A 115343-nucleotide genomic window follows, 5' to 3' on the forward strand; every position below is an offset into this window, starting at 1 on the left:
GCGGCACATAGAGGAACCTGAGGCCACTATATGTGCCCTCAGGGCTGTTCCAGAGCTTTCCGGGAACCACAGGGCCTTATTTCTAAGCATTTGGCGGAGGATCAGCCTAATACTCAGAAATAAGGGCCCCCAGTTCCCTTCCAGCACAATATGGGCCTATTTCGCAGAAATAGTGCCCTGCAGTTCCCCACCGCCGAGTCACAGCCTCAGCCTGGCCTTGCCGCTACCATGCCAGGCAGCATACGGCTGCACATAGAGGAACCTGAGGGCACTATTTGTGCCCTCAGGGTTCTTCCAGAGCTTTCCGGGGAACCACAGACTCGTAACCGGCTGCCCGCTATAAGTTTGCAATAGGTACAAAAATTAGTTCCAGATTGTCCCTTGCGCTTCGGACGAACCACGCATACTTTAGCATAAAGGATGGCATGTACAGAGGAGGAGTCTTTCATGCGTCGAGTTGCTAGTAAATGGTCGAAGTTCGCTGTTCTGCTGCAGCATTCCGGTGTCGCCAAGCATATTCCAGCTATGCGTCGCTACAGCGCAGAGAACCTTGCAGCAATGCTTCGTCAATTTCAATTTGTCGTAGCCAAACCTATCGTCGGAACCGGTGGGAGCCGTGTGATGAAAATCCAACGGGCAGGCAGCGGCTTCATGCTTCACAACGCGGGTACGAAAAGAGTGTATAACTGGAATGAACTGCTGCAAGTCATTAATCGCATACGGCAGAACCGCCCGTTGATGCTCCAACAGGGCATACATTTGACTACCATCGATGGCAGGCCTGTGGATTATCGGGTTAAGCTGGCCAAAGTGGGACGTACTTGGGAGATTCGGGCGGTTGTGGGCCGGTTAGCGCGTCCAGGTCTGTTCGTCACGAACCTGTGTCAAGGCGGTACGCAGTTGAAAGGCAAGCATGCCGTGCGTAGAACGTTCCCTGCTGCGCTTGTCAAATCCAAAATCGACACCATGGTTGGTGTTTCCCGGACTTGTACCCTGTTATTAGAGGCCAAATATCCCGGAATTGGGATGTTAGGCTACGATTTTGGCATCGATAAAAGGGGAACTGTCTGGATTTTTGAAGTGAACACAAGACCTCACTAATATTGGCCTCATGCTTCAGCCCACACGCCTTATTCCTGAGCGCATACCAATATGGTAGGTGCATGACTACTTACAAGGTCACAGGAGGCTCATATCCATGTATAAAATAATATGTCATTGGAGCCGTTTGGATTGGCACTTTCCTCAGACTGTGATGAAGGAAGAATTTGAAACGAAGCAAATTTGGAAAAAGGCGATCCCCGCCAGTGTGAAAGTTGATCATCAAGGACAGTATTATGTTTCGGTTCCGCGGTGGTCTCCCGATATTCCTGCAACGATGAATCGCATCGTGGTCAAGGAAGATAAGCCGCTGCTTGAAGCTTTTCCAAGTTGGGCATGGAATGAGGTTGGCGACATCACTACCCTGCAATCTGTCCTCGGCTTTGAAATTGATGAATATAATCGCATGTGGCTGCTGGATCAAGGAAAAATTGCCTTCGAGCCTTCACCGGACGGGTCTCAGAAGCTTGTGATTTGGGATTTAAACAGCAATTCATTGGTTGACGCCATCGTCATTCCGGATGAGATCGCACCGTATCGGACTTCCTTTCTAAATGACCTCGTGGTGGATAATAAAAATGGTTTTGTTTATATTACTGATTCCGGCTGCGGCTACCCGGACCATCCGTTACGCGGCGGCATTATTGTGTATAACATGAAAACCAAATCGTTCCGGCGTGTGCTCGACGGGCAGTTCAGTACGCAGGATTTCCCTGATTTTCATTTTCAAATTGATTATAAGCCCGTATTTAAGAATAAACCTCTGCGCATCGGAGTCGGTGGCATTGCTTTGTCAGGGGATCGTTCTACACTCTACTATTGTCAATTAACGGGCCGCAATTTGTACGCGGTTCATACGAAACTATTACGAAACGAGCAAATACCGCTCGAACAAATAAATAGCTCCGTGCAGGTCCTTGGGAGCAAAGGCACAACGACAGACGGGATGCATGCGGATAATCGGGGTAATTTGTTTTACACGATGTTGGAGGGAAAAGGGATCGGTTTTTTCGACGCAAGGGATCGCAGCTTCCATAAATTCGTTTCCGACGACCGGATGCTGTGGGTAGATGGGGTTGCTTTTGATCAGAAGGGCTCCATCATCTTTAACAACAATCGGCTTCATGAAATGTTTGAGGATCATGAAATCGATTGGAACAATCCGTACAATTTAATTATCTGGAAAGCTTATGTTGGAAAAGATGTGAAATCCTATTTATACGGGTAGCTTTAAAATATATTAAAAAACGGTCAAGAAGGTAGAAGCTACCTAACTGACCGTTTTTTTTGTTTTCAGTCGTTTTAGTTCAGCAACGATAACAAAGGATACAATCACAAGTAAAAACCAAGCAACAATTTTGGACGGATGCACGATATGCCACAAGTGATCTTGGTTGGGATACCGCCATGCACCGAAATAAGTAGCAATATTTTCTGCGATCCAAATGAAAAAACCGATGCACAAAAAAGATAATGGCAGTGGCATTGCAAACTCAAACCGGGATAGCTGAAATGTGATTTTTACGCGATAGAAGAGTAGGCAAAGCAATAAAATGAGCAGGTATCTCACATCGTAAATGAAATGATGCGTAAAGAAATTGAGATAAATGCAAGCACCGAAAGGAATCGTGATCCATTTTGGCGGATAAGCGTTCAAAGAAAGCGATAATCGACGCCAAGATTGACAGATGAAACTTGCTACACTTGCATACATAAAGCCGCTGTAGAGGGGAACGCCCCAAAATTTGCTAAACCCATGCTCTGGGTAGCTCCATGATCCCATATGTACTTTAAACAATTCTAGAGCAATACCAATGACATGAAAGACACAAATAACTTTTAATTCATCCTTCGTTTCCAACTTGCTGAGATACATAAAAACTTGCAGGAGGAGACAACCTGCCAAAATAAAATCATACCGGGGTACCCCAGGAATTGATATGAATTTGCTTAAAGCAAGCGTTATGAAAATGCCCACAGGGAATAAACACGACATCGCTTCGTGGTAAATAAAAAGGCTTAAAAGCTTAATAAACAGTCTCACGCCATGCCTTCCTTTCGAGTACGATTCATAGCTAGTATATCGGCACCATCCTAACAAATTGACTTAAATTTTTAGCGATTTGTTCAAAGCAATCTTTTCCATTTTCAGCAAACGTTAAGTTGGCTTTCAACTCTCTTTCAGCCTGTGCTCAGTAGGGTTTCAGCCAAACCCCTTAGACTCCTAAATGTGAGATCTATATGACGAAGACAATCGTGGTCTTGGTACATGGGAGAGGGGAAATCAACAATGAACTTGAATCGGAAGAAAAAATGGATCATTGTCGTTGTGGCTGCGATGTTATGTGGTGCTGGAACTTACTACTACATACACAACAAATCGAAGCCTGTAGCAGCTGCTACGGGGCAGCAATCGGCAATGAAGGTAACCAAAGGAGCCATATCTTCATCTATATCGGGAACCTCTCAGCTGGATGCTAAAGATAAGCAAAATATCGTAATACCCGTGGACGCAATTATTAAAACAATGAATTTGACTCAAAATCAGGCTGTAAAGAAGGGCGACGTGCTTGTAGAGTTGTCTGTTCCTTCCACAGAAACAAATCTGAAAGAAGCGCAGGTCACTCAGCAGCAGCTGGAAAAGGAACTCGCTGAGCTGCAGGGCGAGCAGAGCCATATGACGATATCCGCCTCAATGAGCGGAAAGCTGACTTTGGCTTCCAATTTGGATGTGGGAAGTCAAGTGAATAAAACGACGAAGATCGGAACGATTTCGGATACTTCACAGTTTAAGGTCAAACTTGCCTTCCCTCTGCAAGAAGCTGTTCAACTGCAGAATGGGGAAAACGTCGAGTTGACGGTAGACGGATATTTACTGTCCAAGATAGGGACGGTATCCAACGTATCTCATGAAATGAAAGCTGATACGAACGGCAATAAGATCGTTGACGTAGAGGTACTGGTCACGAATGACGGGACACTTTCCGCAGGCATGAAAGTGAAAGGCACTATCGGAAGCGGCGATAGCAAGATTGAATCAACAGAGCTTGTCGCATTGGATTATGTGCGCACGACGCCTATTTTTTCCGAAGCTAGCGGCACGGTCAAAAGCTTGAAATTTAAAGACGGAGACACTGTGAAACAAGGGGATCTTATCGCAACGTTGTTTAACGATGATCTTCAGCAAAACATCATCAGCAAGCAAGCGGCCATCGACAGCCAGAAAATTAAAGTCGACGATGCGCAGCAGAAGGTTAATCAATTGACCATTACAGCGCCGTTCGACGGTGTGTTCTCGGCGGACTTTGCGAATAGCAAAAGCAATGTGCTTCGCAACTATCCAGTAGGCGCACAAATCACGGCCAATACTACGCTTGGTGCGGTAGCGAGTTTAAGCACGATGCAGCTGGCCATTGCTGTGGATGAGCTGGATTTAACGAGTGTGAAGGTCGGTCAGAAAGCTGTCGTGAAAGTGGACGCGATTTCGGGGAAATCTTTTGAAGGCGAAGTGACATCCGTGTCAAATGTCGGTACGACAACCAACGGAGTAACCACCTACGATGCCGTTGTTTCCATCCCGAATCCGGATAGTGTACTCAAATACGCGATGACGGCAACAGCTGAAATTTACATTCAAGATAAAAAGGACATTCTCGTAGTGCCAATTCAGGCAATCACGACAACGAAGGGCAAATCCACCGTTTCTTTGAAGAAAGCGGATGGAACCGTTGAAGAACAGCATGAAATTAAAACGGGCATACGCAGTAAAACGCAGGTTGAAATCTTGAGCGGTTTGGCAGAGGGCGATGAAGTTGTGATGCCGACGCGCAAAGCTACGACGACGAATCCACAGATGAACATGCAAGGCGGTTTCCCTGGTGGAGAAGGCGGTCCTCCTGCTGGTTTCCAAAGAGGCGAAGGTGGAGGCGGAGGCGGATTCCAAGGAGGAGGAGGAGCGCGCCAGTAATGGGCAGCTTCGAGGAAAGGAGCCAGTCGTATGAATATCATTGAGTTAACGGGAGTCACCAAAAGCTACGCTCGCGGGGAAGAAGAATTGCAAATTCTCAAGGGAATTACCCTGCACATTGCCAAAAGTGATTTCGTTGCTATTATCGGTCCCAGCGGATCTGGGAAATCCACGCTTATGAATACGATCGGATTGCTGGATATACCGACTTCAGGCACATACTCGCTGGATGGCGTTTCAACGGTGAAAATGTCCGACAACGGCTTAGCCGAGCTCAGAAATCGGAAAATCGGTTTTATTTTTCAACAGTTCAATCTGCTGCCCCGGCTATCCGCTATCGAAAATGTGGAATTGCCAATGATTTATGCAGGTATTCCTGCCAAACAACGCCGAGAGCAAGCCCAACGTATGCTGGAAAAGCTGGGAATGGGCCAGCGCGGACATCACAAGCCAAGTGAGCTTTCAGGGGGACAGCAGCAAAGGGTGGCGATTGCCAGAGCGCTGGCCATTTCACCATCGTTAATATTGGCTGACGAACCGACCGGAGCCTTGGACTCCAAAACAGGGATTGAAGTGTTGGAGTTAATTCAGGAGCTTAATCAGCAGGGCAACACGATTGTACTGATTACCCATGACAATCATATTGCCGATCATGCCAAACGTGTTGTCACGCTTCGAGACGGCGAAATCATCAAGGATGTTCGCAATCAGCCGATGCCGATTCCAAAATTGGAAGAGGCGGTGTCGAGATGAGACCTTGGGAGCTTTTTCAAATGGCGATGGCCACAGTTCGTTCCAATCCGCTCAGGACGGTTCTGACCATGCTTGGGGTTATTATTGGGGTTAGCTCCGTAATTACGCTGGTATCAATCGGACAGGGAACCTCCAAATCGATTGAGAAGCAATATGAGGGACTAGGAACGAACCTGCTTACGGTGAATCTGCTTGGCAATGGCCGCGCAACCCAACTGAAGTATGAAGAGATCATGGAGCTCGAAGGAACGGCGGGAATTAGCGGGATTGCCCCAACGATGACCAGAAACAGCACGAGTATCAAGTATGACCGCACGACGGAAACGTACAACGTGATAGGGACGAACGACCGTTATCTGAGCATGCAAAAAGGAGAAATGGGCAGCGGGCGTTTCCTGGCCGAAGCGGATTTGGATTATCGCAATCACGTGGCGGTCATTGGAAGCGAAGTGGCGACGAAATTTTTTGGCAAGGATGATCCTTTGAATGAGGAAATCAATGTCAACGGCTACATGTATACGATTATCGGTGTTTTGAAAAGCAAAGGTTCTAATACGAGCGGAACGTCGCTAGACAGTGCGGTTATTGTGCCGCTGCCAACAATGAGCAGAGATTTTAAATTAGGATCCATTCGCTCTGCGTATGTAGAAGCAGCAAGCGGGGACGAGGTCAGCAAGGTGCAGGCTGTTCTGGAGAGATATTTAGCAAGCAAATTCAAGAGTACGTCAGGTTATAACATTTTCAACTCATCCGAATTGATCAGCGCCAAACAAACGGCGTCAAGCACGCTAACGAATCAATTAGTTGCTGTAGCTGCGATATCCTTGCTGGTTGGCGGTATCGGAATTATGAATATTATGCTTGTAACCGTTAGTGAACGAACGCGGGAGATTGGGATTCGTAAATCCATCGGGGCCAAACGTCGAAATATTCTCTTGCAGTTCCTGGTGGAGGCTACGTTAATCAGCGGAATGGGCGGATTCATTGGCCTTGTTGTTGGGGTAGCGCTATCGCTAGCTTGGCCCTATATCAATCCAAGTCAGGAAACAAGTCTTTCCATTAATGTAGGCCTATACGCATTCTTATTCTCAGCATTAGTCGGTGTCATTTTCGGATTGTACCCGGCCAATAAAGCGTCCAAATTAAAGCCAATCGATGCTCTTCGTTACGATTAATTCATGATTGCTGAGTGATTTCTTGACTATTCTAAGCTATGGGAGGTAAACATCATGATTCGCAAATTAACAACACTTTCTTTGAAACATACGACCTTAGCCTTGTTATTGACTGGCAGCCTAGCCGCTGCCTCTTTACCTACAGGTATGGCTCAAGCAGCAGGGGAAGCCGTTTATATTTCTTCTGCCTCTTATTTTATAATCAGCCAAGCTGCGCTTTCGTCCTCATCCCTACAGTTCGCGGTTTCCTTACATAATGGGGACCAAAATGCGATCGACTTCAATCAATATGGCGTGCGCGTCACCGATACATCTGGGCATAGTTTTACAGCTAAATTGAGTGAAAAGAAGAGCGCCAGCGTTCTTCCCGGGCAGGATACGAGCTTCCGTTTCTACGCCAATTTGGCGGAAGGCGAATCCGCAGATCAGCTGAAGATCGACGTCTTCCGTTGGGATGCAGGGCAGGCAGATTTCATGAAACATCTGGGGCAACTGCCTGTAAGTTCTGCGATTGGAGAAGGTCAGGTGACCGTGCCGGAAGAGATTATTAATCTTCGTACACTCGACAGCACGTTAGCCAATGATGCTTCACTTGCTTTCCAATTAGGGCAGAGCGTTCGTGTTTCGGAGAATGGAAAATGGTATCTGTATACGCAAGTATCTGCGAAAAATTTAGGTTCCAGCAGCGTTAAACTGCCTGCCGCTCTTCAGTTCAGATTAGTAGATGCCAATGGCTTGAAATACGCTTCGACCTATGCAAATGGATCAAGTACAACGTTCCTTCCGAGTGAATCGGATACCTTAACGTTAAAAACGCCTATCTCGAAACAGATGGCGATGTCTGGTACATCGTTGGAATTTTATTACTTGAATCAAAGCGAAGATGTGACGCTGGGGAACATGAGCCTGAATGCATCCCTCCAAACAACAGCGCTAAATACGAAACAGGTGTATAGCGGACAGCAAGACGGAGAGCAAATGACAGTCCAAGCGAGTACGTCCCAGTACTCGACGCAAGCTGACGGCGTTCATGTGCAAACGGTTGTTACGTTAAGTAATGACGGTGAAGCGTCTGCGGCTATTCCATCCTTCATTGCGACTTACCAGGTTGGAGATTCCGGCACGGCTTTGTCTGCAGCGGATAATACGGCTCGCTCCGCATTTTTGGCTCCGAAAGAAACAACAACCTTTTACTTTAATGCGATTTTGCCGTCCGGCACGGATCCGAACGCGGCTCAGCTAGTCCTCTGGGAGAAGACATCGGGCACGACGGGCGCAGGTAATGGAGGCGGTACGAGTAGTGCGGGTAATACGAACAGCACGACTAGCACAAACAGTGCGAGCGGAGACACAACGTCAACTACGGCTGGAACGAACGAGACGTCCGATTCGACAACAGTTTCTACGGGTAGCGGAACTACAGGGCAGATGCCTGTAGCGGTGTTCCTGCTGAAAGGCGCGAGCGAAGCCAAAAACGGCTTTACAACAGCTGCAAGCTACTCGATCGGCAATAAGCTGACTTTAACGGATAATTCCATTGTGAATAAAAATGTGGATGTTTCGCTCGTCGAGCTGCATGCTCACGAGAATGATGATCTTGGCTACAAAACCGCCATCGCAAAATACAAAATCACAAATAACGGCTCAAACACGATTGCTTTGCCTGAGCTTCAAAATGAGCTGTTGGATAGCAATGGCAATTCGTACACGGGCACACGCCAAAGCTCTGTCACCACGCAGCTTACGCCGGGCAGCTCTTATGTGGTTAGCTATTCCTATCTGCTTCCGAATCGCAAAACAGCGGACGATGAAGCCTTTGCGCTGAACATCTATGATGATAAATCAGTGTCCGAAGGCAAAGTATCACTCGGAACGTATCAGGTTGCTCTACAGAAAGAGGATGAGGGCGACACGATTGATCTCTATCCGTTCTCATTGAAAGTGAATGATGAGTCAATTAGTTGGCTGTATAGCGGTGGTTCTTACTCTTATCAACTAAACCTTGATCTTGATATCACCCATGAGGATCAAGTCATTATAGACTCCAACTTCTCGACCATTGAGTTCGACATGGTGGATTCGCTTGGCCGCATCGTAGGCACTCAAACGTCCTCACTGGTCGGTACGGGTAAACTGACGAGTGGCAAGCAAAAAATTGTTGTCACTGGACTTAAAAACGAGCAAGTAGATTCGGGTGTCGTCGTCAATATGTACGAAGTTATTAATACCCCTAATGGGACAGCTAAACGTCTGATTAAGCAATTCCATTAAGATTTGCAGTATGCAGCCTGACGGGTCATAGACCTGTCAGGCTTTTACTTTTGATTGAATCTATCGTAGCTTTCGCTTACCATTACATGTACATTAGTCTTCAACAAAGTGAGGTGTTTCCTTCTGCTCAATCTCAATGCATTAGCCGGTCAGTTTACCGGGAGATTGATAACCGTCGTCGGCGTCTTCAAAGCGACTTTACCGATGCACAGTACCTTTCACCCTTACACAGCCGGACATCTCACACCTAGCTCGGGATTTGTGTTCATAAGTAGAGGAAACGGCTCGTTTATATGCAACGGTACAACGTATGATCTGCACCCGGGGAGGGTCATGCACGGCGGCAAACACATGACCATTAGCATGTCTACCCAGGATTCGGAGTTGGAGTACATTCTTGTCCGCTATCGCTTAGACGAAGTAGAGACGAGTTCTGACTCATCCAACACCTTTGTGACCGATGAACATTTTACGCTAGAACCAGGCGTTAATCCCAAAATAGCTGAATTATTGAACCAACTCTACGATTCGTTTTATACCCCGGGGAATATGGCTATGATTCGGACGGGCTTTCTGTTCCAAATGACGATTCATGAACTTTTCGCCACTTGTCTGAACAGATTAAACAGCAACAGCAAAGAGATGATTGAAGAGGCGAAAGCTTTCATTCATCATCACTACATGGAATCGCTGAGCCTGCAGAAGCTTGCCGAGCGTCACGGAACGAGCGCGAAGTCATTTTCTTATTATTTTAAAAAGTATACCGGCGTGTTTCCGATCGATTACGTGATTCAGCATCGCATGAAACGGGCACAGGAGCAGTTGAGCATCGGTTCTTGCACGATCAAACAGGTTGCTGAAAGCGTGGGCTATGAAGATCCGCTATATTTCAGCCGGTTGTACAAAAAGCACTATGGCTATGCGCCAAGCCAATCCCAGCGCAGCGATTTTAGTTAATAATCCATGCCTATTCTTCTTTTGTCCATTTTCATCTCAACCGCTCCTTTGATATAGTTAATTGGTAATGAAAATCATTATCAAGGAGATTGAGCGTATGTTTCAAATCAAAAAAGGTTGGATGCTCTCATTCAACATGCTGGTTATGTTTGTTCTACTTCTCGCGGGGTGCGGCAGTGTAGAGAAAACAACGAATAAGGAAGCTGCCCTAGCATCCAGTCCAGCAGCGATGGCAACAGCGACAGCTCCGTCTGTCAAGAAGGGGCCAGCCAAAATCGTAGTCACCTATTTTCCCTATGCGGATCACTTGTTTGCGCTTGGAAAAGCCGATGCGGTGGCAGGCGTTGTCAATCTGAAATCATTAGCAGATTTTCCTGTTTATGATTCCTTTTTGAAAGGCGGCAAAATAGAAGATCTGGGGGACAAAATCAACTTTGAGAAAATTATGGCGTTGAATCCTGATCTAATCATCGCTTCAGACGCCGACCAGAAAGATGTGGAACAACTGTCGAAGATAGCAAAAACCGTCACAGTAAAAGCTACACTGAACTGGCAGGAAACGATTCGTGGCGTGGCTGCAGCGGTTGGCGATGATGCGACAGCCGACACCTATATCACTCATTTTCTTGCCAAGCAAGATGAAGCAGCGAAAACGTTGGACCAAGCAGGCGTAAAAGGAAAAACGGCCTTGTTTATAATGCCATGGAAGAAATCATTTACCTATTGGAGCGGCTCAAGAATGTCGATTTATTATGAGAAGCTGGGTTTCAAACCATTTGAGGGTCTGAAAAATGTGGGTGATATTTCACTCGAAGGCATTAGCGAATTAAATCCGGAGTATATTTTTATCGGCAAAGATTACACGCATGGCAGTGAGATAACGCTGGAGGAACTGAATAACAATGCCGTGTGGGACTCTCTTTCTGCCGTTAAAAACAAGAAAATGTTCGTCGTTGACACGGAGATTCTCGGGCCACTCGCAATGGGGCAGTTCAAAGGGTTAGGGTACATGTCGAGTTTATTTCAATCTAAATAAAGCGTAGGCCGAAAACCAATCATACTTGATATGATTGGTTTTTATATATTAGGCTAGTAGTGTGAAAGAAAAATATGAAACCGACAGGAGCTAGTAGAAAATTATGAAACAAAACAAATATGATGATCGCAGCTTTTTTGAAAAATACAGCCAAATGGCACGCTCGACAGGTGGACTGGATGCGGCAGGAGAGTGGCCTGCACTTCGCGCGCTGCTGCCGGATCTTTCTGGCAAAGCCGTGCTTGATCTTGGCTGCGGATACGGCTGGCATTGCCGATATGCACGCGAGGAAGGGGCTCGCTTCGTTGTAGGCGTGGATCTTTCCGAGAAAATGCTGGAGCGTGCGCAAGAACTAACGGAGGATAAAGCCATCACGTATCGCAGACTTGCGATTGAAGACATCGACTTTTCAGCAGGTCAATTTGATGTGGTGATCTCATCACTGGCCATTCATTATGTGGAACATTTCGATGACCTCTGTCAGAAGGTTCATCATTGCCTTACCGAAGGGGGAAGCTTCATCCTGTCCGTCGAGCATCCGATGTTCACTTCACGTGCTGAACAAGATTGGTTTTATGGTCTACAAGGCGAACGCCTGCATTGGCCAGTCGACAATTATCAGGATGAGGGACTAAGACAAGCCAGATTTCTGGAAACAGACGTCGTGAAGTATCATCGAACGGTTGCCACTTATATGAATGCGTTGATCGATGTTGGATTCAGCATAACTAAGCTCTCTGAACCTCAACCAACGCAAGAAGCATTGGACAAGTATCCGGAGATGAAAGATGAAACTCGGCGTCCTATTTTCCTTTTGATTGCAGCAGAAAAACGCAACCATTAAGCTCATTTTCAATCCTTTCAAGCCCAACCGCATAATTTTCTTGATTGTTAGGCGAACTTGGTTATAATAAAGATGTAAGTTTATACATTAAACAAACTAAGTTTAACGAGGAGAAAATGGACATGAACAAGCCTGCACAGCCTAAGGAACCTTTAGTTACGCATATTTACACGGCTGATCCATCTGCCCACGTATTTGACGGCAAAATTTATATTTATCCTTCCCATGACCTAGACCACGATGGACCTTCTAATGATAATGGCGATCAATATGCGATGGAAGATTATCATATTCTCTCCATGGACGATTTTCATTCACCTTGTGTCGACCATGGCGAAGCATTGCACTTGAGAGATATTCCTTGGGCGAAGCAGCAATTATGGGCGCCAGACGCAGCGTATAAGAACAATACGTATTATCTCTTTTTCCCGGCTCGGGACAAAGAGGATATTTTCAGACTTGGTGTCGCTACAAGCTCAACGCCTGCAGGTCCTTTTACGGCTCAGGAAAATTATATCCCAGGCAGCTACAGTATTGATCCTGCCGTGTTCATCGACGAGGATAACAAAGCTTATATTTATTTTGGCGGGCTATGGGGTGGTCAGCTAGAGAAATGGCAGACAGGAACATTCCTTCCTGATGCTAAGGGACCGGCAGAGAATGAACCAGCCTTGGGGCCAAGAGTGGCTGTTTTAAGTGAGGATATGCTCACGTTCACGGACGAGCCGCAAGAAATCAAGATTGTGGACGAAGAAGGCAATCCAATCCTAGCAGGCGATGAGGACAGACGATATTTCGAAGGTCCATGGGTTCATAAATACAATGGATATTACTATCTTTCCTATTCAACGGGGACTACACATTGTCTTGTTTATGCAATGAGCGAACATCCTCAAGGGCCGTATGTGTTTAAAGGTACGATCCTTACGCCGGTAATCGGGTGGACAACCCATCATTCCATTGTTCAATTCCAAGATAAATGGTACTTATTTTATCATGACTGCTCCCTATCAGATGGTGTTAACCATAAACGCTGCGTCAAATATACGGAATTAACGTATAACGCGGATGGAACTATCCAAACGATTGACCCTTATAAATAAACAATTATTCCTATAGAACTGCTTCCTATGGTCTTATAAGACTTGAGGAGGCAGTTTTTTTCATGCATAGAATCCCGATTTTGGATAAAAATACATGGAAGGAAATCAATGGGGCGAAGAAAGCTGCAATCATCTAATGAGATGTACAGGGGGCGTATTCGGATGACGATTTGGCAATGGTATAGGCGTCGAACAAGACCGGGATCCCAAAGTCAACAGCCTTCAAAGATTTCAAATGTCGAAACACCCGCACATCAAACTTTGGAGAAATATGCTGAAGCTACCATAAGCCATAAACTCGATGACAGCTTGGACTTCGTTCAGGGTATACTTGGCGACAATGACGATTTTATCATGCGCCGTTTTTGCATATGTGACGAACATCCGGCAGCTGCTTTATATTTCGCTGATTTAATTGATAAACAACATTTAAATGATCATATATTAAAGCCTTTGATGCATACGACCGCGAAGGGATATCCGAAGGATGATAACCGTTCAATGAGAGATTATCTGTTGAACGATACCTTGTATTCATGTGAAGGCAGAACGGAAACTGAGCTGGATGAGATCATCCAAGCCATTGTAGAAGGGAAAACTGTCATCCTGGTCGATGGGCTGGCGGATGGTTTTGTTTTCAGCACCCGCCAAGTTGACAAGCGTTCGATCTCGCAGCCGGAGACAGAGCAGGTGATCAGGGGAGCCCGGGAAGGTTTTATCGAAATATTGGGGACCAACTTGGCGCTTCTACGCTATCGGCTCCCGACACCAGATTTGCGGATAAAAACCATACGGATTGGGCGAGTTACGAAATCCAAAGTAGCTCTTTGTTATATTAATGGCATTGTGAACCCTGAACTCGTTAAAGAGGTATTCAGACGTCTATCATTGATTGATATAGATGGCGTTCTTGATGCAGGTTATTTGGAGCAATTTATCGAGGATAATCACGTCTCGCCGTTTCCTCAAATTCAAAACACAGAAAGGCCAGATAAGGCTGTCGCCAATCTGCTGGAAGGCAGGGTGATTCTACTGGTGGACGGATCACCGTTTGCTCTTATTTTGCCAACAGTTTTCAGTCAATTTTACCAAACGGTGGAGGATTACTCGGAACGGTATCTCTTGGTCAGTTTCATACGTCTATCTCGCCTCGTTGCTCTGGTATTCTCACTGATTTTTCCATCGTTGTATGTAGCTCTAATCTCGTTTAATCCGGAGCTTATTCCAACGGAGTTCGCCGTCGCGGTGGCAGGGGGAAGAGCAGGGGTGCCATTCCCGTCGGTCATAGAAGTGTTAATCATGGAAATCTCCATGGAAGTTCTGAGGGAAGCGACGCTGCGGCTCCCCCAGCAGGTTGGCGGAGCACTATCCATCGTTGGCGTGCTTGTCGTTGGACAAGCGGCGGTAGCGGCAGGATTTATCTCACCGATTACAGTTGTTATCATTGCGTTAACGACGATCGGTTCATTTGCAACACCGGCCTATAATGCAGCGTTAGCTCTTAGATTGTTGCGATTCCCGCTTGTCATCTTGTCAGGAATTTTCGGTCTGTATGGCGTAATGATCGGATTAATTTTGATCGCGAACCATATGCTCTCTTTGCGTTCATTCGGCGTACCGTATTTGAGCCCGATAGTGCCTGGAAATTTCCAGGGGATGAAAGATACGCTGGCACGATTGCCCCTATGGTCGATGCCCAAAAGACCTGGGCTTTTACATACACCTAATGACACTCGTTTAAGCAAATTAACGAAAGAAATGAGTGACAAAGCACCAAATAATACGTTAGATCCATTGAAGGTTGGAGATAGGAGGAACGTAACCTATGGAGCATCCTCGCCAGATAACAGTGATTCAAGCAGCGATCATTCTGATTAGCACGATTATTGGGGTGGGGGTGCTCGCTCTCTCACTTTTTGCTGTCCGCGCAGCTGATTCCGGGGCACCGCTAGTTACTTTTCTCGGTTTAATGCTTGGAGTAGCGGGTCTTTGGCTTCTAACAAAGCTCGGAATGCGATTTCCTGATCAATCAATTATAGATTACAGCAAGGTTTTAATCGGCAAATGGACGGCAGGCGTATTCAGTGTATTAATTATTGTTTTTTTTGCTCTGATTACAGCGCTGGCAGCAAGGGAGTTCGGTGAAGTCGTTGTTACGTCCGTATTGATGAAAACACCGCTTGAAGTGACGGTGATCGTCATGCTGCTGCTCGCTGCTGTTTCCTCACGAGCGGATATTACCACGTTTACCTATTTCCACCATTTTTATTTCCCAGTTATTGTATTTCCTGGATTGTTAATTGTTGTACTGTCGCTGAAGAACGCGCATTTAGTCAATTTGCTCCCAATATGGGGGAATGAACCAAGCGGGATGTCTGCTGGCATCCTCACGATGGCAGCCTTATTTCAAGGCTCTTTCGTCATGACCATCGTCATACCTGCGATGCGCAGACCGGAGAAGGCCATGATTGCAGGCTATGTCGGGATGGGTATTTCAGGAGCTTTATATGTCCTTATCGTCATTGCGACGGTTGGCGTCTTCGGATCGGAGGAAATTAAAAAATTAGTGTGGCCAACCTTGGAATTAGCCAAAACAACTTCACTGCCTGCGAACATATTGGAGCGTTTGGATGGGGCTTTTCTTGCTGTATGGGTTACGGCGGTGTTTACGACATTACTATCGTCTTATTACTTAGCCATTTATTTTATCAGTCAGCTCTTGCGACTTAAGGATCACAAGATGTTCACTTTCTTTCTAGTTCCTTTTATATATGTGATGGCTATGTTTCCTCAAAATTTGCTGCAGATGTATGAAATCATTCAAGTTGTAGGACGTTGGGGATTAATCATCACAGTGGTGTATCCACTTGTCTTATATATAGTGGCATTGATTCGTAAGAAAAAAAGTCGGGGTGATCAACTTGTGGCAAAATCTGATTAAACAGATTCTTGTTGTCGTGTTGATGACCCCTTTGCTTACAGGCTGCTGGGATCGCCTTGAAATTGAAGATCGCGCGGTTGTATTAGCCATTGGTATCGATGAAGCAAAGCCGGGAGATGAGAAAGAAACCAGCAATGCGACACATCTTCTTAATCAGGAATCCTCAAACAAGGGACTTATTCGTGTCACCGTTCAAATTGCTGTACCAGGTCGCATTCCGCTCGGGACTGGAGGCGACACAGGGGGGCCAGCTGATCAAAAGCCTGTTTGGGTTTTGACCAGCGTAGGAAACACGATTGAAGATGGTTTAATGAACTTACAGCAGCAGCTCGCGGATCGGTTGTTCTATGGACATTTAAGAGTCATTGTGCTGTCGGAAACGGTTGCCAAAAAAGGGATTCAGAACGAAAATGACTTCTTTCGCCGTCAGCCTCAAGTCCGCAGAACGGTCTGGATGGTTGTTTCCAAAGGAGCCGCGGCAGACATTATGAATGCAACTCCGCAATTAGAGCGCGTTCCATCCTTATATTTGCTCGCCACCTTGGAGCATGCCAGAGAAATGGGTAAGCTGCCCAACATTTTCTTAGGTGTTTTTTTCAGTGCCAGTTCGGCTAAAGGTCAAGAAGGGACGGTTCCTTACTTGGAGTTAAAAAAGGAATCGAATATTGAACTTGCCGGAATGGCTTATTTTAAAAATGATAAAATGGTGGGCACTTCGACAGCTTTGCAAATTGGCCACTATATGGCCATAAAACAATTAAACCCCGGCGGTTACAGTATCCTTCAGGAAATGCCGAACTCTCATACAAACGTTATTTTCAAAACCACACATCGGAAATCGAAAATAACAACAACAATCAAAAATGGGAAAGTGTTTGCAACCATTAGATGCCAGGTCGAAGGGGACTTAACGGAAAAATCGGATGAGAAGGTACTCGTGACGAAAAATAATTTGATTCAGCTGGAAGAGAAAATAAAGAAAGACGCTGAAAAGGGATTTGAGACATTCATCCAGCAGACACAGGAAGATGGCAGTGACATTTTCGGCTTTGGAGAATTTGTACGCGCGACGCAGCCATCCTATTGGAACAAGGAAATAAAAACCAAGGAAAAGTGGGAGAGCAAATATAGAGAGATGAACGTTGATGTCTCGATGCACGTTAAGATTAGACGAATTGGAACGAAAACGAAGTAAGGAAGGATTCGGCTCATGATTACCTTTAATAATTACACGGTTTTGCTGCTGCTGATCTCCGGACTGCTCGTCTTGGTTTTCGATGTGAGAGTTTATAAGAAAGCAAACTTGCAGAGGGAGAAAAAAGGGGCTCTTTTTACCGGATGGTTCAATATATCGCTAGGGATTCTTTCCTATTTAGGCTACCTTGTTTATGAAAAATGGTTCTGGAAATAAGCGCGCACAGCTGTCTCGGTGTTATTCTTCAAAAGAGGGAAACAGGAGATATATGGAGAATATAGACATGCTGCACTTTGTACCAAAGCCGCAATTACGAGGAGGGGGAATTAGCAATGAAATACCGTCAACTAGGTGATACGGAACTTAGCATTAGTGAGGTTAGCTTTGGCACATGGGCCATCGGTGGGAGCTGGGGACTATCTAACGATGATGAAGCCATTAAAGGCTTGCACTTGGCTATGGAAGCAGGGGTTAACTTTTTTGATACAGCCGATGTTTATGGATCGGGGCATGCGGAAGAACTGCTAGCCAAAGCAACTAGAGGAAAAGAAGATGACATTTACATAGCAACAAAGTTTTGCCGTGCTGGAGATATTTATGATGCAAAAACGTATTCAGAGGAAACGGTTCGAGAGTATTGTGAAGCTAGCTTGAGAAGATTGAATCGGGAAAGAATCGATCTCTATCAAATTCACTGTCCACCGCTAGCCATTTTGAAGGATGGTCACGTTTTCGAAGTGCTGGACAAGCTCAAAGCGGAAGGCAAAATTCGTCATTATGGCGTTAGCGTTGAGACAGTGGAAGAAGGTTTGTTCGCGCTGAGTAAGCCAGGAGTCAAGGCGCTGCAAGTGATTTATAACCTGTTCCGGCAAAAACCGGCTGAAACTTTATTTCCGCAAGCGCAAGCTGCGGGGGTAGGGATTCTGGTCAGACTGCCGTTAGCCAGTGGCCTGCTGACCGGGAAATTCACAGAAACGAGCACATTTGCTGCGGATGATCACCGGAATTTCAATGCGGATGGTGCACAGTTCAACGTTGGCGAGACGTTTGCCGGGCTTCCATTTACTAAGGGAGTGGAGCTGGCAAGGGAACTGGCATGGATCGCAGAAGGCCGCGGCAACATGGCGCAAGCTTCTATGCGCTGGATTTTGGACAATCCGAATATTACCTGTGTAATACCAGGATTCAAAAACGAACGACAAGTCGCTGATAACCTTGGCACGGCGCAGGCGCCATCTTTTTCCGAGGAAGAAATGGCGCGACTTCAAACTTTTTATGAGGACAGGGTGAGAGACTACATTCGGGGGCCTTATTAGAAGATGATGTTTCTATGATTGATTTTTTTAAAGACTTTATATTAAATATCTTCTTGATTTTCTCTCCGCTTGTTGTTTATCCCTATTTGTACAAATTTCAAAGTCATAGCATGAAGTATCGGCTGTGGCTTTGCTTTTTTTTCACAGTAGCCATTGGGTTCGCGATGTCCATTCCGGTTAATTTGAATGGTTTGGTCTATGATTTTCGATCCATTCCACTGATTGTCGGATCCTTGTATGGCGGAATTTATGTGTCGATGTTTCTGTATGCGGCAATTATCGTAGTCCGTTATCTTCTCGGAAATCCAAATAATTTGATTTATTGCGTTTCGTTTATTCCAACCATTATTTTTATCATCTTGCTGCTAAAAAGATATAGCCAAATGCGTTTAGCACATAAAATGATTTCTGCCGTTATTGTGTGCGTAGCGGTTAAAATTGTTAGTTTTCTCATTTATTTAACGAGTATTGGTAAGCTGGAGCTTTTTACTGCCAATCTCATCTCCTCCTCCCAAACCTACATTCTACAGAGTGTGGTAATCGCCGTTTATATTTATCTAATCGAGTTTCAACAGAAGTACATTCATATGCAGGAAGACGCAGTCCATGGTGAGAAAATGAGGATTGTCAGCGAGATGGCGGCTTCGGTTGCCCATGAAATCAGAAATCCGCTTACGGCCGTAAGAGGGTTTATTCAACTCATGGGGGTACCTCATTTGGCCCCATCGAAGCTCCAATTTTATCAGCAAATCTCACTGGAAGAATTAGAGCGGGCACAAGTCATCATTAGCGACTACTTGGCCATCGCAAAGCCTGAACCTGAGAAAGACGAGCTGATCCTGATGAAGGATGAAGTGCAATATATTTCTCAGGTGTTATTAACGATTGCCAATTATAACGATGTCAAAATTGAAGTGATCTTGCAGGACGAACAAATGTTTATTCAAGGGGATCGGAATAAGCTTAGGCAGTCGCTGATCAATATTGGGAAAAATGCTATTGAGGCGATGTCGAAAAGCGGTGGTGTTTTGGAAATTGGGCTAAAAGAGCAGACCGATAAGATTATGATTACAATACGTGATAACGGAATTGGCATGACGAAGGAACAAATTAGCCGATTGGGTACGCCGTATTTTTCCACCAAAGAGAAAGGCACTGGCTTGGGTACAATGGTCTCATTCAGTCTTATTCGAGCAATGAAGGGGAAAATACATATTACCAGCGAAGTAGGCAAGGGGACGGAATTTGAAATATCATTCCCAGCAGTTCCGCGAGGATTGTGACAAAAGTTGAATAACAGTTACTTAAGGGGCTCGCCATTGGCAGCTCTTTTTTTGTTTATATTCACTTAAAAATTGTCCCGTATAGTTGATCGCAAGACAACATAGGAGGCGGACACGATGGCAAAAGAAAGCATACAAAGCCGGTTCATTAAAGCTGGATTACGATTCATACAAGTCAATGCCATATGGAAAAAGACAGGGGAAGCCCTTCGAAGCGAAGTAGAAAATAGGCAGCATAAAGAAAGTTATGAACCGCCTAAGAATATGCTTAAAAAGTATGATTGCCACAAATATGAGGCAAATGGTCATGCTTATTATGTCGTGAAGCCTTTGGAATCAGTGGCAGGAAACAAGCATATCTTCTATCTGCACGGCGGTGGCCATGTGCTTAAAATCACCTCGCTGCATTGGGAGTTTATTGCGTATTTAATTGATTCGTTACATTGTACGGTCACGGTTCCGATGTATCCTCTTGCGCCAGAGCATAGCCACAAGGAAGTTTTTGAGATGCTCGTCCCTCTGTATCGCCAAGTGTACGCGGATGTGGAGGAACGAGATATCGTCATGATGGGAGATTCGGCCGGTGGCGGGATGAGCTTGGCTTTGGCACAATTCCTGCGAGAGAAGGGGCTTAAACAACCAGGGAATATCATTATGATCTCCCCTTTGCTGGATATGACCTTCAGCCATCCCATGATAAAAATGATCGAGAAACAAGATCCGATCTCAGCTACGCCAGCGCTGCACGATATTGCCAAGTGGTATGCGGGCGAAGAAAATGTGAAACATTATTTGGTTAGTCCCATTTACGGGAATTTCCATGACTTGGGAAGGATCAGCGTGTATATCGGAACGCATGATATCTTATATCCTGATGCGAATAAATTCAGTAAACTCGCTGGCATGCAGGGTATTCCCATAAATTATTATGAATACCCTTCTATGCTTCATGTCTGGCCGTTATTTCCTTGTCCGGAAGCGAGGCAAGCACGGGAGCAGATGATGCATACGATTCGATCATCTTCATAATTTTTTAACAAATGTGCTTGACAGTTAAAACGATTTGGAATGATAATAAAAACGACTGAGTAGTCATTTTAAAGTGAGAATAGATGAGGAGGATATCAATGACTAAACACCATGATCAATTAGTTAAATATGCGTCTTTGGCCATACAACTGGGAGTTAATGTGCAGCCGGGACAAACACTAGTCATTTTTGCACCTCTTGTATCGGTGGATTTTGTACGTTTATTAGTCAAACGCGCCTACGAAATAGGGGCAAAGCTTGTCTATGTAGAATGGGCTGACAGTGAAATTACTCGCTTGAAATATGAATTGGCGCCATTTGAAGCGCTGCTTGAACACCCGATGTGGCAAGCCAAAGGTTATGAAGAACTAGCAAGCCAAAATGCCGCTTTCCTATATGTTTCTGCCAATAACCCGGATCTGATGAACGGCATTGATCCCAAACGGCTTCAAACCGCCAGCAAAACATCAAGCACGGCAACCCAAGGGTTAACGATGGCAAGATTGACAAACAAAGTCAGCTGGACGATCGTTGCTGTGCCAACACCAGCTTGGGCGGATAAAGTTTTTCCACTACTCCCGGAAGAGGAGCGGGTGGATGCATTATGGAGCGCCATTTTCCAAGCAACGCGGGTCCAGAAAGATGATCCGATCGAGGAATGGAGGAATCATGCCCTTACATTGCTAACCAAATCCGATTTGCTGAATGAGAAGCAATATAAGGCGCTTCATTACCGCGCGGAAGGTACGGACGTTACGGTTGAATTGCCTCAGGACCACTTATGGGTATCGGCCGGCAGTAATAATCAGCAGGGAGACCGCTTTATCGCAAATATGCCGACAGAAGAAGTGTTTACATCTCCCTTACGCACTGGTGTAAATGGTACCGTAAGAAGCACGAAGCCGCTAAGCTACAACGGTGTTCTTATCGAAAATTTCTCTCTGACTTTTGAAGGGGGAAGGATCGTTGATTTTGCAGCGGAAAAAGGCGAAGAGATGCTGCGCACTCTCGTTGAGATGGATGAAGGATCTCATTATTTGGGGGAGATTGCGCTTGTTCCGCATCGCTCGCCGATCTCGGATATGAATATCATTTTCTACAATACCTTGTATGATGAGAACGCCTCTTGTCATTTTGCCATCGGTCGGGGATTCCCGTTTTGCTTGAAAGACGGTGTGACGATGAGTGGAGAGGAGCTGCTGAAACGCGGCTTGAACGAAAGCTTGACGCATGTAGATTTTATGATGGGTTCAGCCGATATGGACATTGACGGGATTAAGATGAATGGCGAAGTTGAGCCGGTATTCCGCAAAGGGGACTGGGTCATTTAAAAGAAACGGAGGAGCAGCATGTCACCGAAAGTCACGCAAGCCTACAAGGAAGAGAAGAAGGCCGTCATTCTTGAGGGAGCGCTCCACTGTTTTACGGAAAAAGGCTTCCAGGCTACGACGATGGATGATATCGTTCGGCATTTGGGCATTAGCAAAGGCGCTATTTACAGCTATTTTGCCAGTAAAGAAGAAATGTATATTCAGATGGCAGATGATAAAATGAATGCTATGCTGGAGAACTCTACAGAAACCTTCAAGAGTATGCCTAGCGCAGCGGATCAAATCCGTTACATGTACAACCGGTTTCGCAGCCAATCGCTGGCAGAACTTCGCAAATGGATAGCCTTTCATTTGGAATTTATGCTGTATGCAGCACGCCAACCCCAGTTAACACAGCGATGGAATGAGTACGCGGACAAAGCCTTAGTGTTCATTAAGGAAATCATGGATGGCGGCAAGCTTACAGGTGAATTTCGCTCGGATTTGGATAGCGCGGCAGCTTCCCGGTTATTCTGGTCTATTCGGGATGGCCTCGCACTGCATTACATGTTAAGTGGCGAGGAAGCCGACTACAAGCGCACAATTGATGATATGGAGAGTATGATGTTCCGCTATATCTTGGGGTAATCCTTTGAAGGGGAGAGGTAGGCCATGTTTTTCAGAAGAATGAGCGAAATGTCCGCCGAAGATATGGTAGCGCTATGGAATAAAGGCTTCGAAGGGTATTATCTCAACAGTTCGCTGGACATGAGCAAATTCATGGCAAGAACCGTTCATGAAGGTCTCTCCTTGGAGCATTCGTTGGTATTGTTTGAAAATGAAGAGCCGATTGGTTTCGTCATGAACGGATTTCGCACCATTGAAGGGAAAAAGGTGGCGTGGAACGGTGGTACCGGAATTGTCCCTGATTATAGAGGTAAGGGATTCGGTAAACACTTAATGCTTAGAAATTTGCAATTATATCAAGAGCAGGATGTGGACATCGCCTTACTTGAAGCGCTTGTTCAAAATGAAGCTGCGATTAAACTTTACCAGAAAGTCGGCTACGAGATTACTGAACAACTTGTCTGTTTGCAGCATACGGGCGAGCTTAATGTTAACCTGCTGGAATCAAATTTCCCAGAAAGATATACGTTACGTAGGGGACATCCTGTTGAAGTTAATGCGGTGCCATTCAATAGGCCGATGTCTGCCTGGCAGACACAATGGCCTAGTATGAAAGGCGGCGAAAGCGTAATTGTAACGGCCTCTGAGGAAGTGGTAGGTTATGCGCTTTTCAAGCGAGTTTATGCAGAGAATGGCAGTTTGGCATCATTCGTCCTTTATCAATGTGAAGCACGTCCAGGACGCGAGGATGAAACGGAGATTCTGAAAGCGGCTTTAAGGGAAGTATACGCACCACTTACCTCTTCATGTACGCGATTAACGATGAATATCAGACATTCCAATGAAGGGTTAAATGAGTTGTTAGCTGGATTAGGCTTTACCTCTTTTGTCGATCAAGTACATATGCTGCACCATTTTTGAAATCTGCCGGCTTGGAACATGTGAACGTGACGTATGAGTTGGGCATGGGGCGCATATGAATCGTTATGAGCAGAAAACGATGAATGGAGGGGGTACCCCATGTCTTTTTTTGACAAAGTCAAACAAGGTGCAACGGATGCCGCGAAGAAAGCTCAGCAAACCGTTGAGCTGACGAAGCTTAAAGCGCAAGTCTCTTCCAAGGAGAAGGAGATAGAGAAATTTTATAATCTCATTGGAGAGTCCGTGTATGCCGCTTATATGTCGGGAGATATTGCCCGTGCCGGCGAGATTGTTGAGAGATTCAGCCTTGGCATCGACGCGGTTAAGCAAGAAATTGCCGTATTGGACCAAAAAATCATTGAACTGCGCAATGAGAAAGAATGCGTTTGTGGAAAAGTCGTTGTGGCCGACACGAAGTTTTGTTCATCTTGCGGCCATCAGTTTTGAGGAAAGCGGAGACAGTCTGTAGAGACTGTCTTTTTTGTTGCGGCTGTGGCAAAAAAACTGACGGAATAGCCCCTTCAGGCTTTTTAAGCTAGCTACTTCACCGGCCTTCCACCTTCCAGTCACATAAATGCACGATACAGCCAACTTCCTCCTCAGTAGCACACGACAAATTTCACGAAACCTAGCGAGAATTCCGCTATGGTGCTTTTAGAGGGAACTGTGGTCCACTATTTGAAGGTTATCAGGCTTTTTCCTTGGTGAGTGGGAACTACAGGCTCTTATTTGGTCTCCGCGATACGATTTTCGGGTGAAATCGGCGAAATAGAGGATCGTAGTTCCTCTAGCAGATGGAAGAGGTATTTTTTCGGTCAGACCCCCTAATTCCGGAGAGTTGTTAGCGAAAGTAACGTTGCTCTTAGAAATCCTTTGTTTCTTTCTTCTTTCCGTTCGTTTTCTTCTTTTAGACGGCTCGAATGTAGTCGGCTAACTGATCCGGGTGGGCACTTGCCCACTGCATGAATGCAGCTGGGGATCGTTTACCAAGGTTTTGGTGCATGCGTCGATTGTTATAGAAATTAACGTACGTTTCAATGGCGTCGTATGCTTCCTGGAATGTACCAAAAACCTCTTTCGTGAGTAAATCTCGCTCCAGTGTTGCGTGAAAAGATTCAATGTAGGCATTCATATTTGGCGTCTTTGGCGGTATTCGCTCATGCGTAATCTTCTCGTCCTCACAGAGCTCGCCGAATGCTTTGCTAACGAATTGCGGACCGTTGTCCGTGCGTATGATGGGCATTTCCTCAACATCTGTTAAACGTAAACGTAGGGCAGTTCTTACTGCTTGACAGACCTGCTTTGCGTCGCAGCTAGAGCCTAGATGGTAACCTACGATACTGCGGTCAAACACATCAATGATGCCCGCCATGTAAAAGAACTGGTCATAACCTGCCACATAGCCGTACTTAATGTCGAGCTGCCAGAGTTGGTTTGAACGTTTGATCGTGTGGTTACGAGCCAGTTTCCGTGGATAATGAATCTTCTTTCGCCGCTGCGGATGAAGGATGCCAAGCTTCTTGCATAGGCGGTACGTTTTCTTCTTGTTGATGACCAGATTGTGTTGGATACGCAAGCATTCATTCAGCATCAAGTAGCCATAGCTATGCTCTTCACCGGAAACGAGTTCCATCAGCCATTCTTCGATCTGCTCATCACTGACGGCTTCACCTGAGCGCGTAAAAGAGTAATTTGTCACGGGTCTACCACGAAGTACTGCGATTGTTTTCTTCGTCGTGGTTCGTTGCTCGGACTTTCTCCTGTCGTAGTACGTCGAAGAAGCGACTCCAGTAAGTTCTAGTATTGTAACTACCGCGTTTCCCTGCCCAATAAACGTTTGTGCAACGTGGAGTCGATCACTGAGGCAGGGCTCGTCTTTTTTACGAGCTCACGCAGAACTTCATTCTCAAGTTCCTTTTCCCCCAATGCCTTTAAAGCTCGATTGTATTTTTCTTCAAGCTCAGCCAATCTTTTGGAGTCGTTAATGCGTTCGTCGATCGTAGGTAAGGCGTCTGCACCAAATTCATCTTGAAACTCTTTTACCCAGTTTCGAATGGTCTTCGGTGAGACCTCATACTTCCTTGCAAGAACACCAACTTTAATCCCGGCTAAAGCTTCTTGCGCCACTTTGTTACGAACATCTTTGAATGCGTTGTTTCGTTGTCTCATTCCGTTCAGCCCCCTTTATTTAATAGTACCTCATTTCCCTAGGTACTCTCCAATACAATTAGGGGGCTAAACAGTTTTCAGGGGAATAGCGGACTGTAGTTCCCATAACATGCAGGGATATGCTGGGGCATAGGGAATTAATGTAAGCGGAATGCCATGCAAGCGACAAATAAAAGCAAAGGAGTCCTAAATGTCCGATTATGAATGGGATAGCAAAATTGAATATTTAAGAAATACAAGAGATTTGTACTACAACGATGACTATTTGGAGTTTTTAGTGAAGTCAGTTTGGAAGATCACTCAGCCAGTGAACGTCGTTGACTATGGTTGCGGGTACGGATATTTGGGGCTGAAGCTGTTACCGCTTTTGCCCGAGGGGTCCACATATACGGGGATTGACAAAGGAACAGAGCTAATTAACACAGCAAAGGAAATCTTTGCAAGGATGCCTTTTACAACAAATTTTATCGTAGCAGATGTTGAAACGTTAGCGATCGACAGAAAATATAATCTGGCCGTCTGCCACGCGTTATTATTGCATCTGTCAGACGCGAAGAAGTTACTCGACAAGATGATCAATTGCGTGAAGGATGAAGGGATGGTCATCTGCTTCGAGCCGCATTGGATTGCCAACATGTCTAACTACAGTGTGCAAAGTTACGATCAAAGCCAAGTGATCCCCTTGGGAATTTTACAAAAACTATTTGAGCAGGATACCAAAAATAACGGAAAAGACGGAAATATCGGGATAAAAATACCCGAATATCTAAGCGAATTAGGTTTAACAAACGTGCAGTGCAGACTAAGCGATAAAGTTAATTTTCTAGATCCGAATGCGGAGCCACAAAAGAGACAACGGCTGTACAACTCCTTGAGAGAGGAAGGGATTGGCGGTTTTCCAGGGGAAGAAAGCAAGTTTATACGCAATTTGATGAACCGAGGTCTAACTGAGAGCGAAGCGCAGAGCCAATACGAGGCGGAGTTATTATTTTCAAAAATGTTCAACGTGGATTCGGTACTAACATACGCTCCTAACATGAAAATTTCATTCGGTACGGTGAAACGATGAGCACAGAAAGCAAAATGCTTTTTAAAAAACCTGTAATCGTTGGGGCAATCGGCTGGTCTATCTTACTTCTGTCAATTTCTACTTGCTATCTTATTTGGTTATTTAGCCAATATGCGATCCTCTACTTCTGCGCATTTTTATTTGCAATTTTTCTCGTGGTTTGGACGGTAGTTTCTATTTTTGGTGTATTACAGAGTTTATTGGATTTCAAAGAATTAAATTTCTTGAAACCTTATCTCCATCCGGCCGAAATAAACAAGCAGAAAACACGGTTTGTGTTGGGACTGCTTGCAAATTTATTATTCATTCTATGCAACAGCATGTTGATTTTTTGTCTATACAAACTATGGCAAAAGGTTTTTCCGTAAAAGAGAATCCCAACCAAGCATGTCAGAATTGTGCCGAAAAACAAAAATAAGAATTCTCATCGTAACTATATTGACACAATGTAAGGGGATACATTAATATGTAAGCATGCTCAGGAAAACGTTTGGGCAAGAATTTGGATCACGGTTTTGGATAAAAAGGAGCTGTCACTATGCCTACACTTAAGGATATCGCTGATTTAGTGGGCGTTTCCATTTCAACAGCCTCGCGAGTGGTTAGAAATGATACAAGCAGGCATATAAATCCGGAGACGAGGGCCAAAGTTTGGGAGGCCGTTCGCCAGCTCGATTACACACCGAACGAGTCAGCACGCCATCTTGTGAATAAGCAGAAGACCGAGAAGAGACAGACTAAACAAATCGGCTGCATTATTCAAGCGGCACGACTCAATGACGATCATCCTTACTATTCGCCGATTATTACGGCTTTTACGAAAAAGATTTTGGAGTCAGGCTATTCATTAGCCTTCATTCATACTTCGGACGAGCTCGCGGATGATGCTTTGCTTCACCGTTGTATCCATGATATTCAAGTGGACGGCATCATCATCGTTGGCGAAGTCGGGCCGGCCATTCTGGATTATTTGCAAAAGGTAGAGGACCTAGCCTTAATTGGCATTTGTACGATTGGGACTGAGATTACGATGGTGGACTATGATCGTATCCACGCTGCCAAATCCGCTGTCGATCACCTCATTGCGCAGGGCCACCGTTCTATCGGATTTATCGGCGGGCCAGGACATACGGGAGAGCTCAACAGTGAAGAGAGGTTCCAAGGCTACAAATTCGCGATGTATGACGCCGGCATTCCCTTACATAAAGACTGGGTGATAGACACCCGTTGGGAAATTGACCGCAGTTACGAATACGTGAAAGAGCAATTGAAACGGACCGACGTGGAGCGCCCAACGGCAATCTTCTCAGCAAGCGATCAGTTGGCGATTCCGGCTATGCGCGCTGTGATCGAAAGTCAGCTGCGAATTCCGGAGGATATCGCCTTCATCTCGATGGATAATATTGATTTCGCGCAATACACGACGCCACCGCTATCTTCGGTGCATGTGCCGAAAGTGGAGATCGGTTTGACAGCGGCTGCAACCTTGTTGGATATGTTAAAAGGAGAGCAGCTGGCGCTATCCAAAGTACTGCTGCCACATAAAATTATTGTGAGAGAATCGTCCACATTTGCTAGAAGCTAATTTTTTTTATTACTCAGGATAACGTTATCCTGAATTTGGCGCCAAATTATTTTACTACGTCAAGGAGGTGAAATCAGCTTTTACGGGTTCCATTTTTAGCAAGGTCATGTTTCTTTCACAAAAATTAAAAAAGGGTGATTGCGAAATGGTAAAGAATACAAAAAAAATCGTCTGCTTAACTATGTTGATGTCTACAATGGTTGTTGCAAGTGCTTGCGGTAGTTCCTCTTCCTCTAATCCCGTCTCATCCGGTGCGCCTGCAAATGATGCAAAAGCAACAGCCGCCGCCAGCGGTGAGAAAGTAACCATTACCTATGGCGGTTGGGGCCTGGATACGATGACGGAGGTTATCAAAGCCTTCCAAGCCAGTCATCCAAACATTGAAGTTAAAGCAGAGAATACACCGTATAAGCAATATTTCACCAAATTGGAAACAGCGGCACAAGGCGGAACGATGCCTGACGTGTTATGGATGAACGGACCGAATTTCATTAAATACGCGGAAAATAAAATGTTGTTGGACTTGTCCGAAAACATCAAAAAGGATCAATTGGATCTCAAAAATTATCCGACATCTCTCGTTTCCCTATACAGCCTAGGCGGTAAAAACTACGGGATTCCCAAGGATTATGACACGATTGGTCTTTGGTACAACAAGAAGCTGTTCGATGAAAAAGGAGTCGCTTATCCAGACGCAACTTGGGATTGGAATAAGTTAACGGAAGCTGCGAAAAAGCTTACCGATCCTGGTAAAGGCATCTACGGCTTCGCAGCTCCAATGATGAATCAAGAGGATTACTACAACACGATTCTTCAAGCCGGAGGCAACATTATTTCCGATGATCACAAGAAATCGGGTTATGATCAACCGGAAGCGATTGAAGGTTTGAAATTCTTGACGGATCTCATTCAAGTTCATAAAGTATCGCCTACATTGGCGCAAATGACAGAAACGGCACCTTCGGATTTGTTTACTTCCGGCAAGCTGGCGATGTATTTTGACGGTTCATGGGCAGCTTTCTCGATTAGTCAAAATGCGGATATGAAAAACAATGCCGATGTGGCGCCACTTCCAAAAGGGAAAAAACAAGGCGTTGTTATTCACGGCTTAGGTCATGTCATCTCCGTGAATTCCAAGCATCCGAAAGAAGCATGGGAATTTGTGAAATTCCTTGGCTCGAAAGAGGCGGCAGAAGTTGCCGCTAAGCAAGGCGGAGCGATTCCGGCTTTCAAAGGCTCTGAAACAGCTTGGTTAGCAGCATTCCCGCAATACCACGCCAAAGCGTTCATCGATATGACGGAGTATGCTTCCCCTTATCCGGTTTCCAAGAATACATCCGTATGGACAACTTATGAAACTGAGATTTTGAAAAATGCATGGACAGGAGATAAACCGGTAGCTGACGCAGCCAAAGAGCTCGGCGCCAAAATGAATCAAGCGCTAGCTGCAGAAAAATAAGCTTTCGGTGCGGAGGTTCACTTGCAAGTAGCGAATCTCCCTCCTTACTACACTCATGGGAGCGTGAGTACTCATGCGAATCAGCTCGAAACGCCGGTCCGATTGGATGTGGGCGTACATCATGATCACACCTTTAATGCTCGGTTTGCTCGTTTTCTACATTTGGCCTGTGTTTCAAACGTTTTATTTTTCATTCACGGATTGGGGTTCATTCGGCAAATATACATGGTCAGGTTTGGCGAATTATAAGCAGCTTTTTACAGATAAAGATTTGCTGTATGCCTTTCGGAATACGGGGATCTACATTATAACAGCTGTCCCGGTCGGCATTATTTTATCCATTATCTTAGCTGTTCTGCTGAATCAAAAGGTAAAGGGGTTGTCGGTATATAGAACCCTGTATTTTCTCCCTGTTGTTACGATGCCTGCAGCGGTTGCGATGGTGTGGAAGTGGTTGTACAATTCCGACTTTGGACTCATTAACTATGTACTCAGCAAATTGTCCATTACAGGGCCGCACTGGCTGACGGACAATCGCACGGCATTATTATCTATCATTATCGTAGCCATCTGGAGTTCCATCGGCTCGCACATGATTATCTTTTTATCCGGCCTACAAGGCATCTCGGAGTCTTATTATGAAGCCGCATCGATCGATGGGGCAGGTTCTTTTACGAAATTCACGCGTATTACGATGCCTCTGTTAACGCCGACGATTTTTTTCGTCATGGTAACGTCTCTCATTGGTGCGTTCCAGGTATTTGATTACATTTATATGATGGTTGGCGAAATTGTTATGGAATCTACGCAGTCGATTGTATTTTTATACTACAAATACGGGTTTCTCAAAAATGCCAAGGGGTACGCTTCTTCCATTGCCGTCATGCTGTTCGTCATTATCATGATCATTACGTATATTCAGATGAAAATTCAAAAGAAATGGGTTCACTACGAATGAGAGGGGCGAGTGTATGAATACGAAACCAGTCAATCAGAAATCGCTTCGAATCGGCGGAATCCATCTTATCCTCATATTGGGTGCAATTATCATGGTTACGCCATTTATCTGGATGTTTCTTACATCGGTAAAAACATTAGCAGAGTCAACGGCCATTCCTCCCGTTTTGCTGCCAAAAGCTTTTCAATGGAGCAATTATGCGAAGGTCTTTGTAAACTTGCCGTTCTTTACTTTCTATTGGAATACATTCATAACAACTTTGGTTAAAGTGATCGGCCAGCTGATTATTTGTTCGTTAGCGGCATATGCTTTTGCAAGGATAGCTTTTCCGGGGCGCCACTTCTTTTTCATCCTGATGTTGTCGGTGCTTATGGTTCCTGGGCAAGTATTTCTCATTCCGCAATATATGATTATGAAGGATCTCGGCTGGTTGAACTCTTTGACAGCACTAATTGTACCTGGTCTATTCAGTGCTTTCGGGACCTTTTTGCTGCGCCAATTTTTCATGACGCTGCCTAATGAATTGGAAGAAGCCGCGAAGCTGGATGGCTGCAATCAATTCCGAATTTATTGGCAAATCATGATGCCGCTTGCAAAATCCGGGATGATTGCGTTGGCTATTTTCACCATGTTGTGGTCATGGAACGATCTGATGTGGCCGCTCATTGTCAACTCTTCACCGGATAAAATGGTGCTGTCCGCAGGGATCGCCTTCCTGGAAGGGGAGCACAAAACGAATTACACGATCATTATGGCAGGCTCCATGATGGCGATTTTGCCAATGATCATCATTTTCTTCGTTTTCCAACGTTCTTTTATTCAAGGGATCGCATTCACAGGAAGCAAGTCTTAATCAATGGCATATATTAGCCTATCGTTATCATTATCGTTATAGACGAAGTCACAGGAGATGAGTATTTGATGCAAAAAGTAACGGCAATCCTGCTCGGCGCAGGTGATCGAGGGGCGCAAGCTTACGCGCCATATGCACTGAATTACCCGCATGAATTACAAATTGTAGCAGTCGCTGAACCGAATGAGGAGCGTCGAGCAGTCTTTGCTTCCGCACATGGGATTGCACCGGAACACGCTGTCGAGAATTGGGAGCAGCTGCTTGCACAGCCCAAGCTGGCGGATATCGCCATCATTTGTACGCAGGATCAAATGCACTATCATCCCACATTGAAAGCGTTGGAGCTTGGCTATCATGTTTTGCTGGAGAAACCGATGTCTCCTAGTCCGGAAGAGTGCGTGGAGATGGAACTTATGGCGAAGAAGCATAACAGGCTGCTAACCATTTGCCATGTTTTGCGGTATACAGCTTTCTGGACGGCAATGAAACGAGTGATTACAGAAGGTAAAATCGGACAAATCGTCAACATTCAGTTGAATGAAAATGTCGGTAACATGCACATGGCACACAGTTTTGTACGCGGGAATTGGAATAATTCCGATAAGTCTTCCCCTATGATTTTAGCCAAATCATGCCATGACATGGACATTCTCTCTTATATCATGGGAGAGCCATGCGAGCGTGTCAGCTCCTTTGGTTCGTTGATGCATTTCAACGAAGAGAATGCGCCTGCAGGTGCGCCTGCGCGATGCTTGGACGGCTGCCCGGCAGAAATGAGCTGTCAATACTATGCACCTAAATATTATTTGGGCGCAGGACGCCGTTGGGCGCGTAAATTCACAACGGATACGAGCAATGAAGGTATCATTGAAGCACTGAGCACGACGCCTTACGGGAAGTGTGTATATCGCAGCGATAATAATGTCGTTGATCATCAAGTCGTCAATATGGAGTTCGCGAGCGGTGCGACAGCGATGTTCAGCATGTGCGGATTTACCCGTGATAACACGCGTATTCTGCAAATCATGGGCACGAAAGGCGATCTTCGCGGCAATATGGAAGAGAATGAATTTACCATTCATGATTTTGTGACGAATGAGAAAACGACCGTGCGTGTGCACGCCTCGGAAGAGGGGCATAACGGCGGAGATGCGGGCATTGTGCGCAGCTTTTTGAGCGAAGTCAGAACGTATAACGGGGGAGAAAGCAGTTCTTCCGCATCCGTTTCCGTGCGCAGCCATCTGATGTCGTTCGCAGCGGAGGAATCCCGCTTGAATGGCGGCAAGCCCATTGTGATTGAAGAGTTTTATAAGCGACTCGTTACGGTATAAACAAAACGCAAGCGACCAGAGAGGCTGGCTGCTTGCGTTTTTTTAAGAAGACGGGTAGTAAATAAGCGTCTTGTATACAGCTTTGCGATCAGACAAATTCGTATACGTGTGCGGACGATCTGCTGTGAAATGGATCGCGTCACCAGGTTGAAGAATGTAGCTTTCCTGAGCGATTGAAATTTGCAGCTTGCCTTCGACCATTAGAATGTACTCTTCGACACCCTCGTTATGCGGCTCAGAAGCATGGGTACAGCCTTGCTCCATTTCGACGGTGTAGATTTCAAAGCTTTTTTGCGGGTGAAAAGGGAAAAGGGGATAGGCGCGATATTGGCCGTCCTCCTCATCAAAGGAAGAAAGATCTTCGGAACGAACAACCGTAATCTTCGGTTCGTCATCCTCAATCAAGCTCGTGAAAGAGATTTGTAGTCCGCTCACAATTTTCCATAAAACGGAAATCGTTGGATTAGAATCTCCTCGCTCAATCTGCCCCAGCATAGCTTTGCTGACACCGGTCAATTCGGCAACTTGATCTAAGCTTAAACCTCTTGTTTTCCTTATGTTCAGCAGCTTTCTGCCTACCATTTTGTGTATCGGTTCCTGCATCAACGTGACTCCTTTTATTTAATTTGTGTCCGTAAAAATCGCCTATTTACAATATAACATACATTCGTGTACTATGGTATATATAGACAGTAAAACGCACGTATGTGTATTATATTGCATATTTGTCCTAGGAGGAAAAATGATGGGCGCAACAATGATAGGGTTGGTTAAAGAACACCGAGGTCCCGGTGCTACACTGAAGGAAGTTCCTGTTCCCACGATTGGTGACGATGAAGTGCTCGTTCACATTAAGGCAACTTCCATCTGCGGAACGGATTTGCACATTTACAATTGGGATGCTTGGGCTGATAAAACGGTGTTGACACCTAATGTCTTCGGGCATGAGTTTGCGGGCATCGTCGTTGACATCGGGGACCGCGTACGAGGCGTTAAGATCGGAGATCATGTTTCAGCGGAAGGGCATATGATTTGCGGTACCTGCAAGGCTTGTCGAACCGGAAACGGGCATGTTTGTCCGAATACGAAAAGCTTTGGGATTACCGCGCCGGGATGTTTTGCCGAATATGCGGTTGTGAAAGCAAGTAATATTATTCATAATGCGCCTGAGCTGCCATTTGAAATCGCTTGTTTGCAAGATCCGCTAGGGAATGCGGTGCAAACCGTTTTGTCCGGAGACATCGTGGGTAAAACAGTGGCGATTATCGGTGTAGGACCGATTGGCTTGCTTGCCATCAAAGTTGCCAAAGCTTGCGGAGCAGGAGCGATTTATGCGGTAGATATTAATCCAAATCGATTAAAGATGGCTTTGCAAATGGGGGCCGATGTAACGATAAACGCGATGGAAGCGCGTACATCTGAAGAACTGCGCAGATTGACGGATGGTGAGGGCGTAGAGGTTGTGCTTGAAATGTCCGGAAACCCAGTGGCGATTGCGGATGCGTTTGAAGCTGCGGCCAATGCAGGCAGGGTGTCCTTGCTCGGAATTCCGACGAAAGAAGTAAGTTTGGACGTAACGAATCAAATTATTTTCAAAGGCCTCAAGGTAGAAGGCATCACGGGCCGTAAAATGTACCAAACCTGGTATCAAATGAAAGGGTTATTGAATCAACACCGGGTTGATCTCGCATCCGTTATTACCCACAGATTCACGCTGGATCAATACGAGGAAGCGTTCCGTTTGATGCATGAAGGGCAATGCGGAAAAATCGTGTTTACTCACTAAAACAAGACTTGGGAGGGCAAAGATGAATTACTTAAACGATTTGGCGGCAGATATTGAAGGCTGGAAGCGTGATGGACGTTACCGCACGATAAAAGTATGGGAAAGCGGTTCGGATACTTGGATGAATCTGAACGGACGCAAAATTCTCCAAATGTCCTCCAACAATTATTTGGGATTGACCCATCATCCCAAATTGAAGCAAGCAGCGATTGCCGCCATTGAGAAATACGGTGTCGGCAGCGGCTCCGTGCGCACCATTACAGGGACACTGGATATTCACGAACAGCTTGAGCTTGAGCTGGCTGCATTTAAAGGCACGGAAGCGGCGCTCGTGTTTCAATCGGGTTTTACAACGAATCAAGGCGCATTGTCTTCGATTCTTGGCGCAGACGACGTGGTCATCAGCGATGAGTTGAACCATGCGAGTATCATTGATGGCATTCGTTTGACGAAGGCGAGCCGTAAAATTTTCGCCCATAAAGATATGAATCAGCTTGAAGCCGTACTGAAAGAAACGCAAAAGCATCGCAAGCGTGTTGTGGTAACGGATGGCGTATTTAGTATGGACGGCGATATCGCGCCGCTGCCTGAAATTGTTCAATTGGCTGAAGCCTATGATGCCATTGTGTATGTCGATGATGCCCATGCTAGCGGCGTATTAGGGAAAAACGGCAAAGGCTCAACCGATCATTTTGGACTTCATGGACGTGTGCACATTCAGATCGGGACACTGTCCAAAGCGATTGGAGCTGTTGGCGGGTATGTAGCCGGTGCGCAATTGTTGAAGGAACACTTGATTCATACGGCAAGACCGTTCCTGTTCAGCACTTCGCAGACGCCAGCGGTAGCAGCGACTTGTTTGGCGGCGATTCAGGTGCTGCGCGAGAGCGAAGATTTGGTAACCAAACTATGGGAGAATGCCAATGGTTTCCGCAGTGAATTGCAGCGTTTAGGATTCGACACAGGAGCAAGCGAAACGCCGATTATCCCCATCATTATCGGAGATCCTGCACAAACGATGCGCTTCTCGGATCGCTTGCTGGAAGAAGGCGTATTCGCACAAGGGATCGTTTACCCGACCGTTGCCATGGACAAAGGGCGTGTACGCTTGATTGTGACGGCACAGCATACGAAAGAGGATTTAGCGTTTGCTTTGAACACCTTGCAAAAGGTAGGCAGGGAATTTGGATTGGTGTAAAGCAGGGTAGGCGGCACCGCGGCATTTTTCTTATGTGGACAAAGATTTGCGGAATAGAAAGTCACTTGCTCCTATATAATTAGGTCGATGGTTACATTTTGTAACATAACCGATGAGGAGTGATGGGGTTGAGTAAGTTCCGTAAACAGGTTTTTATCTTCTTTATTCTAAGCGTGTTGGTACTCGCGTTCAGCGTAGTTCCGGCAGCGGCTGCAAGTGATGATTATGACATTTTTTTGAAACTGGATGGCATTAACGGGGATTCGATCACAAGAGGGTATGAGAAGTGGATTCAGATTAATGATTTCTCGTTCGAAGTGACAAATAAGGCGACGGTGTCTGTCGGAAGCGGATCTGCCGCAGGCAAAGCTGCCGCTCAGCCGATATCGATCAACAAAAACTTTGATTCCGCCTCGATTCCCTTATTTTTAAATACAACGACAGGGAAAGCGATTGAGAAGGGCCAAATTGTTTTCGTCAAAAACACGGGCAATGAACGGCAAGTTAGCCTCGTTATTGATTTGGAAAAAGTCCTCGTCAGCAATTTTAGCCTATACGATACGCATGAGAGCATTGAGCTCACGTATGGAGCCATTACATTTAAATACAATGTTGTAGGTCCTGATGGTAAGACGACAAGTACGGTGACAGGCGGTTGGGACTTCACAAAAAATCAGAAAAAATAATACAGCTGGATAAGATCTATTAGAAGCGATAGGGCTTACTCGAGAGGACTGAAAAGGCCTTTTGGGTAGCCCTATTTTCATAACAGCAGGGGGATTATGTAAACTGTACATCTCTTCTCGATGTCGATATAATTGGAATTATTTCTCAGAGATTGAGGAGGGAAGAGCGTTATGTTTATGGAAGAGGAAGTCATCGTGTACCTGAGAGCGGGTTTCCTGATCGTTATGCTGCCGGTGATGGCTGTCGTCCTTTTCTTAATGCTGAAATTCAAGCGAATGGGGTATGGGTGGTTTTTGATCCATCTGGTCTTGTTCTCTATTGGTGCTCTTTGGTGGATACGGTTGCTTGAAACTAGAGCTTTTACCAGTTCTATTTATAATTCTCTCATGATCGCGATGATTGGGATGCTTTGGCTGATAAGTATGATCTTTTTCGTCAAAGGTTTATTTTCACTAGGTAATAAGGGGGCGCGCGTGTGATTAGATCGGTGGGAATAGGGATTGTAGGGATGGCGGTAATCTTGCTAAGCTCAGCTTGCTCGGACAAACTCAGTTCAACGACGAAGTCGAAAATGGTAGAGAGCCAGACAAAGGCAGGCAATGCCTACACGATCCTCGCTGAAAAGCTGCGAACACCGTGGTCGATTCAGTTCGATGAGGAAACCGTCTATGTGAGCGAGCGTGAAGGAAGTATTGTCAAAATAAGTAATGGCTCTGTATCACGTCAAAAGGTGAAGCTCAACAAACCCCTGAAGGTACAAGGAGAAGGTGGGTTTCTCGGGATTCAACTGGCTCCTGATTTTCAAAAATCGCGCCAAGCCTATGCTTATCATACCTATGAGGAAGGCGGCAAGATTTTCAATCGAGTCATCGTTCTGCAGGAGATAAATGGCGAATGGAAGGAAATCAAATCACTCCTCGAAGGCCTTCCTGGCGGTCAAATTCATAATGGGGGCAGACTTGCGATCGGCCCTGATAATATGTTGTATATGACAACTGGTGACTCGGGAGTAGACAAGCTTGCACAAGACTTGAATAGCTCAGCGGGCAAAATATTGCGCATGACATTGGATGGCAAAGTCCCATCTGATAATCCATTTGCCAAGTCTTATGTTTATTCATATGGGCACCGAAATTCACAAGGGATTGCGTGGGACAAGCAGGGGCGCATGTTTAGCTCTGAACATGGTCCTTCAGGAAATCCTGGCGGGCATGATGAAATCAATCTCATTGAAAAAGGCAACAATTACGGGTGGCCGGTTATAATCGGAAATGAGAAAAAGGAAGGGATGGTAACTCCGCTGTACCAAACGGGAGATATCGCCATTGCACCATCGGGGATTGACATAGATGCAGACGGACAAATTCTGATCGCAACTTTAGTCGGGAAGAAGTTATACAGGTTCAACCCTGACACCAAGCAAATGGCTGCCGTATTGGAGGGTGAAGGGAGACTGCGTGACGTAAGGCTGCATAATGGGGATATTTATGTGCTGACTAACAACACGGATGGTAGAGGAAGTCCTTCGGCGAGCGATGACCGTCTTCTGATGCTTAAAAAGTAAAAGCAAAAAACCTAACCCACGCAGCTGCGGCTGAACGGATTAGGTTTTTTTATTGGATCAGTTAGGCAGTCGTTTTCTTGAAAACCAGCACGGCATTATGGCCGCCGAACCCGAAGGAACTGGATAACCCGTAATTGAGCTCCGCCTTTCTGGCTACGAGTGGTACATAATCGAGATCGCACTCTGGATCTGGATTCTCCAAGTTAATGGTAGGAGGAATGATCCCGTCCTGCAAGGTTTTGATCAACGCGACAGCTTCTACACCACCGGCTGCGCCAAGCATGTGCCCAATCATGGACTTGTTCGCGCTGATAGGAACGTCGTACGCGCGGCTGCCAAGAAGCCGCTTGATGGCGCGCGTCTCCGACAAATCACCAGCAGGCGTGCTTGTCGCGTGCGCGTTGATGGTGTCGAGCTCCTCGGGCGCCAGGCCGGCATCGGCCAGCGCATCGCGCATGGCCCGGTAGGCACCCGCGCCTTCAGGATCGGTCGCCACGATGTGGTAGGCGTCCGAGGTTGAGCCATAGCCGACGATCTCGGCATGGATGCGGGCACCGCGGCGCTCGGCATGCTCGAGCGACTCTAGCACGAGCACGCCGGCGCCTTCGGCGGCGACGAAGCCGTCGCGCTGCGCATCGAACGGGCGGCTCGCCTGCGTCGGCGCATCGTTTCGCGTCGACAAGGCTGTCGCGTTGCCGAAGCCCGCCAGCGCGAGATCTATGATCGTCGCTTCGGCGCCTCCGGCAATGACGGCGTCTGCGCCTCCGCGCTGAATCAGCTTAAAGGCTTCGCCAATGGCATTGTTGCCCGTGGCGCAGGCTGTTACCGGCGCAAGGGTAGGGCCTTTGGCGCCGAACAAAATGCTGACCTGCGCCGCTGCCATATTGGCGATCATCATCGGCACGACGGTCGGGCTGACGCGGCCTGGTCCGCGGGACAGCAGAGTCCGGTAATTGTCCAGAATGGTATGAATCCCTCCAATACCAGAACCAATATAGACGCCGACACGTTCCTCATTCGTTGCATCAATAGTAAGGTTAGCATCCTCCATGGCTTGCTTGGCTGCGGCAATAGCAAATTGTGTATAGCGATCCATACGGCGGACTTCCCGTCGACCGACGGCTGCTTCCGCATCGAAATCTCGCACGACCCCTGCGATAGTGGTTTTATATTCGGATACATCCATGTGATCGATTGTAGAAATACCTGATGTTCCATTGACGAGATTTTGCCAAAAACGTTCGACTTGATTGCCAATTGGCGTAATTACGCCCATCCCTGTCACAACTACACGCTTCATAGATAACGCCTCCTTGGTATTTTCATAACTTGCTCTTAGTACCTGATATCAATAGCATGTCACATTTGTTATCCTATTACAAGTTATCGTTTATACTGGTATAATGACTTCTATGATGAGATGTGAAGGGGGAAAATGATGTGAATACGAAGGAACGGCTGCAAGCTCTTTCTGCGTTCTTAACCACTCACCGGGCAAGGCTTAAACCCAGTGATGCGGGGCTTCTTGGCGGCAGCCGGAGACGCACGCCCGGCCTCCGCAGGGAAGAAGTAGCGACAATCGCTGGCGTGAGCACAACCTGGTATACCTGGTTAGAGCAGGGGAGAGAAATCAAAATGTCGGTGCAAGTGCTGGACCGAATCGCCTTTGCTTTACAGCTCAACCAAGATGAGCGCCAATATTTGTTCATGCTGGCTCTTGAGCAGCCAGCGCCAACAACCATTGTTGATCAGGCACCGACAATATCGCCTGCTTTGAATCGAATTTTGGAGGAGCTTCATGATTGTCCCACCATTATTTCGGATCGCAGATGTAATATCGTCGGTTGGAATCAAGCGGCGGCGGCAGTATTCCTGGATTTTGCACTGGTTCCGTTGGAAGAGCGGAATCTGATTTGGCTGCTTTTTACGAGGAAAGAATTAAGAGCTTTGGCTGTGAACTGGCGTGAGTTTGCGATGGGCTTTTTGGCGATGTTCCGCTCCTATTATGGGCAATATCTGGGTGATAATTGGTATAGCGAGTTTATTGAGCGCATTAGCGGAGAGAATCAGGATTTTCGGACATTTTGGAATCAGAGCGATGTGAGCAGCGCTCCGGAAGTGTTCATCGAGTTTCGTCATGCGAAGGCAGGGAAGCTTTTATTTGATTTGACGACATTGCAGGTGCAGGGCCGAGCGGATTTAAGATGCAGCGTGTATACGGCGTCACCTGGTTCGGATTCGGATTCTAAAGTAAAGCAGTTGATGAGTAGAATTTAGGGTATGAGGATGTGGGGATAGGATGCTGTCTTTTAGAAAAATGGACGAGAACGACTACGAATTTTTGATGGATATGCAGTATGAATCGATTCACATTTTGGAGAACAAGCCGCCTAAACTGGTATTGATGAATGCTCCTCATTTAAAGAAATATCACGAGGGCTGGGGAAGACAAGGGGATATGGCTTTACTAGCTTTAATGGACAATGTGCCGGTAGGCGCAGGTTGGTACAGGTTATTTGATGAATCCAATCGAGGATATGGATTTGTTGATCATGAGACTCCGGAGTTAGGGATTGCTGTTTTACCTGCGTATCGAGGTCAGGGAGTAGGCGTTAAGCTGATGCAAGAGTTGATCAAACAAGCACAGAAAGATGGCTTCCCATCTTTATCTTTAAGTGTTGATCCGAGTAATCATGCCGCTGTGCGCATGTATGAGAAGCTCGGGTTTGTATTTTGCGGCGTAGTGGGGACCTCTTGGACGATGAAGTTAGTCTGAATTTCTGGGAAAGCAAGTGCCGCGGATAGCTTATAGGGCGATCATTACTGGAGCCGCAGCAGCAGGAAAAACTACCGTTAATCTGCTCAGTGCCGTCCCGGGCAACGCAATAACTGGAGAAGCTCTTGTTAAATCGTCACACACTTTCGGAATTAGCCTAAATCTCTTCTGATTAAATGGAAATAATCCATGTAAATAGCCCAAACATGGCTCAGAGGAGGGAAATAGCTGGAGTAATCGGCGTTATTCACAAAACATCAAGGTGCTCGCCTCACCTAGTCAGAGCTTTTCGTTTATAGCACACAAAAAAAGGAACGCTATCCAGCGTTCCTTTTAAACGGCTCTATTTACGTATGAGATAGTTTTTTGTCCTCACGTTCCAGTGCTTTCTGCTGCTCTTTGGTGAAGGTACAACGAAGTTTGGCTAATCCGGTATGTTCGTTGACATAGATGATTCTAACAATGCCATGGATCGATTTCAGTTGTTTAGTCCATTCTCGCGGATCGAACATGAACATCAACTCCTTTTGAAAACGCTTTATTCTTTACTTCATCTTATGTGCCTGGGACAAGTTTCATGCCTGAGGTATGGAAATGCTAAAAAAGTGGCATTCTGGTTAGTAATGACATGATTGTACGGTGGGTGAAAAGGTTGAAAGTAGAAAAGAGTCAATCAGCAATATGTTCGTATTGTGAGGAATCAGCAACATTTCGGATCGGCAACGACGAGTACGCGCTGCATGCTTGTGATCGTCACGAAGATTCTGCGTATAACGAATTCGATTTCGTGAGCGGTGAGGACTCGTGGCGCATGATTTCCATCGCGTCGCACGGCTTTCCTGAACAAGCCATCATTTAAACAGGAGGGATTCCCATTCGTTTATTTCATTTGAGCTACATTCTTTTTTTCAGTGCCGTGCTGCTTGCTGGCATCATTGGAATCGCTTGGTTTGTTTTTCATCGCAGAAAAAGAAAAGCGCGTTAATGTTCATGATCATGGTTAGAAACCATAAATTAGTTTATGCAAAAAAGCCTCCACATTCCACTAAATACGTGGGAGTGGAGGTTCTTTTGTTTTCAGCGGACGCCTTTCATAAAGCCTTGAATTTTTGGAGTCATCAGAAAGAGGATGACACTCAGGATCAAAGCTATCACGCCGATAACACCGAAATAAAGCATTTCCGATTCGGGTGAGTAAAATTTCACGATCTGCGCGTTGATGGCTTGGGCTGCAGCATTTGACAAGAACCACAAACTCATGGTCTGTGCTAAAAAGGCCGCAGGCGCTAACTTGGTCGTTGCCGAGAGCCCAACTGGAGACAAGCATAATTCTCCGAGCACGACAATGAAATAGCTGAGTACAAGCCATAACGGATTAACAAGCGATTCATTGCCGCCGAAATAAGCGGGCAGGAGGATGACAAGAAAGGATACGCCGGCCAGCAGCAAACCTAATGAAAATTTGGTGGGGATGGACGGCTGCCGGTCTCCGAGCTTAACCCAAATCCACGCAAAAATCGGCGCAAATACGATAATAAATAACGGATTCAAGGATTGGAACCATGCTGGAGAAATATGTATGCCTGCAAAATCAAGCTGTGTCCGCCGGTCCGCGTAATTGGCGAGAATCGTTGATCCTTGCTCCTCAATGGCCCAGAACATGACAGACGCAATAAAAAGCGGGATATAGGCGAGAACTCTGGAGCGCTCGATGCTTGTGGTCTTAGGGCTTCTATACATGACGGTGAAGTAAATGGTTGGAATCAGGATACCCAGCAGGCCAACGATGGCGCTAAAAGTCTGAAAAGTGAGGTACCCCGCAGGGATCGTTATGACAAGTAAGAGGATGATGATTACGGCACCTAACCCAATCCATGTCATGACCTTTGTTTTTTCTGATGGCGAAAGCGGGTTTACGACAAATGTACCTGCGAGTCCCAAGCTTTTTTTCTTCGTAAACAGGAACACAGCTAACCCAAGAAACATGCCGATTGCCGCTAATCCGAACCCCAAGTGGAAATTAACATTCATCCCTATCGTACCGACGATTAACGGGGCAATGAAGCCTCCGAGATTGATACCCATGTAGAAAATGCTGAATCCTGCATCGCGGCGGGCGTCCTCTTCACTATAGATTTCGCCTACAATGCTGGATACGTTAGGTTTTAGCATGCCTGTCCCTAACACAATCAGCACCATAGAAACAAAAAATAACGCGACGCTTCCTGGTATGGCTAATACAATATGGCCTAGCATAATGAATATGCCGCCATATAGCACAGCTTTTGAATTTCCAAAAATCCGATCAGACAGCCACCCGCCAATAATGCCGGACATATAGACAAGTGAGCCGTAAATCGACATAATGGCAAGAGCGGTATTTTCAGCAATGCCCAATCCGCCTTTGGAAACTTCATAATACATATAAAAAACAAGAATTGCCCGCATGCCGTAATAAGAAAAACGTTCCCAAAATTCTGTGAAAAAGAGTGTGAATAACCCTTTCGGGTGACCGAGGAAACCGTGTTGTGGAACACTTGAGACAATCTTTTGTTTTTCATTTATGTCGGTCATGAAGTAATCTCCTTTAGTTAACCTAGTTGTGAGCTTTATGCTGTATCCCCACAAGGTAGATTTCCCATGTAGATAAAGTTCTACACTTTAATTAAGTTCATATTCGAAGGAAAGGGGAAATCATGCTAAAATATGCTGCAGCCATCGTAGTGACGATCGTCTTAGGGTTAAGCTCAAGAAGGTTCTCAAATGTACTTCCTGATATAATCGCTGTAAACGCTGGAGACATCCTTTGGGCAAGCATGATTTACTTCGGGTTTCGGTTTATTTGTACAAAAAGATCGTTAGCTTGGGCAGCAGGATGGAGCGTCATCTTCTGCTTTGGCATTGAATTCAGTCAGCTATACCAAGCGGAATGGATTGTAGCGGTTAGAAACACAGTCGTTGGCTCGCTGATCCTTGGCAGAGGATTTTTAGCAATTGATTTAGCTCGATATGTGATAGGCATTGCTGCTGCATGGATCGTTGACAAGTTTGCCTTCCAGCGTAGTAAGCGTTAATTCGGCTTTGGAGATGATGTAATGGAAATTAGACGCATTCAAAAAGAGCAGGCCTGGCAGCTGCGGCATGAAGTCATGTGGCCGGAGCGTGAGCTGGCTTATGTTCAACTTTCGGATGACGATGAAGGTGTACACTACGGACTTTTTGAAGCGGAGGCGCTTCTTTCTGTCGTATCGCTATTTATCCAGGGAGAGGAAGCTCAATTTCGAAAATTTGCCACCAAGGTATCTGATCAAGGCAAAGGCTACGGCAGTCATCTGCTTCGCCACATGCTTACAGAAGCTAAGCAGGCAGGTGTGAAGCGCATTTATTGCAATGCCAGGAGCAACAAGGTCTCTTTTTATGAAAAATTCGGGTTGGCCGTAACAGATAAGCAATTTACAAAAGGCGGAAAAGATTATGTTGTCATGGAACACCATGTCTTCCCGGAACCTGATCTAGCCGAAACAAGAAAGGAAGATTCACATGTCTAATAAGCTGTACTACGATTCTGCCTATATCCGAGAATGGCAAACAACGATCAGCCGCGTTATAGAGAGAGAAGACGGGGTTTATATCCTCTTGGAGGAGACAGCCTTTTATCCACATGGGGGCGGACAGCCTTGCGATGAAGGGCATATCAACGGCGTGCCTGTATTGGATGTTATCAGTGAAGAGGAGAACGTGCTGCATAAAGTGGCGAGTCTCCCTGGAGAGGGCACTGTGTCCTGCGAGGTGAATTGGCAGCGAAGGTTTGATCATATGCAGCAGCATAGCGGCCAACATTTGTTATCAGCGGTATGCCGTGATCTCTACCAGGCAATGACCGTCTCTTTTCACTTGGGCGCGGATTATGCCACCATTGATGTGGAACAGCCGGAACTCTCACCTGAACAGTTGGCGGCTATTGAGAAAGAAGTGAATGAGCAGATCTATAAGAACCGAACAGTCACCAGTTATTTCGTTACGGAAGAGGAATTGGCCAAGCTGCCGCTGGTGAAACAACCCAAGGTGACGGAAAACATCCGAATTGTTGAAATTCAAGGTGTGGAATATAACGCATGCGGAGGCACACATGTTTCGTCAACAGGCGAAATCGGAATGATCAAGCTGCTGAAAGCGGAGAAGCAGAAGGGGAATACGCGGATTTATTTTAAATGCGGATATCGTGCGCTCCAGGAGTTTACTGATAGCCTGAAGATTTTGGGGGCATTATCCATCAAATTCAACACGGGGAAAGATGAAATTATCGATCGTTTGGAGAAGTGGGAATTCGAGACGAAACAGCTGCAAGCGGAACTAGTCCAGTTAAAAGAAGAGAACGACACCTATGTAGCAGGTGAGCTTCTCTCCCAACGAGAAGGGAACTTGATTGCCCGCGTGTTCGAAAACAAGTCCTTGAAAGATTTGCAAAACCTCGCTGGTAAGCTTGCGGTCCAGAGCCATTGCCCTGTGCTGCTTGCCACCATTGGGGAGAACAAAGTTGTATTAGCGAATAATAGTGCATCGTTATCCTGCGGCGCATTCTTCAAAGCGAATTTGGCTGCCTACCAAGGCAAAGGCGGCGGGAGCGACAAAATCGCCCAAGCGGGATTTCCGTCATGGGATGACGCCGCAGCATTCTTGGAGCACGCGAAGAAACAGCTTAATGCTCTATAAGTAGGAAGATCAGGCAGCTCACCTTCATTGGGACAGCTGCCTGTTTTACGGTTAATCGGCGGGTGTGCGCTGCTTCTGCCATATCGTTTCAAGCTCAGGGAGTAAACGAACGCTTTCCTGTTCATTTGGATCCGTTCTTGCCAGCAGGGCGGTGCAGGGCTCGCTTTCGCTAGGGTTATAGGGCATATGAGGCATACCGGCAGGGATGTACAGAAAATCACCTTCTTCTACCTCCATATGCTGGTCAAGTTTCTCGCCGTACCACATGGCCGATTTCCCTTTCAGCATATAGATGGCTGTTTCATGTTGTTCATGCAAGTGGGCTTTTGCTCGCTTGCCGGGGGGAATTGTCAGCAGATGCATGCATATGCCTTGCGAGTCAACGCTTTCCTTGGATATGGCCTCCGCATAATCGAAGCCTTGTTTGCCATGGTATGTGCGAGATGAACGAATGAGTCGACAAGATCGTGTTGGCTCCATGTTCAAACACACCTCCTTTGATTCAAACTATTAAGTAGGATGAAATTTCATGCAGAAAAACCCTCATCTAAGGAGATGAGGGTTTTCGATTGATCATTAGCAAGGACGGAAAGGGAAAAAAGGTCTAGTATCCAGTAAGGCAATAGCCAAAAGATCAAACAGAACGAGCGGTAAAATAAACGGCAGAAATGAGATTTGCGCCTTGTTCCCGTTTCGGGACGGCTTCAGATAGACTTTATTATTGTCCACTTTGACAATGGTACCTTTGTAAGTGCCGTGTGTTGTTTTGATCATCACTTCGCGATTGAGGTACTTCTTACAAATTCGATAGGAATCCGCTTTTTTCATCGTGAATACCTCCTCTCTAGCTGTCTTATTCTAGTATATGTTCGTCCAATAGAACTAGTGCGTGGAAATAGGAAGGAATGGGAGAAAGATCCAATAAGCATTTTGAAGAATAAATGATATAATCAATAAGCAAATTACACCGCTATCCCATAAAATTGCAGGGTTAAGGAAGAGTAGATCGATATGCACAAGAAGTCAGTAGTAAGGGTAAAAAGCTCTTTGAAAGTGACCTTGCTTTATGTCTTGTTTGGAAGTTTGTGGGTTATTCTATCAGATCGATTCATTGATCGTGTGAACTTGACCGATGCTATTTCCGTAAATTCATCAAAAGGTCTTTTTTATGTCGTCATTACCGCATTTATTTTGTATTTTTGTTTAAAACGGTTGAAGAAGGCATTGTTGGAGAGCGAGGAGCGGTACCGAGTCCTGGTAGAGCATTCGCCGGAGCCAATCGTTGTTCATAGCGATGGGATCATCATTTTCATTAACCCTGCCGGTGCCAGAGTGTTGGGTGCCAATTCGCCTGAAGAGCTCATCGGACAATCCGTCATGACATTTGTGCACCCCGATTTTGTAGATATAACAATGAAACGGATCCGCCAAATTATCGAAGACAAGCAGCCAACGGAACCGATGGATCAAAAGTTTTTGCGAGTCGATCAGCAAGTTATTGATGTTGATGTAAGAGAGGTGCCGATCGTCTTTCTTGGCGAGCCTGCGGTGCAGTTGTTATGCCGAGACATCACGGAGCATAAACGGGCGCAATGTATGCTGGAAATGCGGGAACAGAGCTATAAATCGCTTGTTGAGCACAATCCGGATGCGATTTTCACGATGGATTTAAAGGGGAATGTGCTGTCAGTTAATGCGGCTACTGAGAAAATTACCGGCTATACGGAAGAAGAGTGCACACAGCAAACGTTTCAGCCCTTTCATGTTCCCAGTGACCAAGAGAAAGCATGTCAGCTGTTTGTAAAAGCGATGCAGGGCGAATCCAATAATACGGAAATAACACTTATGCATAAAGAAGGAAATCAAATCGAATTAAATTTGAAAATGGTTCCCATCTATATTAATGATAAAGTTGACGGCGTTTATGGCATAGCCAAAGATATTACAGAGCGTAAACGGACGGAAGAGCTGCTGCTCAAATCAGAAAAGCTGTCTATCGTTGGGCAGCTCGCGGCAGGGGTTGCCCATGAGATTCGAAATCCATTGACTTCGCTGAGAGGTTTTGTACAACTTCTACAGTCAAAAGTAGAAAATTATCAGTATTATTTTCAAATCATGTTATCGGAGTTGGACCGAATTAACGATATCGTGAGCGAGTTTATGGTGATTGCGAAACCGCAGGTGATTAATTTTGAAATGAGAGATGTCCGGAAGATCTTGCAGGATGTCATCTCCCTGCTGCAAACCCAAGCCATTCTTAATAATGTGCAAATTCATACTGAGATCTTGACTGAAATTCCTTTCATCAAATGCGAGGAAAATCAACTGAAACAGGTCTTCATTAATATTCTTAAAAATGCGATTGAGGCCATGCCAGATGGAGGAAATGTCACCATCGAGTTGAAGACGGATGACGACAAGGTTCAGATTCGTTTCATTGACGATGGCTGCGGCATCTCGGAGGAGAGATTGGCGTTACTAGGCGAACCTTTCTACACAACCAAGGAAAAAGGGACGGGCTTAGGTTTAATGGTTTGTCATAAAATCATCGAAGCTCACCATGGATGCCTCAAAATTGAAAGTGAAATTGATCAAGGAACGACCGTACAAGTATTTCTGCCGGTTGATGATGAAAGTACGGTTAGATGAGCTTTAAAACAAAAAAAGGACTGCTCCATAAGTAGATTATCTACTAGGAGCAGTCCTTTTTATTATGGATGAACGATTATTTTTTCACACGTTCCCGTATGACTTTTTCAATAATTAATTTGTGTCCGAGCATGCCCATGAGACGAATTAGTCCGGTTGTTCTTCCGGAAATGATATGGCGATGGCCGTCAGCAACGTTCGTTTGGATCGAAAACCGGTGAAAATGGTTGGGACCATTGCCAATGTTGAGTCCTGTTTGACCGGAGTAGGAATGTCTGTGTCCGTCCGCAGTTGTTGTAGTGCCGCGGAAATTGTGACGGTGCCTGCCATTATCAGGAATGAACAAATCAGTCAAATTCCCAAAAGCATGTTGATGCCCTTGCACGCGAGTCGTCAAACCCTCCATTCGATGTTTGAACTGAACAGGTCCTTCGTCTCCTTGCTTGACTTTCGCCATGATCCCATCATCCTTTCGAAACAAGATGCTATTAAAGTATGTACCGCTTTCAAACTTGGCTTGGACAGACGACCATAAAAGGACCTATTTATGAGAGCGGAATAGGACGAGTTTATTCTTGATAAGATGATAGAAAACACCAGCTTTCTCATACATCATGTATGTCGTAATAGAGTAGGAGTGGTTGAAGTTGAGCGTAATAGGAAAGGGCATCCCAAGACTTGAATCCCGAGATAAGGTAACCGGTTTCGCTACATATACGAACGATACACAATCTCCAGGTATGCTGCATGGTTGGATCGTGACCAGCCCTTATTCACATGCGTTAATTTTATCGATTGATATTACGGATGCGCTGGCAGTGAGCGGTGTTCACGCTATTGTTCGGGGAGAGGATTCCCCCGTCCTAACAGGTACTCTTCTAGCAGACCGCCCGCCGCTTGCCTGGAAGAAAGTGAGGTATTACGGCGAGCCGATTGCCGTCGTTGTGGCGGAAACGGAGCAGATTGCCAAACGCGCTGCAGCCTGTATACAAGTGAAATACGAACAGCTACCTGTTGTTCATTCACCCAGTGTTGCCTTACAACAGAATGCTTCATTAATACATGAGAATTTGGGCAGCTATCAAAAGTTCGGTGATGTGTATCCCGTTCCAGGAACAAACATCGGCAATTTAGTCAAAATCAGAAAAGGTGACATGACCTCAGGCTGGGCAGCAAGTGAAACGACAGTGGAAGGGACATATGCGTTCAATTCGTCCGATCACTGCGCGATGGAACCGCGTTGTGCCATCGTTGAAGCAAAGCCAAGCGGTTTAATCAACATTCAAACGTCGACGCAGGATCCGTTTATGATTAAACGTACGTTTGAACGTTTTTTTCAAGTGGAGCAGTCCAAGGTTATCGTGCATGTGCCTTTTGTAGGCGGCGGATTTGGCGGCAAGGGCTCTATTCAATTAGAATACATGGCCTATCTGGCATCCAAAGCTTGCGGCGGCCGTTCCGTCAAAATCAATAATTCCCGTGAAACGGACATGGTCAGTTCCCCTTGTCATATTGGCCTGGAAGCGAAAGTGAAGCTTGGCGCTACCCGAGACGGCAGATTAACCGCAGCCGAAATTACGTTTTTATTTGATACAGGTGGCTATACAGATGAGGGAGCAACGGTGACCGTAGCGGGAGCAATCGACTGCACGGGGCCTTATCGCGTAGAAAACGTGTGGTGCGACTCTCTGTGTGTCTACACGAATCATCCTTATGCTACGGCATTTCGAGGATTTGGGCATACGGAAGCCCTTTATTGTATGGAACGTACGATGGATATGCTTGCGAAGAAGCTCGGGATGGATCCTTTGGATTTGCGGTTTCGCAATGCGATCCAGCCAGGCGATACGACACCAACGCAAGCACCGCTTACACGAAGCTCGGTGGGGGATCTACCGTTATGCATTAGCAAGCTGAAGACGCTGATCGAGTGGGATCAGGGTCAATGGACGAAGGTTGACCGAGATAAAGTCAGGGTCAAAGGGATGGCCTGTGTGTGGAAAGCCTCGGGCTCTGGCATCGATACCGGAAGCGGGGCTACGATCACATTCAATCACGACGGCAGCGCGAATCTCAGCGTAGGTTCGATCGAGATAGGCCAAGGAAACCGTACCGTCATGGCGCAGATCCTGGCCGAGCAGCTGGATATGGATGTGAAGGATGTTCATGTCAAAATGGACGTGGATACCCAAATTACTCCTGAGCATTGGAAAACAGTGTCGAGCAGCAGTACGATGATGGTCGGTCGTGCTGTTCAGGATGCAGCTGAAGATGTGATTTCCCAACTGAAAGCTAATGCTTCCATCGTTCTGCAGGTACTGCCCCAAGATCTCGCAGTCGGCCGAGGCATGATTTATGTCAAAGACGACCCGATCGTTAGTCTTAAAGTCAGTGAAGTGGTTAGCGGCTACGAATATCCGAATGGCAGTGCTTCGGGTAAACCGGTTATCGGCCGTGGCAGATACCGTGTCCATGATATTACAAGGCTTGATCCCGAAACGGGGAAAGGCATCCCAAGCCAGCAGTGGACCGTTGGTGCACAAGCCGTTGAAGTTGAATTTGATACTCGCGAATGTACATACCGCGTTCTTCGGGCGGCATCTGTTTTTGACGCGGGAAAAGTGATTAATGAAGCCACCGCACGCGGGCAGGTGGTAGGCGGAATGAATATGGGGCTGAGCTTTGCCACGCGTGAGGGATTTCTGTTTAATCAGGCGGGGCAAGTGCTTAATCCGCAGCTGCGGTCTTATAAATTGACCCGGTTCGGGGATCATCCGGAGTACTTGGTTGAATTTGTCGAGACGCCGTTCACAGAAGGTCCCTTTGGTGCCCGCGGCGTTGGGGAACATGGAACAATCGGGATGGCTCCGGCTCTGGCAAACGCCTTATCGCTTGCAGCCGGTATTGAATTGAACGTACTGCCTTTGACACCAGAGGTAATCTGGCAATCGATGGGGAGGAGCCAATGATTTCATTTGACTTTGAATATTATAAGCCGGCTACCTTTGATGAAGCAGTATCGATCTATCAGAACATGGAAGCAAACGGTAAAGCGCCCTTGTATTATGCCGGTGGGACTGAAATCATCTCCATGGCGCGCATGGATCAGCTCCACACAGGTGCGGTGATTGACATGAAGGGGATTCCCGAATGCCGCGTATTTCAATTTCATCATAATCAGCTCGTCATTGGCGCAGCACTTACACTCAATGCGCTTGTGGAAACCCCTTTGTTTCCATTGCTTGCGGACACTGTTCAAGACATCGCCGATCATACCATTCGCAATAAAATTACAATCGGCGGCCTCCTATGTGGAAAGTTCATTTATCGGGAGGGGCTGCTGCCTTTTCTCCTAGCGGACAGCGAGGTTATTTTGGTAGGCCCTAGCGGCGTGCGTCAAATCCCCATTCGCCAAATTTTGAATGGAGAGCCGCGATTGGAGCCGGGTGAACTTCTCGTCCAAATCATAACCGATGCCAACTATTTGGATATGCCTTATGTGACGATAAAGAAGACCAAATTGGAACGAATCGATTATCCAATCGTCCGCATAGCTGGACTCCATACAGGAGAAAGGATTCGTATTGCTTTCAGTGGAGTCAGCTCGATACCTTTTCGATCAAAGAAAATCGAAGAAATTTTAAACGATTCCTCACTTTCTTTGGAAACTCGCGTAGATAACGCCATTCAATGGTGGCCTGTGCCGATTTTGAATGACATTCTCAGCACATCTGCTTATCGGACATTTGTGCTTCGCAACACACTATTGGATGCTATGGCAGCTCTGGAACAGGGGAGGCGATGAGGATGAGCGGGACGTTCAAAAGTGAAGTTGAATTCGTTGTCAACGATAAGCGACATCACGCTGTCATTCGATCCGCGGATACGCTATTGCGAGTGCTGCGGGAGCAATTGGGGCTAACTGGAGCAAAAGAGGGCTGTGAAAATGGCGATTGCGGTGCATGTACGGTGAATGTGGATGGGGTCCCTATCAAATCGTGCCTGATGCTGGCCATTGAAGCTCCGGGATGCAGCATCACGACGATTGAAGGGTTAGGCGGAGATGCGCCCATGCAAAGGGCTTTCGTCGAGCATTTTGCTTTTCAGTGCGGATTCTGCACACCGGGTTACATTATGGTCGCACATGCTTTGAGCCAGCAATGCCCCAATGCGAGTGAAGACGTGATGCGTAGATGGCTGCAATCCAATATTTGCCGCTGCACAAGTTATGAGGAGATTGGAAAGGCTGTCAGGTCTGTGATCTCGAACTCGCAGAAATAGGTGAATTAGAAATTGGAGGGAACTACGATCCTCTATTTTTCTGAAAACCTACATCATCCACAGAGAGGGGGAACTACAGTTCGTTATTTTGTCATTTTCAGCCGATAATCGCGCTGTGGAGGACAAATAAGTGCCTGTAGTTCCGCTCAACTTTCAAATAGCTCGTTATTCTCCAGATAGAGGATCACAGTTCCCTTAATGCTCCCAAGAGTCGGAGTCCTGCTAAGTTTCTCGAAGTGTATACAATTCTTGTGAAAATTGGGTGCAGGAGCTCGATTTGTTTTTATGAAAGGAAATGAAAGGGTGCAGTTAGAATTCATTAGTATGCCAAACAATAAGGAGGATCCTGGGAAGAAAGACGGATCAGGGTAAGTACAAACATGTCAACCATTATCTTATTTCGCGGGAAAGCTGGGACAGGCAAAACAACGTTATCCAATGAACTTGGCAAAAGGCTTAAGACAGCTGTGCTTCATAAAGATGATATTTATGATGCTGTCGCAAAGGATGTCTTCGCACATGAGGCGAGAAATCAGATCTGTTTTGATTTTCTGTATCGATTTCTTGAAACGGTTATTGCGACGCAAGCTGATGTCATTCTTGATTATGGGTTTAATCACTCGGATGATGTGATGAAGTTTAAGCATTGGATCGAGGAAAGAGGAGGGAAGTTGAAGACCTTGCACTGCATATGCAGTGATGAGTCTACTTGGGCGCAGCGACTTGCTGAGAGGAGCATAGCGCCAAAGGCCAATCAATTAATAACCGATTTAGATAAATTGAAGGAACATTATAAGCATGTTAGATTGGAATTTTTGGAAGGTGAACTTGTTATGGACACGGTTCAACCGGTCGATTCATTAATGGATCAGGTTTTCAAGTCTCTTTGAAAGAGCTACTATATTTATGTAGATATAACAAATTTAGGAGGCAATGGAATGAATAAAATCGAGCTTTTGCTTCATGGATGGGATAGCTGCTATGAGAATGAGGATTGGTATCCGCCGCTTACGGATGCTCTCCAAGGTTTGACTGCCGAGCAAGCCAACTGGCGTCCGGAAGGCGAATATGTGAATACGATTGCAGAGAATTTAAATCATTTAATTTTTTATAAAGAACGATTGTTGTATAGAATGACTGGACAAGAGTCCGAGTATCCGGATATGACGAATGATGATACGTTTGTTGTGGCAGCAACTTCAAACGAGACATGGCAGACAACTTTAACTCGTTTGCAAGCTGTTCACCAAGGTATTCGAGATCGGATCGCACAGTGGGAGGAGCATGATTTTGAGCATGTGTATCCGAATCGTTCGCAGTCCGTAGGACGTTGGGTGAACAGTCTGATTATGCACGATGCTTATCACACAGGACAAATTATGTTTATCCGGAAGCTGCAGGGATCCTGGCCTTCTCGTCGTTCATTTGAATAAAAATTAAGAAGTGTAAGGCTTGGCGGATATTGACTCGTCAGGCTTTTTGCATTGTTTATAGAGGGATTTGCCGTTTTAGTTCGAATAAAGAAAATAACTGAATGTAAGGAGGTCTCGTTGAGACATGAATATGGACATGGCATTGCCCCAAGCGGCACCAGAGCAACTGGGGATAAATGGTGATAAATTACAGCTTGCTTTCCAACTGTTGGATCGTGAAGAGGAAATTGGTGAAATACCAGGTGGTGTGGCCATCGTGGGTCGAAAAGGGACTATCGCAGGAACGTATGCCGTGGGTCACTCGGTTATTTCGGACGATACGAAGCTGAAAGTAACGGAAGATACGATTTATGACTGTGCTTCTTTGACCAAAGTGATGGCGACACTTCCCTTGATTATGCAGCTGATCGATCGTGGCGAGCTGCGCCTCAGAGACACCATCACCCGGTTCTTCCCTGAATTCTCTGGGAATGGGAAGGATGAGGTGACGGTGAAACATTTATTGTCACACACGTCCGGGCTGCAGGCTTTCAAGGATTTGCATTCACATGGCTGGACGCCAGAGCAAATTAAGGCTGCTGTGCTTGGAGAGAGTCTGAGTCATGCTTGCGGGAGCAGTTATGCGTACAGTGATTTTAACTATATCATTCTTGGTGAATTGGCTGCGAAGCTGTTTAGCATGCCGCTGGATGAGGCCGCTAACCGATATGTGTTTGAACCGCTGGGAATGCACGATACGGGATATTGTCCGGCGAAAGAATTGCAGCCCCGCATAGCGGCAACGGAATTCATGGACGGCGCCTATCGATGGGGCGAAGTGCATGACGAGAACGCATGGGCAATGGGAGGCGTCAGCGGGCATGCCGGTGTTTTCTCAACGGCGATGGATGTTGCGAAATATGCCGCCATGTGGCTGAACCATGGAAAGCCTGCCGCTAACGGCCATGGCCATGTGCTGTCAAGTGCATCCGTTGCAGCAGCTACGCGAAGCTACACGGAAGACAAGGTAAATGCTAATCGTGGCCTTGGTTGGGTGCTGAAGGGAGATGTCTGGGACGCTTCGGGGGATTTGTTTTCCTCGCAATGTTACGGGCACACGGGGTTCACAGGGACCAGCATTTGGATGGATCCCCAAAGCAGCGTTTTCGCAGTCTTATTAACCAACCGTGTGCACTTTGGACGTGAGAAGTCTGTCGTACGGCTGAGGGATTGCTTTCATAATGCGATTGCCGCATCGATTGAATCCTAAAGGTGGAAAAAGTACCAGATGAGGTGGAATCGCTTCATTGATAAGGGATTGGCGCTGCTTGATAATGAGGATAGGAAGTAAATCTCATTGTTGGGGGAGCGAATCGCTATGAGTATCGTCCACACAGGTCACCAAGTCCACATCACATCCGAGCAGATGAAGCATTATCAGGAGCAAGGCTATATCATTTTTGAAAACCTTTTTTCAGGGGAAGAGATGGATCGTATTTGCGGTATCATTGACGGCTTCGACGAGGCTTCCGAGAAAGCCTTGCGCGCAAAAGGCAAGGAATCCATCAGCAGATCAGGTCAAATTAATTTTACTGCAAATTTGAATTTCCTAAGTGCAGAGCTGCAGCAATTTATTGCAGATCAGCGTTTTGTTGATATTACGACAACGATATTGGGACCGGACATCAAGCTGTACTGGGATCAGTCCGTGTACAAACGTCCGGAAGCAGACAAAGACTTTCCATGGCATCAAGATAACGGATATGTACCGACGGAGCCGATCCACTATGTCACATGCTGGCTAGCACTTGAAGACGCTACGGTGGATAACGGCTGTATCTGGGTTCAGCCACGTACGCACTTGGATGGTTTTGTGGAGCATGTGAAAACAGATCTCGGCTGGGTTTGTTATTTTGGAGAAGAAAAAGGCATACCGGTTGAACTGAAAAAAGGCAGCATGGTTGTCTTCCATTCCTTGCTCTTCCATCGCAGTACGCCAAACTTAAGCAAAACGCAGACACGCAAAGGTTATGTGGTGCAATACTCGGTGGACGGATCTTTTAATCCGAATACCGGTCAATTATTCAAGAACGGACCGCTGATTGCAAAAGACGGGAAGTCTGCGTATGAAGCTTTTGTAACTAGAGAGAATTGTTCTTAGTGATTCTAGGCAATACACGGGAAATCGGTTAAGTTGAACATATGAGGTGATTGTCAATGTCGACGAAACCGCCCGAATGGGTAGAAGGGCCATGGTCCGTTCAGCTGCACAGTGTGAATCGATCGCCGTATGTCAAGCTTCACATGGAAAATCGCAGTTTTCCGAATTGGATCATTAGTTATGTGAAAACCGGCCATGTCACGACAGGCACAGGAGGCGAAACCCATACAGCGAAAGCGGGTGATGTGATGCTTCATCCGCCTGGGCTGCCTTTCTCGGAGCATGCGGATGTTGGCGGTGTTCATTTATGGATGCAGGTTAGCATTCTGTGTTCCCATCAATTCGACCTCCTGATGCTCTATCGCGTTTCACCGGTTATTACGCTGCCTGAGCCTGGCCGTTATGAGGCTGTATTCACCAAATTGCTTGCCGATTGGGGAAATCGGGAGCTGTCTTTTCGTGATTTGAAACTCACAGCTGCGATGCTGCAGCTAACGGAAATGATTCTAACCGGTTGGGAAAAAGCAGGAAATCCGGAGCGTTCAAGCGCATACAGCTCATCTGGTGACCGCTTCGCCCGGTTAATTGGACAGATGTCCATGCGACTGGAAGAGAAGCTGACCAGAGAGGAACTCGCGTCGCTCGTTTGTCTGAGTGCGAACTATATGGACAGAGCTTTTCAGCAGCAGTTTGGACTAACGCCCATGCAAATGCTGCGAGATATGCGTCTGAAGCGTTGCAAACAGCTGCTCGAAATGAGCGAAGAGACACTCGAAACTATTGCCGCACGATGCGGATTCACGGATGCGTCCTATTTATGCAAACAATTTAAGAAAGAGTATGGCGTTCTTCCTGGGGAATATCGCGAGTCTGTCCGATACAAACAATTCGAAAATGTGTATGGTTAGGGTGAAGTCATGCAGGAGCAGCTAGATGAATTGGTTCGTCATTATTTTGAGGAAGCGGATTATGAGACGGAGGCCGTTCCGTTTGGACTTACCAATTTAACAAAAATAGTTACGCTAAACGACCAAAGGTATGTTCTCCGTGTTTATAACCGGCATACGAAGCATGCAGAGGGTATCGAGTTTGAATCAAAAGTGACGTCATTTTTAGCGAACAGAGAGCTGTCTTTTCAAGTGCCGGAATTTCTTCCAACTTTAAGCGGGGACGATTATGTTCGATTGTCTGGCGGAAGCTTAGGCGCGCTTGTCGTCTTTCTTGAAGGCACGAATCACGTGCTTGCAAATGTCCATGATGCCGCTGAATTCGGGCGTGTTGTTGGTGAAATGAGCCAGGTACTCCAGCGATTTGATAGAAGTGGGCTCGATTATCAAGGCATATCATTTGGGGATTATTACAATCTTCATCCGCTTGCAGATCAAAACGCTGTTGCCGCTTTTATTGAAAATCCATCGTTTCAAATTCCAGAAGCGAGTTTGAATTTTTATAGAACCAAGGTCGAATCCGTTGGAAACAGCCTTAGTGAGATACAAAAACTTCCTGTTCAGCTTGTTCATCATGATTTGTTAATCTTTAATTTGTTAGCTCAAAACAACCGCATCTGCGGCGTACTGGATTTTGATTTTATATCGGTGGATACAAGCTTTATGGAGTTTGCGATTTGTTTCAATCATATTTTACAGATGTCGAATGGTTCCTTAGAGATGGCAGAAGGTTTTGTTAAAAGTTATTCCGTTTACAGAACGCACAGCTTGCAAGAGATTGAGCAACTGCGGAATTTAACTCAGGTGTATCATCTCGCAGTGCTGCACATCTACATCGGCCAGCATTATGCGGGCATCGACATCCAACATAACTTCACCTACATTATGAATCAATTCATACATAGAGATATGTGGTTAAAGGAGCATGGCAAAACAATTGAGCAGATGCTGATAGCTTATTTGGTTGGGTGAATCTCATAGATTCAAAAAAAAGGCTATCCCTCAGTCACTGGTGACGTTGGGACAGCTCTTCTTTTTTACCAGGCGTACGCTCGTGGAGCATCTCCGCCGGGACCCGGGAAGATTTCATCTAACTTGCTTAATGTGGAAGCATCGAGTTGGATGTCAACCACACGTAACGTATTTTGGAATTGCTCCAACGTACGAGGTCCAATAATCGGTGCCGTCATAGCCGGATGGACGAGGGTCCAAGCCAAGGCTACATTCGCTTCGCTCTCGCCGAGTTCCTTGCATAATGCGGAGAAGGCTTCCAGCTTGGCGCGATGTTTTTCGACACGCTCAGGGTTGCTCGCGCGCTTCGAGCCATTGACTGGATTTAATGCGTTACCGCCAAGCAGACCTCCATCGAGCGGGCTCCAAGCGATAACGCCAATGCCCAGTTCTTCAGCAGCAGGAAGGACTTCCAACTCAGGCAATCTGCAGAGTAAGCTGTATTTGTGCTGCTCTGACACAAGGCCAAGGAGATGACGGGACTTGGCTTCATATTGCGCTTTCACTAGATCGCGCCCGGCGAAGTTGCTGGAGCCGACGTAACCAATTTTGCCTTGGTACACAGGAACTTGAAAAGCCTCCCAGAGCTCATCCCAAGATACATTACGATCTACGTGATGCATCTGGTATAGCTCGATATGATCGGTCTGAAGGCGGCGTAAGGAAGCATCTAAGTGACGGCGCAACTTATAAGCGGATAACCCACCATCACGGTTCGGTCCATCATTAGTGTCGTGCATATCACCATAGAACTTGGTGGCGAGAACGGTCTTCTCACGACGATTGCCGCCTTGAGCGAACCATCGGCCGATAATTTCCTCGGTGCGGCCTGAATTTTCGCCCCATCCATATATATTGGCTGTATCAAAAAAGTTGATTCCGGCATCTAGCGCAGCATCCATGATGCGAAACGCTTCTTGTTCATCGGTATCCACACCGAAGTTCATCGTTCCCAAGCACAATTGGCTCACTTTCAAGCCTGAACGTCCCAAATAACTGTATTTCATCGTAATCTCCTCCACAAAAGTTAAGGTTGGGCAAAGCTTGTGCTTATCCACCACTCCCATCATACTAGATTCTCAGAGGGGGCAGAAGTACGCACTTTTCTTTCATTTAGTAGACATTGTGATACCTACTCACTTAAAGGTAAGTGCTTATTTGTAGCCGTAATTTAGCAATAATGCTATGATGGGAAAGTTACCTATTACGGAATGAAGGTGTAGAAATGAGTACATTAACAAAAGCAATTCTACTAGCAGCCAAAGCGCACGACGGTCAAACCGACAAGGGCGGAAATCCGTACATCCTGCATCCGATTCGATTAGCAAGCAAAGCCAAAACGACGGAAGAATCCATTGTAGCCGTCTTACACGATGTCGTTGAGGATTCAAATATGACCTTATTTGATCTGAAAAATGAAGGATTTAGTTCAAACGTCATTGCAGCTCTAGATTGCCTGACGAGGAGAGCGGATGAAAGCTATGAAGGGTTTATTAAACGAATTAAACTAAACCCGCTTGCCTCGAAGGTGAAGCTTCTGGATCTGGAAGATAACTGCGATATGAGCCGAATTCCGCAGCCCACAGAAGCTGACTATGCAAGAATTGATAGATACAAAAAAGCGATCGCTGAGCTCAAGTTTTAGACGCGCAGAACACTCCGTTCCACTTAGGAATGAGAGTGTTTTTTTGTCTCTTTTTGTCGTAAAAAGAAATAAAAATTCACTCTGTTATTTGTGCAATAAAATAAAGTTTCAAAATCTATTGACCCTCCAATTCTTTTTCAATAGTATAAAAACAATAGTCATTCTACAGATTGGAAAGGATGACAACTTAACAGGGAGGGGGGCGATCGAAATGGCCATTTCTAAGGTGCATAAGTTCCGATTAGCCCTTTTTTGGCGGCTTTTTACCAACTATTTTATTGTGATTTTGATTCCCGTTATTGTCGCCAGTATCCTTGCACATGTGCTTGCCGTCCGCACGATTGAGAAAGATGCCGAAAAGCTGAATGATGTCGTGATTAGCCATTTTTCCAAGCAAACCGATACAGCCCTAGATTCACTCAAAACCAATATGATCAACATGCTCAGTTCATCTAATGTAACAGGTCTGCTCAGGGTTGTTGACGATTCAAGGGAAAATCAGCAGCGCTCGGATCAGTTTCATGCCCTCAGAGAGCAATTGATGAAGCTTCAGTCGGATAAATTGGTCTCGAAGGTATTTTTATATTTTGCCAATCATGACCTGATTGCGGATGTCGATATTTATACGGATAAAGTGTACTACTTTAACATGACTTATCCGCTGGATGAGGAGCAGAAGGCGGAATATCTCGCCCATTTTACAGGTAAAAAAATGATGGATATCATAGACTCGCCTACGCTCGGTATGTCAGCGGTTATGAGTTATCCGTTCAATACGGAAACTCCGGAAGTTTATCTGGTCGTGCATTTTGATCAGGACAAATTGAAAGAACAAATTTCAATCCCTGAGAAGTGGGTCACAGGTACGGCGATTGCTACTAGCCAAGGTGAAATTTTGAATCAGCATAGTTTGACGGATAAAGAAGTTAAAGCGGTGCTGGAGCATACGCGTTCGAAGGTTATTGAATCTCAATTTCTGGTCACGGATGAAATTGCCATGTCACTGGTGAAATCCCGGTTCAACGATGCTTGGTATTATGTGACCATCGCAGACCTTCGTACCTTGATGAAGCCCGCTTATATGACAAGATTGATTAGTTGGGGATTTCTGGTCTTTTTTCTCGTGGTGGGCAGCGTGGTGTCGTATTATTTAAGCCGTCGTTTGTATCGGCCGATTCAAGAAATCTCAAATGAAAATAAAGAGCTGTCACAGCGCATGAACGGCATGTTCCCCTTGATGCAGGAGCTTTTTATCACCAAAATTTTGCAGGGGGAATATCAAGACGAGCTGTCCATCGCTTATTATGCGAAGGAAATTGATTTTACCTATGACAAGCAGGCCATGCGCACAGTGCTGTGTATTGCTTTTCACTATAACTCGGAGGTGTATGACCGGCTGTCGGAGACGACGAAGTCTTTCATGTTCGTGGAAATCAAAGAATTGATTCGCAAATCCACCCCATCCATGGTCTGGCTATGTCAAACGAAACCGGATGTGTTAGCCTGCGTGGTTACCCACGATACGTTCCTGCATCTAGGCGCGGAAGAGGCTGCGGACATTACGAAATTGGTGCTGGAGTCGTACAGCCAATATTTCAAAGCAACGATTGGCATCGGGAAAACCGTAAACGCCGCAGAAGAGCTGCATGAATCATATGAGCAAGCCTTAGCTGTCCTGCAGAATCGCGGATTGGATGCCGATGTGGAAATATGCCGCGGACCGCTTGTAGGTGAACGCACGCAGTGGGAAAGTTTTCTATCTGTCCAGGAAGTGAACCGTATCTTCAATCAGCACAAAACCAAGGAATATGAGCGGTTGCTGGAGTCTGTGCGTGAGAAGCTGGAGGACGGTAAACTCAAACAAGCAACCGCCATGCAGGTCAAATATTTAAGCACAGACGTGCTGAATACATGGATTCGTGCGGTTGAAACCGAGCACAACGATTTTAATGTGCCATTTTTTTCCGGCTTGTACGATCGGCTGCATAGTTGTATGACGTGGGATGAATTGGATCAATGTTTCTTTGACATCCATCGTGTTTTATTCCGAACGGAGGAACCCGATCAGCGCACGCAGCAGTTTTCGGAGATTCTGGATTATATTCATAAGCATTATAACGAGGAGCTTTCGATTGAATATTTTGCAGGACTGCTCAACATGTCGAACGGGCATTTCAGCCGAACGTTTAAAGAGGCGGTGGGCGAGAAGTATGTGGAGTACATTGCCAAATACAGGCTTATGAAAGCGAAGCAATTTTTGCTGGAGACTGACATGAAAATCGATGACATCGCGGAGAAAGTCGGCTATTGGGGCCGTAATTCGTTTATTCGAACTTTTCGTAAATACGAAGGTATCACGCCCGCGAAATACCGAACGATGCATCATTAAAGGATAGAGACTTCATTTTTTCCGAAGTCTCTATTTTTTCTTCCAGCACCGAAAAACCGCTAATAAACCGCCGAGAAACCGCATAAAATCGGGCTTGCAAAAAAAGAGACACGAGGTAATTATGCGATCTTTACGTGAATGCTCCGCTCTCGGTATAGTAAGGCCATCAACTTCCGAAAGGAGGAGGGGGGAGGCAGTATGCAGCAGCGTAATGGGATAGGGTACGTATTGAAGAAACATAAAGCGTTATATTTGTTAATGCTGCCGGGGATTTTATACTACATCATTTTCAAGTATGTGCCTATGTACGGGGTCGTCATTGCTTTTCAGGATTATTCGATCGGCAGAGGAATTTTGGGCAGTAAGTTTGTAGGATTTAAGCACTTTATCGAATTTTTTTATGTCAATCCGGATTCTTGGAAACTGATTCGCAATACCATCATGTTAAATGTGTATGACCTGTTGTTCCATTTTCCGGCGCCAATCATTCTAGCCATCTTGTTTCACGAGCTGAAGAACAAAATGTTTAAACGCATCGCACAAAGCATCAGCTACATGCCGCACTTTTTATCAACGGTCGTTATAGCGGGAATTCTTGTTACGTTTCTGTCGCCGCAAACCGGTATCATTAATTTCTTGCTGGTGAAAGTATTTGGCATGGAGCCGATTCTATTCCTTGGTCTGCCTGAATGGTTCAGAGCAATCTATGTCTCCTCGGAAATATGGCAAAAAATCGGGTGGGGGACGATTCTTTATTTGGCAGCGATTGCCGGGATCGATCCGACCTTGTATGAGGCGGCGAAAATGGACGGAGCGAACCGTTATCACCAGATGCGCCATATCACCTTCATCGGTATGGTTCCCGTGATGATTATTTTGTTCGTTCTGACATTAGGCCATTTTATGGAAACAGGGTTTCAGAAAATCTTGCTTTTATACAACTCCATGAACTACGAAACCTCTGATGTGATAAACACGTTCGTCTATCGGCGAGGGATCTTGGATGCAGACTTCAGCTTCGCAACAGCAGTCGGATTATTTCAGTCCGTCATCGGTCTCATTCTCGTCATCGGCGCAAACCGCATAGCCCGAAAACATTCAGAAACAAGCTTGTGGTAAAGGAGGAACTCTATTGAAAATCAAACAGTCAGCAGCCTCCATCATTTTTGACACAATGAATTATGCGGTTATGATCCTTCTTATGCTTGTAATGATTTATCCGCTTGTCTATGTGTTTAGTGCTTCGATAAGCGATAACGCTCTGGTTTCAAGTGGTGATGTTCTGCTTTTACCCAAGAAAGTAACGCTGGTCGCTTATAAGCAGTTGGCAGCAAATTCAGATCTATGGATCAGCTACTGGAATACGATCCGTTACACGGTCGTTCATGTCATTCTGACGTTGATTACAACGGCAGCTATGGCCTACCCGTTAGCGAAAAAATGGCTGCCCGGTCGCAAATTGATCTTGATGATGGCGGCATTCACGCTGCTGTTCAGCGGAGGGATGATCCCAACGTTTCTCGTTGTGCAAAAGCTGGGCATGTTGAACTCCATCTGGGCCATCGTTCTGCCTTCGATGATCAGCACATGGTATTTATTCATCATGCGGACGTTTTTTGAAGCTTTGCCGGAAGAGCTGGAAGATGCAGCAACGATTGACGGTTGTTCTTCGCTGCAGGTGCTTTTGCGAGTCGTTATGCCGCTCTCGATGCCTGTTATGGCAACAATCGGACTTTTCACGGCTGTGAACCAGTGGAACGCTTTCTTCGATGCCCTCATTTACTTGAACGACCGCTCTATGTATCCACTGCAAATTATGCTGCGGAACATCCTCGTAGCCGGTACGACGATTCAGGGAGAAGGCGATATGAGCCTGCTGCAAACTATGAAGTACGCGATCATTATGATGGCTACGCTCCCGATCCTGTGTGTGTACCCGTTCATCCAGAAATATTTCGTTCAGGGTACGATGATCGGCGGTATTAAAGGGTAAGATTGGATTGCCATTGCGACTTTAGCTAGTAACGACGTTTTTAAAACAGCCTTTTAAACACATTGGGGAGGTTTTTCCATGAAAAAAAGAACAGTAGCAGCAGCAGTATCCGCCGTTATGCTTTCCAGCTTGGTCGCAGGTTGTACGAGTGGGTCAAAAGATACGCCTGTATCCGGGGATGGCAAAAAAGCAGAAGAGTCCAAGAAGCCGATCACCTTTTCCTGGCTGGCTTATGACCGTCCGGAAGGGAAAGTACGTCAAGACTGGGAAATTTTCAAGGAAATCGAAGCAAAAACCGGCGTGAAAGTGGAGTTTCAAGTGGTCAGTCAGGAAGGTCTGAAAGAAAAGAAACAGATCATGATTGCGACCAATGCGGTTACTGACTTCATTCAGGTAGATACACTGGAAGGCAGACAGCATGGGCCGGATAAAGTGTTTCTGAATCTGAAGGATTACATGGATAAAGCCCCGAATATGAAGGCGTTTTTCGATAAATATCCGGAAGCCAAGGCTGTTGCAACGGGAGCCGACGGAGGGATTTACACGGTGCCGGTTATCGAGGGCGACGCCGAAGGCAAAGGGTTCAACTTTATCTGGTATACCCGGAAGGACATTATGGATAAATACGGCTTGAAAGCGCCGACGTCCGTGGAAGAATTTTACCAGTACCTGAAAACGTTGAAAGAAAAACAGCCGGATACATACCCATTGATCAATAACGCAATTACAGGCGATACAGGGCTATTCACGACGTTCGGCAGAGCCTTCACTGGCATTCACGGCTTCTATAACGTTGATCCGGCTACGGATAAATATGCTTTTGCACCTTACCACAAAGGGTATAAGGACTCTCTGATCTTCCTCAACAAACTGTATAACGAGAAATTGCTGGATCCTGAATTCTCGATGATCACGCAAGCGCAGTGGGAGGAACGGATTCTAAAGGGCAAATCGCTGGTTACCTTCTTCTGGAAGGCCGATCTGGAGACGCTTATGGATAAAGGACGTAAAGCAGGAATTGCCGATTACACACTGGATGCGATTCCGCAGTTCGCTGCTGACGGCATCAAGAACTATCAGTTCTCGCGTTCGGTTGTAGGCGCTACAGGTCGCGCGATTTCCGCCAAGGTCAAAGATAAAGACAGAGCCGTCCAATTCCTTGACTACCTGCTCAGTGAAGAAGGTTCGAATTATCTATCCCTGGGAATCGAGGGCAAAACGTATACGAAGTCAAACGGTGTGCCTGTGTACAACAAGGATTTCGGGGCGTCGCCATTTACAACACTGCGGAAAGATTGGGGCGTCTGGTATGACATGATTACGCTGGACAATGCCAAATCCCGCGCAGTATGGGAAAGCGGCTTAAGCGATAAGAGCAAAGCGATTAACAAGCTTTATGAATCGGTTATTATCCCGGCACCAAAGCAGATCGTTAAAACCAGTGAAGAGTTGGAGTTGGAGAAATCGAAGCTGAACAACTTGAACAAATATTTGGAACAAAAGCTGACGGAATTCGTGTCTGGTAAAACACCGATTAACGATAAAACATGGCAAGAATTTATTGATCAAACGAAAAAGCTCGGCGCAGATGACCTGCTGAATATGTACAATGCCGCTTACACTCGCACATACGGTAAAAAATAATCGCACTGGTACTGTAAGGAGGCCCATTTTCTCAGAACGGGCCTCCGAAATGGAGGGATGAAGATGGCCGAAAAGATGAAGGTCATTGATGTAGATGTCCACAATGAGCAGAACGATTCCGATTTGCTGCCGTACCTGGCTGAGCCTTGGCGTTCTCGCGTTGCAGCAACAGGAATCGGATATTCCGGTTCAGGTTACTACTCGCCGGTTGGCGTCATGAAGAAAGATGCCATTCCGCCGGGCGGGGGCAAAGCAGGTTCTGACCCGGATCTGATGATTAAACAGCTGCTGGAAGGTTATAACGTTGAATACTGCATACTAACGGGCGTTGTGTATAACATTTCAACGACGCATGATGCGGACTTTGCAGCTGTGATTTGCTCAGCGTATAACGACTTTTTGGCCGCTGAGTGGCTTGGCAAGCATAAGGCGTTTAAGGGCGCTTTGGCTGTCGCCACGCAGGATCCCTATCTCGCTGCAAGAGAGATCGACCGGATGGGAGGGCATCCCGACTTCGTCGAGGTGATGATTTCCAGTGCGGCGCGCGCGCCTCTCGGCCAACGCCAATTCCATCCGATTTATGAGGCGGCGGAACGCAATGGTCTTCCTATCGCACTCCATCCTGGAGCGGAGGGCGGTGGCGGCTCAACAGCACCTACAGCGGCTGGATACCCGTCTCGTTACATTGAGTGGCATACCTGTCTGTCTCAAATGTTCATGGCTCATCTCGTATCGATGGTATGCGAAGGGGTTTTCGAGAAATTCCCTCGACTGAAAGTCGTGCTGACCGAGGGTGGAATTGCTTGGCTGCCGCATCTGATGTGGAGGCTGGATAAGAACTATAAAGCGCTGCGCTCCACAGTCCCATGGCTCAAGAAGATGCCGAGTCAATACATTCGCGAGCATTGCTATTTGACGACGCAGCCCATCGAAGAGCCGGACAATCCGCAGCACTTGATTGATTTATTCAATATGATCGATGCAGAGAATATGATTCTCTATTCAAGCGATTATCCGCATTGGGATTTCGATTCTCCGGATATGATACTGCGAAGATTAAAGCCCGAAGCCAAGAGGAAAATCTTTTATGAAAACGCCAAAAGCTTATATAACCTTTAATTGATGGAGGAGCATATGACGGTACATTATGTGCTTGGTGTAGACGAAGTACCCGAAGGCGGGCACGCCGTCGTCACAATCGAGGGAAAAAGTATCGGCGTCTACCGAATTAACGGTGCCTATTACGCAATCAACAACTATTGTCCGCATCAAGGTGCGCCCATGTGTGCCGGACTCGTCTCTGGAACGACGCTCCCTTCAGACGTCTACGAATATGAGTATGGTAAAAAAGGGGAGATCTTGCGCTGCCCCTGGCATGGCTGGGAATTCGATATTCGAACCGGCAAGTCGCTGTTCAGCGAGAAGATTTGGTTGAAGACGTTTGAAGTCAGCGTACTTGACGGCAGAATCGGCGTTCAATTGCAAAGAAAGTAAAGACGGAGAAGATGAGGGATCGGAGAGGGCTGAAGCAGCCTTTTCGATCCTTTTTTTATCCAAAGCTTTTCGCAGGAAAAGCGAGTACCTGAAGCGAATGAAGTTCCATACAAAACGTATCCATGAAGGAGTTCATCTCATGAATTTATTAATTGTGGAAGACGAAGTTCGCCTCAGAAATGCGCTGGCTAACAACATTCCATGGGACAAACACGGGATTGAAGTCGTCGGACAAGCAGGGAACGGAATGGAAGCGCTGCGGTTCATCGACCGCAAAAAGCCGGAAATCATTTTGCTCGACCTACAGATGCCGGAGATGGATGGGTTAACTTTGGCGAAACAGCTTCGTCAGAGCGATCCTTTGTTGAAGATCATCGTGCTAAGCGGGCATGATGATTTCGCTTATGCGCAGGAGGCGCTATCAATAGGAGTCATGAAATACTTGCTGAAGCCGGCTGGTGACGAGGAAATTCTGGAGACGGTACTCGAAGCGGCCGAGAAGCTGAGATCAGAACTGGAACAGCGCCATAACGAGGATGAGCTGAAACAGAAATGGGAGCAGCATCTCCCTTATTTGGTGAACGACTTTTTGCAAGGATGGCTGAAAGGTAAATTCGAGTTGTGGGAGATTGAACAGCGAAGCAAGTATCTTCAAATGAACATGCCGAAGGGCGCGCAATTTGCAGTGGCTGTTGTCGATATGGACCCGCTGCCGGATACGGAAACCCGATTCAGCAGGAAAGATATGTCCTTGCTCCAATTTTCACTCGGAAGCATCGTGCAGGAATATTTGCAATCCACACCTTGTTGGGTCGTTTCGGACTATGCAGGTTATACGGTTGTCGTGTATAAGCTTTCAGGGGATGAGGCTCCAAAGGAAGCTCTGCAAAGGATAAATATGCTGACGGAGAAGCTGCTGTTTACCGTTCTAAGCTGCCTCAGACTTACGGCGAGCGCGGGAATTAGCGGGACGATAGGCGGTTGCGAGGATCTTAACAAGCTGTACGTGCAGGCTGTCAGGGCGTTGCAGAACCGGATTATGCTGGGTCACGATCTCGCTATACCCTATCAAGAAATACAAGGGAGAGAGCCGGAGTTCGTGCTGCAGCCGAATTTGGAGAAAGCGCTGGAGATCGCTCTTGAAACGGGAGAAGACGATAAGGCGGCTGATATTCTTTCCGCATTATGGGAGGGAGGCATGGCCAAAGCGGAAACCATTGAGGAAATTCATGAGCATATATTATATTTCGAAAGTCTTTTTGTACGTATGATTCAAAAACAGGGATGGTCCGTGCGGGAGGTCGCAGGAGAAGACTATGTTTATTTCCACAATCACCGGGAGTTGATGGTCAAAGAGCAAATTTTCATTTGGCTGCAAAGGATGATCAAAGCTTATTTAAGCTATGCCAGAGAACGTCGAAAATCAACAAGCCACGATATGATCAAAACGATTCTAAGCCTCGTTGAAAATGAAATCGACCAGGAGATGACGCTGCATGCCGTAGCTGATCGGCTGTATGTCAATTCCTCTTACTTAAGCCGTTTGTTCAAGCAGGAAACCGGGAAAGCGTTCTCGACCTATGTGATGGAAAGAAAAATGGAGCGGGCAAAGACTACGCTGCAAGAAGGCGTTCGCGTTTATGATGCTGCTGCGGCCGTCGGGTACCGGGATGTGAGTTATTTTACAAGAGTATTCCGTAAATATTGGGGGGTAACCCCGGGGGAAGTTCGGTCTTGATTTCCTCTTCATTACTCGAATAAAACCTTCTTCCTAATCGGAGGAGGTTTTTTTCATCTTGTGAAGCCGTGACTCGATCGAGAAGTACTGAAAGTACCAAAACAAGTAATATTACTCTAATTCGCATTAAATCGGCGGATGATACACTAAATCTATAACTGACAGACAAGAAGGAGCGGGCAGCTTGAGAGAATCTACCGCAACGGAGGAAACTGTTATGCTTACGCCAAATAACGAAAAAAAGAGCTATACACGGCGATTGTGGATCGATATCCGGAAGGATTGGGATCTGTATCTGGCTCTCATTCCCGGTATCGCATTTCTGCTGATTTTTAAATACACGCCGATGTACGGGATTATTATTGCTTTCAAGGATTTCAATATTTTTGAAGGCATGTCCGCAAGTCCTTGGGTAGGATGGAAGCATTTCGAGAAATTGTTGTCCTCCGATAGCTTTTTGCAGGTGTTTCAGAATACGTTAGCCATCTCGATTTATAAAATCGTCTTTCTTTTTCCGCTTCCAATCGTAATCGCCATCCTGCTGAATGAATTGAAAAATATGGCATTCAAACGAAGTGTCCAAACGGTTATTTATTTGCCGCATTTCCTCTCCTGGGTCATTGTCAGCGGCTTGTTCATCGATTTGCTGTCCACCAACGGCGGAATCGTCAATAAAATGATCGTCGCTATGGGCGGTGAACCCGTTCGCTTTTTTCTGGACAGCCATATCTTCCGATCGGTTCTGGTATCATCCGCAGGCTGGAAGGAGACGGGTTGGAATACGATTATCTACTTGGCTGCTCTGGCCAGCATCGACCCGGGGCTCTATGAATCAGCGAAAATCGATGGCGCCAACAGGTGGAAACAAATCCTCCATATTACGCTTCCCGGCTTACTCCCTATCATCTTGCTGATGTTTATTCTCCGGCTTGGTTACGTTTTGGAAGCGGGGACGGAACAAGTTCTCGTAATGTACAACCCGAGCGTATATAACGTAGCTGATGTGATAGGCACCTATGTCTACCGGGTCGGGTTGGGTGAGCAGGATTACAGTTTTTCAACCGCTGTCGGCGTGTTTGAATCGGTGGTTGCCTTTATTTTAATACTTACGGGAAACCAATTGGCGCGAAAGTTTTTTGGACGCGGTATTTGGTAAACGGGAGAAAGGAGGCATGTCATGCAAGTTAATCAAACTGTGAAATCTCCAGTCGCTAAAGCTACAAGCGTTATTCGCACTTCTCTCAGCGAAAAAGTGTTTACCGTGCTCAACTATGTGTTCTTCCTCTTATTAGGACTTTCGACGATATTTCCATTTGTTAATCTGATTGCCAAATCGCTCAGCAGTGAGGCGGCCGTTGTTTCGGGCATGGTATCCCTATATCCCATCGATTTTCAAATAGGGACTTACCAATATGTGGCTAGAAACGCGATGTTTATGAACGCATTCACGATTTCGATCACGGTGACGTTGATTGGATCACTGCTTTCTTTATTTATGACAACGCTAGCCGCATATCCGCTCTCGAAGCCGAGGCTGCGGGGACGTAAGTTTTTTATCCTCCTCTATTTATTCACGATGTTGTTCAGTGGCGGTTTGATCCCAACCTATTTGCTCATGCACACCCTACATTTGATCGATAAACTACCGGTGCTCTTTCTGCCATATATGATAAACGTGTATAACATGCTGATTATTAAAAATTATTTCGAGGGCCTGCCCGACAGCCTTGAGGAATCCGCGAAAATTGACGGTGCCAGCAATATGACGATTCTTTGGCGCATTATTTTGCCGCTATCGCTGCCCGTGCTTGCGACCATTGGTTTGTTCTATGCCGTTACTTACTGGAATGATTATTTTACTTCCTTGATTTATATCAATTCAGCCGATATGAAGCCACTCCAGCTGTATTTAAAAGAACTTTTCGTCTCTTCCACGGATGCGTTTCTGCGCACAAATGTGGATGCCTCGCTGAATGTATCACCGCAATCGATTCAAGCAGCATCGATCATTCTGGCTACGCTTCCCATCGTGATCGTTTATCCTTTTTTACAGAAATATTTTGTCAAAGGCGTGCTGGTTGGTTCAGTTAAAGGTTAATTGTTGCAAGGCCGGCTGGAACTACTCGAAGGGTGGTGGTGGTGGGCAAGTCGAGGGCACTGTTTGAGATACGAATAAAAGGGAGGCATATGCATGTTAAAAAAATGTTTAGCTGTATTGTCGATCACAACTTTGGCGGCGTCTTTGGCCGCATGTGGAAGTGGAGGAGGGGCTTCGTCCGGTACGGCGGCACCATCTTCATCCGGGGCTCCTGCCACAACCGCAAGTGCGAATGCACCCAAGCCGGAATTCAAGGCGCTTCTGCAATACGCGCGATTTGATCCAAACGCGGAAGTTGTGGCGAAGTTTCTGAATGAGAAAACAGGCTACAAAGTCACGTATGACATGCTGCCGGTTGAAAATCCAGACGATAAACTGAATCTGCTTATGGCGAATAAGGAGCAATATGCCTTCATGCTGCTCACGGGTCCTCAATATTCGAAACTGGCTTCTTCAGGCGCCTTGGAGCCAATCGACGAACTGGTTAACAAATACGGAACCAATATGAAAAACGTGATCTCGCAAAATTCCTGGAACGGGGCAAAGCTAAACGGTAAAATTTACGGCATCCCGCAAACGGGTTCAGGAACGGTCGTTAACTCTGCGCTAATCATCCGTCAAGACTGGATGGATGAGCTGGGACTGAAGCCACCAACCACGCGTGATGAACTGTACAATGTGATGAAAACGATTAAAGAAAAGAAGAATGTCATGGCCATGTCAGGTGGTAAAAGCCCGCTGCTTCCTGAAATACTACCGACTTTCGGACTAACCATGATACAATCAACCTTAACGACGGGTTGGCAGGATATAAATGGAAAACTCGTGAATACCGTTGAAAATCCGAATATGAAAAAATATTTGGAGTTCATGAAAAAACTTTACTCCGAGAAATTGATCGACCAAGAATGGTCGCTTAACCAAGCGAATAAAGTCATCGAAAACTTTACAAGCGGTAAAACAGCCATTATTTCAAACGGTTATTTTAATGCCCCAACGGTTCAAAACGCTTTGCTTAAAAATTCGCCGAACGCCAAAATTGCCAGCCTGCCTTACCTCAAGGGGGACGATGGCAAAGTTCAAGTCATGGCGAGTGCTGGAATCAGCTTTTACGTAGGAATTCCGAAGTGGGCGGAGAAGAAAGAAGAGATCATCAAGTATCTGGATTTGAAGCTGGACAAAGATATTCATAAAGAAGCATCGATTGGTAAAGAAGGCGTTCATTATAAAGTGGAAAACGGAAATTATTTCCCGATTCTTCCGATTTTTAATGATCAATACAATAACGCTTCTTCGTTCCTGACAGGTGTGGATGAGAAAAACTATCCGATCTATTGGCAAGCACGCGTGCGCAAAGATCCTATTTTGACGGATGCGTTTAATAAAAATCAAGAAGCTGCCAAAGGGAACATGGTCGTTGACCCCCTTGCCTTCGCACCACCGCTTGAGGCTATCGGCAAAAACAGCCAGAAGCTGCAAAAGCTAATGGAAGACACCTTCCTGAAGTACATCACGGGTGCTGAACCGCTTGAAAATTATGATAAATTTTTGGCTCAGTGGAAAGCCGATGGCGGCGACGATATGACGAAAGCGGCCAATGAATGGTACGCAGTGAACAAGAAGTAAGAAGCGGCATCCCCTGTGGTTTTTCCACGGGGGTTTTATGACTGGAGGGAGTGATCAGAAGATGAAAAAAATCGGATTTATTGATTATTATTTGGATGAATGGCATGCGGAGAAATATCCGGAGTGGATAGAAACCGCATCCGAAGGCAGAATGAAAGTCACTTATGCCTACGGGAAGACAAATCTCGAAGGTAAACTGAGCAACTCAGCTTGGTGTGAGAAAAAAGGCATTCAGCTGCTCGATTCCATTGAATCCGTTGTCGAGCAAAGTGATTATTTGATCGTTTTGTCGCCGGATCACGCGGAGTTCCATGAAGAGCTGTCGCAGCTTCCTCTTCGATCAGGCAAGCCGACCTACGTCGACAAAACCTTTGCGCCGGACCGGGCTGCCGCCATCCGGATGTTTGAGCTCGCAGAGCAGCATAGGACGCCGATGTATTCGACTTCGGCGTTGCGGTTTGCTGCGGAGTATACCGAGCTCAAGATGGAGGGAATCGAGTCCATTTGCGCTTTGGGTCCTGGGAGCTTTGAAACGTATGCGATTCACCAGGTCGAGCCAATCGTTGCGCTCATGGGAACGGATGTGAAACGCGTGATGTGGACGGGGACGCCGAACGCACCGTCTCTTGTTATTGGGTTCGCAGATGGACGCCAGGCCACAATCAACCATTATGGCCCTAACTGTCCATTCAGCATGGCCTTGCGTTCCGCGCAGGGGGAGTCGCAATTTCTGAAAATTGATTCTAATTTTTTCGAGGCTTTTATTGCGAATCTTGTTCGTTTTTTTGACACGGGGGTTCCTGCCGTTCCCCGGGAGGAAACGATTGCGATTGCTGCTATTTTGGAAGTTGGTAAAAAGGCTGCGGTCTCACCGTTTCAGTGGGTGGATTTGCCTTCGTGAGCGAAAAGACTTGTCCAGTGGGAACTACAGGCCGTTATTTCTGTGAAAATGCACATTTTCAACGTGTAGGAGGAACTACGATCCACTATTTCCGCGGTTTCACTGAAAAAGCATGCCAGGGAGCTGAGATGAGACCCTGTAGTTCCGCTCCGAGAGGAAAAAGTTCGTTTCCCTCGAAATAGAGGCCTCCAGTTCCCTTAATGAAGCCTTAGCTGGGTTCCAGCTAGGTTTTATATAATTTGTTTTTGGCTATTGAGGTGGAAGTTGGCAGTATGGTGAACTGTTAGATAGGATGAGTGGTGCAGGAATGGTAAAGTAGCTTAAAAAGAACCTGATGGGGTTTGATCCGACAGGTTCTTTTGTTTGTTTAGTACATTGGAGGGAGTGGGAACTACAGGCCGTTATTTCGGTGAAAATGCACATTTTCAACGTGTAGGAGGAACTACGATCCGCTCTTTTCACGGTTTCACTGAAAAAGCATGCCAGGGAGCCGAGATAAGACCCTGTAGTTCCGCTCCAAGAGGAAAAAGCTCGTTTTCCTCGAAATAGAGGATTCGAGTTCCCTTATTAGTGCCATAGCTGAGTTCAAGCTTGGTTTATTTAATTTGTTATTGCTGATGAGGTGGAAGTAGGCTGTATGGTGATCTGTTAGATGGGATGGACGGTGCAGGATAAGAAAAGTAGCTAAGACTGAATCTGTCGGAGTTCGATCCGCCAGGTTCTTTTGTTTGTTTAGTACATTGGAGGTCGACTAGTGGGAACTACAGGCCGCTATTTCGGTGAAAATGCACATTTTCCACGTGTTGGTGGAACTACGGGCCACTATTTCCGCGGTTTCACTGAAAAAGCATGCCAGGGAGCCGAGATAAGACCCTGTAGTTCCGCTCCGAGAGGAAAAAGCTCGTTTTCCTCGAAATAGAGGCCCCCAGTTCCCTTAATGAACGTCTAGTGGGTTGTCACGTCAAAAAAAGCATCCATCTCCCTCCCGGACAGGAGGATACGGATGCTTTTTCACGTTTATTCAACCTTTATTCAGGCTCTCCGGATGGGATTTCATCCAATTCTCTCTCTAATTCCAGGTTGACCTTCTCATCACTTTTATCCTTAGTTTAGAAGCTTATCTCTTTTCCTAATTTGCTGGATTCATAGATGCCACAAAGAATTTTCATCATCTCAACGCCGTCCTGAACAGGGGAAAGAGTCTCCTTTTTCCCTTGGCACACTTCGACGAAGTAATTGATTTCTTGCTGAAAACCGGCCACAAAATCAAAGGAAAGATTATTGATCTGCGGTGTCAGGTTTAAAATCGTATCGTATTTCTCAGTCACGATGGACAGCTCAGGCTCCAATTCTGCGCCGCCTTTATCGCCGTAAAGCTTAACCGTAAGCTCATCTTCCTTGGCGTGAAGCGTGAAGCTGACATCAACAAGAATGGAAGCTCCATTTTCAAAACGAATCAACGCATTTGCCATATCCTCCACGGTATTGTGGGTGGCGTCGTAATCGGCTGCTTTATAAAAAGCGAGGTTCTTCACGTTGGCCCGATTACCAAGCTTGTTATACGTGTTGCCGGAAACGGATTTGACCTTCGGTCGTCCCATAAGATACCAACAAAGATCAATGACATGAACGCCGACATCAATCAGCGGCCCGCCGCCTGAACGTTCCACGTCGGAGAACCAACCGCCCGGGTTGCCCAGACGGCGGATACAGGAAGCTTTGGCATAATAAATCTCACCTAATTCGCCATGATCCAGAAAAGATTTGACGATGCCGGTATTCGAAGCATATCTGCGTACAAAACCCACCTGCAGCGTTTTGCCGGAGCGATGAACGGCTTTTTCAACATCTAACGCTTCTTCCACTGTTTTACAGAGCGGTTTTTCCGTAAGCACATGTTTGCCTGCCTCAAGAGCAGCGATAGAAATAGGAGCATGGCTGTTGTTCCACGTGCAGATGCTTACCGCATCAATCGCCGAGTCTGCAAGCAGCTCTTTATAATCCGTGAACACACGGTTAATGCCATATTTCTCAGCCTTCGTTTTTGCGCGTTCCTCATTCAAATCGCAGATGGCGTATAGCTCAACATCCGGATTGCCCTGATAGGATCTTAAATGCATTTCAGAAATGGAGCCAGCTCCGATTACGGCTACTTGTAATTTGCTCATCGTAAAAAGCACCTCATCATTAGATGTATTTGGTAAGGCTAAACAGCATGCATAGTCGGCCATTCCAGCTCAATTCCGAAGCTGACCAACATGCGTTGAAATTCGCGAAGCTCGGATTCTTGGTTTCGAATGTCCCGTGGCTTCAGCTTGCGATCGATACAACGGCTAGCCAAGAACCCGGCGGCTTCCCCGATATTCCATTCGACGGGATGGAGGCGGTAGCAACCGTTCGTGATATGGGTAACGCCAAGATTTTTGCAGGCGGGCAACAGATTAATCATCCGAATAGGAATGAGGCTGCCCAGCGGAATCTGGAACGGAAGGGATGAAATATCGATGTAATGCCGATTGCCCGTGCTTGGATGCAGGTCGATGCGATAGCAGCCGATTCCGACCGAGTCATGAAACTGCTCTGCTTTGCCATCTGCGCGGCAATCCGTACTCACGTGCTGTTCCAGCACGGTAAACTCGGCTTTAATTCGGCGGGATTCCCGCATATAGGGATACATGGCTAGCCCGTCGTCCGTGCCGACCACGTCTTTGCGCAGCCGCAGCCCCGGATAGCCTGTTCCGCCGTCTGGCCGCGGAGCCTCCGTTTGCAGCCAGTAGAGAAGGGAGAGACTGAGCTGCTTGGCATCCCACAGGTGCCGCTGCCGTTCGTTTTCGCTCACATCAATGACAGAGCCGAGCCAGTAATCGTTTTGCGGCCAGTTTACCAGCGAGATGCTCCCGGGATAAGTCCCTTCCTCAAACTGAGCAGCGTCGATGATTCGGCGATAGTAGAAAAGGGAGTAACGCTCCGTACCCTCGAATAGTTCGTAGTCGACAGCTTCAAGCGTATGTGGACGGACACCGGTCCAACTGAGCAAGCGGTCTGGCCAGAAATCAGCTTTGTACGCACGCCAAAAGTCATAGCGTTCGGGGCGCTCAATCGTATGATCTTCGCCTTCGATATAGTCCATGGCAAAACAGTAGGTAAAGCCCTGCATATCCTGGGGAAGCGCATCGCCCTTAACGGCATGGGGCTCGCCCGTTTGGCTGAATGATTCCGCTCCTGTCACATACTCCGCTCCGGCAAGCGGCAGAACATCCCCACATTCTGTAGCATCTAGATAGTAAGCAGCAGTTAGTTCAACAAGTTCATTTGTCTCCAATTGCCTCATCGTTACAGATTGAATGTCATCCCCATCAACAGAAACCGCCTGTACTTGATAACGGTAAAGGATCTGCAATCTGCCGCTGTGAACATAAGGAGCTAACATCGCTTGCAGGACGGCTAACGCAGCTCGTGGCTCGTGGCACAGCCGAGAAACACCGCCGTTACCTGGGTTCAGATGGACGCGGGACCGTGCCTCTTCGGTAAGCGGGAAATGGCGTCTATAATAGTCCCGCACTTCATTGCGAAACTCGCGGTATGTACGCGTACAGCCAAATTGCTCAATCCATCGATGCTCATCGGGGGGGACGGCTTGGCTTGTCAATTGCCCCCCGATCCAATCGGTCTCTTCGGTTAAAATTACCGATTTCCCGGATTTGGCTGCGGCAAGCGCAGCGGCGCACCCGCCGGTACCGCCGCCGATAATGACAATATCGGCGGTGTATGATTTATTGATCTTGTTTGTCAACAATGATCCCTCCTTATCTCCTGTTTGCGCAGTGATTGCCAGGCTATTCTCATTGTATTACAGCAGGAAAATAGCCACAGCAGAGGACGATGACTTCTTTTGGTACTTTAATAACCTTTGAAGTAAAGAAAAAAAGGATTCAACGTCCGTGTGACGAAAATTTTTACAGAAGTACTTATTAGTGAACGAAAAGGGGTCGTTATCCGGATGAGCGATAAAAAAACCGTTAACGCTGTACAACTTGATGCGAATATGCAGATTGAGACTAGTGACAATAGTCTTCAATGGCACTCTCCGATGGAGAAACCTTTTCAAGTAGCCGGCTTCGGCTGGTTGGACGAAGAGAGGCGGTATCGCCGGCTTCCAGCAGAACCAGCGTGGGAGCTGCCGCTAGCGGTTGATTTGCTGGCCAACTGCACGACCGGCGGCCAAATTCGCTTTACAACAGACGCAGTTTCACTTTCTGTCAAGGTACGCCTGACCGGGGCTGCGGATATGTATCATATGCCGGCTACCGGGCAATGCGGATTTGATTGCTACATCGGCGGTCCCGGCGAACAAATCTATTACGGAACAACAAAATACAATCATCAACTGACGGAATATGAAAGCGTATTATTTACAGATATGAGCAGGGAACAACGGGTTATTACACTGAATTTTCCATTGTACCAAGGGGTAGATCAGGTGCTAATCGGTTTGGACCCGGAAGCACAAATCACGGAGCCTCCGGCGTATGACCATAATCATAAAATCATTGTGTATGGAACCTCAATTACACAAGGCGGCTGTGCCTCCCGCCCGGGGATGTCTTATACGAACATTTTATCGCGCCGTTTCAATATGGAATTCCTCAATCTAGGGTTTTCTGGAAACGGGAAAGGTGAGCCCGAGTTAGCCCATCTATTGGCGGAAATCCAAGATCCGGCTTGTCTGATTTTGGACTACGAGGCGAACTGTGTATCCACGGAGCTGCTGCAGCAAACGCTGCCGAATTTTATATCGATTTATCGTGAGAAGCACCCTTTAACACCTATCTTGGTGATATCCCGGATTACGCATGCGAAAGAGTATTTTGATGTTCAGATGGCGAAGGATCGAGCGGACCGCAAACAGATTTCCATACAGGCCGTACAGGAGCGGCGAGAGAGAAATGACACGAACATTTATTTCTGCGATGGTTCACTGCTTTTAGGAGAACACGCACATGAATGTACAGTAGATGGTTCTCATCCGACTGATCTTGGCTTTCTTCGGATGGCCGACGGACTGACGCCGATTCTGAGGCAGATTCTAGGATAACGTTTGCTTGAAGGGGTGGTTGAATGAAACTAAGATCGAAATCGTTCAGTCTCGTAGCTCTCGCGTTCGTTACTTGTTTCACCGCCTCTGGCTGCAGCGTTCGAGCAGATAACAAGAACGAGACGGAAGCTGGACAACAGGATACAACTTCCGCCATCCGAATTGTGGTAAACAGTCTGGGTGTGGTTTTCCCGGAAGGCATGGATGAAAACAATAATCCGTACCTAGCCTACATCGAGAAAAATACGGGTGTTCAAGTGGGGGTCACATTGCCTCCGCTGAATGGGTATGATGAGAAGCTGAACGTCATGATGACGTCCGGGGAGCCGCCGGATTTGCTTAATACAAGCAGTCCCTCTTGGTTTATAAATTTTGTTAATCAAAAAGCGCTCACACCCTTGAACGACTATATCGATAAGTACGGCGCGAATCTGAAAGCGAAAATCCCTAAAGAAGCGTGGGATAACGTAACCGTTGACGGCAAAATTTATGCGATTCCCAGCCTGAATGAGGTGAAAGGGACGGAGCTGATTTACGCCAGGAAAGATTGGCTGGACAAGCTCGGCCTTCGTCCACCGCGGACTCTGCAGGAGTACACGACTGTGATGAAAGCTTTTGCAGAAAGGGATCCGGACGGCAACGGTCAGAAGGACACATATGGACTTTCGATCTTGGAGCGATTAGGGAGAACCTCACCTTTTCTGGGGGCCTTCGGGGTTCAAATGAACGCTTGGTACGAAAGAGACGGCAAGATAGTTTACTCAGGGGTATTGCCTGAAATGAAAGAAGCGCTAGCCTACCTGCACAGTTTGTATGAACAAGATATTCTCGACCCGGAATTTCCTTTGAACAAAATTGATGTGCTTGGTGAAAAGATTGCATCTGGCAGAGTCGGTCTCTACTCAGCGGCATGGTCCGATACGCGTTCACTTATTGCAGCAAACCGTAAAAATGATCCGAAAGCGGAATGGATTCCACTTGATTTTCCAATTGGACGCAGTGGTAAACACGGGGTATACAGCACGTCCAACGTCCGATCTTATAATGTTGTGCCTCTTAAGAGCCAGAAGGCAGAATCCGTGGTCAAATTTCTTGATTTCATCGCAGGACCAGGTCAGCAAAATTTGAAGCTTGGGTTTGAAAATGAGGTTTGGACGAAAGCAGGCGGCAAGCTGTCCATTCGATTTGATGAGCATATCAAGCAAGGCTATAGAGGTATTTATGGGGCTTTGGCGGACACGGTCGAACCGGACATGACACGGGATCGTTTGAAAGCGCTGGGCGAGCCGTTCAAGCTGTATGAAAATTTGCAGCAGATTGAGGGCAATCTCATGGAGAATCGTTTTAACGGACCCCCTACGCCTGCAATGGGCAAGCATCAAGTGAAGCTTTCCAAGCTGCAGGAAGAAACCTTCACGCGCATAATCGCCGGCATGAGTCCGATCGAGGATTTCGATGATTTTGTGAAAAAGTGGAAGGAAGCCGGCGGAGATGAGATTACCGGGGAAGTGAACGAATGGTGGCGGGATAACGGAAAGCAGCCGGGACAATGATCCGGTACCCATGGAGGGAACCAACATGGCCAGAGACATCGCGCCAAAATTGCGAAAAGTGTTAACTGGGTTCATTCAGGTTAGATTAACGTGGTATTTTTTACTGATACTGCTGCCGCTTTCCGGATTCAGTCTTTTTGCTATTGCCAAATCACAGATGATCGTGGAGGTGCAGACGGGAGAGAGAACCCAAGGGGCCTTGCACACGATGGCGGATTACATTGACCTCTCGCTTCAAAATATCGAGCAGCTTTCCTCATTGATTGCTTTTGATATGAATATGAATGCAACCCTGCAGTCTGTCGGCCAAGAGCCGAGGAAGCAATCGTTTGTTCAATTCGCTCAGGTGATGGACCAAATCACGAGTATGACGAATGTTAATCTCATGGTTGATCAAATTACGATAATCCATATGCCATCGCGTACCGTGATTTCTACGAAATTGGGGGGCAGCAAGCTGCCTGAGGGCGCTGAGAAGCAGGAGTGGTATATGCGATTAATGGAAGCGGGAGGCGGGACGTATTTCTATACCCCTCAAGATGGGGAGTCATATTTCGATGCGGACAGTGTACATTTGATCCGGACTATGGATCCTTATAATCGAACGTTGATTAATCCTAATTTACTTATCATATCTATTAAAAAGAGCGCATTGATTGAGCAGGCCAAACCGCTCTTGCCTTCCAAGAATGCGAACATTTACTTATTTGGCAGCAATGGCCATCTGATTACCGGAACGGGTGCAAGCGTCAATGCGCAAGTTTGGGATAAAAAAGATGAGGTCAGATCGATCCGCAAATCTCCTCAGACCGGGGAAGAAATGGTCACGATTAGCGTCAAGTCGAAGCTGTCCGGTTGGTCCATTATGATGGAACAGCCGCTGTGGGAGATTCGAAGCCATACTGATTCGCTAAAAGTGTTTACTTATGGCATTGTAGTCGTCAGTTTGATGCTTGCGATTATTATTTCCTGGATCGTTTACCGCGGCATTTCAGCTCCTCTGCGGAAACTGGCCTATGGGATGAAGCAGCTGCGTACCGGCAATTTTACCATTCAATTGGAAGATAAACGGATTGACGAACTGGGATACGTGATTGAGTCTTTCAACCGAATGGCGGAAAATCAGAAGACGTTGATTCGCGACCATTATGAAAAGCAATTATTACTGTCCAAAATGGAACTGAAATTTTTGCAGTCGCAGATTAATCCGCATTTCCTATATAATACGCTGGACTCGATCTATTGGACGGCCAAAAATTATGAGGCAGATGAAATCAGCGAAATGGTGTTGAATCTGTCAAAGTTCTTCCGGTTAAGCTTGAATAAAGGAAACGAGACTTTTTCAGTTGCAGAGACAATCATTCATTTGACATATTATATTAAAGTCCAGCAGCTGCGGTTTTTGGATCACTTTAGCGTCAGGTACGAAATTGCGGAGGAAAGCAAGCCTTATCATGTTTTGAAGCTCCTTTTGCAGCCGTTAGTGGAAAACGCCGTTATACACGGACTTGAGAAACAGAGTGAAGGCGGAGAACTCGTCATTTCTTCCTATTTACAGGGACCTAATCTCGTGTTGGAGGTTAGTGATAATGGGGTAGGTGTAAATCGGGAAAGACTTGCTTACATTTGTGGTAAACTGGAGGAAGCATCCAAACAAGCAATCGAAGGCATTTCTACCGATCGAAAAAAAGAGAAAGATCTGTTCGGCTTGCGCAATGTAGTCGCCCGTATGAAAATGTACTATGGCGATGAAGCTTATTTTCGCTTCGAGAGCAGCGCCGGTCGTGGTACCCGAATGACGTTGTACCTTCCACTTGATAAGTGTTTAACGACATTGGAGGATCAAGTGGGCTGAAAGGTTTGTATATGAAACAGGGAGGGTGAGCTATGCTCTATGTTATTGTTCTAATTCCCGTGCTCGCACTGATAATTTATGGTGTGGTTAAAATGACGCGAAAAGCAAAGGGCAAGGTCGAGACTTCGAAAGTCATTCAAATGTCGTCGTATCAATCCAAAAAGAAAACTTCTACGAGTACGAATACGCAGGCTTGTTCCTTCTGCCGGAAGAAGCAAAAAAAGCTGGCTTTCTACTCAGATGAGGAGGGACGGGTCGTTGGGGTTTGCTCCGATTGCAGGCCGCAAGCAGAACGCCGGGCGTTGATGCGGCTGTGATTGGGGAAGTTACATAGAGCCTTAGCGGGACTGCCGCTAAGGCTCTTTTATTTGGCATATCAGATAATCTGATAGAACTTATAAATTCATTATAATTGACCTGCAACTAAACCTGTGATAGGTTCAAGAGAGTGAAATTTTATGCGACAAATTATTTGGGGAAATTCTTATTACTGCAGCATATGAGAGGTGGATTTTGTTGGAACTTCAAGTAACAAACAGTCCTTTTAACCAGGAACAAGTAGAACTGCTTAATCGTCTACTGCCTACTTTAACAGAATCACAACGAGTTTGGTTAAGCGGTTATTTCACAGCCATGAATGGTGTGGCGGGTTCAGCTGGCAATGTCGCAGTACCTGCAGCAGTACCAGCAGTTAATGCAGCGCCAAGCGTAGCGGCTATTTCGAAAGAAGTAACAGTCCTCTTCGGATCACAGTCCGGGAAAGCGCAAGGTTTGGCCAAAAAGTTTACCAAAAAGCTCGAAGAACAAGGATTTCAGGTAACGCTTTCTTCGATGTCCGATTTCAAGCCGAATGCTTTGAAAAAGGTGCAAACTTTGTTGGTTGTTGTCAGCACGCATGGCGAAGGGGTTCCACCGGATAATGCGATTTCGTTCCACGACTTCCTTCATAGTAAAAGAGCTCCTCAATTAGACGGACTACAGTATTCCGTGCTTTCGCTCGGCGATACGTCCTATGAGTTCTTCTGTCAGACGGGGAAAGATTTCGACAAGCGTTTGGGTGAACTTGGCGGGAAACAGCTTGCTTCGCGTGTAGATTGCGATGTTGATTTCGACGAACCGGCAGCAGAATGGATGAGCAGCGTATTAAGCTCACTGAGCGCATCTTCAGGTGCATCATCCGCGGCAGCAGCAGGTGCAGCAGTTAGCTCTACGAGCGCAGCTGAATCTGAGTTTTCCAGAACGAATCCATTCCAGGCTGAAGTCCTTGAGAACTTGAACCTGAATGGACGCGGGTCGGACCGCGAAACGCGACATGTGGAGATTTCCCTGGAGGGATCGAACCTTCAATATGAGCCAGGCGATTGCTTAGGCATTTATCCGGAAAATCATCCTCAACTTGTCGAGGAATTAATTGAAGCTATGGGCTGGAATGCGGAAGAGCTTGTTGCGATTAATAAAAACGGCGACAAACGCTCCGTACGTGAAGCTTTAACAAATAATTTTGAAATTACAGTTCTGACAAAACCTTTAGTAGAGCAAGTTGCGAAATTGACTGTAAATACAGACCTGAACGGGCTTGTAGCAGCAGGAAATGAGCAAGAGCTTAAATCCTACATCCACGGCAAAGATCTGCTTGATCTGGTTCAGGATTATTCGCTAAAAGGGCTTGCAGCAGCTGAATTCATCGCGGTTCTGCGCAAAATGCCTGCTCGCTTATATTCCATCGCCAGCAGCTCAAAAGCATTCCCGGATGAAGTTCATGTAACGGTTCGTTCGGTACGCTATGAAGCGCGCGGTCGCGAACGTTACGGTGTGTGTTCCGTTCAATTGGCGGAAAGAGTGAAAGCAGGCGATTCGCTGCCGGTTTACATTCAGAACAATCCGAATTTCAAATTGCCGGAAAGTTCAGATACACCTATCATTATGATTGGACCTGGAACTGGGGTTGCTCCTTTCCGTGCATTCCTTGGCGAACGCGAAGAAACAGGTGCGGAAGGCAAATCATGGTTGTTCTACGGCGATCAGCACTTCTCAACAGACTTCTTGTATCAAATCGAATGGCAGCGTTGGTTGAAAGATGGCGTTCTAACGCGCATGGATGTCGCTTTCTCGCGTGATACGGATCAAAAAGTATATGTTCAGCATCGCATGCTTGAGAAAAGCAAAGAATTGTATCAATGGCTGCAAGAAGGGGCTAGCGTGTATGTCTGCGGGGACGAAAAACGCATGGCTCATGATGTTCATGAAACATTGGCAAAAATTATTGAACAAGAGGGCGGTTTCAGCTCCGAAGAAGCGGCTGAATACTTGTCCCGGATGCAACAGCAGAAACGCTATCAGCGGGACGTCTACTAAGACGAAGCCGTTGATTGCTAGAGGAGAGAGCCGATATGTCAGAAAACAATTTATTGTCGAAGAACAGCGCACCGCATAGCGACGTTGAACACATTAAACTTAGAACCAATTATTTGCGGGGGAGCCTCGCTGATACGCTTTTAGACACGATCACAGGATCGATTCCTGAAGATGATAACCGTTTGATGAAGTTTCACGGCAGCTATATGCAGGATGACAGAGATCTGCGTAATGAGCGCCAAAAGCAAAAACTGGAGCCGGCCTATCAGTTCATGCTGCGCGTACGTGCAGCCGGTGGTGTCGTAACAGCGGACCAATGGCTTATGATGGACCGTGTAGCACAGAAATACGCGAATGGAACCATTCGCTTAACGACTCGCCAATCTTTCCAACTTCATGGCGTTCTGAAATGGAACATGAAGAAAACGATTCAAGAAGTCAATGCTTCGCTGCTCAGCACGCTCGCAGCTTGCGGTGACGTTAACCGTAACGTGATGTGCAATCCTAATCCTTACCTTTCGGATGTGCATGGTGAAGTTTACGAATGGGCTTGCCGCATTAGTAACCACCTGGATCCACAAACTCGCGCCTACCACGAAATTTGGTTGGACGGAGAGAAAGTGATCGACAGCCAAGACGCGGAGCAAGAACCGATTTATGGAAAAGTGTACTTGCCGCGTAAGTTCAAAATCGGTATTGCCGTTCCACCATCTAACGATGTAGACGTATTCTCACAAGATCTTGGTTTCATTGCCATTGTGGAAGACGGGAAGCTGAAAGGCTTTAACGTATCCGTTGGCGGCGGCATGGGGATGACGCATGGCGATACGCTGACGTACCCGCAGGTCGCTCAAGTGATTGGATTCGTTACACCGGATCAAGTTGTGGATTTGGCAGAAAAAACCGTCACGATTCAACGTGATTATGGTGATCGTTCCGTGCGTAAACATGCACGTTTTAAATATACAATTGATGACCGCGGCATCGAATGGTTCGTGGAAGAACTGACTGCTCGTCTGGGCTGGAAACTGGAAGCTCCGCGTCCGTATCAGTTTGACGATAACGGAGATCGTTATGGCTGGGTAAAAGGAAGCAATGGCAAATGGCATTTCACCCTGTTTATCCAAAATGGACGCGTTAAAGATGAAGGCAGCTATCAGCTGTTAACTGGACTTCGTGAAATTGCCAAAGTACATTCTGGCGATTTCCGTCTTACGGCGAACCAGAACCTGATTATCGGGAATGTTAGCGCTCAGAAAAAGAAAAAAATCGAAGAATTAATCAAAGAATACGGCTTGACAGATGGTCTTCATTACTCCGCACTTCGCAGAAGCTCCATGGCTTGTGTCGCACTTCCGACATGCGGCATGGCAATGGCGGAAGCTGAGCGTTATTTACCGGAGTTGATGGATAAAATCGATCCGCTGCTAGAAGAAGCAGGTCTTAGCGAGAAAGAAATTACGATTCGTATGACAGGCTGCCCGAACGGCTGCGCACGTCCGATGCTGGCTGAGCTTGCGTTTATCGGGAAAGCACCTGGCAAATACAACATGTATTTGGGTGGTGGCCACTCGGGTAACCGACTCAATAAGCTGTACAAAGAAAATATCGGCGAAACAGAGATTTTACAATCGCTAGGTCCGATTTTCAATCAATATGCCAAAGAGCGTTGGGATGGCGAGCACTTCGGTGACTTCGTTATTCGTGCGGGTTATGTCAAAGAAGTTCGTTCCGGCCAAGATTTTCACGCATAACATTTAAACTTGTGGGGCTGTCCTGAAGATCTGTCATAGATCTGTAAGGATGGTCCCTTTTTGAATGTTCATGCGGATCTTGTGGTAAAATATGGCGAGGGTTGACGTATAAGGAGCAAAACGATGAATGACACGAACATCTCAGCGATCACTAAAACACCAAACAGAAAAAGGCTATACCATTTTACACGGGCTAAAAATTTACCGGCAATTGCGCATTTTGATACGCTGTTTTCAAGTTATCAAATCGATCCTTCTCAAGATGGCCCGCGTCGGTTAGCTCCAAGGCATTTGAGCTATCAAAATCAACAGGTTACGATCAATTCTCATTTGAGAATTGCAGATAGCATGATCGACGCCTCTACGACACAAGAGGAATTTCGGGCGTTTTTGGATCGGCATGTTTTTTTATGGCCAACCCTGAAAGATTGTCAAAAAATGATGGCAACGTATGCCAGAAGAGAGCCGGAGGAAGCTTTTGCCGTTCTCGAATTTGATGCGTCATCTTTGTTGATGAACCATGGCCTTGAAATTACGCTTTCGAAATATGATTCTGGTAGTTCGCCGCGCTTTCCCAATCATTGTTCCTATAAGAAAAGTTTGGCTATGTTCTTGCCATTAGACCAGTTTGGCCTTGTCAAAAATGACTTAGTGCCAAGTACCCCTTCGCAGATTAAAGAGATATTAATCGATGGCCAGATGACTGGTGTGACTGAGCTTCTCTCAGCGGTTTATGTCAGCAATGGGGGAGAAATTCCTGCTGGTTGGAGCGATATGGCGTGTCCCTGGGCGATGTTAACCGACTAATTTCGAGCAAACAAGCATCTACCTGACACTATCCCACATACACTGTTACATCAAGGAATTCATGACATGAAACAGTGGTTTGACGAGGAGGGGTACAGGTGAGATATACCGTGCAATATATATCGCTGAGTAAAATTAAACCGGAAAGTACCACAACCAAAACCTCACAGCGGAAAAAAGAACTAAAAAAAGTAGCGCAAGATCTGATGCATTTATTGGTTGTGCAAAAAAGCAAGAAAGACAAAGGATACGTCGTTATAGACGGACATCAGCATTTGAATTTCCTCAAAAAACATACGCATAAACAATCAGCGGTGTGCCTTGTCGATGAAAGCAAACTATCTGCGAGTGTTGGGAAATTTGTTGATCGTTTTCGCAAGCGGCCGCTGCCTTACGATCTTCCAGCCATTAAATCGGATCGGGTAACCGTCAGCAGCTGGTCGATCATCCGTACATTTCTGAAACGTGAACCGCGGTTTCGTAAACTTTCGCGCAGGCAGCAGCTGAAGGTGCTTCGGCTAGGTATGCAATATAAGAAAACAACGGTTCGCAGTATGCAGGAGAAGGTCGATGAATTGTTTAAAAAAATGGTCACGCATTAACATACAATGCTTTTTCAGGGGCTGCTGCGGCAGCTCTTTCGTTTAACTTTAAAACAATTTCATCTTTTGTGCAGGTGGAATGAGGTATAATTAGGGCTGTAGATGAAAGAAGGAGTGATTATGCCCATGATAGAGAACGTACGCACGAGTAATGTACAGCGTTTTGCCGGATTCGGCGCGTTGTACGATCAGAATCGTCCCACGGCTCCGCAGGAGGTCGTTAAGCTGATAACAACGTACTTGCAGCATAAACCGCAAACCGTTGTTGACGTAGGCTGCGGCACAGGTCTTTCAACGTTTATTTGGCTTGATGAAGCCGATCAAATCATTGGCGTTGAGCCGAGTGACGATATGCGCGCTGTTGCCGTTAGCAAGTGGGAAGCGATACATAAACCTGAGAATATGCAGTTTGTCAAAAGGCTTTCGCATGAGCTGGAACTGCCTTCTGCGTCCGCTGACGTTATCACTTGCTCGCAGTCTTTCCATTGGATGGAGCCGCAAAGCACACTGCGTGAGTTCGCTCGCGTACTACGTCCCGGGGGGATTTTCGCTGCTTACGACTGTGATTGGCCGCCGGCGGTTGACTGGAGGATTGAGGAACAGTACAAGCGGCTTCTCGCTTTAGGCGATGCTAGAGCGTTAGAACTGGCTCCGAGCGAACAACAAGCCCACAAATGGGACAAAGAGGGACATTTGCAGCAGATTCGCGATTCCGGCTTATTCCGATATGCGAGGGAGATCGTTTTCCATAACTGGGAAACGTGCGATGCTGAGCGTTATGCGAATCTGGCATTCAGCCAGGGAGGCTTGCAAACGGCGCTGAAGCTGGGCGCAGAGGAACTGCGCGCGGAGTTCTCAGCTTTCCGCGAGCTGGTAGCTGAGGTTTTTGGTGGCGTGGAACGGGAGATTATGTTCGGTTACCGGTTGCGGATGGGTGTGGTTTAGGTTTCAAAAGATCGGCTATGATGAAGAAGTTCATCATAGCCTTTTTGTTTTGTTATTGGAGCGTGATAGAGTAAACACTATTTTCAATTTCAAGAAAATAATAATATTAATTTTGACTCTACTTGGAACCTTTTTTATGTTGAACGGTCTTATCTATTGAGGTGAACACATTGTCGGACCAAATGGAATATTTACAATTTCTAGCTCATGGCTACGACCGCGATCGTATATTGTGTGATTTAATGGATAAGTTTGGGGAGGATGTGTGGAACTTTGCCTTCTTCATAACACGTAGAGCTGATGTAGCAGATGACTTATCACAAGAAGTTTTTTTGGCTGCTTACAACAGCATGTATACATTTCGTGGAGAATGCTCCGTCAAAAGTTGGTTGCTTACGATAACCAGAAATAAGTCTATCCATTATTTAAAAGGTGCATTTTTTCGTAAAGTAACGCTAACAAATCACTTTGTTTCAAAGGACTCATCTCCTCCGGCTGAGCAAGTCTTATTCACTCGTCTTGAAAATCAAAAATTATGGGACACCGTTATTCAGCTCCCGCGAAAATATAGAGAAGTCCTTATTTTGGATTACCACTATGGACTAAAACATAAGGAAATCGCAAAGTTGATAAGTGTTTCGGTCGGAACCGTCAAATCAAGGGTGCATCGTGCGAAGAAGAAAATGAATGAATTGTTAGCACTACAAAATGAGGAGGTATAACATATGAAAGAAGAAAACCCCTACTGGGCAAAAAGATTGACTCAATCCCCTTTTTCTGACAGTCATTTTACACCTCAGTTGAAAAATAAAGTACTTATGCGAACTAGTACCAAAAGTAATAACCGAAAGTTCACTTCAATAACAGTTGCAACTCTACTGCCTGTAGCCATTGTTTTGTTTGGCTTCTTCATTTTTGCGAGAAAAGATACTCTCCAGACTATAGTTCCTTCTTATTTCGGAATGGCAACCGCTTCAATGAGTGAACAGAAACAATATTATAAGAATGGGCGATTACTCATTTCTCTTTCACCTCAACACGAGGCAAGAGCTGGAGAAATGAACGGTTACATTTTCCATTTTGAAGAACCATTCGAGAATTTTTTGGGGAAATTAATGACAATTCAAGCAGTAAACTTGAGATCAGGTTTAGTGGAAACCGTCTCATCTGAGGTGATTAAAGAACCAAACATTGGTTATCCTAGGCTCGAAAGGTACGCGCTCAGATTTGCACTTCCACTAGATGGATTGTGGCGTATCGAAGTCAAATTAGATAACAACCTATACGGAACATTAATGATAAATATGCAATCTCCTTCCTGGGAAATAACCCCCATGTTCCAATCAGATGTATATTTGCTGCGTGGATTTGAAAAACAAGTTGGCTTTATCGACGCAGGGTTCAAAGCAGGAAAGGATCAGAAATATATTTGGCATTTTTGGGGAACGGAAGAAAAATTAAATGGACCGTTCGAGGTAAAAGCCATAAAAGAAGGATCTGATAACCTTATCGATGTTTATGCTTCAAACCCATTGAGCTCAGCCAATGCTTTAGGTGGACCTCTTAATGGTGCTGATAGAGCGCTCCCAACATCAATGATGCTGCCAGAAGTCGGGCGCTGGCGACTGCTCCCTTATGTGCATGGGAAACTACTTGATCCGATCGTGGTTGAGGTCAAGTAGGCTTATTTCTCCCCTTGTAGCGAGGTGCAAGGTGCAAGCATGTACAGCCAGCACGATACATATATTTTTTAGAATGAGATATCATAATCGCCACGGAAGAAGGAGGGTATCATGGATTCTCTCAAACGGAATCAAGGCATGAACGGCATTGTACCACAGCCCATCCGTTATGACGGTGCCGGTGGAATCGATACGGGTCCAAGGGATATCATGCGGGATAAGGAAAACCCCAATATGCTGGTTCCACCTAGAACCGATGCCGGATTGGTGCCTAACTTGAAGTTTTCATTCTCTGACACTCCCATGACGTTAAACCATGGCGGGTGGTCGCGGAAAATTACAGCGAGAGAATTACCGATCGCGACGACGTTGGCCGGTGTGAATATGAGTCTAACACCTGGCGGTGTTCGAGAGCTTCATTGGCACCAACAAGCGGAGTGGTCCTACATGCTGCTCGGACGTGCGCGTATTACGGCAATAGATCAAGATGGGCGGAATTTTATTGCCGATGTCGGTCCAGGTGATCTTTGGTATTTTCCGCCAGGGCTTCCACATTCGATTCAAGGTTTGGAGCATTGCGAATTCCTGCTTGTTTTCGATGATGGCAATTTCTCTGACCTTCATACGTTATCGATTTCCGATTGGTTTGCTCATACGCCCATAGAGGTGTTGTCTGCGAATTTCGGTGTTCCTATAAGTGCATTTGACAATATTCCGACAGAGCAAGTCTACATTTATCAAGATAACGTTCCCGGTCCGCTCGAAAGTGAGAAAGTGCAATCTCCTTACGGTACAATCCCCTTAAGTTTCAAATATCAACTGTTAGCTCAAACACCGATCAAAACTCCCGGTGGTAGTGTACGAATCGTAGATTCAAGAAATTTTCCCATCTCACAAAAAATCGCGGCAGCCCTCGTCGAAGTGGAACCAGGTGCTATGCGTGAACTGCATTGGCATCCAAATAACGATGAGTGGCAATACTACCTCGCAGGTCAGGGACGCATGACGGTGGTTCTTGGCAATGGCAATGCCAGGACGTTTGACTACCGGGCAGGTGACGTCGGTTATGTGCCATTTGCTACGGGGCATTATATTCAAAATACAGGAACAGAATCCCTATGGTTTCTTGAAATGTTTAAAAGCAATCTGTTTGAAGATGTCTCACTAAACCAGATGATGGCACTTACGCCGCAGGAGCTTGTGAAAGGCAATTTGCATGTTGGACCTGAGCTTATCAACGCGCTGCGCAAAGAAAAATGGCCGGTCGTCAACTATCCGGGATTTTCTTACTATCCACGATAAGAATATTTTTTGAAATTGTGATAGAAATTCATGAGAGGTTGTGTCCTATAGTTTGAATCCACTAAAATGAAGTGAGACTATCAAACTAAAGGAGAATGACAATGAGAAAAGTTGTATTATTTGTACACGTATCGCTGGATGGTTTTGTAGCTGGACCGAATGGGGAATTGAATTGGATCTCCTATGACCAAGATTTGATGAACGCTGCGGATGAGATCGTAAAGACAGTGGGGTCTCCCATCTATGGCCGCGTAACGTATCAGATGATGGAGAGCTATTGGCCTACTGTTCTGAACGATCTTGAAAGCACGCAACATGATATCGATCATGCGAATTGGATCGAGGACGTTGAGAAAATTGTGATTTCCAAAAGCCTAAAGGAAGTTCAGTGGAACCGCACAACGCTCATTAACGAGAATATTGCAGAGGAAATCGGAAAGCTCAAGCAGCAGCCGGGAAAAGACCTTGTTATCTTCGGCAGCCCGAGCATCGCACACACGTTTATGGATTTGGATTTAATCGATGAGTATCGATTAACGGTTAGTCCCATTGTGCTAGGGACCGGAACGCGCTTATTTCAAGAGGATAAGGCGACCAAACGGTTGAATCTCCTATCATCCAAAGTACTTCCTTCGGGTGTGCTGGTGCTTCATTACGAAGCTAAGAAAGAGTAATACATTCGATTATAAAAAGTTAAAAGGAGCTAAGCGAGAATAAATCGCTTAACTCTTTTTTGTTAGCTGCCTAGATTGGAAATCCGATTGATTAACCCCGTAATGTCCGTAATTGTAGTAAGGATTTGAGAGTTTTGAAGTTTGTCGAGCGCCAGGTGTCCATTTACTACCACTTGATTAATTTCATCTAACAAAACTTTATTTTTCTCAACTAATTGCTCGTGAATATCTTTTGCGAAAGCAGGTACACTTTTCAAGTTGAATTGTTCAATTTCCGTTTTTAAGGCGAGTAACTGTTCTTCAAGCTTCATCTTTGTTTCAGGATTCGTAGCGGCGTCTTTGATTAGCTGTGGGGCTTGTTCGGCAAATGTACTAAGTTTTGAAATGTGCGCCGTGGCTTGATTCACGTAATCCAATGATTGATTCGCCCCATCGAGGAACGAACATGCTCCTATCATCATGGATGAAAGAACGACGAAAAGCAGCATGGATTTTCTCATTAATCATCACTTCCTTTTTCGAGTAATTTGAGAAATTTGGTTTGGTTTGGTATTGTTTTAATACGCTTCAATAGAAAATAGAGTTTCAAGATAAGGAGAAAAAGACATGACGACTTTTATTGATAAGATTGCGCTGATACGTATCGTTGATGGACAAATATTAGGGACACGTTCGAAGGGGAAAGAGCTCTATTACTTGCCTGGAGGTAAAAGAGACCCTGGGGAGACGGATACCGAGACGCTGATTCGGGAAATTGAGGAGGAGCTTTCGGTACACATTAAGCCGGAGACGGTGGCGCATTTCGGGAATTTCGAAGCGCAAGCAGACGGTAAAGCTGAGGGAATTGTGGTGAAAATGGCTTGTTATACGGCAGATTTCGACGGCGAACTCAGTCCCGCATCCGAAATCGATGAATTGGAATGGCTGTCATATAAGGACAGGGATCGAGTCTCACGCGTGGTTCAAATTATTTTTGATCACTTACATGAAAAGAAGCTGCTGCCGTAAGGCTTTCGTCATTTTGTGCAACTAATTCTCTCTCATGACGTCAAATTAGGACAGAGGGGAGAGAATGCTATTGTCTATGTTAAAAAAAGCGGTTGTTCAAACTGCTGCGCTGTTCGTATTGGCCTCGGCAGGAACCGCCTACGCGTATGACGTTTCCTTAAAACCGTTTACGGATGTTACCAATGAGGATTGGTTTCAAAATGAGGTCTATTCGTTATCGGCGATCGGTATTATTGACGGTTATTCGGATTTAACGTACAAACCGGAAGGAACGCTAACGCGAGAGGCGTTCATTAAATTACTGATGAATGCCAACCGGGAGGAGGCTGCTTCTGGCTCCGGTGTGGCGGGTGCTCCAGTAGATGTTGAACAAAGCCGATGGTCATACCCATTCGTATCTGCGGCATATGAGCGGAAATGGCTAGATTTTATGCTGGATTCGCAGGGGAAGTTTCACCCGGATCAATCGATAACCCGAGAAGAGGTGGCCAGCATTGTCGGGAAAGCGCTGCTCGATGCTCAGACTGCCGAGGCTCGCAACAGTTGGACACTTCAAGGCTGGCAAAACGAGAAGAACAAGAGAAACTTTGCCGATAGCGATGCCTTGAATCAAAATCTGCTGCCATATGCCTACTATGCGGTCAAACAAGGAATCATGGAAGGCGATCAACTTGGTTTTCACCCCAAGCAATCCCTGACACGCAAAGAGGCGGCTGCCATCATTTATCGTGTGATTCAGACAGAAGTAGACACTCGCGAATTAGATACGGTAGGTTTTTATGCGATTAATTCATACCCTGCCATCAACCACATGCCGCTGCTCGATCAAGTTACGTTCGGATGGTCGCATTTGAAATACGAAACACCAGGTAACGCCCAATTGGAGACAACAACGACCGAATATCACATTCCTTCCGGGTGGGAGGAAGTTGTTCAAACAGCGAATACAGCCAACATTCAGAAAAATTTGATGGTTTATTACGGAGAGAAGACTCTGAAGGATTTCTTGAAGGACGAGCCGGCGCAAAAAGCGTTTATCCAATCTTTAAAAGGGGTCCTTACGGATGCCAGATATGGATTTACCGGAGTAACCATGGATTTTGAGGGGCTAATGGATGCAACTAGCGCACCTGACTATAGCCAATTTCTGAAAGCGTTGAAAGCGGCAATCCCCACCTACCCACTAACGGTGACGATTCAACCTGATTATTACTATAAAGGTTATGATCTAAAAGAAATTAATGCCTTGGCAGATATTGTTGTTCTCATGGCTTATGATTTTACGCATAACGACAGTAAACTTCCTTCTGCTCCATTGCCGCTGGTGAACGATGCGGTGAAACGCACATTAGCGTTTGTTCCAAAAGAAAAGCTGGTTCTGGGGATATCTAAGCAGGCTAATCAATGGATCACAGCAAACGGAGTTGCTGAACTGTATAATCCGGAGATTGAAGCTGTGGAGAAAAGGCTTGCATCACCAGGAGTTAATCAATCGATGAGCCTGCCTTATTTCCTGAGGGAGATTTCTTTCCAAGATGATCGCGGCAGCCACGATATTTACTATGAAGATACGGCTAGTGTGGATAAAAAAGTATGGCTTGCGAAGTATTATGGGTTAAAAGGTATTTCTTTATGGTACATGGGCAATTATACCGAGTCGGATTGGGCATTATTTGATTCGAAATAAAAATAAAGGCTGTCTGGAGAGGTCAGGAATGATCTTCTCAGTCAGTCTTTTTAATTTTCGCAAGGGAGCCAAGGAAAACCTAAAAAAAACCCGACTTCCCCTAAAGGAACCCTATATGAGGTTCGCGCGGATTCGTATACGATGAAAGCAGAAACCGTTGGAAGCGGTTACAACAGGATGCATGCCAACATTTATGAGCCGGATGATCTACGATTCTGGGTTGAACAGAAAGCGCTTGGCGCTTTCGTTTTATCATAACATGTAAAGGAATGAGGGGTACGATGAGAAGGTCAAAATGGATGGCATGTACGATGGCTTTTGCACTAACGACTGGACTAGTTGGCTGCAGCTCAAATGTAGATAAGCCGACTCCTGCGGCATCTGCAGGTTCACCTGCAACGGCGAGCGCAGCACCTGTGGTGCCGCAAGGACCTACGAAATTCAGCATTTCCTTGCGTACATTGAATTTTGATTATGTAGAAAAAGCAGCGAATTTGAACGAGGACAAATGGGTGAAAGAGCTGGAGAAGAAAACGAATACAGACCTGGATATCCGTTTAGTGCCGCATGCAGATTTTGAGAAAAAGATGGTTCAGATGTTTGCAACAGGCGACATTCCAGACGTCGTTCAGGCGGGAGCCAGTACGAGTGGTAAAGAGCTTGCAGGATCTGTTCAAGCCGGCGTTTTCCTTGAATTGAATGACCTTATCAAGCAGTACGCGCCGAATTTGTTGAAGACGATTCCACAAGCGGCATGGGACGAAGTGACGCTGAATGGTAAAATATATGCGATTCCGGAATATATTTCCCAGCCTTCCCGCAGAGCGACTTGGGTACGCGAAGATTTGATGCAGAAAGCCGGGATCACGAAGGATCCGAAAACGGTTGATGAGTACCTTGACATGCTGCGCGCTTTTAAGAAAATAGGTGTAGAGCACCCGTTCATGGGACGCCAAGATTTTAAATATGCGGATATTTTCTTTGGCGCTTATGATGTTTACCCGTACCTCAGCCAATTTGAAGTCATTGACGGGAAGGTACAGCCGAAATTTTTTGACTCAGAAAATATGCAAAAGGCTTTGCAAATGTACAAAACAATGTTTGATGAAGGGTTGATTCATAAAGAATTTGCAACGATTAATCCGACCAATTTCAAAAACATCATTTTATCAGGGAAAGCCGGCATGTGGGAAATGAACGCGCAGGAGCTGCTGCAGTGGCAAACGCAATTAAAGCAAGCCGTGCCTGATGCGAAAATTAAAATTATTCCTTCTCCGGTCGGGCCTGACGGTAAAGGTGGGGGATATTTATACTCATCCGGTGCACGTTCCTATTTAATCAATGCGAAGACAGCAAAGGATAAAATTCCAGGCATTCTTAAGTTCTTTGAATGGCAAACATCGGAAGAGGCTGACAAGTGGTTCGATTTGACGCTGCCGACAGAACCGAAGACGGATGCAGAGGTATCCGAACAGCGTTATCTGAGCGGTTTCCTTCATATGGTCAAGGACGATGCGTTCCGCAAACAAATTTTGAGCACTACGCAGGAGGGGAAGGATCTGCTCAAAACGTTTGAAACCGTTTTGCCGAATGAAGGACGTGGCGGCTTGGAATTTGATCCGATTTTGGAAGCTATGCAGAAAAATCCGGACATAGCGCCTTTATCCGATACAGCGCCTGCTGTACTGCTCACACATATGGTTAAAATGGTGTATGGCAAGGAGCCGATCAGCGATTGGCCGAAGGTTATCGAAGAGTGGAAGTCCAAAGGCGGGAACGATGCATTGAAGGCTGCAAATGAGCTCTATCAGAAGAGAAGCGGCATTAAACTCAGAGGTCCGGAAGCTCAGAAGTGGAAGTAAGTAACTGAATAAAGGCTGGGCTAGAAGTCTGCGAAGACATTCTAGTCCAGCCTTTTGTTTCGTCTAGGCGGAGGCGGTCCAGTGTGGCGGGCGGCTAAGCGATTTCGGAAGCTTGGTATACGTATCCCCCTTGGCGGCATTGATCTGGAACTGCGTGAGGAAGAGGCTTCCCGTCAAGTCAGCGCCACTTAAGTCGGCGTCCCGGAAATCAGCCCCAATGAGATCCGCTGATCGCAAATCTGCCTCTCTCAGGTCGGCAGCGATCAGATAAGCGCCACGTAAGTGCGCTCCTCTAAGATCAGCGCCCCGGAGATTGGCGCCAATGAGATCCGCACTACGTCCGTAGCTCTTTTGACGCCCACGGGAATTTTTCTGCTGACGCTGAACGCTTGCTCTTACGAGCTCGCTCGTCTGCAGGAGCAAGACATTCACATTGGCACGATGTGCCGCAATGTCAAGCTTCAAGAGCGCTTCAGCACTAAGGGAGGTGAGTCGGTCCGTCTCTTCCCGTACTGAGCGAAGCGCTTCATGGATCGATTGCGTCTGCTCAAGCTCAAGCGCTTCGGTCAAATACCAGAGCAGCTCATGCAGCTGCCTCATGATAGGAAACACCTCAAACATTTGTTTCGCCGTTTCCGGGGCTTTCACCCAGTCCTTACCGCTGTAAGTCACTTGAGCGACTTGTTGGCCAGCGCCAAAGCAATCATATACGGTGCATCCGCGATAACCGATTTTCCTTAGATCCTGGTGTACGCCACAGCGAAAGTGTTCTCCCAGGTTATGGCAGCGTTGTCCGGCCTGTTTGTCAACCGCGAAGTCGACGGAAGCGGAGAAGGGCAGCGCTACACAGCATAGTCCAAAGCAGTTTTCGCAATCCGCCCTAAGATGGAGATAATCATCGTTGGAAACAGCTGTAGATTCGTGAGGTTCTGGCAAAGGTTGTCCTCCTTTTGCAAGCTTTCTATGACAATCAGATATTTCCAATATAAATTTAAGGTTTTAGTTCGTCAACGGTATAAGATGGTTATAACTAAACTTACTCCGATTCCGTATCACTACCTGCAATCTGGGAATAATATACTTCTTAAAAGGATAGATAGTAATTATTACCATAGTGAAATGGGAGATGGCGATGCATAAGCTTATGCGAAAAGACAGAGGTAACGATCTTTTTGAACTGGCGCTGTATGTGCTTGCGGCCGTGTGTTTTGTATATTTTCTGATAAAAGGGATTCCGCCGAAAATGTGGCAGGCCGTCTTGATCGCAGCGGTACTGCTGTTGATCAGAGGGGTTGTCAAGCTAACCAAGAGCACGATGTTTCCGGCGCTTAGGTTCTGTGTGCTGCTGTTCATTTTCATAACGATGTTTTTGGCAAATGAATTCGGATTTTATAGTGTCATTCCTTACTTGGATAAAGTTGAGCATCTCTTTTCAGGTGTCATCCTTTGTTTCGTGGGTTTACTTATTTATGGGAAAGCAAGCGATGTAGAGAACAAATCCGTCACGCCAAGCGCAAAAGTCGCGATATGGCTAAGTCTCTTTTTTTCCGTAGCGATGGCAGGGGTTTGGGAAATTTATGAGTTCACGACGGATCATTGGTTTGGATTAAATTCACAAAACGGCAGCTTGGTGGATACGATGACAGATATTATTTGCGGAGCGATTGGCGCGGTGCTGACCAGCCTTTATTTAGTCATTCAGGCAAAACGGAGGAAAATGCCCTTAATTGACGAAGTTACTGTACAACGACAAAGGTGACAGGTCAGGAATAGGGAGGCACGCATGAGAAAAGTAATTATGTTTAACAGAGTATCTATAGACGGTTTTTATAAGGGGCTAAATGGTGAAATCGATTGGTTTATCCATGATCCTGAAGTTGACAAAGCCGCGCATGAGATGATGAATCCGGATACGATTTTTTTCGGAAGAGCGACCTACCGGATGTTTGAAGGTTATTGGCCCCAAGTGGCTAATAATCCGAATGCACCAGCAGGGGCTCGGGCGATGGCGAATGAATTAAACGAGATGACCAAAATCGTATTTTCTTCAACGATGGAACGTGCAAGCTGGGAGAATTCCAGGTTAGTGAATGGGGATATCGGCAAATTCGTTCAAGAGATCAAGCACGAAGATGGAGCGGACATCGTTATTTTCGGAAGTGGATCGATTGTACAGCAGTTATCTCATGAGGAACTCATCGATGAATATTTATTTGTGGTCACTCCGGTCGTTCTAGGTTCTGGGAAACCATTATTTCATGATGCGAGTGGAAGACAAACCTTGAAATTGAAGGAAACGAGGAGCTTTGGCTCAGGAAACGTTTTACTTCATTACGAGAAGTAGAAGAAGACAACTAGATATTACCCATGCAAAAAGAGAAAGATGTAGCCTGACAAAGTCCCCTTTTTCTTTTAAAAATAAAATGCACTCCCTCCTACGGTTTCTGTACTTTTCACTAGAAGAGTCAGATATGTATTATCAGTAGGTAAAAAGGAGGGGGATCCATGCTAGAGGAATACGAGTTTATTTTAAGTTTGAAATTGCTGGAGTTTGAAATTAGGCAAATAACAGCGTATACCAGCGCTTTTCCGAAGTGTTACACGATGTTGAAAAATAAATTAGATGACTTGTGTGATTTTATACATAAAGAGGAGAATGTTCAAAACTGGCCATTATGGCAGTCGAATACTGAAGTGCAGGAACTATCGCGAAATGTGAGGGAAACGTCCATTCGTGCTTTGCGTGTTTTGGAGAAATATCAAGCAGGACATGGGGAAAAGGATGAAATCCAGCAAAGCAAGTATATGGATTTAATATCAGATTCCGTTCGTTCCGAGTTAGCCTGTTTACAGATTGATCAAGACTGCAAAGTGTTGTTTATTGGCTCAGGAGCTTTCCCTGTCTCTCTGCTAACCATCGCCCAAGTGTCCGGAGCAGAAGTGGTTGGACAAGATTTAGACGAGGAAGCGGTAGAGCTTGCTAAGCAAGCAGCGGCAATGAGCGACTGGGTAAACCGAGTAACTTTCACCCACCAACCATTGAAAGAGTTGGCCTTTGCTCAAGAGGCTACGCATATTATTGTGGCCTCACATGTGGCCGATAAGCAGGAGGTTCTTAAGGATTTGAGACAATTAGCAAGCAGTCGTGTGAAAATTTTGATGCGATACGGCAATGGGTTAAAATCGCTGTTTAATTATTCGTGGCCCGAGGGGAATCACTTGCCGAGTTGGACACAATGTCGTGTAAGTACGGCATCACAGCTGTATGACACGGTCATTTTGGAGAAAGTGATGCAAATGAAAAGAGTTTGAAACGAGACCTTCCTATTGAATAGGGAGGTTTTTTATTTGCCATTTGGAGAACTCGATTTTCCTTCCACATCAACCTGAATATTCCAACAATATTAAGCGCATAACAATAAGTAAAAAGTGTGTGATTAAGGAGAGTTTGGCATGAAGAAGGAGATTCCGAGGGAGTTAAGTGTCGAGAAAGAAGCCTATCAGACCGCTGTCTCGGCCGAACTTTCCGGGAACTTGCAAATATTACGAACCTACTTTACAGATTGTGCGGATGTTTTGTTCACTCAGTTTCACACTCACAACGGGTTGAACGCCTGTATGCTGTATCTCCGAGGCGCTGTGGATGTGGAGCTACTGGATGGAAACGTGCTTACCCCGCTAAAGAACTCGAAGGTAGACTCTGTAAGCTCGATCGAAACTTACAAAGATTATGTCAATGTGTCTGATGTCTATGAGATCCAAACTATTGGTGAAGTTCTCCACGATGTTCTGGGAGGCAGATCCGTTGTCTTCATTGATACCGTACAAGGCGCTCTAACCATTGGACTTATGAAGTACGATACACGTGCTGTTGAAGAGCCGCTAGCCGAATCTGTTGTCCGTGGTTCAAGAGAAGGTTTTATTGAATCGACAACGATCAATACCTCATTAATTCGCAAAAGATTAAAGACGCCGGCTTTAAAGTTCATCACCTTCACGGTGGGGACTTATTCTAAAACGGAAGTCACCATGGCTTATATCCATGGGATCGCAAAGCCTGATATTATCATCAAGGTTTCAGAGCGAATAGAGCAGATCGACATTGACGGTGTGCTTGAGAGCGGATACATCGAGGAATTGATTGAGGGCAATACGTATTCGCCTTTTCCGCAAATACAAGCAACAGAACGCCCCGATGTGGCTGCAGCAAGCTTACTGGAGGGACGTATTCTTATTCTGACCGAAAATACGCCTATCGTGCTGATTGTCCCAGCAACATTCTGGTCCATGATGCAATCACCTGAGGATTATTATCAGCGATATTTAATCGGGACGTTAATTCGCTGGCTCCGCTACACGTTTTTCCTCATCGCGATGCTCGCTCCTGCAGTTTATGTGGCGGTTTTAACCTTCCATCAGGAGATGGTGCCGACTACCCTGCTTCTGCGCGTGGCCAAATCGAGGGAAGAGATCCCGTTCCCGGCCTTGGTGGAAGCGCTCATCATGGAAATTACGTTTGAAGCGCTGCGTGAAGCGGGTATTCGACTTCCAAGGCAAGTCGGCTCAGCCGTCAGTATCGTTGGCGCGCTTGTCATTGGCCAGGCGGCGATACAAGCCGGCCTTGTTTCGGCGCCAATGGTCATGGTCGTTGCCATTACCGGGATATCCTCTTTTATGATGCCTCAGTACTCAGCAAGCATTGCGCTTCGAATCCTGCGATTTCCCATTATGATTTTGTCAGGAATTATGGGGTTGTTTGGCCTAATTCTGGGGCTGTTGTTAGTCATAAGCCATCTTTGTATACTTCGTTCATTTGGAGTTCCCTACATGGCTCCTTTAGCTCCAATTTCCCTAAGCGGTATTAAAGATGTGCTTTTCAGGGCCCCTATCAATAAATTTAAGACGCGACCGTTGTTCTATAGTGAAGGCAATATCAAAAGACAAGGCGATAAGCCGGATAGGAAGTAATGATGCAGGATTGATGGAGGGGAAGAGAATTGAGGCATCGGATTGGCTTCCCAGTACTTATACTAGTGCTGCTTATGACTACAGGCTGCTGGGATCGTGTGGAGGTCAACGACATGGCCTTGATTATCTCCGCAGGAGTAGACTCGAAAGATGAAGATGAAATCGAAATGACCGTTCAGGTCTTTATTCCGAATCCAGCCTCAGGAGGCAGTGAGGGCAATGGCGGGGGGCAGGGAAATGTATACACCATGTCATCGGTGGGCAAATCTATGGCGGATGCTTTAAGTGAGTTGCAAAAGAAACTGCCTCGTTTTTTTTCTTGGGGACATGCGAAAGCCTTCTTTTTTGGGGAAGAATTGGCAAGACAGGGCTTGAGTGACGAGTTTGATTTCTTATTCAGAGATATCCAGACGCGGGAGCAATCCAACTTCTTTATCTGCAAAGGAACCGCCAGGCAGCTGTTGGAGTCGCAAGTGGATCCTAATACCTATGAAACCTTAATTAAACTTTCCCAGAAGCCGGTAAACCATTCTTCTACCATGCACGAAGTAGAGGAACTGTTAAGCGCTGAATCGCAATCTTTTCTTTTACCAGTAGTCGCACCTGCCCCCCTAATCACGAATAAGGCTAAAAAGCAGATTCTAACTGTCGAAGGAATGTCCGTCATCCAAAAGCAGAAATTAAAAGGTTTTCTAAGTCCTGAAGACATCATGGGAGTTCGATTACTAAGACCAAAAGATCTTGGACGAAATATAACGATGACTCAAAAATTAGACGGCGGTAACATTGTCATCAAGATCATGCATACCAAAATTCGGCTGTACCCTTCGATTGAAAACGGCGTTTGGAAAATGAAAGTGAAATTATCGTTGGATGGAAATGTCATTCAAAACTCAAGCTCAATTAATATAACAAAAGGTACCGATGCCATGAGACGCATTGAGGAGCCTTTTAATCAAGCAATGAAGGAAATTATGGTACATACCCTGCATCGTTTGCAAACGGAGCAAAAAGCTGATGTTGTAGGATTTGCGAGGGCATTTCACAAAAAATATCCGCTTAAATGGAAAGAGAAGAAGGGCGAGTGGACTTCTTTATTCCAAAACTTGGATGTAGAAGTCGAAGTTGATAGTTCTATACAAGGGCCTGGAGTTGCCAATATTCCTGTGCATCAGAGAAGAGATGAGGTTAGCGATGAGTGACATGGTTTTAACGACCCGCCAAATATTCTGGATGATGGTAAGCACGCAAGTCATTATGACCATTCTGCTGACAACTGGGCCAGCTATTCAATTGGCCAATCAGGATGCCTGGATGTCCTTGATTGCTTCTACCGCGGTGGCGGTAGGAATCGCTTATATTTGCGGGAAGCTTGCTTCCATTTTTCCTGATAAAACACTCATTGAATTTAACCGGATTTTGCTTGGAAAATGGTTTGGCGGTGTGATTTCGGTGTTGTATTTGCTGGTTTGGATCGTCATTCTTACCGTCATATTAAAACAATTCAGTTTGTTTATTACTGGGACAATCATGCCCAGAACGCCGGTTTTTTTAATCCAAATCCCCATGTTTCTCGTTGTGATCTATCCGACTGTGCATGGTGTTGGCGTGATTGCCCGAATTTGTGAACTAACGGGCCCGATCATCTTAATTGGCGTTATAGGACCTATGTTTTTGGCCATTAATCAACTAGACAGAGATCGGCTGCTGCCGATTTATATCGATAACGGTTTGCTGGCATTGATGAAAGGTTCACTGCCAGCGGCCGCCTTCTTAGGCGATTGCATCATGCTGCTTATGCTGATTGCCTTTGTCGTGCAGAAGAAGCAGATTGTCCGCCATGCGGTAGGAGGCGTTATGCTTTCCGGCATCGTAACATTAATATCCGTTATTTTCAGCATCTTAATGTTTGGACACAACGTGGCCGCTAACTACACATATCCTATGCTCATGATCGTTCGATCGATTTCCGTTGGTGGTATCATCGAAAACCTGGATGCGATCGTTATAACAATTTGGATTATGAGTGTTTTTACTAAATTATCGCTCTATTTATTTGTTTCAAGTTATGGCACATCACAGCTTTTTGGTTTGAAAGACTGGAGAAAAATGACATGGGTGATATCGGCGATCGTCTTGTTAGCCACATTAATCCCCTTTAACTATGAGGAGATATCCGTCATTTTTCCTGTAAAAGTGGCTGCTCCTTACATTTTCCCGATTTTCATGGTGGCAGGTCCGCTTCTGCTACTTTTACTGGCACTTGTAAAACGAAAGAAGCTCCGTATGCAGCCGAACACTTAACTGAACATAAAAGGACCGTCAGAAGGATTGTACCTTTCTGGCGGTTTTTTTTTATCGCTAACTATATTGACACTCGATATATCATGGTTTATTATATCGATATACGATGCATTGTGATTCGATATAACAGAAGGCGATATAAATATGGATTGAATGGAGGTGAGAATCACATGGAGCTTTCCAAAGATCTGCTGCCATTGACGGAAGCATTTTACTATATTTTAGTGGCTTTATATCCCCGTGCGGCACATGGTTACGCGATGATGCAGGATGTGGAAAAGATGAGCGCCGGCAGGGTACGCATAGGTGCAGGCACCTTATATACAGCATTAAATACGCTGCAGAAAAAAGGGTTAATTGAGAATGCGCCTGAGGCAGATGTTGGTGCTGATTCACGTCGCAAGCTGTACGCGATAACCGAGTTGGGCAGGACTGTATTAAAAGCTGAGATGGAACGTATGGAAGAACTGTTGTCGAATGCTAGATCAGCCATCGCAAATGTAGAGTAGGAGAGAGGGCGTGCTAATGATGACCAATACGCTAAGTAACCAATTCGAATATCGGACTAGATTTTCATTTGTATGGAATTATGAGAAGGATGAGTCGTGGTTCACTTCTTTGTCTGCACAAGGCCTACACCTGATCAAACCGGGGGTATTCCGCAATCGTTTTGAGAAAAATAGCGCGGTTCGCTATGTCTATCGCATGGATTACCAAAAAATCAGCGGCAAAGATAATCTCGATGAATATAAGGCTCTTTTTGAAGATTCAGGCTGGGAGCACGTAGATTCTCTTTTCGGCTGGCATTATTTCAGAAAGCCGTTTCGTGAAGGCGAATCGTATGAGATTTACACCGAGCGCTTGTCGTTAAAGCTGTTATTCAAAAGAGTACAACTCACTTTAAGCGTTGTAGCACTAGCCAACTTGGTGCTGTTACTCATAAATGTGCCTAAACTGTTCTTCGAACCACACTCACAACTCATTGGAAACACATTTACCTACTTGGTTCCCATTGAATTCTTATGTGTATGTTTGCTAGCCTACGGCTGTTTGCGATTTCAACAAAAAATCAAGAAACTTGATGAAAACTAATGGACAATAAGGAGCGATTATGGCATTGCTTGCCTATGTGAAAAAAGTGTATGCTTCTTGGATCGATTATCCGTTGCAAGAAGGGAAATTGCTTCAAGCTCAGTATCGGATCCTGCGATTTCTCGGCATGGGAAGTTATGGGTTAACCTACTTGTGCCAGGACATCAGGACTGGTGGAGAACTCGTCATTAAGCAAGCGAAGCCAAGTAAAGGGAAGTTGGGGCGGGACCTGTTGCAAAAGGAGATCGAAATCATGCAGCAGCTGCAACATCCGTCCATACCAAGATGTCTGGCATTCTTCGAGAAAAGTAAACAGATGTTCATGCTCATGGATTATGTGAAAGGGCAAACGGTTGAAGATTTAATTTTTGAAAGAAGCGCAAAATTTTCAGAAAAAGAAGCGTTAAGCCTGATTCACAAGCTAATGCCAGTGGTGTCCTACCTGCACATGCAAGGTTTTGTCCATCGCGATATCCGGATTCCTAATGTCATTCTGCAGGCGGATCGCATCTATTTAATTGATTTTGGTTTAGCTTCGCGAATCGGGGAGCCAGCAGAGTATACAGAGGAGGAAACGCTGCAGAGGCGGCGGGCTACTGAAGTGACATCCGATCTGTATGCAATTGGTCACTTTTTGCTTTTCATGTTGTATTCAACCTTTGAGACATCGGAAGTGCATGAGGAAAGTGCGAAAGGATGGGAGGAGGAGCTTGATCTCACACCGGCGACGAAACGTATGATTCGCAAGCTGCTTCAAATAGAGCCTTCTTATACGAGTACGCAAGCATTCATTGATGAACTGAATACAATCCTGCAGCAGCTATAATTCGTTCATCCTTAAAAGCAAACAAAAAAGCCACTTTCGCGGCTTATGGTTAACTTGAACTATGTTGTCTGTTTCGGTAATAACCATGACCTTGCTGGCCGTGACCATTACCGTAATATCGATCGGATGAAGAATGACGACGACCATAATGGACTCGATGACTGCTATTGTGACGATAACCTTGGTGTTTGGAGTGGAAGATGGAGCCTAATAGCTTTTTTAGCAAATATTTTATCATTTGTCAGGAAGCCTCCAATCGTTTTAATTTTTAATACGAATGGAGACTTCATTAGTTTCAATCGGCTCGGGAACTACTCAATGTTTTGTTTGTCTAAATGACTTAATCGCTCAAGAATTCTACGCTTACGGTACAGCATTTTTGCGGATTCGCCTACATCTTTAAGCGTCCCGCGGTTGATCCATGCACCGAAGAGGATGCCGGCAACAGGAATCAACTGGAACAGTTTCTTCCACCCCCAATTGTCGCGATAGGTTGCAAAAACTTCCCGCCACCCTTGCAGCTGTGAAATCATCTGCGCGTCTGCTTGATCATTTGCTGCATAGTCGCTGAGTTCATCAAGAATCGCTTTCTTGCCGACGATATCCGCAGAAGAGAATTGCATGCATTTAATCGTGAAGATGCGTTCCTGCTTGATTTTGGGATCATAGCCGTAACAGATGGCCAGCTCTTGAATGGTTTTCAAAGACAGGCCGAGAACGGCCGGAACATCGATGGCCAGTGTCAGAATGCCGCCAATTCCTGTCGTTGCTCCTTGGAGCGTTGCTAACTTCGTCCGATTGTGAATGATCTCATCTGCTGCTTGATCCAGGATGCGGAGGGGAAGTGTCTCCACGTCTTCTATAGCAGTAATCTGTGTATGGACCCGATGATGACCTTCACTTCGGTGACGCACTTCTTCGATATGGCGCAATGTCCCGGCTTCAGAGATGAGATATCGGCCACCCGCTTGCAAATAATTCCCTAATTCATTTAAAGCCTCACTAATCTTCTTGTTCAATATTTTAGGTGTCAGCCGGTCCAACAATTGAAAAGGCAGACGCCCGATTTTCTCCCAAAACCATAAATCCTTCTGTTCAGACTCCCAAGTTTTAACGATGCTCAACTCTTGCAGCAATTGTTCCCTTGATTCCATCATGATTACAACTCCTTTGCATCTTGTATACGTTTGAGCACTGCATTTGGATGCAAAGGCAGATTTTTTTGATAACGGGTTGCTACTTGTTCTAAATATTTGTGAATCCAGGCATCGACAGTTTCGGTGTTAAGACTATTTTTGCGAAAGGAGCTTGGTGGAGTCCCCATTTCCTTGGTGAACACTTGCGTGAAATAGTGGATGCTTTCAAAGCCGGTATCTTCGGCAATTTGTTTAAGCGGAATGTCTGTGTAACCTAGGAGATAGGCGGCCCTTTTGACCCTTTCGGTTTTGACGACGGAAGGGAAGGATTGCCCTAATTCTTCCGCCATGAGGCGGGAGAGCTGCCGCTCAGACAGATGCAGGCTTTGGGCTACTTCTGAAAGCGCTATCTTATTCGTGAGATGAGTCTGGATATATTCTTTTGCCCGCTTGAGAGTGCCCTGAAGTTCTGTTCGCGTTGTGGATAAAGCCGTATCGCCAGAAAGGCAGTGCTGCAGAAATAAGCTGATACAACTCATGACCAGCGTATAGGCTAGATGTTCAATAGATTCTTTATAGCGAATTTCGGACTCAGCCGCATGCAGGAGCAGTGCTTGCCAAATAAGTGCAGGCGAAGTTTGCTCGGCATTCGGGATGAATAAATGCGGATAAGCGCTTAATTGCTGAAAATCGCGAATAAAAGCTTCGCTGGATTCGGACGCTACGGGCTCAATGGCAAAAAACAGCAGCAGCATGCCCTCATCGCTTTGTATATAGTGTCTGCTTTCAGGCTTGGAACAATAAAGCGTTCCAGCACGCAGCGGATAGGTTACACCATCTGAAAAGTAAACGCCTTCCCCTTGGACGACATAACAAATTTCAAAAAAGGAATGCGCATGGGGGTTATTTCCCATATGCTGCGGCTTTGCACCCCAATAGTGAACAAAGATGGATGCGGAGGCGCCATGCAGCTGATTCACATGTTGGTTGAGGTATAAGTTACTTCGAGAATAAACAGTATGGCTCAGCACGAAAGCGTTACTCCCCTCTAGTAAGGTGACATCTATTATATCACGGAATTTTTTAAAAAAGCGGCGTGTTTTTACAAAGACTGACTTCGTGTTCCTTTCCTATAATGAAATGGAAGATCACACGAAGGGGTTGTTCGATATGGGAAGCGAAAAACATCTATCACTGGCTGGGATTATGGGTTTTCCGGTAACACCGTTTGATCATAACGAGAATGTGAATGAAAAAGCGTTTGAAGCGAATGTGCAATTTTTATTGGCGGGTGGCTTGGATTCCGTATTTGTTTGTGCGGGTTCCGGAGAGTTTCAATCGTTGGATATCAAAGAATATGAGCAGCTAGTTACGATCGGAGTCGCAGTATCGGCTGGAAAAGTGCCTGTCTTTGCAGGCGCAGGGGGCAACTTGAAGGAAGCGGTCGAACGCGTCCAATTGGCGGAAAGAATTGGAGCAGACGGATTATTGCTGCTGCCGCCCTACCTGATCATCCCTGAACAGGAAGGGCTGTATAACTATTACCGGACGATTGCTGAGAGCACGGCATTGCCAGTTATTATTTATCAGCGTGATAATGCGGTGTTTACATTAAAGACGCTTGAAAGATTGGCTAATCTGCCAAACGTCATCGGGTTCAAGGACGGGTTAGGCAACTTCGAGCTTAATATTGAATTTGTGCAATCCCTTGGAAATAAGCTGCAATGGATGAACGGAATGCCGCTGGCGGAACTGACGATGCCTGCCTATCATGCACTTGGCTTTCATTCCTATTCATCGGCTATATCCAATTATATCCCTCAAGTTTCAAGGAAATTTCATGAGAGCCTGATCGGAGGCCATCAGGAGTTGCTGCAAGTGATCTATCGCGAAGTGATTTTACCGATTCACCGCATCCGTCAGCAACGCAAAGGTTATGCGGTTTCTCTTATCAAAGCAGGGATGGATATCGTCGGTCTGCCCGTTGGTTTACAAGTTCGGTCACCGCTCGTTCAAGTTGAGCGTGAGCATTATGTACAGTTGGAATCGATTATCAAAAAGAGCGTGGACTTGATCGCTGCTGCCAATAACCTATAGGAGGTAATGAACAATGATGAAGGTATCGATTCAAGTTCCAACTTGCGATCTGTCTGATAGCGATTTAAAACAAATGTGCCAACTAGGCGTTGATTGTATTGATTTTACGAGGGGATCTTCCTTTCCCGGCGTGAAGGAGCTCGGTTATCCGGACCTCGATCAACTGATCAAGTTAAGACGAAGAATTCGATCACATGGGATGGACATTAACCGTGTGACGCTGCCAGATATATCAAGCAGTTTCATGTTGGAGGAACCTGGATCTGAGATCCAATTGGATCATGTCAGCAATGCCATCAAAGCTTTTGGCGAAGCGGGGATCACGCTTGTTCGTCAGCGGTTTGCGGGCGATGTCTTTCCTTATTTGTCAGAGGAATACACGGCTGTGCACCGAGGAGGGGCGCTGGTACGCGGGGAATCTATTCACCGGAATCCAGACAAGCAGCCTCCTACCGTGGAACAATTGAACGCTTGGTGGAAGCGTTTTGATCTCGTCTTTGACAAGCTGGTTCCGTTGGCAGAAGAGTACAATGTCAATCTCGCTGTTCATCCCTCCGATACGCCGCATCATAATACGCCATTCGGCGGGCTTGGTTTTCATCGCGTTATTGATGCTTATCCGAGCAGAAATGTTGGCTTGGTTTATTGCGTCGGTACTCGCGGAGAAGCAGGCGGCACACCGCTGGTTCTTGATGAAATTTATCAATACGGGCGTAAAGATCGGATTTTTCTCGTTCACTTCCGTAATATTCGGGGCAGCCTGGCGACGGCCGGGGCATTTGAAGAGGCGCTTTTGGACGATGGACATATGAATATGGCAAAAATTTTGTTAGCCTTGCATCAGGTTGGCTATAACGGCTGTATTAACCCGGATCACATTACTTCACTTGAAATGGACCGTGCACCGCATAATCCTTCGAAATCCGGCATGGGTTGGGTCGGTTGGGCGTATTCCATCGGCTATGTGAAAGCGCTGCTCGCGGCATTAACCGAATTTAGAGGCGGGAGGGATTAAACGATGTTTCAACCTCAAACATTTCTCAATTATATCGGCGGGGAGTGGAAAACAGCTTCCAGCAACCTGGTTGAAGCAAGCATAAACCCGGCTAACCGAGGTGAAACAGTGGGCTACATCCAGAAGTCAACGTTGGATGATCTGGAGGAAGCTGTTGGCGCGGCAAAAGATGCCAAGCAAGGATGGCGCAAATTATCGGGATCGGCACGCGGCGAGTTCTTGTTCAAAGCTGCCAATCAAGTGGAGCAGCGCTTGGATGAAATTGCGGAAATGATGACCCGCGAAATGGGGAAAACGCTCCCGGAGGCAAAAGGGGAAACCGCGCGCGGGGTTGCAATTTTGCGGTATTACGCCGGTGAAGGCATGCGAAGTATCGGTGACGTAATCCCTTCAACGGATAGCACAGCGTTGATGTTCACGTCCCGTGCGCCGCTTGGTGTCGTCGGCGTCATCACGCCTTGGAATTTTCCGGTTGCGATTCCAATCTGGAAAATGGCTCCTGCTCTGATCTACGGGAACACCGTTGTGTTCAAGCCAGCGCAAGAAACAGCGGTAACCGCGGCTTTGGTCATGGAATGTTTCCATGCAGCAGGACTTCCTGCCGGTGTCATCAATATGGTGACAGGCGACGGTGGCCTCATCGGACAAGCAATGGCTGATCACCCGGACATCCAGGGCATCACATTTACAGGCTCGAACGCAGTGGGGAAAAAAGTCGGGCAAAGCGCTCTGGCAAGAGGAGCCAAGTACCAGCTTGAGATGGGCGGGAAGAACCCCGTTATCGTGGCACGGGATGCGGATCTAGACCTGGCCGTTGATGCCACCATTAGCGGAGGCTTAAAATCCACGGGGCAGAAATGCACAGCGACGAGCCGAGTAATCGTCCATACCGACATTTACGAAGCTTTTAAGACGAAGCTGCTGGACAAAGTTCAGAACATCCGTTTAGGCTCCGGCCTTGAAGCTGCAACGTGGATGGGCCCTCTTGCAAGTGAAAACCAGTACCGCACCGTCCTTTCCTATATCACAAAAGGTGTAGAAGAAGGCGGCACTTTACTGTGTGGAGGCGGAAAAGGGCAAGGGCAGGATTTGGAGGCCGGTTACTTCGTTGAACCAACCGTTTTTGAAAACATCTCCAGCTCAATGACCATCGCGCAGGAAGAGATTTTCGGCCCTGTGCTTGCTCTTATGAAGGTGGATTCGCTGGAAGAGGCGATTGAAATCGCGAATGACGTGAAATTTGGACTCAGCGCTTCCATTTTTACGCGGGATATTTCGACTATGCTGACATTCCTGCAGGATATTGATGCCGGTATGGTTCGGATCAATGCGGAGAGCGCTGGTGTGGAATTGCAAGCACCGTTCGGCGGCGTTAAGCAGTCCAGTTCCGGCTCTAGGGAGCAGGGGCAAGCAGCGATAGATTTTTATACGGATATTAAAACGGTCTTTGTTAAAGCTTGATAAGCGATTTAAAGTGAATAGTTGGGCGGGGATCAGCATCCTGCTCAACTATTTTTTTCTGCTAAATAAGTGTTTTATATCGAAAAAGGAGAGAAAGCGACAAGAAATGTCAGCAATCTTTGTGTGAATTTGGTGTTTGAATGTATAATAGATCTATAGATGAATTAACAACTGGGTGAATAAAGGGGGATGTACGGTGCAATCAAAGTTTAAAGTTGCTATAGGCATATCCGTTTTGGGGTATGTTGTAAGTCTCATAACTGCCCGCTTTCTGCCTGGCGCAGTTAACTTATTAGTGCCAACTACTTTCTCATTAGGCAGTCTTATGCTGATTAGTCGCAATTATTCAATGGAAATGAAAAGGCTGCAAGGTTCAAATACTGCCAGTGATTCTTTAACGAATACGGGGAGTACAAGCCGCACGAATCCGGGCAGTGAAATGGAGCCGCAGGGTAAAAGTGAAAGTGAAAACGATCCATTTTGGGGTCCGATAGCAGAGTACATTCATGTCATCGAAGAGACGATGATATCCGAAGGCCAGAAGAACACGCTGGATAATGAAATCGTAGAGAAGACGCTTAGTTTACTATCAAGAGTCGGCAGGTTAATTCCGCAGCTGAAAGAACTAAATGATGCAAACATGAATCATAACATACAACGGTTGATCTTCAAGGATCTGAATGGCGCGATTAACCCCTTTCTGAAGCTGGGCGGAGAAGCGAAACGGCTGAATCGTCGACTTCTGCTTACGGGGATTAAGGATATTAACTCCAAACTCTCCGCTTATGTCGAGACAATTGAACAAAAAGATCTCATGGAATTGCAAACGCGAATGGAACTCATCCAACAACGCTATCGTTCTGAAGACTAAAGGAGGAACTAACGATGACAACCCAATTAGTACAATTAAAATCGGCAGATTTGCAGAGAGTAGAGCAGGAAGCGAAACAAATGCTCCAAAAAGTATCGACCACGGATGACATGGAATTAGAAGTCCTGATGGACTCCATCGGTCGTATGGGTTCCAAAACCATGGAGCAAGCGGGTCAATCCTTAGCCATGTTAGAGCGCCCTGTGAATGAATTGATGTCCGGCAAACGATCAGAAGTTCAAAACAACATTTTGAAACTTCGTCATGAAATTGATTCTTTGAGCAAAAGCAAGCAGTTGGGTTTTTTCGAAAAAATCATGAAAAAAACACCGCTGAAAAACTATATTTATAAATATCAGTCCGTAAAAACGAACGTGAATGCGATCGTCCAATCGCTTCGCAATGGCAAGGAAACACTGGAAGAAAATATGGCTTACATGAAAACATTGAAGAAAAACTCTTTAGAATCGGTTTACAACCTTCAAATGCGTATTGCCATGGGCGAGAACTTAAAGCAGTTGTTTGAAACGGAGATTAGCAAGCCGGAAAATGAAGGACGTAAGGTTCATCTCGAAAGAGGCCTTCGTAAAGTAGTGACGCGTATCCAGTCATTTCAGGAAATGGTCATCCTCTATCAGCAAGCGATTGCGGGTACGGATATCATCAATGACAATAATGATAAACTCATTGATGCGGTTGATGCGACAATTGACAAAACGCAGAATCTACTAACTGTATCCGCGATGATTTCAATGGCGATCGAGGATCAAGTACAAACCATTGATGCAGTCAATTCGGCGAACGCGACACTTAATAAAATGTTTGAGGACAACTCACGGTTATTGAAAGAAACGACGCAGAAAACGAACGAGCTGCTTGGGAACTCGGGCTTACAGATGGATTCCATAGAGCGTGGCATGAATGATCTCTTTAGTGCACTGGATCTATTCGAACAGTCCAATCGGACAATCATTCAATCGGCTACGGAGCACACGAAACGGCTCGGGAACATTAGCCAGCAGATGACCCAGCGACTCGGCTTAATGCCTGGCAATAAAACAATTGCAGAAAAAGACGCTGAGCTTAGCGGACTTTTAGAATAAAAGAGAGCGAGGCTGCCCTTCGTATGGGGCAGCCTCGCTTTTTTGTGAATAAGATTTTTCCATAATTGGGAAATTAGACCGAGTGTCAAACCAATCGAAATGGGAGGTAAATACAATGCCTGATACGTCGAAAGGCCAAAAGAATGTCGTTGAAAACAAAACGAGCATGTTTAATAACATGGGGCAGTCAGCCACAAATTATGTCCAAAACGCTATTGAGAATGTGTTTGATTCCACACAAGACGCAACCCAAAACTTGGTGAATAACGTCATGAAGCGGCGGAAATCGGGCAACAAAAATGAGGTTTAAGGTACAAACGTCGAAATAGCTGGAGTTTCTCCAGTTATTTCCTTTCTATGGACATGGACATCTTTTTAGCACCCACTTTTCAGATCTATCAAATTCATGTAAAGTATGGAAAAGACATCTAAGTAATAAGCGTTTTTGAAGGGTAACGGACCTTTTTATACGAGAGGAGAATGAATGATGTACTCTTTATTAATCGTGGATGATGAAAGGTGGGTTCGTCAAGGATTAGTTACAACGATTGATTGGGAAGCAGAAGGCATTGAAGTCATAGGAGATGTTGAGGATGGAGAAGATGCATTAACCTTCATTCAAAACCAGATGCCGGATATCATCATCACAGATATCAAAATGCCGCGTATGGATGGTCTTGCTTTCATTGAAGCCGTAAAAAACGCTAATATACCCTCGAAAATCATTATTATTAGCGGATACAGCGAGTTTAGCTATGCGCAAAAAGCGATGCGTCTCGGAGCCGTTGATTATGTGCTGAAGCCAATCGAGGAAACCCTCATGCTGGAGGTTGTGCGAAAGTGCATTGAGCAAATCAAACGTGAGAGAGAAGATCATAACGAATTCGTGCAGATGTCAGAACGCGTTCGAGAAAGTTTGCCGCTGGCGCGGCAGCGGTATGTTGAAACACTTCTCACAAATGGAAGCGCTTCACAACAATTCTCGCGAACGGTGTGGGATCGTCTGAACATTCCACTCGACCCCGACCAGATCAAAGTCATCATGATCAAGATTTATGACTGGGGTGTACATGAGCACAACCCGAAGGAGCATTACTTGCTGCGCCATGCCATTGGCAATCTCGCCAAAGAAACCGGGAAACATGCCATGAAGATGATCGCTTGTCCTTTGCATGACGACCCCGATACAGATTTAGCCATTCTAGTTTCGTCTAACAAGGAAGCTGATCTTGCCCATGAGCAGGGGATTTGGGAGACGCTCATCTCCGCTTGCTGGCGGTACTTGGGGATCGGCATTAACATTGGAATCAGTAAAAATAGTCA

Annotated in this window: 109 protein-coding genes (1 of these 109 only partly in view); 92 read left to right on the forward strand and 17 right to left on the reverse strand. The window is 46.0% G+C overall.

The features are described from left to right. Nucleotides 1-447 precede the first annotated feature (447 nt). Complete coding sequence (locus tag ACKTT9_RS16910; protein WP_407872467.1) at nucleotides 448-1101, forward strand: YheC/YheD family protein; 654 nt, start codon at nucleotides 448-450, stop codon at nucleotides 1099-1101. Nucleotides 1102-1198: 97 nt separating this feature from the next. Then, nucleotides 1199-2329 (forward strand): L-dopachrome tautomerase-related protein, encoded by a 1131-nt coding sequence (locus tag ACKTT9_RS16915; RefSeq protein ID WP_407872468.1) that lies wholly within the window; start codon nucleotides 1199-1201, stop codon nucleotides 2327-2329. Nucleotides 2330-2371: 42 nt separating this feature from the next. Here ACKTT9_RS16915 and ACKTT9_RS16920 read toward each other — a convergent pair whose 3' ends face one another. Further along, complete coding sequence (locus tag ACKTT9_RS16920; RefSeq protein WP_407872469.1) at nucleotides 2372-3145, reverse strand: DUF817 domain-containing protein; 774 nt, start codon at nucleotides 3143-3145, stop codon at nucleotides 2372-2374. 246 nt (nucleotides 3146-3391) lie between these two features. Between ACKTT9_RS16920 and ACKTT9_RS16925 the strand changes: the two genes are divergently transcribed. The 19 genes from ACKTT9_RS16925 (at nucleotide 3392) to ACKTT9_RS17015 (ending at nucleotide 24276) form a co-directional block, all read left to right on the forward strand. Further along, complete coding sequence (locus tag ACKTT9_RS16925) at nucleotides 3392-5068, forward strand: efflux RND transporter periplasmic adaptor subunit (RefSeq protein ID WP_407872470.1); 1677 nt, start codon at nucleotides 3392-3394, stop codon at nucleotides 5066-5068. Between the two features lie 30 nt (nucleotides 5069-5098). Then, a complete protein-coding gene (locus tag ACKTT9_RS16930) occupies nucleotides 5099-5821 on the forward strand; it encodes an ABC transporter ATP-binding protein (protein ID WP_407872471.1) in 723 nt (240 codons plus the stop codon). Next, a complete protein-coding gene (locus tag ACKTT9_RS16935; protein ID WP_407872472.1) occupies nucleotides 5818-6996 on the forward strand; it encodes an ABC transporter permease in 1179 nt (392 codons plus the stop codon). Before ACKTT9_RS16930 ends, ACKTT9_RS16935 begins: the two co-directional genes overlap by 4 nt. A gap of 54 nt (nucleotides 6997-7050) precedes the next feature. Next, nucleotides 7051-9267: a hypothetical protein gene (locus ACKTT9_RS16940; RefSeq protein WP_407872473.1), complete on the forward strand. Its 2217-nt coding sequence runs from the start codon at nucleotides 7051-7053 to the stop codon at nucleotides 9265-9267. Between the two features lie 165 nt (nucleotides 9268-9432). Next, nucleotides 9433-10224: a helix-turn-helix domain-containing protein gene (locus ACKTT9_RS16945; protein ID WP_407872474.1), complete on the forward strand. Its 792-nt coding sequence runs from the start codon at nucleotides 9433-9435 to the stop codon at nucleotides 10222-10224. A 97-nt stretch (nucleotides 10225-10321) separates the two neighbouring features. Continuing rightward, nucleotides 10322-11260, forward strand: a complete 939-nt coding sequence (locus ACKTT9_RS16950) for an ABC transporter substrate-binding protein (RefSeq protein ID WP_407872475.1) — start codon at nucleotides 10322-10324, stop codon at nucleotides 11258-11260. A 103-nt stretch (nucleotides 11261-11363) separates the two neighbouring features. Beyond that, nucleotides 11364-12104 carry a class I SAM-dependent methyltransferase gene (locus ACKTT9_RS16955; RefSeq protein ID WP_407872476.1) on the forward strand — a complete coding sequence of 247 codons (741 nt, stop codon included), beginning with the start codon at nucleotides 11364-11366 and terminating at the stop codon, nucleotides 12102-12104. Between the two features lie 122 nt (nucleotides 12105-12226). Next, nucleotides 12227-13207 carry a glycoside hydrolase family 43 protein gene (locus tag ACKTT9_RS16960; RefSeq protein WP_407872477.1) on the forward strand — a complete coding sequence of 327 codons (981 nt, stop codon included), beginning with the start codon at nucleotides 12227-12229 and terminating at the stop codon, nucleotides 13205-13207. A gap of 162 nt (nucleotides 13208-13369) precedes the next feature. Further along, nucleotides 13370-15085 carry a spore germination protein gene (locus tag ACKTT9_RS16965; protein ID WP_407872478.1) on the forward strand — a complete coding sequence of 572 codons (1716 nt, stop codon included), beginning with the start codon at nucleotides 13370-13372 and terminating at the stop codon, nucleotides 15083-15085. Then, the gene (locus ACKTT9_RS16970; RefSeq protein ID WP_407872479.1) at nucleotides 15033-16148 is read left to right on the forward strand and encodes an endospore germination permease; all 1116 of its coding nucleotides are present in this window, start codon (nucleotides 15033-15035) and stop codon (nucleotides 16146-16148) included. Before ACKTT9_RS16965 ends, ACKTT9_RS16970 begins: the two co-directional genes overlap by 53 nt. Beyond that, nucleotides 16129-17343: a Ger(x)C family spore germination protein gene (locus tag ACKTT9_RS16975; protein ID WP_407872480.1), complete on the forward strand. Its 1215-nt coding sequence runs from the start codon at nucleotides 16129-16131 to the stop codon at nucleotides 17341-17343. Before ACKTT9_RS16970 ends, ACKTT9_RS16975 begins: the two co-directional genes overlap by 20 nt. Nucleotides 17344-17358: 15 nt before the next feature. Further along, nucleotides 17359-17559, forward strand: a complete 201-nt coding sequence (locus ACKTT9_RS16980; protein WP_407872481.1) for a CLC_0170 family protein — start codon at nucleotides 17359-17361, stop codon at nucleotides 17557-17559. A 116-nt stretch (nucleotides 17560-17675) separates the two neighbouring features. Beyond that, on the forward strand, nucleotides 17676-18659 hold the full coding sequence (locus ACKTT9_RS16985; RefSeq protein WP_407872482.1) for an aldo/keto reductase: 984 nt from the start codon (nucleotides 17676-17678) through the stop codon (nucleotides 18657-18659). Nucleotides 18660-18673: 14 nt separating this feature from the next. Continuing rightward, nucleotides 18674-19942, forward strand: coding sequence for an ATP-binding protein (locus tag ACKTT9_RS16990; protein ID WP_407872483.1), 1269 nt, complete (start codon nucleotides 18674-18676; stop codon nucleotides 19940-19942). A 117-nt stretch (nucleotides 19943-20059) separates the two neighbouring features. Beyond that, on the forward strand, nucleotides 20060-20971 hold the full coding sequence (locus ACKTT9_RS16995; protein ID WP_407872484.1) for an alpha/beta hydrolase fold domain-containing protein: 912 nt from the start codon (nucleotides 20060-20062) through the stop codon (nucleotides 20969-20971). Between the two features lie 98 nt (nucleotides 20972-21069). Next, on the forward strand, nucleotides 21070-22302 hold the full coding sequence (locus ACKTT9_RS17000; protein WP_407872485.1) for an aminopeptidase: 1233 nt from the start codon (nucleotides 21070-21072) through the stop codon (nucleotides 22300-22302). Between the two features lie 18 nt (nucleotides 22303-22320). Then, nucleotides 22321-22929, forward strand: coding sequence for a TetR/AcrR family transcriptional regulator (locus ACKTT9_RS17005; RefSeq protein WP_407872486.1), 609 nt, complete (start codon nucleotides 22321-22323; stop codon nucleotides 22927-22929). A 24-nt stretch (nucleotides 22930-22953) separates the two neighbouring features. After that, nucleotides 22954-23829 (forward strand): GNAT family N-acetyltransferase, encoded by an 876-nt coding sequence (locus ACKTT9_RS17010; RefSeq protein ID WP_407872487.1) that lies wholly within the window; start codon nucleotides 22954-22956, stop codon nucleotides 23827-23829. Nucleotides 23830-23928: 99 nt separating this feature from the next. Then, nucleotides 23929-24276, forward strand: coding sequence for a hypothetical protein (locus ACKTT9_RS17015; protein WP_127456012.1), 348 nt, complete (start codon nucleotides 23929-23931; stop codon nucleotides 24274-24276). A 460-nt stretch (nucleotides 24277-24736) separates the two neighbouring features. Here the strand turns inward: ACKTT9_RS17015 and ACKTT9_RS17020 are convergent, their stop codons facing one another. Next, a complete protein-coding gene (locus ACKTT9_RS17020) occupies nucleotides 24737-25660 on the reverse strand; it encodes an IS3 family transposase (protein ID WP_407873054.1) in 924 nt (307 codons plus the stop codon). Continuing rightward, nucleotides 25639-25998 carry a transposase gene (locus ACKTT9_RS17025; protein WP_407872488.1) on the reverse strand — a complete coding sequence of 120 codons (360 nt, stop codon included), beginning with the start codon at nucleotides 25996-25998 and terminating at the stop codon, nucleotides 25639-25641. The genes ACKTT9_RS17020 and ACKTT9_RS17025 overlap by 22 nt, the downstream gene beginning before the upstream one ends. Nucleotides 25999-26188: 190 nt before the next feature. On the opposite strand from ACKTT9_RS17025, the gene ACKTT9_RS17030 reads away from it, so the two are divergent. From ACKTT9_RS17030 to ACKTT9_RS17055, 6 genes are all read left to right on the forward strand, one after another. Next, nucleotides 26189-27067, forward strand: a complete 879-nt coding sequence (locus ACKTT9_RS17030; RefSeq protein ID WP_407872489.1) for a methyltransferase domain-containing protein — start codon at nucleotides 26189-26191, stop codon at nucleotides 27065-27067. A gap of 538 nt (nucleotides 27068-27605) precedes the next feature. Beyond that, entirely contained in the window at nucleotides 27606-28652 is a 1047-nt protein-coding gene (locus ACKTT9_RS17035; RefSeq protein ID WP_157326517.1) for a LacI family DNA-binding transcriptional regulator, read from the forward strand. Between the two features lie 145 nt (nucleotides 28653-28797). Continuing rightward, nucleotides 28798-30111, forward strand: a complete 1314-nt coding sequence (locus ACKTT9_RS17040) for an ABC transporter substrate-binding protein (protein ID WP_407872490.1) — start codon at nucleotides 28798-28800, stop codon at nucleotides 30109-30111. A gap of 73 nt (nucleotides 30112-30184) precedes the next feature. After that, complete coding sequence (locus tag ACKTT9_RS17045) at nucleotides 30185-31069, forward strand: carbohydrate ABC transporter permease (protein ID WP_157326515.1); 885 nt, start codon at nucleotides 30185-30187, stop codon at nucleotides 31067-31069. 13 nt (nucleotides 31070-31082) lie between these two features. Continuing rightward, a complete protein-coding gene (locus ACKTT9_RS17050; protein WP_407872491.1) occupies nucleotides 31083-31922 on the forward strand; it encodes a carbohydrate ABC transporter permease in 840 nt (279 codons plus the stop codon). Between the two features lie 68 nt (nucleotides 31923-31990). Then, complete coding sequence (locus tag ACKTT9_RS17055; RefSeq protein ID WP_407873055.1) at nucleotides 31991-33253, forward strand: Gfo/Idh/MocA family protein; 1263 nt, start codon at nucleotides 31991-31993, stop codon at nucleotides 33251-33253. 42 nt (nucleotides 33254-33295) lie between these two features. On the opposite strand, the gene ACKTT9_RS17060 is transcribed toward ACKTT9_RS17055, so the two are convergent. Further along, nucleotides 33296-33856 carry a helix-turn-helix domain-containing protein gene (locus tag ACKTT9_RS17060; RefSeq protein ID WP_127456006.1) on the reverse strand — a complete coding sequence of 187 codons (561 nt, stop codon included), beginning with the start codon at nucleotides 33854-33856 and terminating at the stop codon, nucleotides 33296-33298. Nucleotides 33857-33998: 142 nt separating this feature from the next. Between ACKTT9_RS17060 and tdh the strand changes: the two genes are divergently transcribed. The 5 genes from tdh to ACKTT9_RS17085 all read left to right on the forward strand — a co-directional run bounded on the left by tdh (nucleotide 33999) and on the right by ACKTT9_RS17085 (nucleotide 38488). Then, on the forward strand, nucleotides 33999-35039 hold the full coding sequence (gene tdh / locus ACKTT9_RS17065; protein ID WP_315949851.1) for an L-threonine 3-dehydrogenase: 1041 nt from the start codon (nucleotides 33999-34001) through the stop codon (nucleotides 35037-35039). Nucleotides 35040-35061: 22 nt separating this feature from the next. Further along, complete coding sequence (locus tag ACKTT9_RS17070) at nucleotides 35062-36237, forward strand: glycine C-acetyltransferase (RefSeq protein WP_407872492.1); 1176 nt, start codon at nucleotides 35062-35064, stop codon at nucleotides 36235-36237. 128 nt (nucleotides 36238-36365) lie between these two features. Beyond that, nucleotides 36366-36923, forward strand: a complete 558-nt coding sequence (locus tag ACKTT9_RS17075) for an Hcp family type VI secretion system effector (RefSeq protein ID WP_407872493.1) — start codon at nucleotides 36366-36368, stop codon at nucleotides 36921-36923. Nucleotides 36924-37094: 171 nt separating this feature from the next. Beyond that, the gene (locus tag ACKTT9_RS17080; RefSeq protein WP_407872494.1) at nucleotides 37095-37403 is read left to right on the forward strand and encodes a hypothetical protein; all 309 of its coding nucleotides are present in this window, start codon (nucleotides 37095-37097) and stop codon (nucleotides 37401-37403) included. Then, entirely contained in the window at nucleotides 37400-38488 is a 1089-nt protein-coding gene (locus ACKTT9_RS17085; protein ID WP_407872495.1) for a PQQ-dependent sugar dehydrogenase, read from the forward strand. The genes ACKTT9_RS17080 and ACKTT9_RS17085 overlap by 4 nt, the downstream gene beginning before the upstream one ends. A gap of 61 nt (nucleotides 38489-38549) precedes the next feature. Here the strand turns inward: ACKTT9_RS17085 and fabF are convergent, their stop codons facing one another. Further along, nucleotides 38550-39788, reverse strand: coding sequence for a beta-ketoacyl-ACP synthase II (fabF, locus tag ACKTT9_RS17090; RefSeq protein ID WP_407872496.1), 1239 nt, complete (start codon nucleotides 39786-39788; stop codon nucleotides 38550-38552). 140 nt (nucleotides 39789-39928) lie between these two features. On the opposite strand from fabF, the gene ACKTT9_RS17095 reads away from it, so the two are divergent. Both ACKTT9_RS17095 and ACKTT9_RS17100 read left to right on the forward strand, forming a co-directional pair. After that, nucleotides 39929-40765, forward strand: coding sequence for a helix-turn-helix transcriptional regulator (locus ACKTT9_RS17095; protein WP_407872497.1), 837 nt, complete (start codon nucleotides 39929-39931; stop codon nucleotides 40763-40765). A 22-nt stretch (nucleotides 40766-40787) separates the two neighbouring features. Further along, entirely contained in the window at nucleotides 40788-41264 is a 477-nt protein-coding gene (locus ACKTT9_RS17100; RefSeq protein ID WP_407872498.1) for an N-acetyltransferase family protein, read from the forward strand. Between the two features lie 347 nt (nucleotides 41265-41611). Here ACKTT9_RS17100 and ACKTT9_RS17105 read toward each other — a convergent pair whose 3' ends face one another. Then, nucleotides 41612-41776, reverse strand: a complete 165-nt coding sequence (locus ACKTT9_RS17105; protein ID WP_157326507.1) for a hypothetical protein — start codon at nucleotides 41774-41776, stop codon at nucleotides 41612-41614. 140 nt (nucleotides 41777-41916) lie between these two features. Between ACKTT9_RS17105 and ACKTT9_RS17110 the strand changes: the two genes are divergently transcribed. After that, nucleotides 41917-42123 (forward strand): hypothetical protein, encoded by a 207-nt coding sequence (locus tag ACKTT9_RS17110; protein ID WP_407872499.1) that lies wholly within the window; start codon nucleotides 41917-41919, stop codon nucleotides 42121-42123. A 218-nt stretch (nucleotides 42124-42341) separates the two neighbouring features. Here ACKTT9_RS17110 and ACKTT9_RS17115 read toward each other — a convergent pair whose 3' ends face one another. Next, a complete protein-coding gene (locus tag ACKTT9_RS17115; protein WP_407872500.1) occupies nucleotides 42342-43838 on the reverse strand; it encodes a peptide MFS transporter in 1497 nt (498 codons plus the stop codon). A gap of 122 nt (nucleotides 43839-43960) precedes the next feature. Between ACKTT9_RS17115 and ACKTT9_RS17120 the strand changes: the two genes are divergently transcribed. From ACKTT9_RS17120 to ACKTT9_RS17130, 3 genes are read left to right on the forward strand one after another with little or no spacing between them, the layout of a single operon-like run. Then, a complete protein-coding gene (locus tag ACKTT9_RS17120) occupies nucleotides 43961-44338 on the forward strand; it encodes a DUF2809 domain-containing protein (protein ID WP_407872501.1) in 378 nt (125 codons plus the stop codon). Between the two features lie 21 nt (nucleotides 44339-44359). After that, the gene (locus ACKTT9_RS17125; protein ID WP_407872502.1) at nucleotides 44360-44812 is read left to right on the forward strand and encodes a GNAT family N-acetyltransferase; all 453 of its coding nucleotides are present in this window, start codon (nucleotides 44360-44362) and stop codon (nucleotides 44810-44812) included. Next, the gene (locus ACKTT9_RS17130; protein ID WP_407872503.1) at nucleotides 44805-45977 is read left to right on the forward strand and encodes an alanyl-tRNA editing protein; all 1173 of its coding nucleotides are present in this window, start codon (nucleotides 44805-44807) and stop codon (nucleotides 45975-45977) included. Before ACKTT9_RS17125 ends, ACKTT9_RS17130 begins: the two co-directional genes overlap by 8 nt. Nucleotides 45978-46028: 51 nt before the next feature. Here the strand turns inward: ACKTT9_RS17130 and ACKTT9_RS17135 are convergent, their stop codons facing one another. After that, a complete protein-coding gene (locus ACKTT9_RS17135; RefSeq protein ID WP_407872504.1) occupies nucleotides 46029-46457 on the reverse strand; it encodes a cupin domain-containing protein in 429 nt (142 codons plus the stop codon). A gap of 96 nt (nucleotides 46458-46553) precedes the next feature. Beyond that, nucleotides 46554-46805: a hypothetical protein gene (locus ACKTT9_RS17140; protein ID WP_326059502.1), complete on the reverse strand. Its 252-nt coding sequence runs from the start codon at nucleotides 46803-46805 to the stop codon at nucleotides 46554-46556. A gap of 183 nt (nucleotides 46806-46988) precedes the next feature. Between ACKTT9_RS17140 and ACKTT9_RS17145 the strand changes: the two genes are divergently transcribed. Beyond that, nucleotides 46989-48626, forward strand: coding sequence for a PAS domain S-box protein (locus ACKTT9_RS17145; protein WP_407872505.1), 1638 nt, complete (start codon nucleotides 46989-46991; stop codon nucleotides 48624-48626). Nucleotides 48627-48702: 76 nt separating this feature from the next. Here ACKTT9_RS17145 and ACKTT9_RS17150 read toward each other — a convergent pair whose 3' ends face one another. Then, nucleotides 48703-49083, reverse strand: a complete 381-nt coding sequence (locus ACKTT9_RS17150) for a YmaF family protein (protein WP_407872506.1) — start codon at nucleotides 49081-49083, stop codon at nucleotides 48703-48705. 190 nt (nucleotides 49084-49273) lie between these two features. On the opposite strand from ACKTT9_RS17150, the gene ACKTT9_RS17155 reads away from it, so the two are divergent. The 9 genes from ACKTT9_RS17155 to ACKTT9_RS17195 all read left to right on the forward strand — a co-directional run bounded on the left by ACKTT9_RS17155 (nucleotide 49274) and on the right by ACKTT9_RS17195 (nucleotide 58399). After that, on the forward strand, nucleotides 49274-51595 hold the full coding sequence (locus ACKTT9_RS17155; protein WP_407872507.1) for a xanthine dehydrogenase family protein molybdopterin-binding subunit: 2322 nt from the start codon (nucleotides 49274-49276) through the stop codon (nucleotides 51593-51595). Then, entirely contained in the window at nucleotides 51592-52431 is an 840-nt protein-coding gene (locus tag ACKTT9_RS17160) for an FAD binding domain-containing protein (protein WP_407872508.1), read from the forward strand. Before ACKTT9_RS17155 ends, ACKTT9_RS17160 begins: the two co-directional genes overlap by 4 nt. A 2-nt stretch (nucleotides 52432-52433) precedes the next feature. Continuing rightward, the gene (locus ACKTT9_RS17165; protein WP_407872509.1) at nucleotides 52434-52907 is read left to right on the forward strand and encodes a (2Fe-2S)-binding protein; all 474 of its coding nucleotides are present in this window, start codon (nucleotides 52434-52436) and stop codon (nucleotides 52905-52907) included. 380 nt (nucleotides 52908-53287) lie between these two features. Further along, entirely contained in the window at nucleotides 53288-53797 is a 510-nt protein-coding gene (locus tag ACKTT9_RS17170) for an AAA family ATPase (RefSeq protein WP_407872510.1), read from the forward strand. 48 nt (nucleotides 53798-53845) lie between these two features. Further along, nucleotides 53846-54340, forward strand: a complete 495-nt coding sequence (locus tag ACKTT9_RS17175; RefSeq protein WP_407872511.1) for a DinB family protein — start codon at nucleotides 53846-53848, stop codon at nucleotides 54338-54340. Between the two features lie 124 nt (nucleotides 54341-54464). Continuing rightward, a complete protein-coding gene (locus ACKTT9_RS17180) occupies nucleotides 54465-55589 on the forward strand; it encodes a serine hydrolase domain-containing protein (RefSeq protein WP_407872512.1) in 1125 nt (374 codons plus the stop codon). Nucleotides 55590-55697: 108 nt separating this feature from the next. Further along, nucleotides 55698-56480: a phytanoyl-CoA dioxygenase family protein gene (locus ACKTT9_RS17185; protein ID WP_407872513.1), complete on the forward strand. Its 783-nt coding sequence runs from the start codon at nucleotides 55698-55700 to the stop codon at nucleotides 56478-56480. Between the two features lie 56 nt (nucleotides 56481-56536). Next, nucleotides 56537-57388 carry a helix-turn-helix domain-containing protein gene (locus ACKTT9_RS17190; RefSeq protein WP_407872514.1) on the forward strand — a complete coding sequence of 284 codons (852 nt, stop codon included), beginning with the start codon at nucleotides 56537-56539 and terminating at the stop codon, nucleotides 57386-57388. 9 nt (nucleotides 57389-57397) lie between these two features. Then, entirely contained in the window at nucleotides 57398-58399 is a 1002-nt protein-coding gene (locus tag ACKTT9_RS17195) for a phosphotransferase (RefSeq protein WP_407872515.1), read from the forward strand. A gap of 65 nt (nucleotides 58400-58464) precedes the next feature. Here ACKTT9_RS17195 and ACKTT9_RS17200 read toward each other — a convergent pair whose 3' ends face one another. Continuing rightward, a complete protein-coding gene (locus tag ACKTT9_RS17200) occupies nucleotides 58465-59445 on the reverse strand; it encodes an aldo/keto reductase (RefSeq protein ID WP_407872516.1) in 981 nt (326 codons plus the stop codon). 218 nt (nucleotides 59446-59663) lie between these two features. Here ACKTT9_RS17200 and ACKTT9_RS17205 point away from each other — a divergent pair, with 218 nt between their 5' ends. The 12 genes from ACKTT9_RS17205 to ACKTT9_RS17260 all read left to right on the forward strand — a co-directional run bounded on the left by ACKTT9_RS17205 (nucleotide 59664) and on the right by ACKTT9_RS17260 (nucleotide 73966). Beyond that, on the forward strand, nucleotides 59664-60083 hold the full coding sequence (locus tag ACKTT9_RS17205) for a GTP pyrophosphokinase (RefSeq protein WP_407872517.1): 420 nt from the start codon (nucleotides 59664-59666) through the stop codon (nucleotides 60081-60083). A gap of 211 nt (nucleotides 60084-60294) precedes the next feature. Continuing rightward, entirely contained in the window at nucleotides 60295-62472 is a 2178-nt protein-coding gene (locus tag ACKTT9_RS17210) for a helix-turn-helix domain-containing protein (RefSeq protein ID WP_407872518.1), read from the forward strand. A 198-nt stretch (nucleotides 62473-62670) separates the two neighbouring features. Continuing rightward, complete coding sequence (locus tag ACKTT9_RS17215; protein ID WP_407872519.1) at nucleotides 62671-63591, forward strand: ABC transporter permease; 921 nt, start codon at nucleotides 62671-62673, stop codon at nucleotides 63589-63591. A 13-nt stretch (nucleotides 63592-63604) separates the two neighbouring features. Beyond that, nucleotides 63605-64465: a carbohydrate ABC transporter permease gene (locus ACKTT9_RS17220; RefSeq protein ID WP_407872520.1), complete on the forward strand. Its 861-nt coding sequence runs from the start codon at nucleotides 63605-63607 to the stop codon at nucleotides 64463-64465. A 78-nt stretch (nucleotides 64466-64543) separates the two neighbouring features. Then, entirely contained in the window at nucleotides 64544-66109 is a 1566-nt protein-coding gene (locus tag ACKTT9_RS17225; protein WP_407872521.1) for an extracellular solute-binding protein, read from the forward strand. A 57-nt stretch (nucleotides 66110-66166) separates the two neighbouring features. Further along, entirely contained in the window at nucleotides 66167-67228 is a 1062-nt protein-coding gene (locus tag ACKTT9_RS17230) for an amidohydrolase family protein (protein ID WP_407872522.1), read from the forward strand. A gap of 15 nt (nucleotides 67229-67243) precedes the next feature. Continuing rightward, the gene (locus ACKTT9_RS17235) at nucleotides 67244-67603 is read left to right on the forward strand and encodes a Rieske (2Fe-2S) protein (protein ID WP_407872523.1); all 360 of its coding nucleotides are present in this window, start codon (nucleotides 67244-67246) and stop codon (nucleotides 67601-67603) included. A gap of 139 nt (nucleotides 67604-67742) precedes the next feature. After that, complete coding sequence (locus ACKTT9_RS17240; protein WP_407872524.1) at nucleotides 67743-69341, forward strand: response regulator; 1599 nt, start codon at nucleotides 67743-67745, stop codon at nucleotides 69339-69341. Between the two features lie 217 nt (nucleotides 69342-69558). Continuing rightward, entirely contained in the window at nucleotides 69559-70497 is a 939-nt protein-coding gene (locus ACKTT9_RS17245; RefSeq protein WP_407873056.1) for an ABC transporter permease, read from the forward strand. 21 nt (nucleotides 70498-70518) lie between these two features. Next, the gene (locus ACKTT9_RS17250) at nucleotides 70519-71439 is read left to right on the forward strand and encodes a carbohydrate ABC transporter permease (RefSeq protein WP_407872525.1); all 921 of its coding nucleotides are present in this window, start codon (nucleotides 70519-70521) and stop codon (nucleotides 71437-71439) included. A 93-nt stretch (nucleotides 71440-71532) separates the two neighbouring features. Continuing rightward, nucleotides 71533-73065 (forward strand): ABC transporter substrate-binding protein, encoded by a 1533-nt coding sequence (locus ACKTT9_RS17255; RefSeq protein WP_407872526.1) that lies wholly within the window; start codon nucleotides 71533-71535, stop codon nucleotides 73063-73065. A gap of 61 nt (nucleotides 73066-73126) precedes the next feature. Beyond that, nucleotides 73127-73966 carry a hypothetical protein gene (locus ACKTT9_RS17260; protein WP_407872527.1) on the forward strand — a complete coding sequence of 280 codons (840 nt, stop codon included), beginning with the start codon at nucleotides 73127-73129 and terminating at the stop codon, nucleotides 73964-73966. 1109 nt (nucleotides 73967-75075) lie between these two features. On the opposite strand, the gene ACKTT9_RS17265 is transcribed toward ACKTT9_RS17260, so the two are convergent. Together ACKTT9_RS17265 and ACKTT9_RS17270 are read right to left on the reverse strand one after the other, a co-directional pair. Further along, nucleotides 75076-76134 carry a Gfo/Idh/MocA family protein gene (locus tag ACKTT9_RS17265; RefSeq protein ID WP_407872528.1) on the reverse strand — a complete coding sequence of 353 codons (1059 nt, stop codon included), beginning with the start codon at nucleotides 76132-76134 and terminating at the stop codon, nucleotides 75076-75078. 38 nt (nucleotides 76135-76172) lie between these two features. Beyond that, nucleotides 76173-77747: an FAD-dependent oxidoreductase gene (locus ACKTT9_RS17270; protein ID WP_407873057.1), complete on the reverse strand. Its 1575-nt coding sequence runs from the start codon at nucleotides 77745-77747 to the stop codon at nucleotides 76173-76175. Nucleotides 77748-77909: 162 nt separating this feature from the next. Here ACKTT9_RS17270 and ACKTT9_RS17275 point away from each other — a divergent pair, with 162 nt between their 5' ends. The 13 genes from ACKTT9_RS17275 to ACKTT9_RS17335 all read left to right on the forward strand — a co-directional run bounded on the left by ACKTT9_RS17275 (nucleotide 77910) and on the right by ACKTT9_RS17335 (nucleotide 92590). Continuing rightward, nucleotides 77910-79061: an SGNH/GDSL hydrolase family protein gene (locus tag ACKTT9_RS17275; protein ID WP_407872529.1), complete on the forward strand. Its 1152-nt coding sequence runs from the start codon at nucleotides 77910-77912 to the stop codon at nucleotides 79059-79061. Nucleotides 79062-79084: 23 nt separating this feature from the next. Further along, a complete protein-coding gene (locus ACKTT9_RS17280; protein WP_407872530.1) occupies nucleotides 79085-80614 on the forward strand; it encodes an extracellular solute-binding protein in 1530 nt (509 codons plus the stop codon). 25 nt (nucleotides 80615-80639) lie between these two features. Then, nucleotides 80640-82469, forward strand: coding sequence for a sensor histidine kinase (locus ACKTT9_RS17285; RefSeq protein ID WP_407872531.1), 1830 nt, complete (start codon nucleotides 80640-80642; stop codon nucleotides 82467-82469). Between the two features lie 32 nt (nucleotides 82470-82501). Next, a complete protein-coding gene (locus tag ACKTT9_RS17290) occupies nucleotides 82502-82786 on the forward strand; it encodes a hypothetical protein (protein ID WP_407872532.1) in 285 nt (94 codons plus the stop codon). 199 nt (nucleotides 82787-82985) lie between these two features. Beyond that, nucleotides 82986-84824 (forward strand): assimilatory sulfite reductase (NADPH) flavoprotein subunit, encoded by a 1839-nt coding sequence (locus ACKTT9_RS17295; protein WP_407872533.1) that lies wholly within the window; start codon nucleotides 82986-82988, stop codon nucleotides 84822-84824. Nucleotides 84825-84859: 35 nt separating this feature from the next. After that, on the forward strand, nucleotides 84860-86578 hold the full coding sequence (cysI, locus tag ACKTT9_RS17300) for an assimilatory sulfite reductase (NADPH) hemoprotein subunit (protein WP_407872534.1): 1719 nt from the start codon (nucleotides 84860-84862) through the stop codon (nucleotides 86576-86578). Nucleotides 86579-86701: 123 nt separating this feature from the next. Then, nucleotides 86702-87385, forward strand: a complete 684-nt coding sequence (locus tag ACKTT9_RS17305) for a DUF7002 family protein (protein ID WP_407872535.1) — start codon at nucleotides 86702-86704, stop codon at nucleotides 87383-87385. A 98-nt stretch (nucleotides 87386-87483) separates the two neighbouring features. Continuing rightward, the gene (locus tag ACKTT9_RS17310; RefSeq protein ID WP_407872536.1) at nucleotides 87484-87987 is read left to right on the forward strand and encodes a hypothetical protein; all 504 of its coding nucleotides are present in this window, start codon (nucleotides 87484-87486) and stop codon (nucleotides 87985-87987) included. Nucleotides 87988-88113: 126 nt separating this feature from the next. Continuing rightward, nucleotides 88114-88932 carry a class I SAM-dependent methyltransferase gene (locus ACKTT9_RS17315; RefSeq protein ID WP_407872537.1) on the forward strand — a complete coding sequence of 273 codons (819 nt, stop codon included), beginning with the start codon at nucleotides 88114-88116 and terminating at the stop codon, nucleotides 88930-88932. 170 nt (nucleotides 88933-89102) lie between these two features. Then, nucleotides 89103-89654, forward strand: coding sequence for an RNA polymerase sigma factor (locus ACKTT9_RS17320; RefSeq protein ID WP_407872538.1), 552 nt, complete (start codon nucleotides 89103-89105; stop codon nucleotides 89652-89654). Between the two features lie 3 nt (nucleotides 89655-89657). Continuing rightward, nucleotides 89658-90614, forward strand: coding sequence for a DUF4871 domain-containing protein (locus ACKTT9_RS17325; protein ID WP_407872539.1), 957 nt, complete (start codon nucleotides 89658-89660; stop codon nucleotides 90612-90614). Nucleotides 90615-90725: 111 nt separating this feature from the next. Beyond that, nucleotides 90726-91916 carry an oxalate decarboxylase family bicupin gene (locus tag ACKTT9_RS17330; RefSeq protein ID WP_407872540.1) on the forward strand — a complete coding sequence of 397 codons (1191 nt, stop codon included), beginning with the start codon at nucleotides 90726-90728 and terminating at the stop codon, nucleotides 91914-91916. Between the two features lie 101 nt (nucleotides 91917-92017). Beyond that, entirely contained in the window at nucleotides 92018-92590 is a 573-nt protein-coding gene (locus tag ACKTT9_RS17335; protein ID WP_407872541.1) for a dihydrofolate reductase family protein, read from the forward strand. Nucleotides 92591-92652: 62 nt separating this feature from the next. On the opposite strand, the gene ACKTT9_RS17340 is transcribed toward ACKTT9_RS17335, so the two are convergent. After that, the gene (locus ACKTT9_RS17340; protein ID WP_407872542.1) at nucleotides 92653-93090 is read right to left on the reverse strand and encodes a DUF6376 family protein; all 438 of its coding nucleotides are present in this window, start codon (nucleotides 93088-93090) and stop codon (nucleotides 92653-92655) included. A 106-nt stretch (nucleotides 93091-93196) separates the two neighbouring features. On the opposite strand from ACKTT9_RS17340, the gene ACKTT9_RS17345 reads away from it, so the two are divergent. The 3 genes from ACKTT9_RS17345 (at nucleotide 93197) to ACKTT9_RS17355 (ending at nucleotide 97147) form a co-directional block, all read left to right on the forward strand. After that, nucleotides 93197-93598, forward strand: a complete 402-nt coding sequence (locus ACKTT9_RS17345) for an NUDIX hydrolase (protein WP_407872543.1) — start codon at nucleotides 93197-93199, stop codon at nucleotides 93596-93598. 76 nt (nucleotides 93599-93674) lie between these two features. Next, a complete protein-coding gene (locus tag ACKTT9_RS17350) occupies nucleotides 93675-95285 on the forward strand; it encodes a glycosyl hydrolase family 18 protein (RefSeq protein ID WP_407873058.1) in 1611 nt (536 codons plus the stop codon). Nucleotides 95286-95566: 281 nt separating this feature from the next. Next, complete coding sequence (locus ACKTT9_RS17355; protein ID WP_407872544.1) at nucleotides 95567-97147, forward strand: extracellular solute-binding protein; 1581 nt, start codon at nucleotides 95567-95569, stop codon at nucleotides 97145-97147. Nucleotides 97148-97210: 63 nt separating this feature from the next. Here ACKTT9_RS17355 and ACKTT9_RS17360 read toward each other — a convergent pair whose 3' ends face one another. Beyond that, nucleotides 97211-98083 (reverse strand): pentapeptide repeat-containing protein, encoded by an 873-nt coding sequence (locus ACKTT9_RS17360; protein WP_407872545.1) that lies wholly within the window; start codon nucleotides 98081-98083, stop codon nucleotides 97211-97213. 196 nt (nucleotides 98084-98279) lie between these two features. On the opposite strand from ACKTT9_RS17360, the gene ACKTT9_RS17365 reads away from it, so the two are divergent. From ACKTT9_RS17365 to ACKTT9_RS17405, 9 genes are all read left to right on the forward strand, one after another. Then, nucleotides 98280-98906: a hypothetical protein gene (locus ACKTT9_RS17365; protein WP_407872546.1), complete on the forward strand. Its 627-nt coding sequence runs from the start codon at nucleotides 98280-98282 to the stop codon at nucleotides 98904-98906. A gap of 24 nt (nucleotides 98907-98930) precedes the next feature. Beyond that, a complete protein-coding gene (locus ACKTT9_RS17370; RefSeq protein WP_407872547.1) occupies nucleotides 98931-99491 on the forward strand; it encodes a dihydrofolate reductase family protein in 561 nt (186 codons plus the stop codon). Between the two features lie 161 nt (nucleotides 99492-99652). Next, nucleotides 99653-100459 carry a class I SAM-dependent methyltransferase gene (locus ACKTT9_RS17375; protein WP_407872548.1) on the forward strand — a complete coding sequence of 269 codons (807 nt, stop codon included), beginning with the start codon at nucleotides 99653-99655 and terminating at the stop codon, nucleotides 100457-100459. 141 nt (nucleotides 100460-100600) lie between these two features. Continuing rightward, nucleotides 100601-102115, forward strand: coding sequence for a spore germination protein (locus ACKTT9_RS17380; RefSeq protein WP_407872549.1), 1515 nt, complete (start codon nucleotides 100601-100603; stop codon nucleotides 102113-102115). 29 nt (nucleotides 102116-102144) lie between these two features. After that, nucleotides 102145-103317, forward strand: a complete 1173-nt coding sequence (locus tag ACKTT9_RS17385; RefSeq protein ID WP_407872550.1) for a Ger(x)C family spore germination protein — start codon at nucleotides 102145-102147, stop codon at nucleotides 103315-103317. Next, nucleotides 103310-104419, forward strand: coding sequence for an endospore germination permease (locus tag ACKTT9_RS17390; protein ID WP_407872551.1), 1110 nt, complete (start codon nucleotides 103310-103312; stop codon nucleotides 104417-104419). Before ACKTT9_RS17385 ends, ACKTT9_RS17390 begins: the two co-directional genes overlap by 8 nt. A gap of 170 nt (nucleotides 104420-104589) precedes the next feature. Next, a complete protein-coding gene (locus ACKTT9_RS17395) occupies nucleotides 104590-104928 on the forward strand; it encodes a PadR family transcriptional regulator (RefSeq protein ID WP_407872552.1) in 339 nt (112 codons plus the stop codon). Nucleotides 104929-104944: 16 nt separating this feature from the next. Next, nucleotides 104945-105511 (forward strand): DUF2812 domain-containing protein, encoded by a 567-nt coding sequence (locus ACKTT9_RS17400; RefSeq protein WP_407872553.1) that lies wholly within the window; start codon nucleotides 104945-104947, stop codon nucleotides 105509-105511. Nucleotides 105512-105530: 19 nt separating this feature from the next. After that, a complete protein-coding gene (locus tag ACKTT9_RS17405; protein ID WP_407872554.1) occupies nucleotides 105531-106337 on the forward strand; it encodes a serine/threonine protein kinase in 807 nt (268 codons plus the stop codon). Between the two features lie 311 nt (nucleotides 106338-106648). Here ACKTT9_RS17405 and ACKTT9_RS17410 read toward each other — a convergent pair whose 3' ends face one another. Both ACKTT9_RS17410 and ACKTT9_RS17415 read right to left on the reverse strand, forming a co-directional pair. Beyond that, a complete protein-coding gene (locus ACKTT9_RS17410; protein WP_407873059.1) occupies nucleotides 106649-107491 on the reverse strand; it encodes an EcsC family protein in 843 nt (280 codons plus the stop codon). A 5-nt stretch (nucleotides 107492-107496) separates the two neighbouring features. Continuing rightward, on the reverse strand, nucleotides 107497-108504 hold the full coding sequence (locus tag ACKTT9_RS17415; RefSeq protein ID WP_407872555.1) for a helix-turn-helix domain-containing protein: 1008 nt from the start codon (nucleotides 108502-108504) through the stop codon (nucleotides 107497-107499). Nucleotides 108505-108643: 139 nt separating this feature from the next. On the opposite strand from ACKTT9_RS17415, the gene kdgD reads away from it, so the two are divergent. From kdgD to ACKTT9_RS17450, 7 genes are all read left to right on the forward strand, one after another. Beyond that, the gene (kdgD, locus tag ACKTT9_RS17420) at nucleotides 108644-109570 is read left to right on the forward strand and encodes a 5-dehydro-4-deoxyglucarate dehydratase (protein ID WP_407872556.1); all 927 of its coding nucleotides are present in this window, start codon (nucleotides 108644-108646) and stop codon (nucleotides 109568-109570) included. A gap of 13 nt (nucleotides 109571-109583) precedes the next feature. Next, complete coding sequence (locus ACKTT9_RS17425; RefSeq protein WP_407872557.1) at nucleotides 109584-110585, forward strand: mannonate dehydratase; 1002 nt, start codon at nucleotides 109584-109586, stop codon at nucleotides 110583-110585. Between the two features lie 3 nt (nucleotides 110586-110588). Then, nucleotides 110589-112046, forward strand: coding sequence for an alpha-ketoglutaric semialdehyde dehydrogenase GucD (gucD, locus tag ACKTT9_RS17430; RefSeq protein WP_407872558.1), 1458 nt, complete (start codon nucleotides 110589-110591; stop codon nucleotides 112044-112046). Between the two features lie 196 nt (nucleotides 112047-112242). Then, nucleotides 112243-112917: a hypothetical protein gene (locus ACKTT9_RS17435; protein ID WP_407872559.1), complete on the forward strand. Its 675-nt coding sequence runs from the start codon at nucleotides 112243-112245 to the stop codon at nucleotides 112915-112917. 14 nt (nucleotides 112918-112931) lie between these two features. Beyond that, complete coding sequence (locus tag ACKTT9_RS17440; RefSeq protein WP_407872560.1) at nucleotides 112932-114020, forward strand: toxic anion resistance protein; 1089 nt, start codon at nucleotides 112932-112934, stop codon at nucleotides 114018-114020. Between the two features lie 115 nt (nucleotides 114021-114135). Further along, nucleotides 114136-114330: a hypothetical protein gene (locus ACKTT9_RS17445; protein ID WP_407872561.1), complete on the forward strand. Its 195-nt coding sequence runs from the start codon at nucleotides 114136-114138 to the stop codon at nucleotides 114328-114330. A gap of 174 nt (nucleotides 114331-114504) precedes the next feature. Next, nucleotides 114505-115343, forward strand: partial view of a response regulator gene (locus tag ACKTT9_RS17450; protein ID WP_407872562.1) — the 5' portion only. It continues 766 nt past the right edge of the window; 839 of the gene's 1605 nt are visible here — the first part of the coding sequence; it begins with the start codon at nucleotides 114505-114507; its stop codon lies beyond the right edge, outside the window.

This window comes from Paenibacillus sp. P36, from assembly GCF_045866505.1.
Lineage (GTDB): Bacteria > Bacillota > Bacilli > Paenibacillales > NBRC-103111 > Paenibacillus_E > Paenibacillus_E chondroitinus.

Bases quoted from the DNA above. Each gene is read 5' to 3' on its own strand.
- ACKTT9_RS16910 (WP_407872467.1), top strand. From the start codon at position 448: ATGCGTCGAGTTGCTAGTAAATGGTCGAAGTTCGCTGTTCTGCTGCAG.
- ACKTT9_RS16915 (WP_407872468.1), top strand. From the start codon at position 1,199: ATGTATAAAATAATATGTCATTGGAGCCGTTTGGATTGGCACTTTCCT.
- ACKTT9_RS16925 (WP_407872470.1), top strand. From the start codon at position 3,392: ATGAACTTGAATCGGAAGAAAAAATGGATCATTGTCGTTGTGGCTGCG.
- ACKTT9_RS16930 (WP_407872471.1), top strand. From the start codon at position 5,099: ATGAATATCATTGAGTTAACGGGAGTCACCAAAAGCTACGCTCGCGGG.
- ACKTT9_RS16935 (WP_407872472.1), top strand. From the start codon at position 5,818: ATGAGACCTTGGGAGCTTTTTCAAATGGCGATGGCCACAGTTCGTTCC.
- ACKTT9_RS16940 (WP_407872473.1), top strand. From the start codon at position 7,051: ATGATTCGCAAATTAACAACACTTTCTTTGAAACATACGACCTTAGCC.
- ACKTT9_RS16950 (WP_407872475.1), top strand. From the start codon at position 10,322: ATGTTTCAAATCAAAAAAGGTTGGATGCTCTCATTCAACATGCTGGTT.
- ACKTT9_RS16955 (WP_407872476.1), top strand. From the start codon at position 11,364: ATGAAACAAAACAAATATGATGATCGCAGCTTTTTTGAAAAATACAGC.
- ACKTT9_RS16960 (WP_407872477.1), top strand. From the start codon at position 12,227: ATGAACAAGCCTGCACAGCCTAAGGAACCTTTAGTTACGCATATTTAC.
- ACKTT9_RS16965 (WP_407872478.1), top strand. From the start codon at position 13,370: ATGACGATTTGGCAATGGTATAGGCGTCGAACAAGACCGGGATCCCAA.
- ACKTT9_RS16970 (WP_407872479.1), top strand. From the start codon at position 15,033: ATGGAGCATCCTCGCCAGATAACAGTGATTCAAGCAGCGATCATTCTG.
- ACKTT9_RS16980 (WP_407872481.1), top strand. From the start codon at position 17,359: ATGATTACCTTTAATAATTACACGGTTTTGCTGCTGCTGATCTCCGGA.
- ACKTT9_RS16985 (WP_407872482.1), top strand. From the start codon at position 17,676: ATGAAATACCGTCAACTAGGTGATACGGAACTTAGCATTAGTGAGGTT.
- ACKTT9_RS16990 (WP_407872483.1), top strand. From the start codon at position 18,674: ATGATTGATTTTTTTAAAGACTTTATATTAAATATCTTCTTGATTTTC.
- ACKTT9_RS16995 (WP_407872484.1), top strand. From the start codon at position 20,060: ATGGCAAAAGAAAGCATACAAAGCCGGTTCATTAAAGCTGGATTACGA.
- ACKTT9_RS17000 (WP_407872485.1), top strand. From the start codon at position 21,070: ATGACTAAACACCATGATCAATTAGTTAAATATGCGTCTTTGGCCATA.
- ACKTT9_RS17005 (WP_407872486.1), top strand. From the start codon at position 22,321: ATGTCACCGAAAGTCACGCAAGCCTACAAGGAAGAGAAGAAGGCCGTC.
- ACKTT9_RS17010 (WP_407872487.1), top strand. From the start codon at position 22,954: ATGTTTTTCAGAAGAATGAGCGAAATGTCCGCCGAAGATATGGTAGCG.
- ACKTT9_RS17015 (WP_127456012.1), top strand. From the start codon at position 23,929: ATGTCTTTTTTTGACAAAGTCAAACAAGGTGCAACGGATGCCGCGAAG.
- ACKTT9_RS17025 (WP_407872488.1), bottom strand. From the start codon at position 25,998: ATGAGACAACGAAACAACGCATTCAAAGATGTTCGTAACAAAGTGGCG.
- ACKTT9_RS17030 (WP_407872489.1), top strand. From the start codon at position 26,189: ATGTCCGATTATGAATGGGATAGCAAAATTGAATATTTAAGAAATACA.
- ACKTT9_RS17035 (WP_157326517.1), top strand. From the start codon at position 27,606: ATGCCTACACTTAAGGATATCGCTGATTTAGTGGGCGTTTCCATTTCA.
- ACKTT9_RS17040 (WP_407872490.1), top strand. From the start codon at position 28,798: ATGGTAAAGAATACAAAAAAAATCGTCTGCTTAACTATGTTGATGTCT.
- ACKTT9_RS17045 (WP_157326515.1), top strand. From the start codon at position 30,185: ATGCGAATCAGCTCGAAACGCCGGTCCGATTGGATGTGGGCGTACATC.
- ACKTT9_RS17050 (WP_407872491.1), top strand. From the start codon at position 31,083: ATGAATACGAAACCAGTCAATCAGAAATCGCTTCGAATCGGCGGAATC.
- ACKTT9_RS17055 (WP_407873055.1), top strand. From the start codon at position 31,991: ATGCAAAAAGTAACGGCAATCCTGCTCGGCGCAGGTGATCGAGGGGCG.
- ACKTT9_RS17060 (WP_127456006.1), bottom strand. From the start codon at position 33,856: ATGCAGGAACCGATACACAAAATGGTAGGCAGAAAGCTGCTGAACATA.
- tdh (WP_315949851.1), top strand. From the start codon at position 33,999: ATGGGCGCAACAATGATAGGGTTGGTTAAAGAACACCGAGGTCCCGGT.
- ACKTT9_RS17070 (WP_407872492.1), top strand. From the start codon at position 35,062: ATGAATTACTTAAACGATTTGGCGGCAGATATTGAAGGCTGGAAGCGT.
- ACKTT9_RS17080 (WP_407872494.1), top strand. From the start codon at position 37,095: ATGTTTATGGAAGAGGAAGTCATCGTGTACCTGAGAGCGGGTTTCCTG.
- fabF (WP_407872496.1), bottom strand. From the start codon at position 39,788: ATGAAGCGTGTAGTTGTGACAGGGATGGGCGTAATTACGCCAATTGGC.
- ACKTT9_RS17100 (WP_407872498.1), top strand. From the start codon at position 40,788: ATGCTGTCTTTTAGAAAAATGGACGAGAACGACTACGAATTTTTGATG.
- ACKTT9_RS17105 (WP_157326507.1), bottom strand. From the start codon at position 41,776: ATGTTCGATCCGCGAGAATGGACTAAACAACTGAAATCGATCCATGGC.
- ACKTT9_RS17115 (WP_407872500.1), bottom strand. From the start codon at position 43,838: ATGACCGACATAAATGAAAAACAAAAGATTGTCTCAAGTGTTCCACAA.
- ACKTT9_RS17120 (WP_407872501.1), top strand. From the start codon at position 43,961: ATGCTAAAATATGCTGCAGCCATCGTAGTGACGATCGTCTTAGGGTTA.
- ACKTT9_RS17125 (WP_407872502.1), top strand. From the start codon at position 44,360: ATGGAAATTAGACGCATTCAAAAAGAGCAGGCCTGGCAGCTGCGGCAT.
- ACKTT9_RS17130 (WP_407872503.1), top strand. From the start codon at position 44,805: ATGTCTAATAAGCTGTACTACGATTCTGCCTATATCCGAGAATGGCAA.
- ACKTT9_RS17135 (WP_407872504.1), bottom strand. From the start codon at position 46,457: ATGGAGCCAACACGATCTTGTCGACTCATTCGTTCATCTCGCACATAC.
- ACKTT9_RS17140 (WP_326059502.1), bottom strand. From the start codon at position 46,805: ATGAAAAAAGCGGATTCCTATCGAATTTGTAAGAAGTACCTCAATCGC.
- ACKTT9_RS17145 (WP_407872505.1), top strand. From the start codon at position 46,989: ATGCACAAGAAGTCAGTAGTAAGGGTAAAAAGCTCTTTGAAAGTGACC.
- ACKTT9_RS17150 (WP_407872506.1), bottom strand. From the start codon at position 49,083: ATGGCGAAAGTCAAGCAAGGAGACGAAGGACCTGTTCAGTTCAAACAT.
- ACKTT9_RS17160 (WP_407872508.1), top strand. From the start codon at position 51,592: ATGATTTCATTTGACTTTGAATATTATAAGCCGGCTACCTTTGATGAA.
- ACKTT9_RS17165 (WP_407872509.1), top strand. From the start codon at position 52,434: ATGAGCGGGACGTTCAAAAGTGAAGTTGAATTCGTTGTCAACGATAAG.
- ACKTT9_RS17170 (WP_407872510.1), top strand. From the start codon at position 53,288: ATGTCAACCATTATCTTATTTCGCGGGAAAGCTGGGACAGGCAAAACA.
- ACKTT9_RS17175 (WP_407872511.1), top strand. From the start codon at position 53,846: ATGAATAAAATCGAGCTTTTGCTTCATGGATGGGATAGCTGCTATGAG.
- ACKTT9_RS17180 (WP_407872512.1), top strand. From the start codon at position 54,465: ATGAATATGGACATGGCATTGCCCCAAGCGGCACCAGAGCAACTGGGG.
- ACKTT9_RS17185 (WP_407872513.1), top strand. From the start codon at position 55,698: ATGAGTATCGTCCACACAGGTCACCAAGTCCACATCACATCCGAGCAG.
- ACKTT9_RS17190 (WP_407872514.1), top strand. From the start codon at position 56,537: ATGTCGACGAAACCGCCCGAATGGGTAGAAGGGCCATGGTCCGTTCAG.
- ACKTT9_RS17195 (WP_407872515.1), top strand. From the start codon at position 57,398: ATGCAGGAGCAGCTAGATGAATTGGTTCGTCATTATTTTGAGGAAGCG.
- ACKTT9_RS17200 (WP_407872516.1), bottom strand. From the start codon at position 59,445: ATGAAATACAGTTATTTGGGACGTTCAGGCTTGAAAGTGAGCCAATTG.
- ACKTT9_RS17205 (WP_407872517.1), top strand. From the start codon at position 59,664: ATGAGTACATTAACAAAAGCAATTCTACTAGCAGCCAAAGCGCACGAC.
- ACKTT9_RS17210 (WP_407872518.1), top strand. From the start codon at position 60,295: ATGGCCATTTCTAAGGTGCATAAGTTCCGATTAGCCCTTTTTTGGCGG.
- ACKTT9_RS17215 (WP_407872519.1), top strand. From the start codon at position 62,671: ATGCAGCAGCGTAATGGGATAGGGTACGTATTGAAGAAACATAAAGCG.
- ACKTT9_RS17225 (WP_407872521.1), top strand. From the start codon at position 64,544: ATGAAAAAAAGAACAGTAGCAGCAGCAGTATCCGCCGTTATGCTTTCC.
- ACKTT9_RS17230 (WP_407872522.1), top strand. From the start codon at position 66,167: ATGAAGATGGCCGAAAAGATGAAGGTCATTGATGTAGATGTCCACAAT.
- ACKTT9_RS17235 (WP_407872523.1), top strand. From the start codon at position 67,244: ATGACGGTACATTATGTGCTTGGTGTAGACGAAGTACCCGAAGGCGGG.
- ACKTT9_RS17240 (WP_407872524.1), top strand. From the start codon at position 67,743: ATGAATTTATTAATTGTGGAAGACGAAGTTCGCCTCAGAAATGCGCTG.
- ACKTT9_RS17245 (WP_407873056.1), top strand. From the start codon at position 69,559: ATGCTTACGCCAAATAACGAAAAAAAGAGCTATACACGGCGATTGTGG.
- ACKTT9_RS17250 (WP_407872525.1), top strand. From the start codon at position 70,519: ATGCAAGTTAATCAAACTGTGAAATCTCCAGTCGCTAAAGCTACAAGC.
- ACKTT9_RS17255 (WP_407872526.1), top strand. From the start codon at position 71,533: ATGTTAAAAAAATGTTTAGCTGTATTGTCGATCACAACTTTGGCGGCG.
- ACKTT9_RS17260 (WP_407872527.1), top strand. From the start codon at position 73,127: ATGAAAAAAATCGGATTTATTGATTATTATTTGGATGAATGGCATGCG.
- ACKTT9_RS17265 (WP_407872528.1), bottom strand. From the start codon at position 76,134: ATGAGCAAATTACAAGTAGCCGTAATCGGAGCTGGCTCCATTTCTGAA.
- ACKTT9_RS17280 (WP_407872530.1), top strand. From the start codon at position 79,085: ATGAAACTAAGATCGAAATCGTTCAGTCTCGTAGCTCTCGCGTTCGTT.
- ACKTT9_RS17285 (WP_407872531.1), top strand. From the start codon at position 80,640: ATGGCCAGAGACATCGCGCCAAAATTGCGAAAAGTGTTAACTGGGTTC.
- ACKTT9_RS17290 (WP_407872532.1), top strand. From the start codon at position 82,502: ATGCTCTATGTTATTGTTCTAATTCCCGTGCTCGCACTGATAATTTAT.
- cysI (WP_407872534.1), top strand. From the start codon at position 84,860: ATGTCAGAAAACAATTTATTGTCGAAGAACAGCGCACCGCATAGCGAC.
- ACKTT9_RS17305 (WP_407872535.1), top strand. From the start codon at position 86,702: ATGAATGACACGAACATCTCAGCGATCACTAAAACACCAAACAGAAAA.
- ACKTT9_RS17315 (WP_407872537.1), top strand. From the start codon at position 88,114: ATGATAGAGAACGTACGCACGAGTAATGTACAGCGTTTTGCCGGATTC.
- ACKTT9_RS17325 (WP_407872539.1), top strand. From the start codon at position 89,658: ATGAAAGAAGAAAACCCCTACTGGGCAAAAAGATTGACTCAATCCCCT.
- ACKTT9_RS17330 (WP_407872540.1), top strand. From the start codon at position 90,726: ATGGATTCTCTCAAACGGAATCAAGGCATGAACGGCATTGTACCACAG.
- ACKTT9_RS17335 (WP_407872541.1), top strand. From the start codon at position 92,018: ATGAGAAAAGTTGTATTATTTGTACACGTATCGCTGGATGGTTTTGTA.
- ACKTT9_RS17340 (WP_407872542.1), bottom strand. From the start codon at position 93,090: ATGAGAAAATCCATGCTGCTTTTCGTCGTTCTTTCATCCATGATGATA.
- ACKTT9_RS17345 (WP_407872543.1), top strand. From the start codon at position 93,197: ATGACGACTTTTATTGATAAGATTGCGCTGATACGTATCGTTGATGGA.
- ACKTT9_RS17350 (WP_407873058.1), top strand. From the start codon at position 93,675: ATGTTAAAAAAAGCGGTTGTTCAAACTGCTGCGCTGTTCGTATTGGCC.
- ACKTT9_RS17355 (WP_407872544.1), top strand. From the start codon at position 95,567: ATGAGAAGGTCAAAATGGATGGCATGTACGATGGCTTTTGCACTAACG.
- ACKTT9_RS17365 (WP_407872546.1), top strand. From the start codon at position 98,280: ATGCATAAGCTTATGCGAAAAGACAGAGGTAACGATCTTTTTGAACTG.
- ACKTT9_RS17370 (WP_407872547.1), top strand. From the start codon at position 98,931: ATGAGAAAAGTAATTATGTTTAACAGAGTATCTATAGACGGTTTTTAT.
- ACKTT9_RS17375 (WP_407872548.1), top strand. From the start codon at position 99,653: ATGCTAGAGGAATACGAGTTTATTTTAAGTTTGAAATTGCTGGAGTTT.
- ACKTT9_RS17380 (WP_407872549.1), top strand. From the start codon at position 100,601: ATGAAGAAGGAGATTCCGAGGGAGTTAAGTGTCGAGAAAGAAGCCTAT.
- ACKTT9_RS17390 (WP_407872551.1), top strand. From the start codon at position 103,310: ATGAGTGACATGGTTTTAACGACCCGCCAAATATTCTGGATGATGGTA.
- ACKTT9_RS17395 (WP_407872552.1), top strand. From the start codon at position 104,590: ATGGAGCTTTCCAAAGATCTGCTGCCATTGACGGAAGCATTTTACTAT.
- ACKTT9_RS17400 (WP_407872553.1), top strand. From the start codon at position 104,945: ATGATGACCAATACGCTAAGTAACCAATTCGAATATCGGACTAGATTT.
- ACKTT9_RS17405 (WP_407872554.1), top strand. From the start codon at position 105,531: ATGGCATTGCTTGCCTATGTGAAAAAAGTGTATGCTTCTTGGATCGAT.
- ACKTT9_RS17410 (WP_407873059.1), bottom strand. From the start codon at position 107,491: ATGGAATCAAGGGAACAATTGCTGCAAGAGTTGAGCATCGTTAAAACT.
- kdgD (WP_407872556.1), top strand. From the start codon at position 108,644: ATGGGAAGCGAAAAACATCTATCACTGGCTGGGATTATGGGTTTTCCG.
- ACKTT9_RS17425 (WP_407872557.1), top strand. From the start codon at position 109,584: ATGATGAAGGTATCGATTCAAGTTCCAACTTGCGATCTGTCTGATAGC.
- gucD (WP_407872558.1), top strand. From the start codon at position 110,589: ATGTTTCAACCTCAAACATTTCTCAATTATATCGGCGGGGAGTGGAAA.
- ACKTT9_RS17440 (WP_407872560.1), top strand. From the start codon at position 112,932: ATGACAACCCAATTAGTACAATTAAAATCGGCAGATTTGCAGAGAGTA.
- ACKTT9_RS17445 (WP_407872561.1), top strand. From the start codon at position 114,136: ATGCCTGATACGTCGAAAGGCCAAAAGAATGTCGTTGAAAACAAAACG.